Origin of the sequence: Streptomyces sp. NPDC001796, assembly GCF_042892355.1 — a bacterium.
GTDB lineage: Bacteria > Actinomycetota > Actinomycetes > Streptomycetales > Streptomycetaceae > Streptomyces.
On the sequence record NZ_JBIAUC010000005.1, the window covers coordinates 230,687 to 344,512 of the forward strand.

The following is a 113,826-nucleotide window of genomic DNA, read 5'->3' on the forward strand; positions in this document are numbered from 1 at the left end:
GTCAGGCGGCGAAGGAGATGGTTCACGTGTCCGCTACGCCCGTGCTGGCGTTGCGCGGGGTCTCCAAGCGGTTCGGTGCCGTTCAGGCGCTCACCGACGTAGAGCTTGAGGTCCACGCCGGTGAGGTGGTCGCCCTGGTCGGCGACAACGGCGCCGGAAAATCCACGCTGGTCAAGACGATCGCCGGCGTGCACCCCATCGATGAGGGCGTCATCGAGTGGGAAGGAAAGACCGTCCACATCGGCAAGCCGAACGACGCCCAGAACCTGGGCATCGCGACGGTCTACCAGGACCTCGCGCTGTGCGACAACATCGACGTCGTCGGCAACCTCTACCTGGGCCGGGAGATCCGCCGCCGCGGCGTCCTGGACGAGGTGGAGATGGAGCGGCGCTCACGCGAGCTGCTGGACCAGCTGTCCATCCGCATCCCCAGCGTCCGCATTCCGATCGCCTCGCTCTCCGGCGGTCAGCGCCAGGTCGTGGCCATCGCCCGTTCCATGCTGGGCGAGCCCAAGCTGGTGATCCTCGACGAACCCACTGCCGCCCTCGGCGTCGAGCAGACCGCGCAGGTCCTCGACCTGGTGGAGCGGCTGCGGGAGCGCGGTCACGCCGTGATCCTCATCAGCCACAACATGGCCGACGTGAAGGCCGTCGCCGACAAGGTGGCGGTGCTGCGTCTGGGGCGCAACAACGGCGTCTTCGAGGTCAAGACGACCTCGCAGGAAGAGATCATCTCCGCCATCACCGGCGCCACGGACAACGCCGTGACCCGTCGTGCGGCGCGCAGCAATGGGGAGATCAAGAAGTGAGCATCGACAAGACCTCCACGCCCCCCGAAGACACCGTCGTGGAGAACCCCGAGGCGGCGGCGAAGGCGGTCACCGCCGTCGACCCCCGTCTGCTGGTGCGCGAGCAGGGCTTCGCGGGCTACGTCACCGAGTTCAAGCGGAAGATGAAGGCCGGTGACCTGGGCGCCATCCCGGTCGTCGTCGGTCTGGCGATCATCTGGATCATCTTCCAGAGCCTGAACTCGAACTTCCTCACCGCCGGCAACCTCTCCGACATCTCCGTCGCCATGGTCGGCACGGGCATGATCGCCGTCGGTATCGTCTTCGTGCTGCTGCTCGGCGAGATCGACCTGTCGGTCGGCTCGGTCTCCGGTGTCGCGGGCGCCACCTTCGCCGTGCTGAACATCACTCACGGCATGAGCGAGTGGCTCGCCTTCGTGCTGGCCATCCTCACCGGTACGGTCGCCGGCGCCATCCACGGCTTCGTCTTCGCGAAGATCGGTGTGCCCGCGTTCGCGGTCACCCTGGCCGGTCTGCTGTTCTGGAACGGCTTCATGCTCCAGATCCTCGGCGACAGCGGCACGATCAACCTGAACAGCGACGGCCTCGTCGCCAAGCTGACGACGTACTACTTCTCCGACGTGGCCGCCGCCTACGGGCTCGCGCTCGTGGTGACCGTGCTGTACTTCCTCAGCTCCTACTTCGGCAACAAGCGGCGCGAGGCCGCGGGTGTGCCGTCCCGGCCGCTGAGCGAGACGATCCTGCGCACGGCGCTGCTCGCGGTCCTCGCGTTCGCCGTGGCCGTCGTCTACAACCAGTACAAGGGCCTGCCGCTCGCGGTGGTCATCTTCATCGCTGTGCTGCTCATCACGGACTTCGTGCTGCGCCGCACCGCGTACGGCCGGAAGGTGTTCGCGCTCGGCGGCAGCGTGGAGGCGTCCCGCCGCGCCGGTATCAACGTGGCCGCGGTCCGCATCTCGGTCTTCGCCATCTCCGGCACGTTCGCCGCGATCGGCGGTCTGTTCATCGCGTCGAAGATCGCGTCCGCCAACCAGGGCGCCGGTGGCGGTGACCTGCTGATGAACGCGATCGCCGCCGCGGTGATCGGTGGTACGTCGCTGTTCGGTGGGCGTGGCCGCACGTGGAACGCGCTGCTCGGTGTGCTGGTGATCGTCTCGATCCAGTACGGTCTCGCCCTCGAGGGCATCGCCTCGCCGGTGCAGTACATGATCACCGGTGGTGTTCTGCTCGCCACGGTCGTCATCGACGCCGTGACCCGCAAGACCCAGAAGACGGCCGGCCGCGCCTAGCCGCAGCCGAACCCTCAGGTCACTGTGCCCGGCGCCAACGGCGGCGCCGGGCACAGTCCTGCGTCCCGGCCCGTGTTCGGGCGGACACGTCGGGGGGATCCATGGGGCCATCGGTGATCCTCACAGGGGGAACATTAGACTCGACAGGCCCGGCGAATGCTCGACACAGCTCTACTGCAAGGAGGCACGGGTGCCGCTGCTGACCCGCATCAGGGGACCGCGCGATCTGGACCGGCTCAGCCTGGAGGAGCTGGACCAGCTGGCAGAGGAGATCCGGACCTTCCTCGTCGACGCCGTCTCCAAGACCGGCGGCCACCTCGGTCCGAACCTCGGTGTGGTCGAGCTCACCATCGCCCTGCACCGCGTCTTCGACTCCCCGAAGGACAAGGTGCTGTGGGACACCGGCCACCAGGCCTACGTCCACAAGCTGCTCACCGGCCGTCAGGACTTCTCGGGGCTGCGCAGCAAGGGCGGCCTGTCCGGCTACCCCTCGCGCGCCGAGTCCGACCACGACGTCATCGAGAACTCGCACGCCTCCACCGTCCTCGGCTGGGCCGACGGCCTGGCCAAGGCCAACCAGCTGCTGAAGCGCGACAGCCACGTCGTGGCCGTCATCGGTGACGGCGCCCTCACCGGCGGCATGGCCTGGGAGGCGCTGAACAACATCGCCGACGCCAAGGACCGCCCGCTGGTCATCGTCGTCAACGACAACGAGCGTTCCTACGCGCCCACCATCGGCGGCCTCGCCAACCACCTGGCCACGCTGCGCACCACCGACGGCTACGAGAAGTTCCTGGCCCGCACCAAGGAGGTCCTGGAGCGCACGCCCGTCGTCGGCAAGCCGCTCTACGAGACCCTGCACGGGGCCAAGAAGGGCCTGAAGGACTTCATCGCCCCGCAGGGCATGTTCGAGGACCTGGGGCTGAAGTACGTCGGCCCGATCGACGGGCACGACATCGAGGCCCTGGAGTCCGCCCTGGCCCGCGCCAAGCGGTTCGGCGGCCCGGTCATCGTGCACTGCCTCACCGAGAAGGGCCGCGGCTACCGGCCCGCCGAGCAGGACGAGGCCGACCGCTTCCACGGCATCGGCCCCATCCACCCCGACACCGGCCTGCCCATCAAGGCGGCCGCCGCCAGCTGGACCTCCGTCTTCGGCGACGAGATGGTCAGGCTCGGCCGGGAGCGCGACGACATCGTCGCCATCACGGCCGCGATGCTCCAGCCGGTGGGCCTCAAGAAGTTCGCGGACGCCTTCCCGAACCGTATCTACGACGTCGGCATCGCCGAGCAGCACGGCGCGGTCTCCGCGGCCGGCCTCGCCACCGGCGGTCTGCACCCCGTCTTCGCGGTGTACGCGACCTTCCTCAACCGCGCCTTCGACCAGGTGCTCATGGACGTCGCCCTGCACAAGTGCGGTGTGACGTTCGTGCTCGACCGGGCGGGCATCACGGGCGACGACGGCGCCTCCCACAACGGCATGTGGGACATGTCGATGCTCCAGGTGGTGCCGGGCCTGAGGATCGCCGCCCCGCGCGACGCCGAGCAGCTGCGGGCCCAGCTGCGAGAGGCCGTCGACGTGGACGACGCGCCGACCGTGCTGCGCTACTCCAAGGGCGTCGTCGGCCCGGCCGTCCCCGCCGTCGGCAAGGTCGGCGGCATGGACGTGCTGCGCAAGGCGGAGGCCCCCGTGCCGGACGTCCTGCTGGTCTCCGTCGGCGCGCTCGCACCCATGTGCCTGGAGATCGCCGACCTCCTCGACAAGCAGGGCATCTCCACCACCGTCGTCGACCCCCGCTGGGTCAAGCCCGTCGACGAGGCGCTGGCCCCGCTCGCCGAGCGGCACCGTGTGGTCGTCACCGTCGAGGACAACTCCCGGGTCGGCGGTGTGGGTTCGGCGATCGCGCAGGCGCTGCGCGACGCGGGTGTGGACGTGCCGCTGCGCGACTTCGGCGTCCCGCCGCGCTTCCTCGACCACGCCTCCCGCAAGGAGGTCCTCGCGGAGATCGGCCTGACCGCGCCGGACATCGCCCGCCAGGTCACCGGGCTGGTCTCCAAGCTGGACGGCGGCCTCCCCCACTCTCGGCTTCGCTCGAGCGGGGGGACCCCCACCGACCGTACGGGCACCGCCCAGGCCGTGGACTCGGTGGAGCCCGCCCGCGACTGAGACCACCCGCCGTGCGCGCCCGGGCCGGTTCCTCCATCCTTTACGGTGGCGAAACCGGCCCGTTTGCGTGAATCTGCCCGTGCCGGGGCACACGGAGTACGCCCCGTTTCGATCATGTCGGGGACGGCGAGCGCGGGAGGTATGCCATGAGCAGCACCCTCTTCCGGACGAAGAACGTCGAGCAGTCGATCCAGGACACCGAGCAGCCGGAGCACGCGCTCAGAAAGACCCTGTCCGCTCTTGACCTGACCGTGTTCGGCGTCGGGGTCATCATCGGCACCGGCATCTTCGTGCTCACCGGCAAGGTCGCCAAGCAGAACGCGGGCCCCGCCGTCTCCCTGTCCTTCGTCCTGGCCGGCGTCGTCTGCGCGCTCGCCGCCCTCTGTTACGCGGAGTTCGCCTCCACGGTGCCGGTCGCCGGATCCGCGTACACGTTCTCCTACGCCACGCTCGGCGAGCTGCCCGCCTGGATCATCGGCTGGGACCTGGTCCTGGAGTTCGCGCTCGGCACGGCGGTGGTCGCCGTCGGCTGGTCCGGGTACATCCGCTCGCTGCTCGACAACGCGGGCTGGCACCTGCCGGCCTATCTCGGCGGACGGGAGGGGGCGCACGGATTCGGATTCGACATTCTCGCCGCCGCGCTCGTCCTTCTCCTCACCGCGATACTCGTCCTCGGGATGAAGCTGTCGGCCCGGGTCACCCAGCTCGTCGTCGCCGTCAAGGTGACCGTGGTGCTGATCGTGATCATCGGGGGCGCCTTCTTCGTCAACAGCGCCAACTACAAGCCCTTCGTCCCCGAGCCGCAGGCGGTGCCCGCGGGCGGCAGCCTCAAGGCTCCGCTCATCCAGCTCATGGTCGGCTGGGCACCGTCCAACTTCGGCGTGATGGGCATCTTCACCGCCGCGTCCGTCGTCTTCTTCGCCTTCATCGGCTTCGACATCGTGGCGACCACCGCCGAGGAGACCCGTAACCCGCAGCGCGACATGCCGCGCGGAATCCTCGGTTCCCTGCTCATCTGCACCGCGCTGTACGTGGCGGTGTCGATCGTCGTCACCGGCATGCAGCACTACAGCAGGCTGTCCGTGGACGCCCCGCTCGCCGACGCGTTCAAGGCCATCGGCCATCCCTGGTTCGCGGGTGTGATCAGCTTCGGTGCCGCCGCCGGCCTGACCACGGTCTGCCTGATCCTGCTGCTCGGCCAATCCCGGGTCTTCTTCGCGATGAGCCGCGACGGGCTGCTGCCCCGCTTCTTCTCCCACGTCCACCCGCGCTTCAAGACCCCGCACCGGCCGACCATCCTGCTCGGCGTGGTCATCGCCGTCGTCGCGGGCTTCACCAGCCTCAGCGAACTGGCCGAACTGGTCAACATCGGCACGCTGTTCGCGTTCATCGTCGTCGCGATCGGCGTGGTCATCCTCCGCCGCACCCGCCCCGACCTGCCACGCGCCTTCCGCACTCCGTTCGTTCCGGCGGTGCCGATCCTGTCGGTGTGCGCCTCGCTGTGGCTGATGCTGAACCTGCCCGCCGAGACCTGGCTGCGGTTCGCGATCTGGCTGGTCATCGGGTTCGTCGTGTACTTCCTCTACGGCCGTTCGCACAGCCGTGTGGGACATGCCGGGAAGTCCGCGGCGGGCGGGGTGAGCAGCCCGCCCGGAGGCGGCACCCGGTGACCACGGCGTTCGGCACGGGGTGTTCAGCGCACCGTGCGCGGGCCCGTCACCTCCGCGCCGAGATCCGTCACCCGGCGCCGTAGCTCCCGGTCCGCCGTGACGACCAGGACCGCGCGGTCCCCGGCCTCGGCGACCAGCTCGACGATACGGTCGTCCCCGCTGCCGGGGGCCGCGTCCACCCGGACGCCGGGCACGGGCTCCACGCCGCGTGCCGCACCCTCCACCACCAGCACCAGCTCCAGCGGCCCGGGAAAGCCGGGCAGCCCGTCGGCGGCGAACGGCACGAGACGGTCCCGCAGCCGGTCGGCGGCGCCCCGCCGGTCCCGCCACCAGCCGTCGGGCACCGACCCGACGACGTTGGCGCCATCGACGATCACCAGGAGCGGGACACTCATGCCCCCAGCGTCCCACGAGCCTGTCCGGCCCGCGCGAGGGACGCCTCAGCGACATCGGGGGAGTGCCAACGGTCCCCGGCTGAACGGCCCCTGACTGCCGCAGCCGGGACGGCGGCTCTGACCGGCCCCACCCCACGGGCCCTGCGGCACACAACGGGAAGGGGGCCTCCGCCTTGCGCGGAGGCCCCCTTCACCGTGCCACGGCCGTTACGCCGGAACCGACGCCACACCCGGCTCGAGGAACGTCTTGCCGTTCACGCGCTCCGAGACGCCCTCGCGGTCCAGGTACGGCGTGATGCCGCCCAGGTGGAAGGGCCAGCCGGCGCCCGTGATCAGGCACAGGTCGATGTCCTGGGCCTCGGCGACGACGCCCTCCTCGAGCATCAGCCCGATCTCCTGCGCCACCGCGTCCAGGACGCGGGCGCGGACCTGCTCCTCCGTCAGGACCGTGTCGCCCTGCTTCAGCAGCGCGGCGACCTCCGGGTCCAGCTCGGGCTTGCCGCTGTCGTAGACGTAGAAGCCGCGCTTGCCGGCCTCGACGACCGCCTTGAGGTTCGGGGAGACCGTGAAGCGGTCCGGGAACGCCCTGTTGAGGGTCTCCGAGACGTGCAGGCCGATCGCCGGGCCGACGAGCTCCAGCAGGACCAGCGGGGACATCGGCAGACCCAGCGGCTCCACCGCCTTCTCCGCCACCTCGACCGGGGTGCCCTCGTCGATGACGTTCTGGATCTCGCCCATGAAGCGGGTCAGGATGCGGTTCACGACGAACGCCGGGGCGTCCTTGACCAGAACCGCGGTCTTCTTCAGCTTCTTGGCCACCGCGAAGGCGGTCGCGAGCGAGGCGTCGTCGGTCTTCTCGCCGCGGACGATCTCCAGGAGCGGCAGCACGGCGACCGGGTTGAAGAAGTGGAAGCCGACGACCCGCTCGGGGTGCTTCAGCTTCGACGCCATCTCCGACACCGACAGGGAGGAGGTGTTGGTGGCGAGGATCGCGTGCTCGGGCGCGACCGCCTCGACCTCCGCGAACACCTGCTGCTTGACACCCATCTCCTCGAACACGGCCTCGATGACGAAGTCCGCGTCGGCGAAGCCCTCCGCCTTGTCCAGGACGCCGGAGACCAGCGCCTTGAGGCGGTTGGCCTTGTCCTGGTTGATCCGGCCCTTGCCGAGCAGCTTGTCGATCTCGGCGTGGACGTAGCCCACACCCTTGTCGATGCGCTCCTGGTCGATGTCCGTCAGGACGACCGGGACCTCGAGGCGGCGCAGGAAGAGCAGGGCGAGCTGCGAGGCCATCAGACCGGCGCCGACGACGCCGACCTTGGTGACCGGGCGCGCCAGGTTCTTGTCGGGGGCGCCCGCCGGGCGCTTGCCGCGCTTCTGGACGAGGTTGAACGCGTAGATGCCGGCGCGCAGTTCCCCGCCCATGATCAGGTCCGCGAGGGCCTGGTCCTCGGCGTCGTAGCCCTGCTGCAGGTCGCCGTTCTTCGCGGCCGCGATGATGTCGAGGGCGCGGTAGGCGGCCGGGGCCGCGCCGTGCACCTTGCCGTCCGCGATGAAGCGGCCCTTGGCGACGGCCTGGTCCCAGGCCTCGCCGCGGTCGATCACCGGACGCTCGACGACGATCTCGCCCTTGAGGACGGACGCCGTCCAGATCAGCGACTGCTCCAGGAAGTCGGCGCCCTCGAAGATGGCGTCGGCGATCCCCAGCTCGTAGACCTGCGCGCCCTTGAGCTGCTTGTTCTGGTTGAGGCTGTTCTCGATGATCACCGAGACGGCCTTGTCGGCGCCGATCAGGTTCGGCAGCAGGGTGCAGCCGCCCCAGCCGGGGACCAGGCCCAGGAAGACCTCGGGGAGCGAGAAGGCGGGCAGGGACGCGGACACCGTGCGGTAGGTGCAGTGCAGGCCGACCTCGACGCCGCCGCCCATCGCCGCGCCGTTGTAGTAGGCGAACGTCGGGACGGCCAGCTTGGACAGCCGCTTGAAGACCTCGTGGCCGCCCTTGCCGATGGCCAGCGCGTCCTCGTGCCGCTTCAGCAGCTCGACGCCCTTGAGGTCGGCGCCGACCGCGAAGATGAACGGCTTGCCGGTGATGCCGACGCCGACGATCTCGCCGTCCGCGGCCTCCTTCTCGACCTGGTCGATCGCCGTGTTGAGGTTCGCGAGCGAGGCCGGGCCGAAGGTGGTCGGCTTGGTGTGGTCGTGGCCGTTGTCGAGGGTGATCAGGGCGAAGCGGCCCACACCGAACGGCAGGTCGAAGTGGCGTACGTGCGCCTGCGTGACGACCTCGTCCGGGAACAGCTCGGCCGCGCCCTTCAACAGCTCAGCGGTGGTGCTCACTTGTCGCCTCCGTCGAAGTGCGGGTTCTCCCAGATGACCGTCGCGCCCATGCCGAAGCCGACGCACATGGTGGTGAGGCCGTAGCGGACCTGCGGCTGCTCCTCGAACTGGCGGGCGAGCTGCGTCATCAGCCGGACGCCCGAGGAGGCCAGCGGGTGGCCGAAGGCGATCGCGCCGCCGTACTGGTTGACGCGCTCGTCGTCGTCCGCGATGCCGTAGTGGTCGAGGAAGGCCAGGACCTGGACGGCGAAGGCCTCGTTGATCTCGAACAGGCCGATGTCGGAGATCGACAGGCCCGCCTTGGCGAGGGCCTTCTCCGTGGCCGGGATCGGGCCGTAGCCCATGACCTCCGGCTCGACGCCCGCGAAGGCGTAGGAGACGAGACGCATCTTGACCGGCAGGTCGTTCTCGCGGGCGAAGTCCTCGCTCGCGATGATCGAGGCGGTGGCGCCGTCGTTCAGACCGGCCGCGTTGCCCGCGGTGACCCGGCCGTGGACGCGGAACGGCGTCTTGAGGCCCTGCAGGTTCTCCAGGGTCGTACCCGGGCGCATCGGCTCGTCGGCCGTGACGAGACCCCAGCCGGTCTCGCCGCCCTCGGGGTTGGTGCGGCGCACCGAGATCGGCACCAGGTCCTGCTGGATCTTGCCGTTGGCGTACGCCTTCGCGGCCTTCTCCTGGGAGCGCACGGCGTATTCGTCGGCGCGCAGCTTGGTGATGTGCGGGTAGCGGTCGTGGAGGTTCTCCGCGGTCATGCCCATGAACAGCGCGGACTCGTCGACCAGCTTCTCGCTCACGAAGCGCGGGTTCGGGTCGACGCCCTCGCCCATCGGGTGGCGGCCCATGTGCTCCACACCGCCCGCGATGACGGCGTCGTACGCGCCGAAGGCGATCGAGCCGGCCGTGGTCGTCACGGCCGTCATCGCACCCGCGCACATGCGGTCGATGGAGTAGCCGGGGACCGACTGGGGCAGACCGGCCAGGATGCCCGCGGTGCGGCCGAGGGTCAGGCCCTGGTCACCGATCTGCGTGGTCGCGGCGATGGCGACCTCGTCGATCTTCTTCGGGTCGAGACCCGGGTTGCGGCGCAGCAGCTCCCGGATCGCCTTCACGACGAGGTCGTCGGCGCGGGTCTCGTGGTAGATGCCCTTCGGGCCCGCCTTGCCGAACGGGGTACGGACGCCGTCGACGAAGACGACGTCCCTGACGGTACGAGGCACGATGGCTCTCCTCCAGGGTGCGGGATGGCACTGCTGCGACACGCTGAGCGCGCGCTCAGTCCCATGCTACTTGTGGGTAACCAAGCTGCCCAGTCCCGCACGCCCAAGCGGTGAAGGTCACACCTTCGGCGGAGCCGTGGAGCCCCCGCCGGCTCGGCAAGGGCTCGGAGCGGGAGGCGGCGGGCCGCGGTCCGCAGAGGCGGCGGGCCGTGCAGTCACGCGGCTCCGCCCCTGTCGTCATGCGGTCCCCGCCGTATCGGCACCGGTCCCGCCGCGCCGGCGCCGGCCACCGAAGACGCCCCGCACCCGCGCCCAGCACCCGCGCCCCCCACCCGCCGTACGACAAAGCCGCTACGGCGCCTGGGTGCCCGTCACGGACAGCGCCTTCACCAGCACCGGGGTGACCTGCTCGACCTGCCAGGCCCTCGCCCCGTAACCGGCCAGCGCGGAGGCAACGGCCTCCGCGTCCACCGGCTTCGGCGGCTCCCAGCACAGGCGCCGCACGGTGTCCGGGGAGATCAGGTTCTCCTGGGGCATGGTGAGCTGCTCGGCCAGGGCCGACACCGCGGCGCGCGCAGCGGACAGCCGGGCCGCCGCCGCCGGATCCTTGTCGGCCCAGGCCCGCGGCGGCGGCGGACCCGTCACCGGCTGCCCCGGCTGCGGCAGCTCCGCCTCCGGCAGAGCCTTGGCGCGGTCGATCGCGGCCTGCCACTGCTCCAGCTGGCGCCGCCCCATGCGGTGCCCGAAACCGTTCAGCGCGGCCAGGGCGTGGACGTTCGGCGGCAGGGCGAGGGCCGCCTCGACGATCGCGGCGTCCCCGAGCACCTTGCCCGGCGAGACGTCCCGGCGCTGCGCGATCCGGTCCCTGGCCTGCCACAGCTCCCGGACGGCCGCCATCTGCCGGCGGCGGCGCACCTTGTGCATTCCGGACGTACGGCGCCAGGGGTCCTTGCGCGGCTCGGGCGGCGGGGCTGAGGCGATCGCGTCGAACTCCTGCCGGGCCCACTCCAGCTTCCCCTGCCGCTCGAGTTCCTTCTCCAGGGCGTCCCGCAGGTCCACGAGCAGTTCGACATCGAGGGCCGCGTAGCGCAGCCAGGGCTCGGGCAGGGGCCGCGTCGACCAGTCGACGGCGGAGTGGCCCTTCTCCAGGATGAAGCTGAGGACGCTCTCCACCATGGCGCCGAGGCCGACCCTCGGGAACCCGGCGAGGCGCCCGGCCAGCTCGGTGTCGAACAGACGGGTGGGCACCATGCCTATCTCGCGCAGGCAGGGCAGGTCCTGGGTGGCGGCGTGCAGCACCCACTCGGCGTCGGAGATCGCCTCGCCCAGGGCGGACAGGTCTGGGCAGGCCACCGGGTCGATCAGCGCGGTGCCCGCGCCCTCGCGGCGCAGCTGCACGAGGTAGGCGCGCTGGCCGTACCGGTAGCCGGACGCGCGCTCGGCATCGACCGCGACGGGGCCGGTGCCGGCGGCGAAGGCGGCGATCACCTCGGCGAGGGAGGCGTCGTCGGCGATCACGGGCGGAATGCCGTCACGCGGCTCGAGCAACGGGATCGGCGCCGTTTCGACGTCGTCCGGAGGGGCGCCTCCGGTGGTTCGCAGTGGGCTGTCTGCTGCGGTCTCTTGGGCGTCGGTCACCTGTCAAGGGTATCTGTGTGTCGACTACGCCCGCCGACGGAACGTTCCGTCGACGGGCGATGGGGGGTCGTAAACCAGTCATGTGTCATATGGGTCGTTCGTGTCCGCACAAGGGCGCGGTGGCGGTGTACGGCGACGGGACGGCGGGCGTCCCGGGGCGTGCGGCCAGGTCCCCGGACGCGGCTCGGCGGCGGCTCGGTGTGGACGCGGACCAGGGCGGGTGGAGGAGGGGGCAGGAAGTCGGGGAGCCAGGGGTCTGGTCGTCCGGTGGTCAGGGGCGAGAGGGTCAGTGGATGATGCCGGTCCGCAGGGCCACCGCCACCATCCCGGCACGGTCGCCGGTGCCGAGCTTGCGGGCGATGCGGGCCAGGTGGCTCTTCACGGTCAGCGCGGACAGGCCCATCGAGACGCCGATCGCCTTGTTCGACTGCCCTTCGGCGACCAGACGCAGCACCTCCACCTCGCGGCCGGACAGCTCGCGGTAGCCGCCCGGGTGACTCGGGGCACCCGGGGGGCGGCGGTGCAGGCGCGCGGCGGCGGCGCCGATGGGTGCGGCACCCGGCCGGGTGGGGAGCCCGATGTTGGTGCGGGTGCCGGTGACGACATAGCCCTTGACTCCGCCCGCGAGGGCGTTGCGGACCGCTCCGATGTCGTCGGCGGCGGACAGGGCCAGACCGTTGGGCCAGCCCGCCGCCCGGGTCTCCGACAGGAGGGTGAGACCGGAGCCGTCGGGGAGGTGGACGTCGGCGACGCAGATGTCGCGCGGGTTGCCGATACGAGGACGGGCCTCTGCGATGGACGACGCCTCGATGACGTCGCGCACTCCGAGCGCCCAGAGATGGCGGGTGACGGTGGAACGAACGCGCGGGTCGGCCACGACGACCATGGCGGTCGGCTTGTTGGGGCGGTAGGCGACCAGGCTTGCGGGCTGCTCGAGGAGAACGGACACCAGGCCTCCTGGATGGGTGCGGGGACGGGGCCGGCTCGGGGAAGCGGCCGGGACGAACCGTGTTTCAAGGTCACAGTCGTCTTCGGCACCAAACTCGTGCTCCTTTAGAGAATGATCACGATTTGGTGAGTAACAATCCGTGCAATTCGGACGCGCGAGCGATCATCTGAGGATCGAGTCGGTGCGATCCATGGTCAATACGAGGCCGAAAGTGGCCGTATCGACAAAGAGATGGCAAGGAAGGTCAAGGCGACATTGACAGCGCCAGCGGGCGCGCCGGCTCAGCGGGGCTGTGGCCCGCGGCGCTGAGGCAGCGTCACCACCGAGGCGTCGCCCGGCCCCGCCGGGGGCAGGCCCGCCACCTGGCACAGCAGGTCGCACCAGGAGGCCAGGTGCGCCGCGGTGTCCGGGACGCCTCCGATGCCCTCCCGGGGCGTCCACGAAGCACGGATCTCGATCTGGGAGACGGCCGGGCGGGTGGCGAGACCGCCGAAGTAGTGCGAGCTCGCGCGCGTGACGGTCCCGCTCGGCTCGCCGTACGCCAGCCCGCGGGCCTGCAGCGCGCCGGTCAGCCAGGACCAGCACACGTCGGGCAGGAGCGGGTCCGCCGCCATCTCCGGCTCCAGTTCCGCGCGCACCAGCGTCACCAGGCGGAAGGAGCCCTGCCAGGCCTCGTGCCCGGCCGGGTCGTGCAGCAGGACGAGGCGCCCGTCGGCGAGGTCCTCCTCGTCGGCGACCACGGCGGCCTCCAGCGCGTACGTGTGCGGGGCGAGCCGCTGCGGCGGGCGCGACGGCTCGATCTCGATCTCCGGCCGCAGGCGTGCGGCCTTCAGGGCGTCGACCGCGGCGCGGAAGGGCAGGGGGGCCGTGTCCATCGCATCGCCCTCCCCCTCCGCGTCGTCCATTCCGCCGGCGCCGTCCGTCACTCGTTCCTGAGCCGCAGCCATGCGGGGAAGATTAAGGGGAAGAAAGCGCGTCCGCTTGGAGAGACACCCGTTGCCGCCGGGGGTTCGGCTGCCGTGCGCGGTTCGTCATGGCTGGTTCCTGTCGTAGGGCGGCCGGGTCCTTCGGAGTGTGGCGCGCCGACGCGGCTCAGCCGCGCACGGACACGGCCCCGCGCCCCTGCGCGGGCGCTCCCGCCCCGAGGCCGAAACGCTCCGGTGGCGTGCGAGACTTTTTGCGTGAGTGTCAATGACCGCCCCGCCACGGGCCAGCCGACAGCGACGTACGACTCCGCCTTCCTCAGGGCGTGCCGGCGCGAGCCCGTGCCGCACACGCCGGTGTGGTTCATGCGGCAGGCCGGGCGCTCGCTGCCCGAGTACCGCAAGGTGCGTGAGGGCATCCCCATGCTCGAGTCCTGCATGCGGCCCGAGCTGGTCACCGAGATCACCCTCCAGCCGGTCCGCCGGCACGGTGTGGACGCGGCGATCTACTTCAGCGACATCGTCGTGCCCCTGAAGGCGATCGGTGTCGACCTCGACATCAAGCCAGGCGTAGGCCCGGTGGTCGAGCACCCGATCCGCACCCGCGCGGACCTCGCCCGGCTGCGCGACCTGACCCCCGAGGACGTCTCCTACGTCACCGAGGCGATCAAGCTGCTCACCGCGGAGCTGGGCGAGACCCCGCTGATCGGTTTCGCGGGCGCGCCCTTCACCCTCGCGAGCTACCTCATCGAGGGCGGCCCGTCCCGTACGTACGAGCACACCAAGGCGCTCATGCACGGCGACCCGAAGCTGTGGTCCGACCTGGTGGACCGGCTTGCGGACATCACGGCAGCCTTCCTGAAGGTCCAGATCGAGGCCGGTGCCTCGGCCGTCCAGCTCTTCGACTCCTGGGCCGGTGCCCTGGCCCCCGCCGACTACCGCCGCTCGGTGCTGCCCGCCTCGGCCAAGGTCTTCCGGGCCGTCGAGGGCTACGGCGTCCCCCGCATCCACTTCGGTGTCGGCACCGGTGAGCTGCTGGGGCTGATGGGCGAGGCCGGTGCGGACGTCGTCGGCGTCGACTGGCGCGTTCCGCTGGACGAGGCGGCCCGCCGCGTCGGCCCCGGCAAGGCACTCCAGGGCAACCTGGACCCGGCGGTGCTCTTCGCCCCCCGCGAGGCCGTCGAGGCCAAGACCCGCGAGGTCCTGGACGCCGCCGCCGGCCTCGAGGGCCATGTCTTCAACCTCGGCCACGGTGTCCTGCCGTCCACGGACCCGGACAGCCTCACCCGACTCGTGGAGTACGTCCACACGCAGACGGCCCGCTGACCGGTGCCGCCGAGGACCGGTGACCCGCGCCGGGCGCCGCGCACGGCGGCATCGGCGCGGGCCCCTCACCCGCTGGAGGACTCGCCCCCGGTCCCTCCGGGGCTCCTGGAACTCCGGTGCGGGACGGCCTCGGTCGTCCTCGTCCCGCGTGATGAACGCTTCCGCGGAGGTGTCCGCGTCGACCGCATGACGGGCGTCCGCGGTCTCTTCGAAGGAGGCCGCACCGGGGGGCCCGGTCCTCTTCGCTCTCCGTGGAGGGTGCGGGCGAAACGCCTCGCGGCGCGGCCCCGCCGTCCTCACCAGCTGTGGCGGGCCTGCCTGCCCCACAGCAGGCCGCGAGGTTCGGGTGGCTGCGGGGTGCCCTGGCGCAGGGGCAGGGCCAGGACCATTCCCACGATGAAGCCGACCACATGGGCCGCGTACGCCACCGTCCCGGCCGAGGAGACGGCGTTCCCGGACGAGTAGACGGCCTGCAGCGCGAACCAGAAGCCGAGCACGATCCACGCGGGCAGCCGCAGCGGCAGGAACAGCAGGAACGGCACGAGGATCCAGACCCGCACCCTGGGATAGAGCACCAGGTACGCGCCGAGCACGCCCGCGATGGCGCCCGACGCGCCGATCAGCGGGTCGCTCGAGCCGGCGTTGAGGTACGCGTAGCCGTACCCCGCCGCGTACCCGCACGCGACGTAGAACAGCGCGAAGCGGATGTGGCCCAGGCGGTCCTCGATGTTGTTGCCGAAGATCAGCAGGAAGAGCATGTTGCCCAGCAGATGCAGCCAGCTGCCGTGCAGGAACATCGCGGTGAACACCGACGCCGGCGGCGACTTGTGGTAGCCCGGCGGGGCCACCACACAACCGGGCCCGTGCGGGCCGACCCCGACGGCGCCCGTGGGCACGAGCCGCGGCAGCTGGTCGTGGACCAACTCGCGCGGCACCGCGGCGTAGTGGTCCAGGAACGCCTGGAGGTGGCAGAACTGGGACAGGTCGCTCTGCCCCGCCACGGAGCCCGCCAGGCCGGGGGTGAACAGGAAGACGACGACATTGGCCGCGATGAGCGCGTACGTCACATAGGGCGTACGGCGCACCGGGTTCACATCATGGACGGGGATGACCACAAGGAAGTACTGCCCTGGATCGGCCGGGCGAATCGGTGAACGCGGCGGTCCGCGGCTGCGTATGTCTCCTCAACCGCCCGCGGTGCGGGGAAGGCGTGTCGCGGGGACGACGTGAGGAACAGGCGATGAACGACCGAGTTACTCCTCCGATACACGCCCTGCCCGACGGCGAGGCCGAACTCGCGCTGGTCATCCAGCTGCCCTGGGAGGACGTCGCGCGGCTCGGCCAGGAGGCCGCCCGGCTCGCGACCCAGATGCAGCGGCCTGTGACCCTGGACGAGGCGGTCAGCCACCGGCTGCGGTCCTCGCGGGGCGCTGCCGCACATGCGAAGCCGATGGCTCAGCCACAGCCGCCCGCGGTGGCCTCCAGCGCGTCCGTGTCCTCGTTGCCCTCACGGCCGCCGGGCGAGCAGGCCCGGCAGGCCATCGAGAGGATCAACGGGGTCGGGCAGCACGAGACGGCTTGATTCAAGGGCTCGCCGTGGGGGCTGCGATCGTCGGCCGGGTGCCGGTTGCTCTCGGTCGCGCAGTTCCCCGCGCCCCTGGAGGGGCGGTTCCACTCACCCGGCGTTTTTCCGGACCGCCGCTGCCGCCTTGCGGGCCGCCACCAGGATCGGGTCCCACACCGGTGAGAACGGCGGGGCGTAGCCCAGGTCCAGGGCCGTCATCTCCTCCACCGTCATCCGCGCGGTCAGCGCCACCGCCGCGATGTCCACGCGTTTGGCCGCGCCCTCCCGGCCGACGATCTGGACGCCCAGCAGGCGGCCCGTGCGGCGTTCGGCGAGCATCTTGACCGTCATGAGGGCCGCGTTCGGGTAGTAGCCCGCGCGGCTCGTCGACTCGATCGTGACCGTCTCGTACCGCAGCCCCGCCCGCCGTGCGTCCTTCTCGCGCAGCCCGGTGCGGGCGATCTCCAGGTCGCAGACCTTGCTCACGGCCGTGCCGACGACGCCGGGGAACGTGGCGTAGCCGCCGCCCACGTTGGTGCCGATGACCTGCCCGTGCTTGTTGGCGTGCGTGCCCAGCGGAATGTGCCGCTCACTGCCGGAGACCAGGTCGAGGACCTCGACGCAGTCGCCGCCGGCCCAGATGTTCTCGTGACCGCGCACCCGCATCGCGAGGTCGGTGAGCAGCCCGCCGTGGTCGCCGAGCGGCAGCCCCGCGTCCCGCGCCAGGGCCGTCTCGGGCCGTACGCCGATCCCGAGGACCACCACGTCCGCCGGGTACTCGGCGTCCTGCGTGCCGACCGCGCGGACCCGGCCGTCGTCATCGGTGAGGATCTTGGTGACCTCGGCGTTGTCCACCATGGTGATGCCGAGGCCCTCCATGGCCCGGTGCACCAGCCGGCCCATGTCCGGGTCGAGCGTGGTCATGGGTTCGCTGCCGCGGTTGACGACGGTGACCTCGTAACCGCGGTTGATCATCGCCTCGGCCATCTCCACGCCGATGTAGCCCGCGCCGACGACCACCGCCCGGCGCCCCTTCGTGGCGGCAAGGGCGTCCAGGAGCGCCTGGCCGTCGTCCAGGGTCTGCACCCCGTGCACCCCGGGCGAGTCGGCGCCGGGCAGGTCCGGGCGGATCGGACGGGCTCCGGTCGCGATCACCAGCTTGTCGTACGACGTCCACGCCTCGGCCCCTGAGTCGACGTTCCGGGCGCGGACCCGGCCGCCCGCCACGTCGATCTCCGTGACCTCCGTCCGCATGCGCAGGTCGATGCCGCGTGCCCGGTGCTCCTCGGGTGTACGGGCGATCAGCTCGTCCCGGGTGGCGACGTCGCCACCCACCCAGTACGGGATGCCGCACGCCGAGAACGAGGAGAAGTGGCCGCGTTCGAACGCCACGATCTCCAGTTCGTCGGGGCCCTTGAGGCGGCGCGCCTGCGATGCGGCGGACATGCCCGCCGCATCGCCGCCTATGACGACCAGGCGCTCCCGCGGACGGCTCGTACGGCTGGTACGGCTCATGTTCATGCGAGCACGCTACGGGCAGGGGGCATCTCAGTCCTGCTCGCCCCGGCTTTCGTGCTCCGGCGCCGTGCGGGCCACGGGGAGCGGGCCGAGGGCGGTCGCCGCCGGCACCGGGTCCGGGCGGCGTGGCAGCCTGGGGCGCACCAGCCGGGTCCAGACCAGCACCAGGACGGCCGCGAGCACCAGGAAGGGGAGTGCGGCGCCGATCGCCAGGGCGATCCACCGTACAAGCGTGACGAAGACGTGCCAGCCGCCCGCCAGGGCGTCCAGGAAACCGGGCCGGTCGTCCTTCGCCGCCTTCTCCACCGGTGTCCCGGACAGCGACAGCGTGATGGTGGCCAGGCTGGTGCGGTCCTTCAGGGACGCCTGCCGGGCGAGCAGGGCCTCGAGGTCGGCCTCGCGGGAGCTCAACTCCCCTTCCAGGGCCACCACGTCACTGAGTTTGCCCGCCCGGTCCATCAGCTCCCGCACCCGGGCCACGCTGGCGCGCTGCGACCTGATGCGGCTCTCGACGTCGACGACCTGGTCGGTGACGTCCTCGGCCTTGGCGGTGCGCTCGATGAGCCTTCCCGCGCCCTGGAGCGCGGCGAGCACCTGGTCGTACTTCTCGGTGGGGACGCGCAGTACGAGCCGGGTGCGTTCGTTGCCCTCGGTGTCGCGGGTGGTGCTCTCGTCGCCGACGAACCCGCCCGCGCTCTCGACGGTCGTACGCGCCTCGTCGAGGGCCTTGGGCACATCCTTGACCTGCACGGTCAGCGATGCCGTGCGGATGATGGCGTTCGTGGTGAGCTTCGGCGTGCTGCCGCGTGCCGCCGAGCCGCCGCCCGTGCCGCTGTCGGCGGCGCCCTGCCGCTGCGCGCCCATGGCGGGGCCGGCCTTGCTGTCGCTCGACGCGCCGGTGTCGTCGGCGCTGCAGCCCGCGAGCGCGAGCGCGGCGGCGACCAGCGTCGCGGCCAGCACCCGCACCGGGCGTGGGGAGCGTGGAGTGTGCATCGGTCGAACCCCCGGAAGTCGTCGTGACGGACACTTCTTCGACTCCGGGCCCCCGCGGAACGTTGGCCGGATGCGGTCCCGATGCGGTCACGGTCGGGACTCGGAGGGGACACCGGGCGCCCGCCGGGCTGTCCGTGCGGTCTGAGAGGCTGGGGACATGAGCGCAGTGGACGCCCGCGGGGGCGCGGGGCATGTCGTCGTCATCGGGGGCGGGATCGCGGGTCTGGCAGCCGCCCACCGGCTGCTGGACCGGGGCGCGCGGGTCACGGTCCTGGAGGCGTCCGACCGGGTCGGCGGCAAGCTGCTGCCCGGCGAGATCGCGGGCGTGCGGGTCGACCTCGGGGCCGAGTCGATGCTGGCCCGGCGGCCCGAGGCGGTGGCGCTCGCCCGGGAAGTGGGCCTCACGGACCGCCTCAAGCCGCCCGCCACGGCGATCGCCTCGATCTGGACCCGCGGCGCCCTGCGGCCCATGCCGAAAGGGCACGTCATGGGCGTCCCCGGCACGGCCTCCGCACTGTCCGGCGTCCTGTCCGAAGAGGGCCTCGCCCGGATCGAGCGCGACGCGGAGCTGCCGCGCACGGAGATCGGCGACGACGTGGCGGTGGGGGAGTACGTGGCGGCGCGCCTCGGCCGCGAGGTCGTCGACCGCCTGGTGGAGCCGCTGCTCGGCGGGGTGTACGCGGGCGACGCGTACCGGATCTCCCTGCGCTCGGCGGTCCCGCAGCTCTTCGAGGCCGCCAAGGCGCACGACTCGCTGACGGAAGCCGTCCGCGAGATCCAGGCGAAGGCCGCCACGGCACAGCAGACCGGACCTGTCTTCATGGGGATCGAGGGAGGCGTCGGCCGACTGCCGCTCGCCGTCGCCGAGTCGGTGCGCTCGCGGGGCGGTGAGATCCGGCTGAGGGCCGCGGCCGACGCACTGCGCCGCACGTCCGAGGGGTGGGAGATCGTCGTCGGGGACCGTACGGAGAGGGCGGACGCAGTGGTGATCGCGGCGCCCGCCGCCGTGGCCGCCCGATTGCTGGCGGCCGAGTCCCCGGACGCGGCCGCCGAACTGCGCACCGTCGAGTACGCCTCCATGGCCCTGGTCACCCTCGCCTACCGCCGCGACGACATCTCCCTCCCCGAGGGCAGCGGCTTCCTCGTGCCGCCCGTCGACGGACGCACGATCAAGGCGTCGACGTTCGCCTCCCGGAAGTGGGGCTGGATCGCCGAGGAGGACCCGGACGTGCTGGTGCTGAGGACGTCCGTGGGGCGGTACGGCGAGACGGAGATCCTGCGACGGGAGGACGCCGACCTCGTGGCGGTCTCGCGGCACGACCTGCGCGAGGCCACCGGCCTGGACGCCGCCCCGATCGAGACGCGCGTCACCCGCTGGACCGACGGCCTGCCCCAGTACCCCGTCGGTCACCACGCGCGCGTGGCCCGCATCCGTGCGCACGTCGCGAAGCTGCCGGCGCTCGCGGTGTGCGGCGCGGTGTACGACGGGGTCGGCATCCCGGCGTGCATCGCGAGCGCGTACGCGGCCGTTGACCAGCTGGGCGGTGACCTGCGCGGTGTCGAGGAGCTCACCGCCAACCCGGTGCAGAGCCTGCACGGCGGAGCGGGAGAATAGGTGCATGAGTGACGACGCCCCCACCACCGAGTCCGGCAGGATCCCGAACAAGGGCAAGCTGGCCAAGGACCTCAACGAGGTCATCCGCTACACGCTGTGGTCCGTCTTCAAGCTGAAGGACGTGCTGCCCGAGGACCGCGCCGGGTACGCCGACGAGGTCCAGGAGCTGTTCGACCAGCTCGCCGCCAAGGACGTGACGATCCGCGGCACGTACGACGTGTCCGGCCTGCGCGCCGACGCCGACGTCATGATCTGGTGGCACGCCGAGACGAGTGACCAGCTCCAGGAGGCGTACAACCTCTTCCGCCGCACGAAGCTGGGCCGCGCGCTCACCCCGGTGTGGTCGAACATGGCGCTGCACCGCCCGGCCGAGTTCAACCGCTCGCACATCCCGGCGTTCCTCGCCGACGAGACGCCGCGCAACTACGTCAGCGTCTACCCGTTCGTGCGTTCCTACGACTGGTACCTGCTGCCGGACGAGGACCGCCGCCGCATGCTCGCGGACCACGGCAAGATGGCCCGCGGCTACCCGGACGTGCGGGCCAACACGGTCGCGTCGTTCTCCCTCGGTGACTACGAGTGGATACTGGCCTTCGAGGCCGACGAGCTCTACCGGATCGTCGACCTCATGCGCCACCTGCGCGGCTCGGAGGCACGGATGCACGTCCGCGAGGAGGTGCCCTTCTTCACCGGTCGCCGGAAGTCGGTCGCCGAGCTGGTGGCCGGGCTCGCCTGAGCGCACCGCGACGGGGGCGCGGCCGCCGCGCCCCCGTCGGCGGGTCACGGCGGTGGGCTCGACATGGCCGGCGGCAGTGTGTACGTCGGCGAAGGGGTCACCGGGACAGGTGTGCCGGGGTCGCCCGTGGGCCCGGGCGGTGCGGGGGAACGGGTGAGCGGGGGCGGGCTCGAGGTGGCCGCGTCCTGCGCCAGTGCGTCGAAGTCGACGTAACCGGTGGCCTCCAGGACCTTGATGTGGTCCAGGACCGTCGCGTTCGCGTCGTCGGCGAGCGCGCGCACGAGCGAGTTGCGGGTCGTGGCGCGGACCTGGGCGACGACGGTGAAGACCTTGCCGTGCGCGCGGCGGAGCAGGTTGGCGAAGTCGCGGTCGTACTCCTCGCCCTGGGCGGCGTCGAGGGTGTCCAGCCACTGGCGCTGCTGGGCGTTCGGCTGGTTGGGCAGGGCGAGGCCGAGCCGTGCGGCGACGTCGCGGACCCGGGCGTCCAGGAAGGTGTGGCCCCGCACCAGGTGCTCGCCCGCGGTGCGGACGGCCTCGGTGGTGCCCTTCTGCTCGGCCTGCTGTCCCGCGGGCAGCTCCCACAGCCCGGCCAGCCGGACCTTGGTGACGAAGTCGCGGTCCAGCGCGGACAGCGGACCGTACTGGGTCGACACGGACTGGGCGTTCAGGGTGTCCACGCCGGTGCCGGAGCGGTCCGCGTAGGACCAGACAGGGAAGACCAGCGCGGCGAGGGTCCCCGCGAGCAAGATGATGAGGATCCCGGTGCCGCTGAGGATGCCGCGGCCTCGGGCGGGTCTGGATCTCATGGTGCCTCCTGCTTGCGGCACCGCACGCTAGTGCGCTTCGGGTGCGAGTTGGCATATTACTGCGCCGTATACGCCAACTTCCGTACCAGACAAAGTCGCTGGAAAATGGGCAACGCCCACTGAATGCCGCAGGCACAGGACCGGGCGTCTCAGGACGAACCGCGGCAAGCAACCGCTCTCCCCGAAAGGCGTGACTGTTGTGTTAACCACGGCACATTCCCCGCGGACGACCTCCGGAACGCCCGCCGCAGTGGTACGCGACGGGCGGACGCGGGCAGGGCCCTGCGGGAAGGCGCTTCAGTCGCGCAGCAGGACCCGGCGCGTGGCGCGGAGCACACGGGCGGCAGGATGCCGGGACGGTGGCGTGGGGCCCGAACGCTCCAGCCACCACGCGCGCAGCCGGCGCCGCGCCTCGTTGTCCTCGGGTCGCCCGCTGAGCAGCAGGTGCTCGGCGAAGTCGAGGGCGTCGCGCCGGTAGCCGCCGGTCATCGGGTGCCGCTGGGCGTAGCCGAGGAAGGCGGACCGGTATCCCTCCCCGAGGATGCCGGGCAACTCGGGCGCGACCTTGGCCACGACACCGGCCCGCTTCGCGGCGAGGGCCCGCGCCTGCACCCCGAGCCGCACCCGGTCGAACCCCTCGGGCACGGGAGTGCCGGCGACGAGACAGGACAGCAGCGCGGCCTGAGCGAGCCCGAGCCGCTGCCGGGCCGCTTCGGAGCCGGCACCCGGGTACCCGCTCCCTGCCGTTGTCAGGGGCGTACGCGCCCCCGGGCCGGGCGCGGCCTTCTCGACCGTCTCCCGAATGACGGCCAACTCCCGCTCCAGCTCCGCCGGTTCAGGGAAGTTCTCGTCGCGTTCCAGCAGGACGCCCGGTGGCGCGCAACGGGATGCCAGGACCGCCAGGATGTCCAGGACCGGTGGTGGGACCGGGTGGGCGTGGCTGTCGTGCCAGACGCCTTCGCGTTCGTAGCCGCCCGCGACATGGACGTAGGCGATCGCCTCGACGGGCAGTTCGTCCAGCGCCTTCACCGGGTCCTCTCCCCGGTTGACGTGGTTGGTGTGCAGGTTGGCCACGTCGATCAGCAGCCGCACGCCGGTGCGCTCCACCAGCTCGTACAGGAACTGCCCCTCGGTCATCTCCTCGCCCGGCCAGGAGATGAGCGCCGCGATGTTCTCCACGGCGAGCGGCACGGGCAGCGCGTCCTGCGCCATCCGGACGTTCTCGCACAGGACCTTCAGCGCGTCCCGGGTGCGCGGCACCGGCAGCAGGTGCCCGGCCTCCAGCAGCGGCGACGCCGTCCGCGGCCCGCCCGCCCGTACGAACGCGATGTGCTCGGTGACGAGCGGCGCGCCCAGGGCCTCGGCCCGCTCGGCGAGTGCGGCCAGCCGGGCCTCGTCGGGGCGGTCCGCGCCGCCGAGGCCGAGGGACACACCGTGCGGGACGACGGTGACGCCGCGCTCGCGCAGCCGCAGCAGTGACTCGGGGAGGTGCCCGGGGCACACGTTCTCGGCCACGACCTCGACCCAGTCGAGGCCCGGCATGCGCTCCACCGCGTCGGCGATCTCCGGCCGCCACCCGATGCCCGTTCCCAGTCGCTCCATCGTCCCCTCCCTCGTTCGGCCCGCCCGTACCCGTGGACCGCCCGCTGTCGCGGTGACGGAGTCATGGCCCCGGCTGTCGGCGCCGAACCGCTGACCGGGGACCTTCAGAGCAACATTTGAGGTTCCCGCCGGCCGGCCTCCCGGCCCGGCAGCCGCAGCGCGACTGCTGCCGGGTGCATGCCCTCGGGGGCCGTCGCCCGCAGTTCCCTCACCAAGGCGCGCACGACTGCGGAGCCGGCCGGTTCGGAGGTGGTGACATAGCCGATCCGGCGTGTCGGGCGGTCGAGTCCGTCGCGGTGCCGCATCTGCAGAGCGGCCGACTCGCCCTGGACGAGACGGTGGCCGACGGGTTCGAGGGCATCGTGGACGCGTTCCTGGGGATGCTGCGCGGAGAGAACCCCGGCTAGATCATCGTGCGGGACCGTACCGAAGCCCTCGCCGGCCGCTCCGGTCAGCGGCTGTGAGCAATCCGGCGGGAGAGGAGTGAGCCGTGCGGCGCGCGGGCTCGCGGCGGCGCCTGCCGGTCAGTCGCCCCGCAGCGCCGGATGGTCCGCCACCACCGTGCAGCTGCCCGGGGCGATCTCCGTGAAGCCCGCGTCGCGTACCAACGGCAGGCCCGACGTGGTCAGTTCCCGCCAGCGGAACGGGGGAGCCGTGCGGACGGCGAGGGGGAAGCCGGCGTCGCGCCAGGCCGCTCGCTCCTCGTCCGGAAGGGCCCACCAGGCCAGTTGGGCCCCGTGGCCCGCCTGGGCCATCGCCTTGCCCGCCGACATCTCCAGGTCCGGGTTCAGCCACAGCACGGGCGCCGTCCGGTCGGCCTCCACCGGCGGCTCCGGGTCCTCGAGGTCCGTGCCGGAGACCTGCAGCCGGGCCAGGTCCTTCGGCCAGCCGTCCAGCGGGACCGGGGGGAAGACCCGGACCTCCGCCGACTTGCCGGTGACCGTGATGCCCGGCAGCGCCCCGGCCCGACGCCACTCCGCGCCCCGCGCCCGCCGCACCACCTTGCGGATCCGCGCGTCCTGCCAGTCCCGCATCGCCCGCGCCCACTCTCCCCCGCCCAGCGACCGCTCGTCGCTCAGGATCACGAGCACGGCGCGTGCCGCCGTCTCCAGGGCGTCCGTGCGGGCCGGGGGAGCGGCACGCTCGATGCGCACGACGAGCGGCAGCACGAACTGCGGCGCCTCGTCACGCACGGTGGGCTCGGAACGGAACGGGCTGTCCTGGAGGGTCTGGTCACTGCTCACGGCATCCAGTCTGCCAGGCGGAAGATCGGGGGATTCCGGTGGCGGGCGGGGCCCTGCCGGCTCACCCTGAGCAGGCCGTGCGCTGGGCCTCCTGCCATTCGCAGACGGGGCACAGCGTGATCCCCCTGTACGACTCCGGGTACTCCGTCGGCTCGCGGCACAGCACGCACTCGGCGAACGGCGGGCCGCCCGCCTCGATCGCCCGGTCCGGGCGCGGGGTGCCCGTGTCGCAGTAGGCCGTGATGTCCGAGGCATCGCTCATGCCCCCAGCGTAGGCACACCCGGCGCGGTCCCTACCGGCGCCGGCCCGCGGCCTCGATCAGCTCGGACACCTTGACGAACCGGTACCCCTGCTTGCGCAGCTCGGGCACCACCGCCCGCACCGCCGCCTCCGTCACCGGTGCCGCGCTGCGGGTGCAGTGCATGACCACCACGGAGCCGGGCCGCACCCCCTCCAGCACCTGCCGCGCGACCCGGTTCGCGTCCGTCGCGAACGCGTCCCCGCTCACCACGTCCCACTGGACGGCCGTGACCCCGAGCGGGCCGATCGCGCGCAGGGCCCGGTCGTCGTAGCAGCCGCCGGGGAAGCGGAAGTACGGCATCACACGGGGCACACCCGCCTTGCGGATCGCCGTGAACGCGCGCTCCACGTCCGAGCGCTGCTGCTTCACGGGCAGGACCGGCAGGCCGTAGCAGCTCCGGGTGAAGGAGTAGTGGCTGTAGGAGTGGTTGCCGACCTCGAAGAGCGGGTCCTCGCCGATGTCCCGCGCCTCCTCCGGGTACTGGTCCGCCCAGCGCCCCGTCATGAACACGGTCGCCGGCACCTCCAGGTCCCGCAGCGTGTCGATCAGGTCCGGGTTGTCGAACGCCTCCCCGTCCTCCGCCCGCTCTCCCTGGTCGGCCGTCATGTCCGCGTCGAAGGTGAGGGCGACGGTCTTCTCGCGCGTCGCACCCTTCTGGAAGACGGGTGCGAGTCCGGCGGGCCCCGGCGCGAGCACGGGCGGAGTGCCGCGGGCCGCCGAGGGGGAGCCGGGGCGGTCGGTGGCGGCGCCCTGCGAGGGGCGCCGGGCGTCGTCGTCGGCTCCCCAGGCGGCGAGCGCGACGCCGAGGGCACAGAGGGCGGCAAGGCAGGCGATACGTCGCACAAGAGGGATCACCGTACGAACGTAAGGCGGCGATTGCTGCTAAAAGTGGATGTACCCGGTGATATCGGTTGCAGCGGCCCGTCGTGTCACCCGCCCGGCCGGGACCGCGGCCGGGCCGCGCCCCGCACCAGCAGTTCGCGGTACTCGTCCACGTCGAAGTCCGCCGCCGGGTACTGGGGATCCAGCGCGCGCAGGTGTTCCAGCAGGAGCCTGCTGACGGCCCAGTTGCGGTACCACTTGTGGTCGGCCGGGACCAGGTACCAGGGCACGGTCAGGGTTGCGCAGCGGGTCAGTGCCGTCTCGTACGCCCGCTGGTAGGCCGGCCACAGGGCCCGCTCGTCGAGGTCGCCGGGGGCGAACTTCCACCGCTTGCGCGGCGTGTCGAGGCGTTTGAGCAGGCGGCGCCGCTGTTGTTCGTAGGAGATGTGCAGGAAGCACTTGATGATCGTCACCCCGTCGTCCGTGAGGGACGTCTCGAACCCGTTGATCCGGTCGTAGCGGCTCTCGATCTCGTCGTACGGAGCCAGCGAGCGGACCTTGGCGATCAGCACGTCCTCGTAGTGCGAGCGGTCGAAGATGCCGATCTCGCCGGGGCGCGGGAGCGCCTTCACCACACGCCAGAGGAAGTCGTGCCGCCGCTCTTCGGGCGTCGGCGCCTTGAAGGCGTGGATCCGGCAGCCCGCGGGGTTGAACAGGCCGATGACGTGCTTGACCGTGCCGCCCTTGCCGCTGGTGTCCATGCCCTGGAGCACCAGGAGGATCCGGCGGCGGTCCCCGGCGGTCGCGGCGGCCCACAGGCGTTCCTGCAGGCCGGCCAGGTCCTTGCCCATACGGGCGGTGGCCGCGAGCCCGGCGGCCTTGTCGCCGGGGCCGCCGGGTGTCGCGCCGGCGTCGTGGGCGGCCAGGTCGACGGGCTCGCCGACGGGGAGGCGGAGCAGGTCACTCAGCGGGGCCTCGTCGCGCTTCGTCGCCATGGCGCACCCTCGGTGGACGGCCGCACGCATCCGAGTCCTAGAACGGAGGCGTCACCGCGTTCTCGGAGGACGACAGTGCGCGGGTCGTCTCCTCCGGGAGGTCGCGGGTCGTCTCCTCGGGGAGGTCGCGGGTCGTCTCCTCCGGGAGGCCGGGCGCGGGCTCGCTCGCCGGCGGGGGAGCGAGAGCGTCCTCGGCCTCCGGTGTCCGGGCGGTCGCGGCGTCGTCCGGTGCCGCCTGCCCGGCCGTGACCGCCGGTGTCCCCTGTGCGGCCGTCGGCGAGGGTGCGCCGGCACCGTCTGCCGCCGGCCGCGACTCCTGCTGCTGTGCCGCCCGTTCCAGGAACCTGAGCAGCTCCACCGGGAACGGCAGCACCAGCGTCGAGTTCTTCTCGGCCGCGACCGCCACCACCGTCTGCAGCAGCCTCAGCTGGAGCGCGGCGGGCTGGTCGGACATCACTCCGGCGGCCTCCGCCAGCTTCTTGGAGGCCTGGAGCTCCGCGTCCGCGTTGATGATGCGCGCCCGGCGTTCGCGGTCGGCCTCGGCCTGCCGGGCCATCGACCGCTTCATCGCGTCCGGCAGCGACACGTCCTTGATCTCGACCCGGTCGATCTGCACACCCCAGCCCACGGCCGGACTGTCGATCATCAGCTCCAGGCCCTGGTTGAGCTTCTCCCGGTTGGAGAGGAGGTCGTCCAGGTCGCTCTTGCCGATGATCGAGCGCAGCGAGGTCTGCGCCATCTGCGACACCGCGAACCGGTAGTCCTCGACCTGGATCAGCGCGTTCGCCGGGTCGACCACCTTGAAGTAGACGACGGCGTCCACGCGCACGGTCACGTTGTCCCGGGTGATGCCCTCCTGCCCGGGGATCGGAAGCGTCACGATCTGCATGTTGACCTTCTGCAGCCGGTCCACGAAGGGCACGATCACGGTGAAGCCCGGCGGCCGGGGCGCGCCGAGGAGCCGTCCGAAGCGGAAGACCACCCCGCGCTCGTACTGCTTGACGATCCGTGCCGCCGCGGCGAGGCCCACGAGTCCCGCGACGCCGGCCCCCACAAGAGCACCCACCAGCTCCTGGAGCATGACGACCACCTCGTCGAGAGGCCCGGTATGTGTGCACTTGCCACGATAGTGCCGCCGAAGCCCCCCGGGCGAGGGACGACCGAGGGCCCGCCGATGCACCACCGGCGGGCCCCAGGGGGTCGGGGGCCGAGCGGCCCCGGGTCGTCAGGTGCCGGACGCCATCTGCAGCGGCTCCGCGCCGGACGTCATCCGCACCGGCTCAGTCCCGGGCACGCTGTGCCGCTCCGCCCAGTTGTCCAGGGCCGTACGGCAGGCGTGGTCCAGGTGGTGCAGCCCGGAGAGGTCCAGCTCCACGGGCCGGTCCTGAGGGAGGGCCTCCAGACTGTCGAGGATCTTCGGCAGCCGCAGGAACGTCGCATTGCCCGAAAGGTACGCCTGAATGGGGCCGGCGCCCTTGTCGATGACCTCCAGCTTGACCTTCGACGCCTCCCAGGCGGTCTTGACGACCGACAGGGCCAGACCGATCAGCACGCCCTCGAACATGTTCACCGCGACGATCGAGACGGCCGTGACCACGAGGATCAGCGCCTCGCCCCGGTGCGACCGCCACAGCGACGCGACCTGCCGGAACGGGATCAGCTTCCAGCCGGCGTGGACCAGAATGCCGGCGAGGGCGGGAATGGGGATCAGCGCCAGGGCCCACGGCATCGCGGCGGCGAACAGCAGCAGCCACACGCCGTGCAGGACGCGGGAGGCCTTGGTCTTCGCGCCCGCGTTGACATTGGCGGAGCTGCGCACGATCACCGCGGTCATCGGCAGGGCGCCGAGCAGACCGCACACCGTGTTGCCCGCGCCCTGGGCGATCATCTCCTTGTTGTACTGGGTGCGCGGACCGTCGTGCAGCCGGTCCACCGCCGCCGCGCTGAACAGACTCTCCGCCGAGGCGATCAGCGTGAACGCGAGGATCGTGCCCCAGATGGCCGGGGAGGCCAGCTCACCCAGGGCCTCGGCCCCGGGCGGCCGGATGACGCCGAACAGACCCTCCACCTTCACCGTGGCCACCGGCAGGCCGAAGGCGAGCGTGGCAACCGTGGCCAGCACGACCGCCGCGAGGGCACCGGGCACAGCCTGCGCGGCCTTGGGCATCCTCTTCCACAGCAGGATGACGGCGATGGTGCCCGCGCCGATCGCGAGCGAGGTCAGGGCCGCCGTGCTGCTCAGGGCGTCGACGAAAGCTCCCGGCAGGCCCGCGATCTTGCCGACGCCGGTCTTGGGGGCCTTCAGGCCCGCCGCCGCGTATATCTGGCCGGCGATGATCACGAGCCCGATGCCGCAGAGCATGCCCTCGACGACGGAGACGGATATCGCCCGGAACCAGCGGCCCACCTTGAGAAAGCCCATGGCGAGCTGGAGCAGTCCGGCCACCAGCACGATCACGCCGAGCGCCGGCACACCGAACTCGCTGACGGCCTCGAAGACCAGCACGGTCAGACCGGCGGCCGGCCCTGACACCTGAAGGCTGCTGCCGGGCATGAACCCCGTGACGAGACCGCCCACGATGCCGGTGACAAGTCCGAGTTCTGCCGGGACGCCGGAGGCGACCGCCACGCCGACGCACAGCGGCACGGCGACCAGGAAGACGACTATGGAGGCAGCGAAGTCCTGCCTCAGGTGAGGAAACTTGGTCATCGGGTCGCTCACAGGGCCTCGAACGTGTCGGTCTCGGTGCGGTGTTCGTGCACCGATCCGGTGTGGACCTCGTAGTACCAGCCGTGCAGGCGCAGTCGACCCGACTTCAGGCGCTGCTCGATGCACGGGTAGGAACGCAGGCGCAGCAGCTGCGCGAGCACGTGGTTCTGCACGGCCTCCGCGACCGTCGGGTCGTCCGCGGCGGACGGCCGCTGCTCGGGCGCGGCGTGCGCGAGCCAGTCGCGCACGGCCGGTACGGCGGTCAGGTCGTCGCCGCGCACCAGCGCGCCGACGGCTCCGCAGTGGGAGTGGCCGCAGACCACGACGTCCTGGACGCCGAGGACCTCCACGGCGTACTCGATGGTGGCCGCCTCGCTGGTGGGGTGCTCGGAGGCGTACGGAGGCACGATGTTGCCCGCGGTGCGCAGTTCGAACAGTTCACCGGGCCGGGCTCCGGTGATCAGCGCGGGCACGACCCGGGAGTCGGAGCAGGTGATGAACAACACCTGCGGGGACTGGCCCTGGGCCAGCCGCGCGAATTCCTCCGGGCGCCGACCGTGCGCACGGGCGTTGTCGATGAGGGGCTGCATTGTCAGTTCCTCCTGGCGCGCCCTGGATGGCGCGTCGGTGTACGAAACGTGGCAGATGCGGGTACGGCGACACGACCCACGTCGACGAGCTCGGCCAACGTGGCGTGGTGAGGGGAGGTCGAGTCAGCCCGTACCGGGTGAAGGGCTCAGCAGCGGAACACCTGAAGTGCCGCGGCGCTGTGAGCGGTCGAGGATCTGGATATGCGCAGCGCGGCGGGAGAGACGGCCGGTGGCCGCACGGCCGTGACGTCGTGTGCCGGCGCTACGGGAGCGGGGGCCTCCGGAGCGGAGTCCGCCGCGGCGCGGTGCCGGTCACGGGTACGCAGCGGGCCGGTGGGGCCGGCCGGTCGGCCGTGGTCGCCGCAGGTGGCGACCTCGTCCGTCTCGTCGGCGCGCTTGACGGTGACCGCCTCCGGCGCTTCGACGGCCCTCACATGGGCCTGGTGCGCGGAGGCGGCGAAGGACGCGGTGGGTGCGAAGAGCTGCAGGGCGAGCAGGACGGCGGAGAGGATCGTGAGCACGAACCGGACCGTCGTACCGCGTACCATGCGCCTCCTTCCCCCTGCCCGCGTCAGCCGATGGTGTCTGGCCAACACGTTAACCCGGCAACCGCCTTTGCAGGGTTAACTTTACGTTTCAGGTAAAGGAAAGCCCAAAAATCGAGGTGGGCGTGGCCTGAAGTCGTCGCTGACGCACGTCAGTTTGAGTCTGCTACGCGTGAACGGGCCTGTGGGGCTACTGGTCCTGAACGAGGCTCGCGGCGTCTCGTGCGAGCGCGGTGAGGCGGGAGATGGCGCGGAAGTACTTCTTCCGGTAACCGCCCTTCAGCATCTCCTCGCTGAACAGCTTGTCGAACGGCAGCCCGGAGGCGAGCACCGGCACCTCGCGGTCGTAGAGCCGGTCCGCGAGCACGACGAGCCGCAGCGCCGTCGACTGGTCGGGCACCGGCCGGACGTCCGTCAGGCACACCGCCTTCAGCCCGTCGGTCAGCGCGCCGTACCGGCTGGGGTGCACCCGCGCGAGGTGGTCGAGCAGCTCCGGGAAGGCGTCGAGCGAGGCGCCCGAGGTGGCGTACGCCGCCTTCGTCACCTGCGCGTCGGTGTACGGCGCCGGCGCCTCGGGCAGCCCGCGGTGGCGGTAGTCCTCGCCGTCGATGCGCAGCGTGCGGAAGTGGGCCGAGAGGCCCTGGATCTCGCGCAGGAAGTCGGCCGCGGCGAAGCGGCCCTCGCCGAGCCTGCCCGGCAGGGTGTTGGAGGTGGCGGCGAGCGCCACGCCCGCCTCGACGAGCTTGCCGAGCAGGGTGGAGACGAGCACGGTGTCGCCGGGGTCGTCCAGCTCGAACTCGTCGATGCACAGCAGGCGGTGGCCGGAGAGCGTCTGCACGGTCTGCTGGAAGCCGAGCGCACCGACCAGGTTCGTCAGCTCCACGAAGGTGCCGAAGGCCTTGAGCGAGGGCTCGGCCGGGGTGGCGTGCCACAGGGAGGCGAGCAGGTGGGTCTTGCCGACGCCGTAGCCGCCGTCGAGGTAGACGCCGCGGGGGCCCGCGGGCGTCTTGGGGGCCTTGCTCCTGCCGAACCCGAGGAACCCCCGCCTGCCGCCGGCCTGTGCCCCGCCGAGGCCGGTCGCGAAGCCTTCGAGGACACGGACGGCCTCGCTCTGGCTGGGCTGGTTCGGGTCCGGGATGTACGTCGAGAAGCGGACCGAGTCGAAGCGCGGCGGCGGCACCATCTCGGCGACGAGCCGGTCGGCGGGGACGTGCGGCTCGCGTGCGCACAGCGACAGCGGGGCCGCGTCGGCTATCGGTTCGGTCCGGGAGGCGGCGGTGGAGGACGACACGCTTCCCCACTGTACGTGTCGTGCCACACTGCACGACATGCGACGCCTGTTCCCTGTGACCGACGAGACAGACGAAACAGCGGCCCGGACGGGTGTTCCGGGCCTCGACGCCGGGGCGGCGCCGGGGGCCGGGGCGGCGGGCGGCTCCGTCGACCGGGAGTGGCCGCTGGAGGAGCTCGCCGCGGCCTACGCCTACCCGGAGCCCCCGCCCGGCGGCGCAGAGCCCTGGCTGCGCGCCAACATGGTCTCCACGCTGGACGGCGCCGCCCAGCACGAAGGGCGGTCCCAGCCGATCTCCAGCGCCGCCGACATGCGGATCTTCGGCACGCTGCGAGGGCTCGCGGACGTGGTGATCGTGGGTGCCGAAACGGTACGGCAGGAGGGGTACCGTCCGGCACGCGAGCGTGAGGCCTTCGCGGCGATGCGGGAGGCGGCCGGGCAGGGCCCGGTGCCCGCCATCGCCGTGGTCAGCTCCAGCCTGGAGCTGGACTTCTCCTGGCCGCTGTTCACCTCGCCCCTGGTGCCCACGCTGGTGCTCACCGGGGCCGCGGCGGCACCGGACCGGATGGCGGTGGCCGAGAAGGCGGGCGCCCGGGTGGTGATCGCCGGCGACGGCATGGGCGTGGACCCGGTCCGGGCCGTGCGCGCTCTCGCGGAGCTCGGCATGACGCGGCTGCTCACCGAGGGCGGGCCGCGCCTGCTGGGCCAGTTGGTCGTCTCCGGGGTGCTGGACGAGCTGTGCCTGACCGTCTCCCCGATGCTCACGGCGGGCGACGCGCAGCGGATCGCCGGAGGTCCCTCGCTCACGGTGCCCAAGCGCTTCGCGCTGGCGTCGTTGCTGGAAGAGGAGGGTTTCCTGTTCAGCCGGTACCGCCGGACCTGAGGGGCAGGGGCGTACGGGGCGTTTCGTCGCCGAAGCTCCGGATTCGCGGCGACAGCGTGGAATCACCCGTTCCGTCGAGTGTTCGGTGGGCACACTAGTTCTCGCGGATCCCGTGCCGGTGGCGGGGCAGGATGGTTTCCGCAAGGGCCGTGACGGCCCGCCGGGGAAAGGCCCGCGGTCCATGGAGGAGAAGGGCGCCTGTCGTGTTCACGAGCGTACTGATGATCGAGAAGGCCCTCACGTCCGCCGACGTGGAATTCGTCACCACCTTGCACGGTGACGAGTCGGTCTCCTTCCATGTCCTGCTGCAGCCCCGCGGCGACCAGGCGGACCGCCTGTTGCGGGCCATCGACGACATTGCCCTGGGCGAGCTGGACGAGGCGGCGCACGAACGGGAGACACCGGAGGGCAAGGACGCCGCCGAGCTGGGACGGCAGGCCCTGGAGGTGTCCCTGGCCGCGCTGCGCGCGGCGGGCAGCGAGGCGGAGGGGCGCCTCATCGAGGACCACCCGCTGGACGCCCTCAAGGATCTGGTCGGCGAGGTCGGCGCGGACGAGGTGATCGTGCTGACCGACCCGCACTACGTGGAGGAGTTCTTCCACCGCGACTGGGCGTCCAGGGCACGGCACAAGGTCGGGGTGCCGGTGCTGAAGCTGTTCTCGCACAGCAAGGCGTGAGCGTCACCGGCACCCTCTCGTGACGCACTAGGGTGTGTCGCTGAACGTCCGCCGTACCAGCATCCAGGAGACACGCATGGCACCCGGCCTCCCCACCGCCATGGACCGACCGCACTTCATCGGCATCGGCGGCGCCGGAATGTCGGGCATCGCGAAGATCCTGGCGCAGCGCGGAGCCAGGGTGGCGGGCAGCGACGCCAAGGACTCGCCGACCGCCGAGGCCCTGCGCGCGCTGGGCGCGACGGTGCACATCGGGCACGCGGCCGGGCACCTCGCCGACGACGCGAGCTGTGTCGTCGTCTCCTCGGCGATCCGCGGGGACAACCCGGAGCTGGCCCGCGCGGCCGAGCTGGGCATCCCGGTGGTCCACCGCTCCGACGCCCTCGCGGCCCTGATGCAGGGCCTGCGCCCGATCGCGGTCGCCGGCACCCACGGCAAGACGACCACCACGTCGATGCTCGCGGTGTCCCTCACCGAGCTGGGACTGAAGCCGTCGTACGCGATCGGCGGCGACCTGGACGCCCCCGGCTCGAACGCCCTGCACGGCGAGGGCGAGATCTTCGTGGCGGAGGCGGACGAATCGGACCGCAGCTTCCACAAGTACGCCCCCGAGGTCGCCATCGTCCTCAACGTCGAACTCGACCACCACGCGAACTACGCGTCGATGGAGGAGATCTACGAGTCCTTCGAGACGTTCGTGGACCGCATCGCCGGGGGCGGCACGCTGGTGATCTCGGCGGACCATGAAGGTGCGCGCGAGCTGACGCGGCGCGTCAGCTCGCGCGACGTGACGGTGGTGACGTACGGAGAGGCGGAGAACGCCGACGTGCGGGTCCTGTCCGTCGTCCCCCAGGGCCTGAAGAGCGAGGTCACGGTCCTCCTCGACGGCCAGGAGCTCACCTTCGCGGTCTCCGTCCCCGGCCGCCACTACGCGCACAACGCGGTCGCGGCCCTGGCGGCGGGCGTGGCGCTCGGCATCCCGGCCGCGGAGCTGGCCCCGGCCCTGGCCGCGTACACGGGGGTCAAGCGACGCCTGCAGCTGAAGGGCGAGCAGGCCGGCGTCCAGGTCGTCGACTCCTACGCGCACCACCCCACCGAGATGACGGCGGACCTGGAGGCGATGCGGGCGGCGGCCGGTGAGTCCCGCATCCTGGTGGTCTTCCAGCCCCACCTGTTCTCCCGAACCCAGGAACTGGGCAAGGAGATGGGCCAGGCGCTGGCGCTCGCGGACGCCTCCGTGGTGCTCGACATCTACCCGGCCCGGGAGGACCCGATCCCGGGCGTGACCAGCGAGCTGATCATCGAGGCGGCGCGGGCGGCGGGCGCGGACGTGCAGGCCGTCCACGACAAGGCGGAGGTTCCCGCGGTCGTCGCGGGAATGGCGAAGCCGGGTGATCTCGTTCTCACCATGGGCGCGGGCGACGTCACGGACCTCGGCCCGCGGATCCTGGACCGTCTCGCACAGAGTTAAGGGGTTGGCCTTCATGTCGTACGACGTCGACAAGCCGGACGAGCAGTGGCGCGCGGAGCTGACCCCGGCGGAGTACGCGGTCCTGCGCCAGGCCGGCACCGAGCCCGCCTTCACCGGTGAGTACACGGACACCAGGACCAAGGGCGTGTACTCCTGCCGCGCCTGCGGCGCCGAGCTGTTCACCTCGGACACGAAGTTCGAGTCCCACTGCGGCTGGCCGTCCTTCTACGACCCGAAGGACACCGACGCGGTCGAGCTCCTGGAGGACCGCTCCCACGGAATGATCCGCACGGAGGTGCGGTGTGCCCGCTGCGGCTCGCATCTCGGGCACGTCTTCGAGGGCGAGGGGTATCCGACGCCGACGGATCAGCGGTACTGCATCAACTCGATCTCCCTGCGCCTGGTCCCTGACGAGGGTTGATCTGACGGGTCGACGGCAAGGGGTCGTCTTCGCCCGTTGAGCCGTCGGTACAAGGATGACCGACCGGGCCGGTGGTCAAGGGGGGCGGGGGTGGTGGCCCCAGCGGTCCCGTCCCTCCGCTTCGGCTGCCGAGGGACGGCGGTGGTTCCGGGGGCGCTCGTCGTCCCCGGCTCCGTTCTCCTCGCTGTCGAGCCTCGTCGCACTCTCGGCCTCCTCCGGCGCGATTCTCGTCACCATCTCGGCGAGCTGTCGGCACGCCTGTTCGATCTCCATCCGATTCTGTCTCTGCTCGCTGATCGTCGCGCTGAGGAGCAGCGCCGTCAGCGCCACCGAGCCGTTGAAGGCCTGGAGCGTGATCATGCGCATGAGCAGGTCATGACCCGCGAACGGGCCCGTTCTGCGCGCCGCGGCGAGGATGGCGAACGTCGAGACGGCCAGTGCGCAGGGTGCGGCCCCGGCCCGCTGGAAGCGGAAGGCCGCCCAGATCAGCACCGGCAGACCGAGGAAGAGCAGCGGTACGCGACCGGCCTCGAGGAACCCGACGCCGATGGTGGTCACCAGCAGCAGCGAGGCCTCCAGCCACCGGGACGGCGGCACGTCCCTCGGCCGGCGCGCGGAGCGCAGCACCAGCAGGACCGGCGCGACCAGCAGCACCCCCATCGCGTCGCCGGTCCACCAGACCGACCATGTCGGCCAGAACGCCCCGGTGGACAGCGCACCGGCGAGCAGCAGGGTGCAGCCGCCCACCGTCGCGCTGAGGAGCATGCCGGTGAAGGCCCCGAGGAACACCAGCGCCAGCGCGTCCCGCAGCCGGTCCATCTCGGTACGGAACCCGGCGCGACGAAGCAGTGCGTACGAGCACAGCGGCGCGAGCGTGTTCCCGGCCACGATCGCGAGCACGGCGGGGATCGACGGCCCCAGAGAGACGTTGATCGCAAACGCGCCCAGTGCGATCCCCGGCCACACCCGGGGACCGAGGAGCAGCAGCCCGGCGACCGCGATCCCGGTCGGTGGCCACAGCGGGGTGACCTGGCCGCGCACCAGCTGCTGGAGCAGCCCCAGCCTGCCCGAGGCGTAGTACAGCGCGGCGATGACGCAGATCTCCAGGGCGGTCACTGCACCGCGCCGGAGTCTTTCGTGCCGCGCGACGGACATCGGGTGTCTCCCCATCGGCTCGCCCCCCGTAGTCCATCGTCCGTCGGCGGCTCGCGATCCACCATGCGGTGACCGACCGAAGCGGGGTACGCCTGTTCCGGGTGTTCCTCAGGGCGCCGGGGTGCGCACGGCGAGGATGGCCATGTCGTCGTGGCCGTCGCTGGGGCCGTGGTCGGCGAGGGCGTGGACGAAGTCCTCCAGGGGCAGGCCCGCATGGGCGGTGGCGAGACCGGCGAGCTCGTCCAGGCACTCGTCGATGGGCCGGTGGGGGTGTTCGACCAGACCGTCGGTGAAGAGGACCACGGTGCTGCCCGGTGGCAGTGGGTGGATGTGGTCGGGGCGGGCCTGCCCGGTGTCGACCCCGAGGGGCAGCCCGGGCTCGGCGAACAGGTACTCCGCTTTCCGGCCGGGGGCGATCACCAGGGGTGGGACGTGGCCTGCGGCGCTCCAGTGCAGTCGCCACCCCGGCCCGTCGGGTTCGATGCGCGCCAGGGTCGTGGTGGTGACGGGGGTGTCGGTGATGCCCTGCACGGTGCGGTCGAGCTGGGCGAGGATCGCGCTCGGCGGAGTGCACCGGTCGAAGAGCAGGGCGCGCAGCATGTTGCGGGTGGAGGCCATGGCAGCGGCTGCCTCCAGGTCGTGGCCCACCACGTCGCCGATGACGACCGCCACCGCGTCGTCGGGCAGCAGGATGGCGTCGTACCAGTCGCCGCCGAGCCGGCTCGGCTCGGCGGCGGGCCGGTAGATGGCGGCGGCGGTGAACGGCCGCAGATCGGGCAGGGCCGGCAGCAGAAGCCGCTGGAACTTCTCGGATGTGTTGCGCACCTGCTCGAACAGGTGGACGTTCTCGAGCGCGATGCCGGCGGCGCCGGCCAGGGCGACGACGATGTTCTCGTCATGGACGTCGAAGGCCCGCCCGTCGCGCCGCTCGGACAGGTAGAGGTCGCCGTAGATCTCGCCGCGCACGGTGATGGCCACGCCGAGCAGGGTGTGCAGGCCCGGGTGGCCCGGCGGGAAGCCGGCGGAGGACGGGTGCGCCGGGATGTCGTCGACCCGCAGGGGTTCGGGGTGGCTGATCAGGTGCCCGAGGAGGCCCCGGCCCTCGGGCAGGCCGGCCTCGGCCACCAGGTGGGCGTACTCCTGCTCGGACAGGCCGACGGCGATGAACTCGCTCAGCGACTCACCGGACTCGTCGAGGATTCCCAGCGCCCCGTAGCGGGCACCCACCAGCTCCATGGCGGTGGTCACGATGCGGTTCAGCACCCCGGGCAGCTCCACCTCCCGGCTGATCGCCACCACGGCGTCCAGCAGCCCCTGCAGCCGGTCCATGGCCGCGACCAGGGCACGCAACTGCTCGTCGATCCGGGCCAGCTCGTCGCGCAGCCGCAGACGCAGGTCGTAGGTGTGCGCCTGCCGCGGTGGCCGCCTCGGTCCGGTCATGACGGACGCCCTTGCGGCCACTCACGCGGACGGTACACACCGGCCTCCTGGGACGACCGTGATCGAACGGGACGGCACCATGGCACGACCCGGCAGTGCAAATCACCCGTATCACCGCAAAAGCTACATGTTGTCGTCCTCGCCCGAAAGGCCGGCCGCCCAGGGTGCCGCCGGGGCGGGCCGCGCGGGCCGGGAGTCCGCGGGCCGGTGGCCAGGTCCGCGTGGCGGAGATCATCACAATGCGGCAGCAACAGCCGACTACCGGGGGTCGCTCACTTGACCACGGGCGGTCACCCGCGATTGGCTCCGGCACAGCGCGAGCCACCGAGCCGGTACGCCCCCGGCTCACTCCGCTCTTCCCGTACGACCGCCGTCCTCTGGCTCGGCTGCACAGCGAGGTGCCGCACCCCCATGAACACCCCTCCCCCTCCGCACAGGTCCCGCAGAACCCCGCTCCACACCGCCCTGACCGCCGCCCTCGCCGCCTGCCTGCTGCTGGCCGGCTGCTCCGGCATCGGCAGCGCCGGATCCGGCGCCGACGCGAAGGCGTCCGGCCCCGGCCGGCTCAAGGTCGCCCTGGTCACCCACGGAGCCAAGGACGACGCCTTCTGGGAGCTGGTGCGCAAGGGCGCCGAGGCGGCCGCGGCCAAGGACGGCGCCGAGTTGACGTACGCGGGCGACCCGGACCCCGCGGGACAGGCGGAGTTGGTGCGGGACGCGGTCAAGGACCGGGTCGACGGCATCGCGCTGACACTGGCCAAGCCGGACGCGATGAAGGGGGCGATCGCCGACGCCAGGGCGGCGGGCATCCCGGTCGTGGGACTCAACTCCGGGATCGACGCCTGGCGTTCCGAGGGCGTGCTCGAGTACTTCGGCCAGGACGAGAGCGTCGCGGGCCGGGCCGTCGGCGACAAGCTGGACGACCTCCGCGCCAAGCACGCCCTGTGCGTCATCCATGAGCGCGGCAACGTCGCCCTGGAAGCGCGCTGCGCCGGGGTGAAGAAGGCCTTCGGCGGCCAGACCGACCTGCTCTACGTGGACGGCACCGACATGAACGCCGTGACCGGCGCCGTCGCCGCCCAGTTGCGACAGGACCCGACCATCGACGAAGTCGTCGCGCTGGGCGCGCAGTTCGCGCTCGCCGCAGTCAAGTCGGTTCAGCAGGCGGGCAGCAGGGCGCGAGTCGCCACCTTCGACCTCAACACCGACCTGGTCAAGGCCGTGCAGAACGGGGACGTGCAGTTCGCCGTGGACCAACAGCCCTACCTCCAGGGCTATCTCGCAGTGGACTCGCTGTGGCTCTACAAGACCAACGGCAACGTCAGCGGCGGCGGCACCGCCCCGGTGCTCACCGGCCCGGCCTTCGTGACCAAGGCGAACATCACCTCGGTGGCGAAGTTCGCGGCGGGCGGCACCCGCTGAGCGGGCACCCGGTGCCCGAGCAGGCACCGGTCCCGAGAAACGCCGAAACGATACGGTCCCTGTCGGTGCGCCAGGTCACACGGACGGATAACATCCTGCGCACCCCTGTGTCGCACCGGACACGCGCTCACCCCTCGCGTCCGTCCCCCTTCCCCGTACCCCATGGACCGCTCTAGGACCACGATGTCTCGACGGACACCGACACCTATCCGGCGCCGTCTCGGCTCCATACGACTCTCCCTGATCCTCCTGGCCCTGGTCCCCAGCGTCACGCTCGCCGCCGTCTGGGGCGTGACGACCACCCAGATGTTCTCGGAGGGACTGCGGCTGCGCGCGCAGACGGAACTGAGCCGGTCCACCGGCGCCATGGGCACCGAGGCGGCGCTCGCCCTGCAGCGGGAGCGGCAGCTGTCCGCCGCGTGGCTGGCCTCCCCGCACGGCTCCCGGGCCGCCCTGGACGCGCAGCGCAGGGCGACCGACGCGGCGGTGGCACAGCTCACCGGGCAGGCCGGCGCGATCAGACGGGCGGCCTCCCGCATCAAGGACCCGATGTACTCCGTCGTCGCCTCGGTGGGCAGCCTCGAGTACTACCGCGACCAGGTGGACCGTCCCACGGACATCACCGCCCAGCAGGCGCTGGACCAGTACACCGCGATCATCGGCCGGCAGATCCAGGCCTTCCAGGAGCTGTCCCAGGTCGACGACGGCGACCTCACCTCGCAGGCCGGCCCGCTGGTCGCGCTGGAGCACGCCGCGGAGCTGGCCTCCCAGGAGGACGCGGAGCTCACCCTGGCCTGGCCGTCGCGGCACATGGCCGACGCGTCGTGGGACCGGTTCATGCAACTGGTCCACGCCCGCCGCTGGCTGGTCCAGGACCAGATCGTGCCCTCGCTCCGAGGGAGCATGAAGACGCAGGCCGAGCGCATCCTGCAGTCGCCCGAGTGGGCGACCCTGCAGAACGTCGAGGACCAGGTGCTCGCGGCCCGGACGGCGTCCGGCGCGCGCGGGATCGCGCTGCCGGACGTCCGGCAGCGGTGGAGCACCGCGATGAGCACGCTCGCCGACCAGTACGCGGCGCTGATCCGGCAGCAGACGGCGCAGCTGCTCGACCGCAGCGCCGACACGGCGCACGGCCTGCTTCTCAAGGCCGGCTCGCTGAGCGCGGGAGGGCTCGCCGCCCTCCTGCTGTGCGTCGGCATGTCCTGGCGGATCACCCGCTCCCTGTCCCGGCGGCTGCGCGGGCTCAGGCTCGCCACGCTCTCCCTGGCCGAGGAGCGGCTGCCCGACGTGGTGGCGCGCCTGGAGCGGGGCGAGAAGGTCGACGTGGACTCCGCGACGCCACCGCTCGACTACGGGCGCGACGAACTCGGCCAGGTGGCCCAGGCGTTCAACACGGCCCAGCGCACCGCCGTGCACACCGCCGTGGAACTCGCCGAGACCCGGCGCGGGTTCCAGAAGGTGATCCTCGGCATCGCCCGGCAGAGCCAGAACCTGGTCAACCTGCAGCTCAGCAAGCTGGACGCGCTGGAGCGACAGCACCAGGACCCGGACGTCCTCAAGGGGCTGTACGAACTTGACTCCACGGCGAGCCAGTTGCGCCGCTACGAGGAGAACCTCGTCATCATCAGCGGCGAGCAGCCCCGGCGCAGCTGGACCGAACCGGTCGCGCTGATCGACATCGTGCGCAGCGCCGTCGGCGAGGTCGCCGAGTACCAGCGGGTGGAGGTGCACACAGACGAGGACGTGTACCTGTCCCCGCCCGCGGTGGCCGACCTGATCCACCTGCTGGCCGAACTCATCGACAACGCGACCGTGTACTCGCCCGCCCCGAGCCCCGTGGAGGTGCGGGCCGCGCTGGTCGCCAAAGGCCTCGCCATCGAGATCGAGGACCGCGGCCTCGGCATGTCCGAGGACGACTACGCGCAGCTCAACGCCCAGTTGGCGGTGGCCCCGCAGTTCGACGTGGTGGCCCTCGCCGACGACCTCAGGCTCGGCATGTTCGTCATCGCCCGCCTCGCCACCCGGCACGGCATCGCCGTGACGCTGCGCCCGTCGCCGTACGGCGGGACCACGGCGATCGTGCTCGTCCCGCACGACATCGTGGTGCGTGACGCCCCCGGGACCTCACAGGCGCCCGACGCCGAGCCCGTACGGGAGCCCCGGCACGCCAGCCCGGCGGCCCGCACCACCGGGACCGCTCCCGCGGCCGACGCCCGGCGCCGGGAACCCACCCGGAGGGAAGGCGCCGTGCACACCGATGAAGCCGGGCGCGCGGGAGGGCTTCCCCCGCTGCCGCGCCGGGTGCCGCAGTCCAGTCTGGCCGCCGAGCTGCTCGAGGAGGCCGCGCCCGCCGAGGGGGACGGCACGCTCGACGAGTTCACCGCGGAACGCGCCGCCTCTTCCCTCGCCGGCTTCCAGCGCGGCACGCTCCGGGCGCGTGACGAGGGCAACCTGGAGCAGTACGACCAGGAGGAGCCCGCCGTGGCCGAGGCACCCGAGGCCGCACCGACGTCCACACCGCTCGCCGACCGCTCGTGAAGGACACCGACATGACACGCTCCCCTGCCACGCACAGCCAGCTCGACCAGTTGCTCACCTCACTCGTGGACCGGGTCGCCGGGGTCGCCCACGCGGTGGTGCTCTCCGAGGACGGGCTGGTCGTCAGCCACTCCACCGGATTCGTCCGCGACGACGCCGAACGGCTCGCGGCGACCGCGTCCGGCCTGATGAGCCTCAGCAAGGGCGTCAGCATGGACTTCCGCGGCGGCCCGGTGCGCCAGGCGCTCATCGAGATGGCCCACAGCTACCTGATCCTCACCCAGGCCGGGCCCGGGGCCCACCTGGCCGTCCTCACCGGCCCGGGCGCCGACGTGGGTGTGGTGGCGTACCAGATGAACATGCTGGTGAAGAAGATCGGCGAGCACCTGAGTGCGGCACCACGTGCGGGCGTCGGCGCGTCCGACAGCGGCGAGTGAGGTGAACGGAGGCGACGCGGCGGGCCGGCTGGTCAGGCCGTTCACGCTGACCGGCGGACGGACCCGGCCCAGCCGCGCCGACTTCACCCTCATCACGACGGTGACGGCGGTGGACCCGCCGCCGGCGTGGGCGCCGCGGCTCCAGCCCGAGCACGCGCGGATCCTGAAGCGGTGCGCGGAGCCGATCGCCGTGGCGGAGCTCGCCGCCCATCTCGACCTGCCGGTGAGCGTGGTCGTGATCATGCTGTGCGATCTGCTGGAGGCGGGCCGGATCACCATCCGCCCGCCGCACCCCGTCTCCCGCACTCCGGACCTTCAACTGCTGCAGAAAGTGAGGGACGGCCTTGGCCGGCTCTGACACCGCCACCCCTCCGGCGCCGGCCCCCGACACGGTGAAGATCCTCATCGCCGGGGGCTTCGGCGTCGGCAAGACCACCATGGTCGGGTCGGTCAGCGAGATCGTCCCGCTGCGCACCGAGGAACCGCTGACCACCGCCGGGCTGGACGTCGACGACCTCGTCGGCATCGAGGAGAAACGGGCCACCACCGTGGCCCTGGACTTCGGCCGCATCACGATCGGCCGGGACCTCGTGCTGTACCTCTTCGGCACGCCCGGTCAGCAGCGGTTCTGGTTCATGTGGAACGACCTGGCGATCGGCGCGCTCGGCGCCGTGGTCCTGATCGACGTCCGCCGCCCGGAGTCCAGCTTCGCCGCCATCGACTTCTTCGAACGCCGCGGCATCCCTTTCGTCGTCGCCGTCAACGGCTTCTACGGGCAGCACCCGTACCCGCCCGAGGAGATCCGGGACGCCCTGGCGCTGCCCGAGCACGTCCAGGTGCTGCTGTGCGACGCGCGGGAGCGCGAGTCGTGCCGGGACGTCCTCATCGCCCTGATCGACCAGTTGATCGCCTCGGTGGTGTGACACGGGCCCAGGCCGAGGGTCCCACGCTGCGTCAGTCCAGCGCGTCCGACAGGCGGACGAAGGTGTGACCGCTCGCCAGCAGCCGCGGTACGGCGGCGGCGATGCCCGGGGCGGTGCCGCCCTCGGGGTGGTTCATGTGGCAGATGACGATGGAGCCGCCGGGTGCGGACGCCACGGTGGTACGCACCTGCTCGGGGGTGAAGGTGGCGCCGCCGTCACCGTTGACCGAGAAGCTCGCGAAGCGTTCCCCCAGGTCGGTGACGATCCGTGCCGCTACGTCGTCGCAGTACGCGGTGCCGGACCGGAAGAAGCGCGGTGGTGAGCCCAGCAGCCGGGTGAGCTCGGCCCGGTTGCCGGCGATCTCGTCGTAGACCTCTCCGGCGTCCCGGGTGCCGGGGATGCCGTAGGCGGAGCGCCCGGTGACCGACAGCGGGCGGTGCCGGGTGCCGTGGTTGGCGATCTCGAACAGCGGCTCGGCGGCCAGCCGGCGGAAGAGGGCCGGGTTGGCGTCGATCCAGCGGGAGTTGAGGAACAGGGTCGCCGGTACCTCCCGCCTGCGCAGGAAGTCGATCAGCGCCTTGTCGTAGCCGCTGCCGCCCGGGCCGCCGCAGGCGTCGAAGGTCAGCGCGATCTCACGCTTCCCCTTCGGCAGCGCGTGCACCACCCCCGGCGCCTCGAAGCCCCAGGTGTGCGGCATGGCATGCCCGTAGCGGGCCACGATCTCGGCACGGGTCACCGTCGGTGTCGTCGCCGAGGGGGTCGGCGTCGGGGTGGCCGTGGCGTTCGGTGCGGGCGCACCGGGCGGAGCTGACGTGGGCGCACCGGGCGGACCGGACGTGGGCGTCCCGCCGCTCGTCGCGCTCTTCCGGCCCGCGCATCCGGCGAGCACGCTGGACGCCATGGCGGCCAGCACGGCCCGGCGACCGGTCGTCATCAACACTCCCACCTGGTCGAAAGGTCGGCGACGGACGGCCGCCGCATCACCGCAACCGTAAGGGGCGGATGATCCACCACCGGGAAGGCACCGGTAAGGGTTCCCCAACAATCCGGTCATGCCGCCCGGAGGCGGGACGGCGGCGGCGTACTCTTGACCGGCCGCGCAAGCATCGCGCAGGGGGAGCGCCCAGCTCCGGCGCCGGCACCGGGAGGAGGCGAGATGGACAGTAGTCCGGGCCATAGTCGGCCCCGTTCCGCGTTGTCCTGGTCGTCCTTCCGCGGCCCGGGGCAGCACGTCCTTCCCCGCTGAACCGCCCGGCGACTCCAGCCGGTGCCCCACGCGGCCCCGCCGGGCCGCGTGTTGCCGTGTGCGCACCAGCGGGAAGGCCGCTGCCGCGGGCCGCCCGGTGCCCCGCCCCGACGGGGCGAGGGGGTGTTCCTCATGGCTGCCCACACTCTGCTCATGTCCACCGGCGCCCGGCTGCGTGACCGCCGGGTCCGTCTGGAGCGCCGCGCCACCGCCTCCAGGGCGGTCCGCGGCTCCCTGGTCTCCCTGGCCGGACTGGTCGGCGGACCCGTCACCAACCAGGCCGGCGAGGAGGTCGGCCGCCTCGTGGACGTGGTCGCCCGGCTGTACGGGGCGGAGTCGTACCCGCCGGTCACCGGTCTGATCCTGCGCATCGGGCGGCGGCGCACCTTCCTGGCCGCCGACGCCATCGGCAAGGTGCACGCCGGACACGTACGGCTGCGCGCCGCCACGGTGGACCTGCGTGACTTCACCCGTCGCCCCGGCGAGGCCCTGCTGGCCAGGGACGTCCTCGACCACCAACTCGTCGACGTGGACGGGGTCCAGGTCACGCGCGCCGCCGACCTGTGCCTGGCGCCGCTCGTCGACCGCGTCGTCCTGGTCGGGGTCGACGTCTCGCTGCCCACCCTGCTGCGCCGGCTGGGCCCGCGCCGCTGGCAGGCCCGGCCGACCCCGGAGCGGGTCCTGGACTGGCAGGCGGTGGCCCCGTTCGCCGAGGAGGCCACGGAGGGGCCGCCCCAGGTGCGGTTGCGTGCCTCCCGGACCGCGCTGCACCGGCTGCGCCCGGCCGACCTCGCCGACATCCTCGAGGACCTCGGCCGCGCCGAACGGCAGCAGCTGCTGGGCTGGCTCGAGCCGGAACAGGCCGCCGACGCACTGGAGGAGATGGAGCCGGCCGAGCTGGAGAACCTGCTCCGGGAGGCGCAGCCCGAGCACGCCGCCCGGCTGGTGGACGAGATGGAGCCGGACGAGGCGGCCGACGCGCTGCGCGACCTCATCCCGGAGGAGCGCGAGTCGCTGCTCACCCGTATGCCGGACGACCAGTCCGCGGACCTGCGCCGGCTGCTGGCCCACCGGGAGGGCACCGCGGGCGGCGCCATGACCACTCTGCTGGTCACGGTCCACCGGGAGGCGACCGTGGCCGAGGCGCGGGCCCGGCTGGCCGAGCAGGCCGAGCACCGCACCGAGATCGACGCCGTCGCCGTCGTGGACGACGAGGGCCGGCTGCTGTGCGACATGGCGCTGTTCGACCTGGCGGTGGCCGAGGACGCGGCCCCGGTGGCCGATCTGGTGGCCTGGCGGGCCCAGTTCGGTCCTCCGGTCACCGTGCGCACGGACACACCGCTGTCCGAGGCCGCCGACCAGCTGGTCGCCGCCCGCGCCTCCTCGCTGCTGGTGGTCGACGACACCGACCGTCCCCTCGGCCGGATCCTGGCCGACGACCTGCTCGACGCCCTGCTGCCCGAACGCGGGCGCGTGCACTTCAGGAGGTTCCTCCAGTGACCCGCGACCTTCACACGCCCCCGACGGCCACGGCACCGGGCACCACCGCCGCACCCGCCGCGCGCCCCACGGGATGGCGGCGCCTGACCGTGGTCGCCGCGATCGCGGGCCCCGGGCTGGTCGCGGCCAACGCCGGCAACGACGCGGCCGGTATCGCCACCTACGCCTCGGCCGGCTCCCAGTTCGCCTACGGCACCCTGTTCTTCATGGTCCTGGTGACCGTCGCCCTGGTGATGGTGCAGGAGATGGCCGTCCGCCTCGGCGCACACACCGGCAAGGGCCTCGGCGCCCTGATCCGCGAACAGTTCAGCCTGCGCCTGACCGCTCTCGCCGTGTTCTGCCTGCTGCTGGCCAACACCGGTCTGGTCGTCAGCGAGTTCGCGGGCATCGGCGCCGCCTTCGAACTGCTGGGGGTGCCCAAGTGGGCGGTCATCCCGCCGGCCGCGATCCTGCTGTGGGCGCTGGTGCTGTTCGGCTCCTACCACTGGGCCGAACGCATCTTCCTGATCATGTCGCTGGCGTTCTTCGCGTATCCGCTCGCGATGATCCTCGGCCACCCCGACTGGGCGGCCGTCGGACGCCACCTCGTCGTCCCGCACGTCGAGCCGAGCAAGGACTTCATCCTGCTCGCGGTCGCCCTGATCGGCACCACGGTCAGCCCCTACATGCAGTTCTACGCCGCCGCCGGTGTCGTCGACCGCGGCGCCAAACCCGCCGACTACCCGCTGATCCGCGCCGACGCCGTCCTCGGCGCGGTGTTCGCCTGCGTCATCAGCCTGACCATCATCGTCGCCACCGCCTCCGCGATCGGCGGCACCGGCCCGCTGGACTCCGCCGCCCAGGCCGCCGAGGCGCTGAAACCCGTCGCCGGACACAACGCGGAACTGCTGTTCGCGGTCGGTCTGATCGGTGCCTCCGCGCTCGCCGGAGCAGTCGTCCCGCTGTCGGCCAGCTACGCCATCGGCGAGGCGGCGGGAGTGGAACGCTCGGTCTCCCGCAGCTTCCGCGACGCCCCGCTCTTCCTCGGCCTGTTCACCGCCCAGATCGTCCTGGGCGCCACGCTCGCGATGACCCCGATCGACGTCATCCAGCTGCTGATCGGCACACAGGTCCTGCAGGGCCTGATCAGCCCGGTCGTCCTGGTCTACCTGCTGGTGCTGACCAATCGCCGCACCGTGCTCGGGCCGGCCGCCAACGGGCCCCGCTACCGCGTCGCCGCCACCGCCGTGGTCGTCGGCGTGGCCACCATGTCCACGATCCTGCTCATGCAGACCGTCCTCGGCTGGTTCGGCCTGGGCTAGGAGGAGGTCAGCCGTGCTGCCGGCGGATGCGCTGGGCCACCTCGTTGTCCTCGGTCTCCCACCAGGGCCGTACGCGGTCCTCGTCGGCCGTCTGCCCGGGAGCGGGGGCCGCGGGGACCAGCTCCGTCTCCAGGCGGCGGTCCAGCGCGACGCTCTGGGCACGCTCGGTGCGCGCCCACTGCACCAGGATCGCGAGCAGGAAGGGCAGCGCCACCAGCTCCGCGATGCTGATCATCGCACCGCCGCCGAGCTGCTGGTCGTGGTGCACGTCCGGGTCCCAGGGCGGGGCGTGGTGCAGGTACCAGGCACCCGCGATCAGCGTGCCGTGGGTCATCACCACGATCCCCGGTACCGCGTCGATGATCCCGTCCACGAACACCAGCGCCGCGCGCACCGGGTGGGTGCACCAGGCGGGCAGCGCCCCCTCGTGGGTGAGGACCGGCACGACGAACAGGGTCCCGGCGAGCAGCAGGTGGAGATACATCAGCTCGTGCAGCCAGCCGAGGCGCAGGGCGGTCGCGAAGTACGGCGTGAAGTACACCGTCAGCTCGGTGGCGAGCACCAGGGCCGTGCTCACCAGGGGGAAGGTGAGCAGCCGCACCACCCGCCCGGTCATCGCCCGCCGCACCCGCCCCGAGGCGCGCTCGGGCAGGGCGCGGACCGCCAGATGCAGCGGGTCGCCCAGCGCCAGGCCGAGGGGAGCGATCAGGTCGAGCAGGACGTTCTGCACCGCGGCGGGCCAGAACAGCGCGTGGTCGTACACCGCGAGCGCGGACATGGTCGCGACGACGAGGGTGCCGAGGCCGAGCAGCGCGAAGGTCGCGGTGCGGGCCACGGGCCAGGGCTCGTCCCGGCGCCTCAGCCTCAGCACGCCCCAGCCGTAGAGCGTGCCGAGGACGAGGACCAGGAGGAGCGCCGGGACGTCGAGGTGCCACGAGGACAGCAGGCGTCCCGTGGTGAGCTCCGGCAGGCTCGCCGTCGTCATGGCCATCTCGTTCAGCGGCATGCCGGTCATGCTCTCCCTCGCCTGCGGATTTGCGCAAACCCGCAAGTCAAGGGTTCACCTCTGCCCGGGCCCCGACAGCTCCCGGGAGGACCCGCCGCACACGCCACGGTGCTGCAACACACGCCGTCTACACTCTCCCCGCAACGGCCCTTGCCGCATCGGCCGAGTCGAGGCCGATCTCCGCCACACCCGAAGGGCATTCGGCGTTTTGATACGGATAGATTCAGTCACGAAGCGGTATCCGGACGGCACGGTGGCGGTCGACCGGCTGTCTCTGGAGATACCGGACCACTCGATCACCGTCCTCGTCGGCCCCTCGGGCTGCGGCAAGACCACGACGCTGCGCATGATCAACCGGATGATCGAGCCGAGCGAGGGCACGATCACCCTCGACGGCGTCGACATCGGCAAGCAGCCGGTCAACGTCCTGCGCCGGTCCATGGGGTACGTGATCCAGAACGCCGGGCTCTTCCCGCACCGCACCATCGTCGACAACATCGCCACCGTGCCCCGGCTGCTCGGCTGGAGCAAGGACCGCGCCCGCGACCGGGCCCGGGAGCTGATGGAACGGGTCGGGCTCGACTCCTCCCTCGCCAAGCGGTACCCCTACCAGCTCTCCGGCGGACAGCAGCAGCGCGTCGGCGTGGCCCGGGCGCTCGCCGCCGACCCGCCGGTGCTGCTGATGGACGAGCCGTTCTCCGCCGTCGACCCGATCGTCCGCAAGGGCCTGCAGGAGGAACTGCTGAGGATCCAGGACGAGTTGGGCAAGACCATCGTCTTCGTCACCCATGACATCGACGAGGCGATCCGGCTCGGCACCATGGTCGCCGTCCTGCGCACCGGCGGCCGGCTCGCCCAGTTCGCACCGCCCGCCGAACTGCTGTCGTCCCCCGCCGACACCTTCGTGGAGGACTTCCTCGGCAGCGACCGGGGCATCCGGCGGCTGTCGTTCTTCACCTCGGAGACCCTTCAGCTGCACAGGACCCCGATCGTCGCCGTCGACTCCACCGCCGAGCAGATCGCCTCCCGCGCCACGCCCGAGGTGCCCTACCTGCTGGTCACCGACGTCGACGGCAGACCGCTCGGGTGGAGCGAGCCGGGGGAGCTGACCGCCGGGGACATCGCGCCGGAGCGACTGCTGCCGTACGGGCGGCCGTTCGCGCACGGCCAGGACTCGCTGCGCGCCGCGCTCGACGGCGCCGTGCTCTCGCCGACCGGGTGGGCCGTCGCGGTGGACGACGCCGGCCGGGTGGTCGGAGTCGTCTCGCAGGCGACCATCGGCGAGGCGATCCGCAGCGCCCACGCCGAGGGCCTCACCGACACGAAGGTCGCCGGATGAACGGGTTCTTCGACATACCGAGCGACCTCCAGCACAGCTGGCTGGGGCTGATCGGACTGCACCTGAGGGAGGCCCTGCTGCCGGTCCTCGCCGGCCTGGTCGCCGCCCTGCCGATCGCCCAGCTGTGCGTGCGGTTCCGCTGGCTCTACCCGCCCGTCCTCGGAGTGACGACCGTCCTGTACGCCATCCCGTCGCTGGCGTTCTTCGTCGTCCTCATCGACTACACCGGTCAGACCGAGCTCACCGTGATGATCCCGCTCGCCGTCTACAGCCTGGTGGTCCTGGTCCCGGCGATCGTCGACGGTGTCCGGTCGGTGCCGCAGGAGACGCTGGCGGCGGCCACCGCCATGGGCATCGGGCCCGTACGGCGTTATCTGCAGGTGCAGTTGCCGATCGCCGCGCCCGCCATCCTGGCCGGCCTCAGGGTCGCGACCGTCTCCAGCATCAGCCTGGTCAGCGTCGGCGCCCTCATCGGCAACCAGGGCGCGCTCGGCAATCTCCTCGCCGACGCGATGTTCTACCACCGGCCCGTCCTCGCGGTGAACTCCGTGGTCACCACGGCCGTCCTCGCGATCCTCGTCGACGCCCTCCTCGTCCTGGTGCGCGTCCTGCTGACGCCCTGGATGCCACGCGGCACCGGCAGGACGCGGAAGGCCGCCGCACGGCCCGAACCGTCCGCACTCGCCCTGGAGGACGCGGCCCGGTGAACGTCCTCGACTTCGTCAACGCGTTCTTCAGCGACAGCGCCCACTGGCACGGCTACGACGGCATCCCGCAACGCCTGCTCGAACACGTCCAGTACTCCCTGATGGCCCTCGCCGTGGCCGCCGCCATCGGGCTGCCGGTGGGTCTGCTCACCGGCCACACCGGGCGCGGCGGCAACGTCCTCGCGTTCGTCGCCACCGCCGCCCGCGCACTGCCCAGCTTCGGTCTGCTGGTCCTGATGTTCGTACTGCTCGGGCTCGGGCTGCTGCCGGTCATGATCCCGCTGGTGGTGCTGGCCGTGCCGCCGATCCTGGTGACCACGTACGAGGCCGTGCGCTCCGTCGACCCGTCCCCGGTGGACGCCGCGCGGGGCATGGGCATGAGCGAGCCCAGGATCCTCTTCCAGGTCGAGGTGCCCGTGGCGCTGCCGCTGATCCTCAGCGGTCTGCGCTCGGCGGCCATCCAGATCGTCTCGACGGCCACCATCGCCGCGTACGTCAGTCTCGGCGGCCTCGGTCGCTACATCGTGGACGGGCTCTACCAGCGCGACTACGAGAAGGTCGTCGGCGGGGCCACCCTGGTGGCCGTGCTGGCGCTCGCCACCCTCACGGTGTTCTGGGCGGTGTCGCGGGCCGCGGTGTCGCCCGGAGTGCGCAGGAGCGCCTGAACGACACGCGCGAGGGCCCGGGGAAGGTGGCTCCCCGGGCTCCCCGGGCCCTCGTGCACCGTGCGTCGGCCCTCCGAACGGGCCTGCGCCAACTCCATGACGGCGAACCAACGGTCGCGGACCAGCCGCGCCGCCGACTCTCGAAGACGTCTGCGGGCTAAGACGTCTGCGGGCGCGAAGATTTCACGTGGCTGTAATGAATCGGTCGGGCAGGCGGGAAACCGACCTGGGTCGGCGGGAAACGGCGCAAGGGCGGCCCGGAACGCCGTTGCCGGCCCACACTGCAGCCTGCCGCCAACCTCCGGAAGACCACTGCCTCTTGGCGACCGGCTGCCGTGGTCCGACGTAAAGATCGTGACGAAGAACGCCCGCTTCCATCTCCGTCCGTCCGTCACTTCTTCACAGCCGGACGTCCATAACCAGCCATGCCTCGAGGCCGATCGGTGATCGGAATCCTCTTGACTGACCGAGAACCGGCTGGATTGGATCGCACAGTGCGGTGCCCGCACTCCGCACAGCTGTGCCCCGCCCTGCCCAACACCCGAGCCCGGAACGGGAACCGTGACTTCTACCGCGAACACCAGCAGGTCCAGCAGGAGACTCCCCGGTGCGGCCATCGTCGCCCTCGCCGCCACGGCGGCACTGCTCGCGGGGTGTTCCTCGTCCTCCGACACCAAGTCCGACAACCCGCTCCAGGGCGGCAAGGCGAGCGGCGACACGGTGGTCGTCGGCTCCAACAACTTCTCCGAGAGCATCCTGCTCGCCGACGTCTACGGCGAGGCCCTGAAGGCCAAGGGCGTCAAGGTCACCTACAAGCCCAACATCGGCAGCCGCGAGACGACGTACGGCCTGCTGAAGAACGGCTCCATCACGGTCCTGCCCGAGTACAACGGCGCGCTGCTGGCCTACCTCGACAAGAACGCCGCCCCGAAGACGATCGCCGCCACCACGGCCGCCATCAACGCCAAGCTGGACTCCAAGCTGACGCTCCTGGAACCGGCGCCCGCGCAGGACAAGGACTCCGTCACCGTCAACCAGGACACCGCGAAGAAGTACAACCTCACCGAGAAGTCCTCCATCGCCGACCTCAAGGACATCGCCAAGGACCTGGTGATCGGCGCCTCGCCGGAGTTCCAGACCCGGCAGCAGGGTCTGCTCGGCCTGAAGAGCGTCTACGGTCTGCAGTTCAAGTCCTTCAAGGCGCTCGACGCGGGCGGCCCGCTCACCCAGGCGGCGCTGAAGAAGAACACCGTGCAGGCGGCCGACATCTTCACCACGGATTCGACCATCACCAAGGAGAAGTTCGTCGTCCTGCAGGACCCGAAGAACCTCTTCGGGTTCGAGAACGTGCAGCCGCTCGTCTACAAGAGCGGGCTCGACCAGAAGGGCGTCGACGCGCTCAACGCGGTCTCGGCAAAGCTCGACACGGCGGCCCTGCTCGACCTGGACACCCAGGTGCAGCTCCAGAAGAAGGACCCGCTCGACGTCGCCAAGGCCTGGCTGAAGTCGGTCGGCCTGGGCTGACGTCCGCGCGGTGGACACCACCGCGGACGGACCGACGCGGGTGCCCGCGCCCTTCGGGGCGGCCGGCGCCCGCGTCGTCCTGGGCGGCACCGGACTCCACGGCACCGGTCACGCCCAGTGTCTGCACGTGTCTCAGCTCGTTGACGGGGAGAACGAGGAGGCACCGCCGGGCTGTTGAGTTCCGCGGTCGTTGCGACCAGCCGCGACAGTGTGATGCCTTTTGTCATGGGCATCCGCAGCCACACACCTAGGCTGACCGTTCAACGGGGGCCGGCGCCTCGCCCCGCCTGGCCCGCAGCAACTGCCGGCGCTTGTCATCCTTGACCCAGCTGTGCGAGCCGGGCTTGCGTGTCTCGTCGGCCAGTTGCTTGACGGTGTGCTTGCAAACGAACTCCTTGAGCTTCGCGCCGGGGCGGCCGCCGAGGTAGAACCCGCTTTGAAGGAGTGGCCGGCCGGCTCTCCGGAACGCCGCTGCCGATGGAGATGTGCACGCCTTGTGCGGTCTGCTGGTGCGGCGCCGGTGTGGACGAAGTCGAGGTCGGCCGTCTCTGCGGGACATCGGTGCAGCGCACGGGCGACGGCGGTCGAGGCATGGCCTGCGGGCTTGTCAGGCCGGCCCGGGCAGGGGGTTCCGGCGAGGCGCGCGCGTCATCTTCTGAGCTGCTCCGTGAGGAAGGCGATGATCTCATCACGGGCACGTGTCGTCGGGTGACCCTGCTCGTCCGCGAGATGTGCCGTGACGACGCTGTGGGCGCACCCGACGACGTCGCGGAAGAAGGGCGGAGGGTTCGTGTTCGCCGCGTCGGCGGGAAGGACGCGGCCGTCGAACGCTTCGCCGAGCAGGGCTTGGTAGGCCGCGAACCGCCGGCCCGTGCACCACCTGTCGTTGTCGAAGCGGTAGGCGAGCACCTTCAGTCCGTCTCGTTCGATGCGTTCGGCGAGGGCAACTGCGTCTTCGTCTGCGATCTCCAGCCCTCCGGGGTCGTCGAGCGGCAGCGAGGGATGGTTGACGACCGGGGCGATGACCGCCGGTTCGAGTGCCATGGTCAGCGCGAAGTTGCCGGTGAAGCACAGCCCGACCGCGCCGACGCCCGGCCCACCGCACTCCGTGTGCGCGATACGCGCGAGGCCGCGCAGCCACGCCACGACGGGACTGGTGCCGCCCCCGGCGAACGCACGGAACTCGGCGCTGACGCATGCGCGCCGCACGACGGCCTCGCCTGCCTCGGTGGTCGGGTAGGCGCCGTCGACGCCGAAGAGCGAGGGCAGATATACGGAGAAGCCGGCGTCGCGTACCCAGCGTGCCAGGCGCGCGACGTCGGGGCTGATGCCCGGCATCTCGGGCATCAGGATGACGCCGGGTCCCGTCCCGGCGACGTACACGGTCTTGCTGACGTCATCCACGCTGACGGCTCTTGGGGAGAAGTCGTTCAAGGGGTCGTCGCGCCGCGTTCGCATCGTTGTCATGATCGAGAGTGTGGTGGGACACTGCTCCCACGAGAAGCGGCGACATCGCCACACAGTGCGGCGATATCGCCACCCCCGCGGGGAGCCGGAGGAACCATGAAACCGCTGCGCCTGGGTGTGCTGGCGTATCCCGGCTGCTTCGCCTCGGAGGTGTTCGGGATCCCCGACCTGCTGGCCATGGCCGATCACATCGCCGCGGCGCACGGGTCGGACCGACCTCCGTACGAGGTGTCCGTCGTCTCGCCCCGGCGGCGGGTGGTCGCGTCCGGCGGCTCGGCCATCGAGGTCTCGGCGCTGCGCCCCGTCGACGTCCTGGTCGTGCCGGGTTTCGCGCTTTCGCCCAGGCTTGATCTCGACGCCACGCTCGCGGAGCTGAGGCCCGAAGTGGCGTCGATCCGGTCGCAGGCCGCCTCCGGTATCGCTGTCGTGTCGATCTGTGTCGGCTCCTTTCTCGTCGCCGAGGCCGGCCTGCTCGACGGGCGCGAGGCGACGACGTCCTGGCTGTTCGCGGATCAGTTCGCCCGTCGATACGCCAACGTGAAGGTGCGCCCCGAGCACCTGGTGGTCACCGATCGCGGTGTGACGACGACCGCCGCATTCAGTGCCATGTACGACTTCGCACTCCAGTTGATCCGTGAGCACGACGGCTCCCGCGTCGCCCGCAGCACCGCCCGCATCGCGCTCGTCGACGACGCACGCTCCACCCAGACTCCCTACGTCGACCTGGCGCTGATGCCCGCCGTCGGCCGTGAGTTCTCACTCGGTGTGAAGCGGTGGCTCGACCAGAATCTCGGGACTCGCTACGACCTGTCCGCCCTGGCCGAAGCGTTCCACGTGAGCGAGCGCACCATGCTCCGCCGCTTCGGTCAGGAGGCCGGTCAGACCCCGCTCGCGTACCTGCAATCGGCTCGGGTCCGCCGGGCTCGTCATCTGCTGGAGACCACCGACAGGACCATCGCGCGCATCGCCGCCGACCTCGGGTACGCGGACGCGAGCACCTTCAGCGCCATCTTCGCCCGGCACACGGGTCAGCGGCCGCGGGACTACCGCGCCACCTTCCGCCGGCCTGTTCGCGAAGCGGGCCGCACCACCGCGCAGCTTCCGCGAGATTGATGTGCTTCAGCGTGTCGGCACAGCCGGTGCTTCGTGGGCGGCGGGGAACACCGGCCGGTCGTGTCTGCTCAAGCGGAGACGCCCTGGACGGCCGGATGCGGGACGAGATCCGGATACTGCGCGGATTCTGCGCGGCGCATCCGGCGCATCAGTCGACAACGAACAGACGGGCGCCTTCTTGCGTGCATGAGCGGTGCGGCTGCGTGTCGTTTCCGACCTGATAGCTGCCGCCGGCCTTGATGGTGACGATTTCACCGTTTGCCAGTTCGGTGGTGAGTGTTCCTTCGAGGACCAGCAGGACGTGGCCCCGACTGCACCAGTGATCGGCCACGTAGCCGGGGCTGTACTCCACCATCCGAACGCGCACGGCACCGAATTGACGTGTGCGCCAGGTAGCGGTCCCGGAGTCGCCCGCATGCACTGAAGGGGTGACGTCCGACCAGTCGGTGATTCCGAAGGGTGTGTCGGCCAGATCCATTATTCCGCGCTCCTTTCTTCGGCGTTCGCCTGCCATGCGCGTCCCATTGCTCGAAGCAGCGCCGGATACACCCACACGTACCGGAAGGGCTTGACAGCGGCCATGTATGCGCTGCCGAACAGCCCGTTCGGCTTCACCAGGATGGCCATCTGGCCGCGGTGGCCACCGGCCTCGTCCGGGACCCAGCCGATGTGCATCACGGCGTGCACGGTCCGGTTCGCCGTCTCGGCCGCCCACTCGTCGTGCAGTTGGTAGAGGGAGGTGAACGGATCCGAACGGACATCGGGCCCCCGCGGACCCTCGCGGAGGTCCGCCGGCAACCGGTCGCGCAGCGTCGGAACCCGGGTGCCGATGCCGGAGTCGGCTTCGTCCCAACCCAGCAGCCTCCCGAGCTTCCAGCGAACCGCGAAGAGCAGGCGGTACACGAGGGAGGGGGAGGATGTGTTGGCCCCGTCTCTCGGCCCGTTCGCGATCTGGCGGACCAGGTGCGGGAAGTCGTGGGGACCGCCCGGTGTCGGCAGCGCCCAGACGTCCTCGACGCGGAAGTCACCGGCGATCTCGTGGATCCGCCAGGGGCGGGACGTGTGCGCCGTCGTGGGGAGTCTCATCAGCAGGCCCCTATCCATACGTATCTATGTGTCGTTGCCTCGTGCGGCGAAGTGGTGATCGTGGATCAGAGGGCCAACTTCTTGTGAAAGCACACCCGGTCGTGCCCGGGACCGTCGTAGTCACTGTGTACGGGCAGACCATCGACCTCTCGGTCCCCGCTTTCCAGGGTGAATCCCATAGCGCGGTGAAAGGCGATGGATCCTTTGTTTCCCGGCGAGGTGATCGCACGCACCTCTGTGCGGCCGACGTCGGCGGCATGCTGGAAGAAGGTGGTGTACAGACACCGGGCAACCCCCTGCCCACGAAGCTCGGGATCCACTCCCACGAAGTGGATGTACGCCTCTTCGTCGTTGTCGGCGGCGTGGAAACCAATGAGGAACGCCCTGACGCCGGCTTCGTCCTCCAGGACCAGGCTGGTGCCTGAGAAGAACTGCAAGAACAGCTTGGGCAGCAGCAGTGACAGCTCGCGGGCCTGCGCCGGGGCACGCGAGTCCCCCCACCACTGCTGCACACATGCGACGATCGTGCCGTGGTCGGAGACGCGGGCCTGTCGCAACACTGGCATGTCGTTCCCTCTCGGGGTCGTGGCGATACTGAAGGAGCCGGTGGGGTGGGGCCGCGCGGCCGTTGAGACGAGCGACAAAGTCCCTGATGGAAACGCAGCGACGCGGGATGCCAGGCGCTGCGAGCCGGGCACTCACCTTGCGCCGGACTCCTGGTCAGACCCTGACGGCTATTTTCCCGCGTGCACGGCCACTCCTCAGGTAGCCGATGGCCTCGGGGACGTCGGCCAGCGGGTAGGTCCGGTCGATGACGGGGGTCATCGAGCCCGCCTCGATGAGCTCCGCGAGGAGCCGCAGGTCGTCGTGGCTCTGCGTGGAGAACAAGCCGCGCAGGCGCTGGCCGGTGAACGGAGACAGCAGCAGCGCTCGCAGGAGCCGGCCCATGCCGCCGAACCACTTCCCGCCGTCCTCACCGCCGACCATGACCAGCGTCCCGCCGGGGCTCAGGACGCGGCGGAGCCGGGCCAGGGGGCGGTTGCCGGCGATGTCGAGGACGAGATCGTAGCGGCGGGTGCCGTCGGTGGGGTCCTGACGCGAGTAGTCGATCACCTCGTCGGCGCCGAGGGAGCGGACCAGCTCCGCTGTGGCGCCGCTGCAGACACCGGTGACATGGCCGGCCCCGAGGGCCATGGCCAGTTGCACCGCGAAGGTGCCCACGCCGCCCCCGGCGCCGATGACGAGGACACTCTGCCCGGACCGCAGCCGCCCGACATCGCGCAGCGCCTGGAGGGCGGTGCAGCCGGAAACCGGGACGACGGCCGCCTGCTCGAAGCCGGCGTTGAGGGGCTTGCGGGCGAGCCTGTCCTGCTTGGCGCTGGCGTACTCGGCGAACGACCCGTCGCAGGTGCCGTACACCTCGTCGCCCGGCTGGAAGCGTGTGACGTCCGGGCCGACGGCCTTCACTCGTCCCGCGACATCCATGCCCCGGACGCGCGCCTTGGGCGCCCGCAGCCCGAAACCGAGGGCGCGCAGCAGATACGGCTGGCCCGTGGTGAGGTGCCAGACGCCCGGGTCGACGGATGCCGCCCGGACCTGAACGAGCACCTCGCCGCTACCGGGCTGCGGCTGTGCGATCTCTTCGAGACGCAGGTCCTCGGGCGGTCCGTAGGCGTCTTGGACGATGGCCTTCACTTGCTCTCTCCCTCGATTTCCCCGGTTTCGTCGGTTCCGGGGTACTGGAAAACCTCTTCGAGCGGGACGCCGAAGACTCGGGCGATCTGGAAGGCCATCTCCAGGGTGGGCGAGTAGCGGCCCTGCTCGATGGCGATGACGGTCTGGCGGGTCACGCCGATGCGGCGGGCGAGCTCGGCCTGGGTCATCTCGCCGTGGGCGAAGCGCAGCGCCCGGATCGCATTGGTGACCCTCGTCGGCCTCACCACGGGTGGAAGCCCAGCCGGTAGGCGACGATCTTCGCCGTGGAGGACAGGATCGCCGACAGGACGAACGCCAGGTAGATGGCGTTGGCGATCCAGAACTGATCGGCGCGGACCATCGCCAGGACGAGTCCGGCCACGCCGCCGATCACGATGAACGACTGCCCGATGTACATGCCGAAGCGGTGGATCTCCCGGTCGCGCTGGTCCTTGGTGTTCGCGCCCTCGGGAGACGCGATCGCCACCGTGATGTTCAGCGCGATCTGCGTGACGATCGCCGCACCGACGGTCCACAGCAGCGGGGACGCATAGGACGTCTGCGCCAGCGGCGCCGCTCCTTCGTGCCGTCGCAGGACGACGCCCAGGTACGCCGCGTATGACGCGACCGTGACCAGGACCATGATCCAGGCACGTTTCTCTTCGAAGGCCACTGCCGCTCCCGATGTAAAGAAATCTTGACACAGGCAGTGTCAAACAATCGCTACATGATGTCAAGTTTTCTGTACATCACAGGGCGACATCAGCGGTTGGGCCTGCAAGCGCTGACCAACCCGCCCTTCACCCATCGCTGCTGAGGGCGCCTTCGAGTCGGACGGGAAGCCGGGCACGGATCAGCACATGGGCGAGCAAGGCCGTCGCAACGGCCGTCGCGGCCGGGCGACGGCGAAGCCCTCGGCAGCCTGCCGAACCGGAAGACCTGGAACCCGCCCGCCGGCCCCGGCGCACACCACCGCGCCCACCCCGGGGGCTCAGCCGCGGGATCTGAGCCGACGGAGCATTCGCGCGTCCTGGAAGCCGACCGAGCGGGCCGCCGATTCGACTGTCGCGCCCTGGCCGATGAGGTGTTCGGCGCGCTCGACGCGGAGGAGTTGCTGGTAGCGCAACGGGGTCAGGCCCGTCGAAGTCGTGAAGTGGCGAGTCAGTGTGCGTTCGCTGACGCCGACGGCAGAGGCGAGATCAGCCAGGCCCAGGTGCTCGGTGAAGCGGGTGTCGATCAGGTTCTGGGCGCGGTGAACCGCGTCGTTGAGGTGAGCGCGGTGCCGCAGCACCGCGCTCACCTGCTGGTCGTCGCCGTTGCGGCGGGCGTAGACGACCATCTGGCGGGCCACGCGCGCGGCGGCGGCCGGGCCGTGGCGGACGGCGATCAGATGGAGAGCCACGTCGATGCCGCTGGCGATGCCCGCCGAGGTCATAACCCGATCGTCGACCACGTACAGCACGTCCCGTACAACCCTCGCCCGTGGGTAGCGCCGGGCGAGCTCGTCCTGCACATCGTGGTGGGTGGTGCAGCGCCGACCGTCGAGCAGCCCCGCCCGGCCGAGTGCGTCCGCCCCCACGCAGACGCTGGCGACGGTGCCGCCCGACGCGTGATGATCCGCGAGCCACCGCAGCGCGGCCGGGCCGATCGGCCCAGCGCCTCGGAGCTTCACCTGCCGCCAGCCGGGGACGATCAGCAGATCGTCGGGCGCGGGCTCCGGCAGGCTGACCTCCGCCCTCAGCGTCACGCCCTGCGCGGTCGGAACGTCCTCCCGCTCGGCGACATAGCCCACCTCGTACCCGTAGCCGAAATCGGCCGCCGTGGAGAAGACCTGGGCGGGCCCGGCGAGATCCAGGAGATGCAGCTGCGGGACGAGAAGGAAGACGACACGGGTCACGATCCGGTCAGCCCCTTCCGCCTCTCGTGGCTGCCTCGCCGGTCAGTTCGCCGACGTCGGCGAGGGTCGCGAAGCGGCCCGCCAGCGCGTACTCGGTGCGAGCGATGATCTGGTCCGTGGAGAGGGTGAGCGGGTCGGCGAGGATCTCCGCGAGGGAGCGCCCGGCGGGGGCGTTCCAGTGCTCGATCGGATGGGTCGCCGTCGCGTCCGTGACGAACGTGACCCCGTAACCGAGGTCGGAGGCCAGCCGGGCGGTCGTCTCGCAGCACTGCTCGGTGCGGATGCCGCATATGACCACCTCGCGGATGCCGCGCTCGGTCAGCAGCTGCTGCAGGTTGGTCGTGGTGAAGACGTTGCGGGAGGTCTTGGTGACCACCGGCTCGCCATCGGCCGGGACGAGGCCGTCGATCAGGCGGACGTGGCCGAGGGCCGGGTCGAAGGGGGTTCCGCTGCCCGGCTGGGAGTGCAGAACCCACACCACCAGGTCGCCCTTGGACCGGATGGCCTCGACCAGGCGGTCCACCTGTGCCACGACATCGGGGTTGGACACGGCCGCCCAGTTCGGCAGCTGCCGGAACGACTCCTGAACATCAATGACGATCAGTGCTCTGTTCATGCCTCGATCCTGGCCGCGCCATGGCTCCCGCAGAAGGCACCATCATGCCCCGATGCGGACCGATCCGGTCACAACGCTCAGGCTCGGGGCTCGCGGGCGACGCGGCCCAGATGGGTGCAATGCCCGGCAGCAGGCCGGCCCGGCTCCTCGCCGACGGCACCGAGGACCGCCCCCTGACCGCCGGTGCGACGCGGCGGCGAACCCCGGTCCGTACTCGCCAAGTTGTAGCCGAACGGCCTGGTCAGGGGGCGCAGAACCGTGGACTACGGCTTACGGGCGATCGCCCCGTACATCGCGATGTCCTCGTCCCGAATACCCTGTTCCCCCGTGCCGTCCGGGTGCCACTTGTGCACCTGGACGATCCCCGGCTCCACCAACTCAAGCCCCTCGAAGAACTCGTGGGCCTCCTCGATCGTCCGCAGCCGCATCGGCATGTTGCGGGCCGCGTACTCCCGTGCCACCCGGCCCACCTCCTCGGGCGCGAACTCGGCGGTGCCGATGGTCATCGCCAGGTAGCTTCCGGAGGGCAACGGTTCGAGCAACCGCCGTACGATCCCCACCGCGTCGTCCTCGTCCAGGATGAAGTGGACGATCGCGATGACCGTGAGGGCGACCGGCCTGCCCGGATCCAGGGTCTCCCGGAACTCGGGGGCACCCAGGATGGCCTCGGGGTCACGGAAGTCCGCCTCGATGTACGACGTCCTCCCCTCCGGGGCGCTGGCCAGCAGCCCCTGGGACAGCGTGAGCACGATGGGGTCGTTGTCGACGTACACCACCCGCGACTCGGGCGCCACCGACTGGGCGATCTCGTGCAGGTTGGGGGAGGTGGGGATGCCGGTGCCGATGTCCAGGAACTGGCGTATGCCCGCCTCCTCGGCGAGCCAGCGCACCGCCCGGTTCATCCAGTCCCGGTTGGCACGCATGTGGATGGGCAGGGCGGGCCACTCCCGTGCCATGGCGTCACCCGCCTCCTTGTCGGCGGGATAGTAGTCCTTGCCGCCCAGGATGTAGTCGTAGATGCGCGCCGAGTGCGCGCTCTCGGTGTCGATGCGGTCGGCCGGCCATCCGTTGTCGGGCAACGCCGTCTCCTGTTCCGGGGGTCGCGGTTGGGGTGTCTCGGTCGTGGGGTGGGAGAGGAAGGCTCTGCGGAGGACGCAGAGACGAACACACAGGACGCAGAGATAAAAGAGGACGGCAGCGGCGAGCGGCCGCGCGTCACAGCAGGAAGTCGGCCTCGCCCGCCTTCACGCTCGCCAGGAAGCCCGCCATCTCTGTGCGGCTGAGCACCAGCGCCGGGCCGTCGGGGTCCGTGGACTGCCGCAGGGCCACGCTGCCGTCGGACAGTTTCTTCGCCTCCACGCAGGCGCCGCCCGCGTCGTCGCTCCAGGGCTTGGACCAGCCGCGGGCGCCGAGGGCGTGGGACGGCACACAGGTGTGTATCGGGTCCTGCACTTCTCACAACTCCTTGCGGATCGCGCCGAGGACGGCCTCGGTCTTCTTCGCGGGCGCGGACTGCGCGCCCAACCGGTCCAGGGCCTCGCGGTAGACCACGACGTCGTCCGCCTTGTCCAGGTAGACGGCGCCCACGAGGCCGCTCAGGTAGACGATGTCCGGCAGCTCGGGCGCCCGGAACCGGAAGAGGTGGAACGCCCCGGCGCGCATGGCCGGGTGCGGGCCGTTGCCGAACGGCATGACCTGCAAGGTGACATGGGGGAGGGCGTTCATCGCGATCAGATGGTCGATCTGGGCGCGCATCACCTTCGGGCCGCCGACCGGCCAGCGCAGCACCGTCTCGTCCATCACCACCCACACGCGCGGCGGCGAGGGCCGCGACAGCAGCTCCTGGCGCCGCATGCGCAGCGCCACCCGGCGCTCGGTCGCCTCGGCGGGGGCGTGCGGGTTGCCGGCGCTCAGCAGGGCGCGCGCGTAGTCCTCCGTCTGCAGCAGGCCGGGCACGAACTCGGCCTCGTACGCGCGGATCTGCAGGGCGGCCTGCTCCAGGCTGAGGTACGCGGCGAACCAGTCAGGCAGCACATCGCGGTAGGTGTGCCACCAGCCGCGCTTGTTGGCCTCGCGGACCGACTTCAGGAACGTGTCGATCTCCGGCTGGTCCGTGACGCCGTACGTCTGCAGCAGCTTCTCGACGTCCGCGATCCGCAGCCGGGCCACCTTGGCGGCCTCCATGCGGCGGATCGTGGAGTGGCTGACCCCGATCGCCTCGGCGGCCTGCTCGTACGTCAGACCGGCCCGTGTGCGCAGCTCTTCCAACTGCCGACCGAGGATCATGCGCAGAACGGTGGGGGCGCCGCCCCAGTCGGTTTCCGCGGTCACGCCTACCCCCTCGCACGGGATGCACGGTCGCAGTCTGTCACGATCTTCCGTCGACCGGAGCAGGATGCACCTCACGAATTGCAATTTTCAACTTGCTGGTTGCGGGGCGTTGTTGGCGGATGCCACAGTGTTCATACCGCCCCAAGACGGTGAACCATGGCGCTCGACAGCTCAGTTGGGGGAGACGGGGCTGCTTCGGCGCCTGCGGCGCGAGGAGCGTGGATCGCGCCGAGGCCGGAAGGCGGTGGGTACCGGCCAGGTCCCCAGGCAGACGAAAGGCGAACGGCGATGGCTCCGCCCTCCCTCCCCCAGTCCGTGGGCCGCCCGCCCGCGGGCGCGGCCCATCCGAGAACCGGTGTCCTCGACCTCCCGGCGGTCCCCACCGCCGTCGGTCTGGCCCGCACAAGCGTCCGGCGGCTGCTCGGCCGCTGGGGCACCGGGGACTGCACGACCGACAACGCCGTGCTGGTGACCTCGGAGCTGGTCACCAACGCGGTCAAGCACAGTGCCGGCGACCGGATCGTCTGCCGGATCCACACCGACGGCCACCGGCTGCGCATCGAGGTCGAGGACGAGAACCGCGGCGGCACGCTCCCGACCCGGCGCCGGCCCGGGCCGGACGACCAGGGCGGCCGCGGGCTGCTGCTGGTCGGCATGCTCAGCGGCGACTGGGGCGTGCGGGACGCCCCGGACGGCTCCGGCCTCATCGTCTGGGCCGACCTGGCACCGGAACCCGGCGAGACCGTCGCCGCCGGCCCGTCCTCGCTCCCGCACACCCTCAGGCCCGCCCCCCACCCGGCCGAAGGATCCACATCGCATGGAACGACCGCCCGTCTTTGACCCGCAGTCCCGTCCCACTCCCTCCCCGTCCCCGCACCCGTCCCTTCCGCTCGAGCCGCCCGACCGCCTGCCCCTCCCGGCGGAGCTGGCCGCCCCCCTCGGGTACGACGCCGTGGGCATCCCCGGGGGCCACGGCGAACGGATCATGAAATGCCTGCCCCGCGTAGGCTGCGTCTTCGCCGACGACCTGCGCTGGTGGTGGATCGTTCCCGCGGGCTCCGACATAGGAGTCACCTGGCCGCCGACGACGAGCTACGCCGTCGACGCGCGCGTGGGACCGGGCGCGGCGCCGGACGCACGCCGCCGTGACCCCTCCTGGAGCGGCCCCCGCCCCGGTCGGCCCCGGCTGATCCACCGACCGGACGGTGACTGTCCGTACACGCCCCCCATCCCGCTGTACTTCCTCGTCTGCCGCCTCGCCGGCAGCACCCCGCACTGGTCGCTGGGTGTGGGCGCCTGAGGCGGTTCCGGGCCTCAGGCGCCCAGGTCCGTCTGCCCGGGCGCGTGACGCGGAGCTGATCCGGAAGGCAGGCCACGGCCCCGTCTCGGGATGAAACCCGGCGTTCGGTGGCGCATCCTTGCAAGGGTGCGATCGGGGTACCCGGAGGCCCTCAGTGAACGACGCAGGAGGTGCCCGGCGCCTCCCCTGGGACGAGCCGCGGGGTGCGCCGGAGGCGAGCGGTAGAGCGCGTGCAGGCCCGAAGGGCTGAGCACGATCGGCCGCTCGGCGCCGGCTCAGGCGCCCCGAAGGCGAAGTCGTGGAAAACGTACCGGGCGGTGTGGTCATGGAGAAGAACGAGACACGCGGCAAGGGGGAAGTAACCAGTCACTCGGTGTTCGGCGCACCGTGCTGGGTGAGTCTGGCCACCCGCGACCTGGAGGGCGCGGAAGAGTTCTACCAGGCCGTCCTCGGCTGGAAGTGGCGGCCCAACAGCCTCGGCGACCGGTTCCGGGTGGCGCTCGCGGACGGGGTGCCCGTCGCCGGGATCGCCGCCGTGGCCTCGATGTGGCAGATGGCCGTGGCCTGGACCGTGTACTTCGCGGTCGACAGCGCGGACGACGCCGCGGCCCGCTGCCGGGAGCGCGGCGGGACGACGGCCGTGGGACCGCTCGCCCTCCCGCCGGGCCGGGCGGCCCTGCTCGCCGACCGCGACGGGGCGGTGTTCGGCATCTGGGAGGGTCCGCTCATCACGGACTGGGAGGAGTGGCGGGCGGCCGCGCCCACCTTCATAAGGCTGCACACGCGCGACGCCTTCGACGCCGCAATCTTCTACGGCGAGGTCCTGGAGTGGGCGGCCGCGCGCCCCGGCCACTGCGAGGTCCACTACGACGGTGACGAGGTCCTGCTGCGCAGCAGCGGGGTGGTGGTCGCGCGGATCCACTCGGGGGCGGTGGAGGCGGCGCCCGATCCCACGATCCGGCCGCACTGGCAGATCCACTTCACGGTCGACGACGTCACTGCCTGCGTCCTGGCGGCCCGCGCGCACGGCGGGTCCGTGCTGCAGTGGGAGGAGGGCGCCGGTGAGGCGGTGCTGGCCGACCCGGACGGCGCACGCTTCACCGTGACCGCGAGGCAGCGGGAACGCTGACCGGGCGGCAGCGGGAACGCTGACCGGGCGGCCGCGCGGGGGTGCCGGCTCGTGGTGCGGCCTCGGCGGGCGGGGTCCGGAGGGGAGCCCCGTTGTGTGGGGCCGGGGCGACCGACCGCCCGCCGAGGGGCGCGAGGGATCAGGACACGGCCGAGTCTGCGGTGGGGGCCTGATCGCGACGGCGGCGCAGCACGCCCCGGCGCGGCTCCTGGTCCGGCAGCCAGCCGAAGGCCAGACAGCTGCCCACCGCGCCCAGCAGCAGGCCGATCAGGAAACCGCCCAGGTTGGACGTGAGCCAGGTGCCCAGCGACACCAGGATGCCGATGAGCGAGTAGAACAGGCGCTGGGTGGGATTGAAGAGGGTCAGCAGACCGCACAGCACCATCACGGTCGGCAGCAGATACCCCGCGACGCCCTGCATCCCGATGTGCATGACCACCTTCAGCGACGCCTTCTCGGTGAGGAGGATCTCCGCCCCGCCCAGCGCGAGCAGCAGCCCGCCCCAGAAGGGCCGGCTCGCCCGCCACCGCCGGAAGGCGGCCCTCGGCCGGCTCGTCATGAGGGGCAGTCCGAGTCGCTGAAGCTGAGCTTGAGCCCCGGAAGCTTGAAGGTGCCCGCCGTGGTGGCGTAGTTCGTCTGGCGCAGGTCGGCGATGTGCACGGTGTCGGACTGCTGGCTGAAGACACCGTGGGGCCCCTTCACCCCTGCCTTGTTCAGCGTGCCGGCGTCGTTGCCGATCTCGATGTTGGTGAAGTCGGCGTCACCGGTCAGCTGGGTCGAGTCGGTGGTCAGATCGCGGGCGACGACTTTGTCCTTGCCGCCGCCCGCGGTGATCTTCAGGTAGGAGCCGCCGAGGTCGACGCTCTGGCACAGCTTGGTGAGCGTCGCGTTCTTGATCACGGAGGTGACGACCGCCACCTCGTCACCGACGGTGTCTCTCAGCGGGTTGTCCTTGTCCAGCGTGTCGAGGCCGCCGAACTGCTCGAAGCCGGTGCCGTTCAGGTCGGTGGCGGTGACCGTGAAGGCCATGCCGGAGATGGAGAACTGGACACCCAGTGCTCCCTGGGCGGTCATGATCGCGAGTCCCGCGGCGATCGCGGTGGCAGGCACCGCCATCACCGCGGCGCGGCGCAGGCGGACCCGTCCGCGTCTGGCGGGGGACCCCTCGGCGGCGGAACCGCTTTCCGGGGGCTCGGGGGTGGAACCGGGGGACGCCGTGACGTCCGAGGACGAGGCCATGTCTGCTCCTGGGCATGGTCAATGCGAGTAGGGCTTCACTGGCTCGGTGTCCTGGCGCGGACAGCGCTGCCGCGCACGCTCCTCACACCTCCCGGCGTGTGCAAGGGCTTACTCGTGGTGCGGGCAGTGGCCACCAAGGAAGTTACCGGGGGTTACATCCAGGGGTCAAGAGAGTTGTGTCAGAACCGTGTTGATTGTGTGGCGTCGGTGATCGTCTCGATGGCGGGCGAAGTCGCCGGCACCTCCGGTGCGGTGGCCGCGACCTGCGCCCTCGGGTGCCGACACGCCAACTCGTGTGCGACGTATTGACGTTGACGATGAATCAGGTCTACAACATCCCGTGTTTTCCGCGGATCCGTGGCGCCGGATCCGTCGCACGGCGCGCGTCGCCCTCCCGGCCCCTGCCTTCCTGGGCGTGTGGTGACACCTCCGCACTCGCGGTGCGCCGCACGGATCCTTCACATCCACCGGCGATCCGGTAACCCCTCCGCGTCACCGGCATGTCCGCTTCCACCTGGCCACGGACCGTCCCCGGCGGCCCGGCCGCCGCTGCCGCCCCGTCACGTACGGAGAAGGCGTGACGGGTCGGCGGCGGCACCCACCACCCGCATAGCCCCCCACTTCGGAAAGAGGCACCCCATGCGTACCACCCGATCCCTGCTCGCCGTCGCCGGCGCCGCCGCGGCCCTCGCCGTGGCCACGTCGTCCCCCGCCTCCGCGGACGGCGCGGTGCTCACCGCCGGCGGCACCGCCGTCGCCGTCGGCGACGTCCTCAACGCGTCGCTCGCGAGCGGCACCACGGCGACGCTCTACTCCAGCGCCACCGGTACCAGCGGTGTCTCCTGCACCTCCTCGACGTTCACCGCCACCGTCACCGACAACCCGGCCGCCCCCGGCACCGCCACCGAGTCCCTCACCGGCCACAGCTTCGACAGCAGCAGCTGCACCAGCAACGTCACCGGCGTCCTCGGCGTCAGCAGCATCACCGTCGACAACCTGCCCTACACCACCACGGTCGCCTCCGACGGCACCGTCACCGTCGTCCCGGCCGCCGGCTCCACCATCCAGACCACGGTCAAGCTGCGCACCCTGCTCGGCACGATCACCTGCGTCTACCAGGCGCCGAGCCTGAGCGGCACGGCGAGCAACACCGACAACAGCATCGCCTTCACCAGCCAGCACTTCACCAAGACCTCCGGCTCGTCGCTGTGCTTCGCCAACGGCTACTTCACGGCGAAGTACGCCCCGGTCACCGACACCAGCCAGGCCGGCAGCCCGGTCGTCTCCGTCAACTGACGGCCCACGACCCTCGGGGGACGGCCGCCTCCGGTCTCCGGCGGGACCCGGAGGCGGCCGTCTCAGCCGCGCCGGCGGCGCAGCACGGCGACCGCGGCGCCCGCCAGGAGCAGCGCGACCGCCGCGGCGCCGCCCGCCGGCAGCGGCACCGAGGGGCCACGGTCCTCACGGGACGCCGTTGCCGCGGCCGGGGTGCCGGGGACGGCCGTGGCCGGGGCGCCGGGCACGGTGGTCGCCGGGGCGCTGGGCGACGGTGTCGGCGTGCCGTGCGACCCGTCCTTGTCCGTGCCGGCGCCCGAAGCGCCGGAGGCGGCGAACACCACGTCGGAACACGAGTAGTAGGTGTCCGTCGTGCTGGAGTTCTGCCAGATCGTGTACAGCACGTGGTGCCCCGAGCGGTCCGCCGGAAGCGTCGCCCGGATCCGGTAGGCGCCGTTGCGCAGCGGCGGGTCCGTGACCTCCGCGAACGGCTTCACCGGCAGGTCCGACCAGGTCAGCGGCTTCGTGGGGTCGTAGCCGCGTTTGGTCAGGAACAGTTTGAACGTGCCCGTGTGCGGGATCGTCGAGCTGTACGTCATCGTCAGCGCGGCCCCGGGTGTGAGCCGGGTCGACGGCCAGTCCGAGCGGGCCAGGTCCAGGCCCTTGTACGCGGGCAGCCCTCCGCTGCACAGCCGGCCGTCCGGGATCGACTGCCGGTCCCTGCCGTTCACGTCCGCCACCCGCAGGTTGTCCCAGGCCGTGAACGGGGCACCGTTCGCCGCGACCGCCGCCCGGCACGCGGCGGTCCCCGCCCGCTCGCCGCCCTCGGGTGAGCACGCGACCACCCGGCTGACCGGATCCGTGGGCGCGCCGTGGGCGAGGGCCGGGGTCGCGGGCAGCAGCGTGGCCGCCACGGCGACGGCGGCCGCGGCGACGGCGGCCGAGGTGACGGTGCGGTGAGCGGGCATCCGGTGTCTCCTGGCGCGTCGGGTCCGGCGGCGGGGGGTGCGCATCGAGGAGTACGGGGATGCGACGGCGCCTGTTCAGACCTGCGGCGCCTCGTGACGGCCCGACCGGCGGCGCGGGGAGGGGTGGACGCGCCGGTTAGCGTAGGCGCATGGCAACCGAGAGCGCCCGAGGGGCGGTGGACGTGAAATGTCCGGGCTGTGGCTCGGCCGCCGTGCGGACGGTCCCTGAGGTCTGCGCCGATCACGCGTCCATGCGCGACGGCCTCGCCGACCGGCTGGCGCGGTCGCCCGGCGCGCCGTCACGGTTCGACAGCTGTGTCCACTTCCTGGAGGGCATGCTGATGGTCGGTGTCGGCGTCGCCCTCGCCTACAGCGGCGTCGCCCACCACCAGCCGCTCTACACCGCCGGCGGGTCGCTCCTCGCCGTACTGCTGCTGGTCGGAACGGTCGTCGTGGTCCGTCGCGAGGCCCGCGAACGGGGATTCGTCACCGCCGGCGAGCCCCGCGCCGAGACGCTGTGGCGACCGGCGTACCACTGCGCCGGGTGCGCGTCGGTGTTCTGCCCCGGCGGCACTCCGTGGCAGGGTCTGCTGACGCCGGAGCAGTTCAAGAAGTTCGTGTGGACCGAGGCCGGCTACGACAAGCAGCTCGAGGAGCGGTTCGCGGACGTCGACCTGCCGCCGGGCATCCCCGCCGGTCCCTGAGGAGCCGAGACCATGCCCGACGCCCCTGTGATCCTCGCCGACGAGCCGGGCTCCTTCCCGCACGGTGTGCTCTCGGCACGGCATCCCGCGCTGATCCGCGCGGTGCGGGACGCCTTCCCGTACGGACCCGACCGGCGCCGCGCCCTGGAGACGCTGCTGACCAGCGCCACCGAGGGCGTCATCGAGCCCCTCGGCACGGAGGACGACGTGCGGTGGGAGGAGTGGGGCGCGCGGGAGTACCTGGGCCGGTCCTGGTTCGAGGTGCCCTTCCTGTGGTCCGAGAGCTACTTCTACCGCCACCTCCTCCAGGCGGTCGGCTACTTCGGCCCGGGTCCCTGGCAGGGCATCGACCCGTTCCGCCCCTTCAAACTCGCCGAACTCGACTCCCCGGCGACCGACGAGGAACTGGCGGCCCTGGACCGGCTGGCCGGCGAGCCCGCCGACGCGCGGGCGCGGGCACTGCTGCACGGCTCGCTCTGGGGCAACCGCGCGGACCTCGGCTTCCACCTGTCCGCACCCGACGCCTCGACGACGGCTTCCGGGCTCGTGGCCGACGACAGCGAGGTGTTGTGGTCCCTGCTGCCCTGCGACACGGTCTGCCTGGTCGCCGACAACGCGGGCCGGGAACTGATCCCGGACCTGCTCCTGCTGGACCATCTGCTGAGCCAGGGCCGGGTACGGCGGGCCCTGCTGCACGTGAAGGCGTATCCCTACTACATCTCCGACGCCACGACCGCCGACGTCGTGGACGCCGTACGCCGCCTGACCGCCGCACAGGGCGAGGCTGCGGCCGCCGGGGAGCGCCTGTGGACGGCTCTGGCCGAGGGGCGACTGGAGGTCCGGGCGCACCCGTTCTCCTGCGCACCGCTGCCGTACGCCGACATGCCCGACGACCTGCGCGCCCAGTTCGCCGAGGCGGACCTGACGATCCTCAAGGGCGACCTCAACTACCGCCGCCTGGTGGGCGACCGGCTCCACCCGCCGACGACGCCGTTCGCGGACACCACGGCGTACTTCCCCGGCCCGGTCGCGGCGCTGCGCACCCTGAAGTCCGACGTGATCGTGGGCCTCACCGCGGCGACCGAGGCTTCGCTGGTCGCCGCGGAGGAACAACGCTGGCGCACGAGCGGCACGCACGCGCTGATCCAGGTCAGGCGGTGATCCGGGTGAGGCGGTGATCCGGGCAGACGTCGGTCACCGCTTCGCATGGGCGGCGATCGCGGGCTTCATGAAGCGGTTGACCGGGGTTTCGACGAACCGGTAGGAGATCATGGAGACGGCGAGGCACAGCGCGTAGAAGGCGGCGATGAACAGCACGCCCCCGATGACAGAGTTGCCCCACGGGTGCACGTAGCGTTGGCAGATCAGGATCAGCGCCCACTGGTACATGTAGATGCCGAAGGTGTACTTGCCGTAGGCCGAGATGCGCGTGACGGCACGGCTCTCCTTGGCACCGGGGGTGTTCCAGCGGGCGATCTCCCTTGCCGCCAGGGCGCCGATGAGCAGGACAATCGGAATGATTGTCAACGCCGTCAGGTCCAACAGGATCGGAGCCCACAGCTCCTCGACCACCACCGCGAGCACGAGCAGCGCGGTCGGCAGAAGGGCGTTCCGCGTCCACCTGCCGCGGAGCACCAGCAGGCAGATCACCACCCCGCACCCCGCGGCCACCGCGGGCTGGCGCCGCAAGCGGCTGCTGCTGACCGCCATGGCGGGCTTCGCCGTCGCCAACACCGTCACCGCACTGTCCACGCTGCGACGCCGGGCTCGGCGGCCGAACCGGCCGCGGTGTCGGGTGTGGTGCTCATGGATGTGCTCCAGGGGCGTAGGGGACGGGTGGGTGGACCCTCGGGTCAGGGCCGCTGCGGTGTCATGGCCGGCCGAGTCCGCCGTCGACCGGGAGGCGGACTCCGGTGGTGAAGGTGGCGTCGGTGGCCAGGAAGAGCGCTGCGCGCGCCACTTCCTCCGCGGCGCCGAGGCGGCCCAACGGCGGCAGCAACGCACCGTTGCCGTCCGGCGCCCCGATACAACCCGGCGCCACGGCGTTGACGCGGATGCGGCGGGAGAGAAGTTCGGCGGCCAGCGTGTGCACGGCGGTGGACGGCGGGCCGGGCGCCGTCAGGACGACCGAGCCACCGTCGCTGAGGAGCGACAGCAGTGGCCGAACGGTGTCCACGGCGTCGGCGAACAGCAGGTCGACAGCGCCACCAGGGCCGAGGCAGGCCGACACGTCGGCCGGTGCGACGATCCGGGCGGTGGAGCCCAGTTCAGTGCACAACCAGCGGCGCTCCTCGGTGGTGCGGGCGGTCAGCACGACGTGGGCACCGCCCTCCACCAGCCGTTTGGCGATGGCCAGCGCAATCTCGGTGGCCTCTCCGAGGACAACGGCCGTCCGGCCCGCGTACTTGGTCATGCTGCCGTTCCCTCCCCGCGTCTGTCTCCCGGGCCGGTCGCGTGGTGCCGCCCGGCGGACACGACTGTGCGCCGGGCTGCTTCGGGAAACCTTCGGAACCGCTGACGGTCGGCTTGCGGTCGGGGGAACGGGGCCGTCAGCGGCTCGGTGGCCGTCCTGTCGGAACGGTTTCCGTGACGTACAGTGACGCTCATGCGGTTCGGGGTGTTGGGCCCACTGGCGGTGTGGGACGACGAGGGGGTGGCCGTCAGGGTTCCAGAGGCGAAGGTCCGGGCGCTGCTCGCCGATCTGCTCGTGCATGACGGCGGCCCGGTCTCCGCGGATCGCCTCATCCATGACCTGTGGGGCGACCGGCCGCCGGGCCGGGCCGCGGGCGCGTTGCAGGCCAAGGTGTCGCAGCTGCGCCGGGCCCTGGGCCGGGACCGCGTGCTGCACCAGCCGTCCGGCTACCGGCTGCGGCTCGACGGCGACGAGGTGGACGCCGCCCGGTTCCGCGCCCTGGTGGAGCGAGCCCGTGGCGCTGCAGCCCCCAGTGACCGGGCCGCGCTGCTCACCGAGGCACTCGAGCTGTGGCGCGGTCCCGCCTACGCCGACTTCGCCGACCGGGAGTTCGTCCGCGGGGCCGCGCAACGCCTCGCCGAGCAGCGGCTGTCCGTACTGGAGGAGCAGGCCGAAGCCCGTCTGGCGGCCGGCGACCATGTCCTGCTCGCCGGGGAACTCGCCGACCTGGTGAACCGGCATCCGCTGCGCGAACGACTGCGCGCGCTGCAGATTCGGGCGCTGTACGCGACGGGCCGTCAGAGTGAGGCGCTCGAGGCGTACGAGGATCTACGCGCACGTCTTCTCGCCGATCTGGGCGTCGACCCGAGCCCCGAACTCGCCGCACTGCACCTGGCGGTGCTCCGCCAGGACCCGGAGCTGAAGCCGGCGCCGCTAAACGCCACCCGCTCTCGTCCTCGTACGGAGCCGGACGCCGGCAGCCCCCGGCCCGCCGAGGAGGCGGACGCGGGCACCACGCCGGCCCCCGCCAACCTGCCCACCTCCCTCACCCCCCTCATCGGCCGCGACAAAGCCTTGGCCCGGCTCTCCGAACTCCTCCACGCAGCGCGCCTGGTGACCCTGACCGGCCCCGGCGGAGTGGGCAAGACCCGGCTGGCCGTGGCGGCGGCCGACGCCGTCCACGGCGGATCCATCGTGAACCTGGCCGACGGGACCTGGTTCGTCGAGTTCTCCGGCATCCGCGACGGGACCGCCGCCGACCTCGCCCAGATCGTCGCCACCACCCTCGGCATCAGCGACCACACACCCTCCACCATGCCGGTCCACGGCACCGGCACCCCGTCGCCTGCCCACCATCTCGCCACCGTGCTGCGCGACCGCCGCACCCTGCTCGTGCTGGACAACTGCGAGCACGTCGTCGACGCCGCAGCCGACCTCGCCGGCCTGCTCCTGCGCACCGCGCCCGGGCTGCGCATACTGGCCACCAGCCAGGAGCCGCTGGGCCTGCCGGGCGAGGAAGTGTTTCCGGTCGAGCCGCTGCCCACCACGGACGCGGTACGGCTGTTCACGCAGCGAGTCGCCGCTGCGGCACCCGGCTGCCCGCTCGCCTCCGGCGCCTGTGACGCCTCCGACCGCGCCGCCGTCACCGAGATCTGCCGCCGCCTGGACGGCATCCCGCTCGCCCTGGAACTGGCCGCGACCCGGGTACGCGCCCTCGGCGTGCGCGAGTTGGCGGCCCGACTCGGCGACCGGTTCCATCTCCTGACCTCCGGACGGCGCGGCGCGCCGGCGCGCCAGCAGACCCTGCGCGCGATGATCGACTGGAGCTGGGAGCTGCTCAGTGCGCCGGAGCGCATCGTGCTGCGCCGCCTGGCCGCTTTCAGCGACGGCTGCGACCTGCAGGCGGCCGAGGCGGTATGCGCGGGCGACGGCGTAGCCGGCGCCGAGGTGCCTGCCCTGGTGTCCCGGCTCGTCGACCGGTCCTTGGTGGTCGTCGTTGCCGGGCCTACCGGTCCGCGCTACCGGCTGCTGGAGTCCGTCGCCGCGTACGCGACCGGGCGGCTGCACGAGATGGAGGATTTCGCCGGCGTCCGTGACCGCCACCTGCGTCACTACCTCGCGCTCGCCGAACGGGCCGAAGGCGAACTGCGCGGCGCCGAGCAGCGGTCCTGGCTTGCCCGGCTCGATGCTGAGTCCGGCAACCTGCGGGCGGCCCTTGACGAGGCGGTGCGCCGGGCCGCAGCCGGGGCGCCGGCCGAGGCGGCACGCCTGGCCACCGCCCTGGCCTGGTGGTGGCTGCTGCGCGGACGGCTCGTCCAGGCACGCCGCAGTCTGCGCGCGGTCCTGGACGCCACCACGGCCGCCGAAGCGGAATCCGATCACGCCGAACTGACCCTGCTGCATGCCGCTTTCGCCCTGCTCACCGGTGATCACAACGCGGCTACCGGCGCGCCGAACGGCGACGCCGTCCCCGACCCGGAACGCCGTGCGCGAGCGCTGTGGCTGTGCGCGTACGGCCTGTTCAGCGCTGGAGCGGCCGCCGACAGTGGTGAGTTGAACGACCGGGCGCTGAAGCTGTTCACCGCCGCGGGGGACCAGTGGGGCACCGCTGCCGCGCTCGGCCTGCGGGCCGCGCTCGCGCTCATTCGTGGCGACCTCGACAGGGTGGGCCGCGATGGACGGCGCAGTGCCGGGCTCTTCCGCACGGTGGGCGACCGCTGGGGAGAACTGCAGACCGTGTCGCCGCTCGCAGCGCTCGCCGAGATCAAAGGCGAATACGAGGAGGCCACGCGCCGCCAGTACGAGGGGCTGCGCATCGCGCGCGAACTGGGTCTGGCGGCTGAGGAGTCGGCCCGGCTGTCCGGTCTGGGCCGCCTGGCGCTGCTGGCCCGCGACTTCGACCGGGCCCGCGACCTGCACGAACAGGCCCGGCGCAGCGCCGCCGAACAGGGCTACAAGTACGGCGAGATCCACGCCGAGATGGGCCTGGCACTCGGTGCCCGCCGCTCAGGCGACCTCGATGCCGCCGAGGTGCACCTGCGGCACCTGCGCGACGGCTACGCGGACGTATCCTCGCAGGCGGGTGACCACCTGCTGCTGGCCGAGTTCGGTTTCGTCGCCGAACTGCGGGGCGACGCCGAGAGCGCCGCGGCGCATCACCTGCGCGGCCTGGACGTGGCCCGCGCACTCGGTGAACCCCGCGCCCTCGCGCTGTCCCTGGAGGGCCTGGCGGGCGCGGTGGCCCTGCACGGCACCGAGTCGGCCGCCGGCTGCGCGGCCCTGCTGCTCGGCGCCGCCGACCGAGCCCGCCGCAGCGTCGGCGCACCGCTGCCTCCGGCCGAACGCACCGACGTCGACCGCATCACCCACGCGGCCCGTACCACCTTGGGCGACGCGGACTTCACACAGGCCTTCGAGCACGGCACCCGCCTGTCCCCCGAGGAGGCGCTGCGTCAAGCAGCCACGCCCCTTAGAGCCCCGAACAAAATGGGCGCCCGGCTCGCGACGCCTGGCACGCACGCTCGCAGGCGACTTCCCAGGGCAGGGGCGGCGGGGCGAGACCGGGACCGGCGCACCCCACAGGGAACCGCACCCCCGATTCACGCGTTGGTGTGATCACATCCCGCCGAACGGATGCCTCCCCCACCCCGCGGGCAGGACCCGGCCATGACGCAGCCGTTCGACCTCCCGCACTTCTACATGCCCTACCCCGCGCGGCTGAACCCGCATGTCGACGAGGCCCGCGCCCACTCCACGGAGTGGGCCCGCGCCATGGGCATGCTGGAGGGCTCCGGCATCTGGGAGCAGTCCGACCTCGACGCTCACGACTACGGGCTGCTGTGCGCGTACACCCACCCCGACTGCGACGCCCCGGCCCTCTCCCTGATCACCGACTGGTACGTGTGGGTGTTCTTCTTCGACGACCACTTCCTGGAGACCTTCAAGCGCACCCAGGACCGCGAGGGCGGCAAGGCCTACCTGGACCGCCTCCCGCTGTTCATGCCCCTGGATCTCGGTACCGCGGTGCCGGCCCCGGAGAACCCGGTGGAAGCGGGCCTCGCCGACCTGTGGGCACGCACGGTGCCGTCCATGTCCGCCGACTGGCGCAGGCGGTTCGCCGTCGCCACCGAGCATCTGCTCAACGAATCCCTGTGGGAGCTGTCCAACATCAACGAAGGGCGGATCGCCAACCCGGTCGAGTACATCGAGATGCGCCGCAAGGTGGGCGGCGCCCCCTGGTCCGCGGGACTCGTCGAGTACGCCACCGCCGAGGTACCCGACCGTGTGGCCGGCTCCCGCCCGCTGCGCGTGCTCATGGAGACGTTCGCCGACGCGGTCCACCTGCGCAACGACCTCTTCTCCTACCAGCGCGAGGTCGAGGAGGAAGGCGAGAACAGCAACGGCGTCCTCGTGCTGGAGACCTTCTTCGGCTGCGGCACACAGGAGGCGGCCGACGCCGTCAACGACATCCTCACCTCACGCCTGCACCAGTTCGAGCACACCGCGTTCACCGAAGTCCCCGCCCTGGCCCTGGACAGGGGCCTCACCCCGGACGAGCTCGCCGCCGTCGCCGCGTACACGAAGGGGCTGCAGGACTGGCAGTCCGGCGGCCACGAATGGCACATGCGCTCCAGCCGCTACATGAACGAGAACGCCCGCTCCCGGCAGCGCCCCTTCGGGCTCTCCGGCCTCGGGACGTCCGCCGCCGACCTGCGCGGGGTACTCGCCGACGCGGGGGCCATGGGGGCGCCTCCCACGCCCTGCAGGCAGTGGGGGAGGCTGCGTGCGTACACCCATCTTCCCTTCCAGCAAGTGGGGCCTTCGCTGATCCCCGACCTCCACATGCCCTACCAGGTCGAACTCAGCCCGCACCTGGACGGCGCCCGCAGTCGCCTCACCCCCTGGATGCACCGGACGGGCATGCTCCAGGAGGGCGTCTGGGACGAGGACAAGCTGGCCGCGTACGACCTGCCCCTCTGCGCGTCAGGGCTGGACCCGGACGCGACCCCCGAGGCGCTGGACCTCAGCTCCCAGTGGCTGGCCTGGGGCACCTACGGCGACGACTACTACCCTCTCGTCTTCGGCCACCGCCGCGACCTCGCCGCGGCGAGACTCTGCACCGAGCGGCTGTCGGCGTGCATGCCGCTCGACGGCGGGGAGTTCCCCGCCCCCGCGAACGGGATGGAGCGCGGCCTGATCGACCTGTGGGCGCGCACCACGGCCGGGATGACCCCGGAGCAGCGGCGATCGTTGCGCGCCGCCGTGGACGACATGACCGAGAGCTGGCTGTGGGAGTTGTCCAACCAGCTCCAGAACCGCATCCCCGACCCCGTCGACTACCTGGAGATGCGCCGCGCCACCTTCGGCGCCGACCTCACCAAGAACCTCTGCCGCATGGGCCACGCCCCCGCGGTCCCGCCCGAGGTGTACCGCAGCGGTACGGTCCGCGCACTGGAGAACGCGGCCATCGACTACGCCATGCTCGTCAACGACGTCTTCTCGTACCAGAAGGAGATCCAGTACGAGGGCGAGATCCACAACGGGCTCCTCGTGGTGCAGAACTTCTTCGGCTGCGACCACCCGACGGCGGTGCGCATCGTGGGCGACCTGATGAACCAGCGCATGGAGCAGTTCCAGCACGTGGCCGCCCGCGAACTACCGGTGCTGTTCGAGGACTTCGCCCTCTCGGAGGAGGCACGCAAGGTCATGGACGGCTATGTGGCCGACCTGCGGAACTACATGGCGGCCATCCTGAACTGGCACCGCAACTGTCACCGCTACGGCGCCGACGACCTGGCCCGCCGCTTCCACCGCTTCGTCCCGGACCTGGCTTCGGCCGTCACCCTGCGGGCGGCGCCGGTGGCACGCTGACCGCCCCGGGCACGGCGCCGGGTGCGGCGGACACGACGGCCACCTGGGCTGACGGGCCCGCCGCTCCCGGACCGGGCGTCAGGCGAGCCGGACCTTCTCGCGACGGCCGGCGTGCTCCACCGCCGCTTGCGCCAGCGCCCGCACGACGGGGTGCGGGCGCGAGCCGTCGCCCGCGAGTTCCGGCTGGAAGAGGGTGGCCAGGAAGAAGGGGTGGCCGTTCAGTTCCGCGACCCTCACCTGTCCGTCCTCGTCCTGTCCGCTGAACCGCAGCCCGTGCGCGTGCAGCGTGTCCAGGTGCCGGGAGGGGCCGTACGAGCAGAAGTACCGTTCGACGGTCCGCTGCGAGCCGATCACATGGTGCGCCAGCGTGCCGGGGACGACACGGACCGCGGCTTCGTGGCCCACCAGGGAGCAGGCCAGCGGCTCGATGAGGAGGTTGTCGGCATCCGGGTCGTTCTCCGCGTGCGCGACCCGGGTCAGACCGCACACGGTGCGGGCGTACTCCAGCAGCGCGTGCTGGAAGCCGCCGCACGGCGCGCCGCTGCTGACCCGCCGTCCGTTCGCCCCCACCACGACGGGCGAACGGCTCCTCGAACACGCCGGTCCGCTGCTGCTGCGCCTCGATGCGGCCACGCCGATGTCACGCGGATGGCGGCCGCACCCACGCTCGGGGTGACGCTCGCGGCCACGCCGACCGCGCTCGGGCCGCGCGTCCTCGCCGCACTGCCCGCCGCGGGCGTCACCGTGAAGGGTGCTCACACGGGAAGAGATACCCGCAGCGGTCGCCACCGGCGGTGCGGACCTCGGCCTCGTGGACGGCCTGGCCGCGCCCAGCGATCCGCTGCGGCTGCCCGACGTGGCGCCGCTCGTGACCGAGAGCGCCGGCGAGGAGCCCGTCTGCGTTCTGCTGCCACGCAGCCATCCGCTCGCCGGCCGCGCCGGGCTCCGGCTCGGCGACCTGGCGGACGCCCGCTGGCTGGACGCCCCCGACGCCGGCCTGCCGCTGGCTCAACTGCGGGCCGTGGCCGGTGGCACGGGCTTCCGGCCGGCCCTGCGCCAGGAGGGCACCGATCTGCGCACGCTGATGGCGCTTGCGGCCGCAGGCCACGGCCTCGCAGTGCTGCCGCGCTCGGCGGCCACCGGAGTACCGGGCACGGTCGCCGTGCCGCTCACGGCGCCCCGCGTGGTCCACCGCACGGAACTCGTACACGGCCGGGGCCTGCGCGGAGCCGCGGCGACACTGGCCGCGCGGCTGCTGCCCGCTCCGCAGGCCATGGGGTGACCCGGTGCGCGGGCGGGTGCCCCCGCGCGCGGGCCGTCATGGTCGCAATGGGCTCGCGTCCGCCCCTGCGGAGGGGCAGGATGCTGCCCGTAGACCCTGGGAGGACCCGGACCAGCGGAGGTTATGGATGACCGGCACGCCCGTACCGTCCGACACGGAGGGTCCCGCGCCCTTCACCGCCGAGGACTACGCGGCCCGGATGCGGCGCGCCGCGGACGCCGCCGCCGAGGCCGGGCTCGACGGGATCCTCGTCGCACCGGGACCCGACCTGGTGTGGCTGACGGGATACCGCCCGGTGGAGACCGAACGCCTCACCCTGCTGGTCCTGCGTGCCGGGCACGACCCCGTCCTCGTCGTGCCCGCCCTGGAGGCGCCCGACGCCGCCCAGGCGCCCGGCGGGAGCGCCCTGACGCTGCGCGACTGGACCGACGGCAACGACCCCTACGAGGCGGCCGGCTCCCTGCTGACCGCCGACGGCCGCTACGGCATCAGCGACAACGCCTGGGCCCTGCACCTGCTCGGCCTGCGCGAACGCCTGCCCGACGCCGGCCACGTCGCGCTCACCCGCGCCCTGCCGATGCTGCGGGCCGTCAAGGACGCCGCGGAACTCGGCCGGCTGGCCGCCGCGGGCGCCGCCGCGGACGCGGCGTACGAGGAGATCCGGAAGATCCCCTTCGCCGGTCGCCGGGAGCGCGAGGTCGCCGCCGACCTCGCCGACCTGCTGCGGCACTTCGGCCACTCCCAGGTCGACTTCACCATCGTCGCCTCGGGCCCCAACGGCGCCAACCCGCACCACGAGGCCGGCGAGCGCGTCATCGAGCGCGGCGACATGGTCGTCCTCGACTTCGGCGGCCTCAAGCACGGCTACGGCTCCGACACCACCCGCACGGTCCACGTCGGCGAACCCACCGACGAGGAGCGCCGGGTGCACGACGTGGTGCGCGCCGCGCAGGAGGCGGGTTTCCGCGCGGTCAGGCCCGGTGCGGCCTGTCAGGACGTCGACCGGGCGGCCCGCGCGATCATCGCCGACGCCGGGTACGGCGAGTACTTCATCCACCGCACCGGGCACGGCATCGGCGTCACCACGCACGAGCCGCCGTACATGATCGAGGGGGAGGAGCAGCCCCTCGTCCCCGGCATGTGCTTCTCGGTGGAGCCCGGTGTGTATCTGCCCGGCCGCTTCGGGGTCCGCATCGAGGACATCGTGACGGTGACCGAGGACGGCGGACGCCGCCTGAACAACACGCCCCACGAGATGGCGATGGTCGACTGAAGCAGTGAGGGAGGCAGTGGCCGCCCGCCGACCCGGCCGCGAGGCCGCGACGGCCGCCCGACCCGGCAAGGAACCCGCAGCACGCCCACCGAGACGACAACGGCGCGATCATGACCCAGGCACCGACACCGACGGCGGAGACCGTACGCCGACTGGTCCGCACCCTTCTCCACGACGGCGACGGACCGGACGTGACGCCCGTCGCCGAGGGCGGGCACGCCACCTGGTGGGTCGGTGCACGCCATGTGCTGCGGCTGGCCGCCGATCGGGACGCCACCGCCCGCCAGCGCCGTGAACTGCGGCTTCGGTCGCTGGTGCGGCCGCACATCGGGGCGTCGGTGCCGATGAGCGTGGCGCACGGGGAGTGGGCCGCCGGCCTCGGCTACACCCTCGACGCCCGGCTGCCCGGCTCGACCGGAAGCGAACGGGACGTCTCGGCGGTCGGCGAGGCGGACCTCGCGGCCCTGCTCTCGGGGCTGCGCGAGGTACCCGCACGGCAGGCCGAGACGCTCGGCGTGCCGCGCGTCCCGCCCCGCTCACTGGAAACCCTGCGCACCGCCGCCGCGCACGCCGCGGAGCGTCTCGCCGAGCGGGACGAGTTCGACCCCGCCCGGCTCGCCCAGTTCGCCGCCCCGGCCGCCCGCCAGCTCGCCCCCCAGCCCGGCGCGGCCGTCCTGGTGCACCGCAATCTGCGGGACGACCACCTCGTCGTCAGCGACGACGGGCGGGTGCGCGGTGTCCTCGGCTGGAACGACGCGGTGATCGGCGACCCGGCCGAGGACATCGCAGGACTCGCGGCGGCCGTCGGCGCCCCCGCCGCGGTGCGCGCCGCCACCCTCGCCGACTACGGCGCCCGGCCCTGCCTGCGCGGCCTGTGGCTGGCCCGCTGCGACGCGCTCGTCACCCTGGCCGACGGACTTCAGGGCCGGGGCGACACCCCCCTGCCCGATCTCCGGGCCCGCCTGCGCCGCGCCTGGGAGCCGATCCTGCTCGAACGCGTCACGGAGCTGCCGGGGGACGAGACGCCGTAGGCGGGCGGGCCGGGACGGGCGTGTGAGCTGTCAGGTCGACACGTGCGTAAACGCGTGCGCCCACGCCTGCGCGACGTGTGCGCGGCACCTCACTCCTGCGTCAGCACCACGCACGACTCGCCCGGCAGGGTCACCACCCCGTCCTCGTCCGGCGGCTGGACCGGCTCCCAGGCGGCCAGCACGCGCGCGTTCCGGAGGCCCAGGGAGATGCGCGCCGGCCCCTTGGCGAGGTTGACGGCGACCCGTACGTCCCCGCGGCGGAAGGCGAGCCAGCGCGCGTCCTCGTCGTAGGTGACCCTCACATCCCCGAGGTCGGGGTCCGAGAGGTCGGGCTGTGTGCGGCGCAGGGCGACCAGTTCCCGGTACCAGGCCAGCACGCGCGCGTGGGGCTCGCGTTCCGGCTCGGACCAGTCAAGGCACGAGCGGTTCCGGGTCGCCGGGTCCTGGGGGTCGGGCACGTCCTCCTCAGCCCAGCCGTGCGCCGCGAACTCCCGGCGCCTGCCGCGTCGTACGGCGTCGGCTAGGTCGGGATCGGTGTGGTCGGTGAAGAACTGCCAGGGCGTGCCCGCGGCCCACTCCTCGCCCATGAACAGCATCGGTGTGAACGGGGCCGTGAGCACCAGGGCCGCCGCGCACGCCAGGAGACCGGGGGAGAGGGACGCCGACAGCCGGTCGCCCTGGGCGCGGTTGCCGACCTGGTCGTGGGTCTGGGAGTAGCCGAGCAGGCGGTGGGCGGACATCCGGTTGCGGTCCAGCGGGCGGCCGTGTCGCCGGCCCCGGAACGTCGAGTACGTGCCGTCGTGGAAGAAGCCGGCCGTCAGGGTCTTGGCGAGGGCCGCGAAGGGCGCGCGGGCGAAGTCCCCGTAGTAGCCCTGCGACTCGCCGGTCAGCGCGGTGTGCAGCGCGTGGTGGAAGTCGTCGTTCCACTGCGCGTGGACGCCGAGGCCGTTCTCCGCGCGGGGGGTGATGAGGCGTGGGTCGGCCAGGTCCGACTCGGCGATCAGGAACAGCGGCCGGTCCACCTCGGCGGCCAGCGCGTCCACCGCCTGCGACAGCTCCTCCAGGAAGTGGATCGCGCGCGTGTCGTGCAGCGCGTGCACCGCGTCCAGGCGCAGGCCGTCGATCCGGTAGTCGCGCAGCCAGGCCAGCGCGCTGCCGATCAGATACGCGCGCACCTCGTCCGAGCCGGGCGCGTCCAGGTTCACGGCGGAGCCCCAGGGCGTGTGGTGGGTGTCGGTGAAGTACGGACCGAAGGCGGGGAGGTGGTTGCCGGAAGGCCCGAGGTGGTTGTGGACCACGTCCAGCACGACGCCGAGGCCGAGTTCGTGCGCCCGGTCGACGAACCGTTTCAGCGCCGCGGGCCCGCCGTACGGTTCGTGCACCGCCCACAGCGAGACGCCCTCGTACCCCCAGCCGTGCCGCCCCGGGAAGGGGCACAGCGGCATCAACTCGATGTGGGAGACGCCAAGTTCCACCAGGTGGTCGAGCCGCTCGGCCGCCGCGTCCAGCGTGCCCTCGCGGGTGTACGTGCCCACGTGCAGCTCGTAGAGCACCGCGCCCGGCAGCCCGCGCCCCGGCCACGCGGCACGCCACGCGTACCGTCCGTGGTCGACCACCGCGCTCTGCCCGTCGGGCCCGTCCGGCTGGCGCGGCGAGCGCGGATCGGGCAGCACCGGGCCGTCGTCCAGCGCGTAGCCGTAACGCGTGCCGTCCTCGGCCTCCGCCTCGCCCGCCCACCATCCGGCCCGCTCCGGATCGCGCTCCAACGCGCGTGTGGCACCGCCGCAGTGGAGCGTGACCCGGGTGGCCTGTGGCGCCCACACCTCGAACCGCACTGACGTTCCCCCTCGTCTGCTCATCGTGATGTAGCCCGTCCATGGTGCGTCAAAACGCGATCATTTCGCCGCCCGATCGACGCTTTCGTCACACGGAACGACCCTGACGGCGGCCTGGGCCGTTCTTTGCCTTTCCTGGACATGCCAGGGCCGGCTGACCGACAATCACGTCCGTGACGTCGTCCTTCGAGTTCCACACGTACCCCGCGCGGCTCTCGGACGCCGAACGTGACAGGGCGCTGAAGGTGCTCCGCGACGGCGTCGCCCTGGGGCGTCTGTCGCACGACACGTTCCTCCGCCGCATGGAGTTGGCCCTGGTCGCCCGGCAGCCGCACGAGCTGGCCGCGCTCACCGCCGATCTGCCCACCGAGAAGCGCTGGTCGCGGATCGTGTTCGGGACCGTGGAGGCGGTCTCCGGGTTCACCGTACGGCTGCGGCGGGCCTGGCAGGCCGAGCGGCTGCCCAAGCTGCTGCTGCCCCACCCGGGCAGCCCCTACCCGCTGCGGATCGGCCGCGACCCCGCGAGCGGCCTCCGGCTCAGCCACGAGACGGTCTCCCGTGTGCACGCCGAACTGAGCCGCCAGGGCGGCCTGTGGATACTGCGCGACCTCGGCTCCACGAACGGCACCACCGTCAACGGCCGCCGCGTGATCGGCGCCGCGGTCGTCCGCGAGGGCGACCAGATCGGCTTCGGGAGGATGACGTTCCGCCTGGCGTCGGAGTAGGGCGCCCTCCCCGCGAGCACCAGCAGCCGGTCCGGAGCGGGGCCACGGCGCGCGGTCCGCCGCACGCAGCGGGAGGAGGGCGCCGTCTGCCGCGCCGCAGCGCGTTACGCCGTCGGAGTGCCGTCCCGCCGCACCGAACCTTCGGTGGGTCCCACGGTGTTGACGTACCTGCCCAGCCGTGACTGACTGTGCGTACGCCATGCACAGCAGGTGAATCGACGGCACCGCATAGGGGAGGTGTGCCCTGCCGCCCCGCCTCCGCTACCCGACCGTGGACGAACTCGGCGCCCGTGCCGCCGCGCTGGCCGCCCTCCGTCCGCGCGACGCCCGGCTGCGCCGTGTGGGCACGTCCCGCGGCGGCACGCCCCTGTGGCTGCTCTCCGTCGGCCACGGCAGCCGCCACGCCCTCGTCGTCGCCGGACCGCACGCCAACGAGCCGGTCGGCGGCGCCACCGCCCTGCGCCTGGCCGAACGGGCGCTGGCCGACCCCCGGCTCGGCCGGGACGCCGACACCACCTGGAACCTGCTGCTGTGCCTCGACCCCGACGGCGCCCGGCGCAACGAGGGCTGGCTGTCCGGCCCGTACACCCTCGGCCGGTACTTCCGGAACTTCTTCCGCCCCGGCTTCCTCGAACAGCCCGAGTGGCTTCCCGACGGCGCCGATCGCGCCGCCCTGCCCGAGACCCGGGCCCTTTTGGATCTCCAGGACGAACTGCGGCCCTTCTTCCAGTGCTCCCTGCACGGCGTCGACGTCGGCGGCGGCTTCGTCGAACTGACCCGCGACCTGCCGGGCATGGCCCAGCGGCTCGCCCACGCCGCGGCCCGGCTCGGCATCCCGCGCGAACTCGGCCCGTACGACACCCTGTACTGGCCGCTCCTCGGGCCCGCCGTGTACCGCATCCCGCCCCCGCGCCGTGGCGACCTCGCCGCCGCGATCACGGAGGCCGCGGTCGAGTCGACCTGGTTCCACCCGCACCGCTACGGCACCGTCACCGCGGTCGTGGAGGCACCCATGTGGGGCGTGGCGGCCGTGGAGGACCCCTCACCGCTCGCCGACCCCGACGCGGTCCTGCGGACCGTCAGCGGCACGCTGCGCCGCGACACGCGCCTTCTGGAGAGCCTGCTGGCCCGTGTCCGCCCCCACCTGGACGCCGTGCCGGACGCGGCCCGGCTGCTCGCCCCGGTGGACGACTATTTACTGGTCGGACCCGGACTCGCCGACTCCTGGGACCCCGACCTGTACGGCGCCGGTCAGCGGCCGCTGCCGCCGCTGGACACCGCACGGCTGACCGCACTCGGCATCTCGGGCCGCCGGGTCGCGCTGCGCACCGCGGGACTGCTGCACCAGCTCGCCAGGGCCGCCGGGCGCGCGGCGGCCGACGTGCTGCCGGAACTGGACCGGCTGATCGACGCCTGGTGCGCCGACTACCACGACGGCTACGGCGCACGCTGGATCCCGGTGGCGCGCCAGGCCGAGTACCAGGCACGGGTGGTGCTCGCCGCCTTCGAACTCGCCGGGCGGTACGCGGCCGTACGCTCCCATTCGGGTGAGAAGGACTGGGGTTCGGCTCCGGCGGTGCCGATGCACAGGGAATGAACAAGACGATCCTGGCCCTGCGCGGCGCCCTGCTCGCCGCGACCGCCTTGCTCATCGCCACACCGGCCCAGGCGGCGCCCCAGCCGGCCACCAGCAGCAACTGGCTCTATCTGACGATCACCAAGGGCGACGCCCGTTCCCGGGACGTCCGCGGCACGCTCCTGATCTGCGACCCGCCCCAGGGACACGCACGGGCCGCCCAGGCCTGCGACCAACTGGCCGCCGTGCAGGGCGACATCCGCCGCATCCCGCCCGAGCATTCCTACTGCACCATGCTCTACGCCCCCGTGACCGTCTCCGCGCGCGGCGAGTGGAACGGCCACAAGGTGGACTACACCCACACCTTCGCGAACAGCTGCGACCTGACCGCGAAGACCGGCGCGGTGTTCGCGCTGTCGGACCAGACCCCGGCCCGCTCGGTGCCGGACGGTCGCCACGCACACGGGGCCGTCACCGGCGCCGCACGCGCGTGGGGGAGGAGCTGACGACCTCGCACGGGTGGGGAGGAGCTGACGGCCTCGCACGGGTGGGGGAGGAGCTGACGGCCTCGCACACGTGGGGAAGGAGCTGACGGCCCCACGCGCGTGCGCGCGGACGTGCGGGCTCACCGCTGGTGCGGCCCGCGCCCCGCGACGGTGACGGACGCTTCGGACGGCGCACAGGGGCACGGCGTCACCGCCCGCCCACCCGCTCCAGCAGCGCCACCGGCAGCCGCCCGAACAGGTCCGCCACGCGCGTGTGCCCCTCGTACTCCCGCTCCGGTGCCAGCGCGTCGGCCCAGCGGCCGGGCGGCAGTGGGAGGGACGTGTCGTGCCAGCCGCCCGCCTCCGCCAGCCGCAGCGACAGTCGCGTGACCGCCGTGAGCACCTCACCGGAGCGCACGAAGGCGACACAGTGCGCGGCACCCGGGCCCTCGGCCGCCAGCGGCGCGTACGTCGCCGAGGCGCCGAAGACCTCCGGGCGCCGCCGGCGCACGAGCAGCGCGGCTCTGGTGAGGTCCGCCTTGTCCGAGGCCGTCTGCGGCGGTGCGAACGGCTGCCGGTTGTCCGGGTCGACCAGGGCCCGGTACTCGCCCTCGGTGCCCTGGTAGACGTCGGGCACGCCCGGCATCGTCAGCTGGACCAGCGCGGCCCCGAGGACGTTCGTCCGGATGTGCGGAGCCAGCTCGTCCCTCAGGGCCGTCACGAGCCGTCCGGGCGCCCCGCACGGGCCTGCGGAGACGAAAGCCGCCACCGCCTCCTCGTAGGCCGGGTCCTGTTCGGTCCACGAGGTGTGCAGCCCCGCCTCCCGCACATGCTTGAGCAGCGCCCCCTTCAGGCGCTCCTCGTCCGCCCGCCCGAGCCCGAACAGCGTCTGCCAGGCCGCCCAGGCCAGCTGGGGGTCGGGCGCGTCACCGTCCGCGCGGGTAACCTCGGCCAGCACGTCGTCCCAGCGTTGCGGGCACTGCGTGAGCACCGAGATCGCCGCCCGCACGTCCGCGCTGCGCTTGGTGTCGTGCGTCGACAGCGCGGTCCCGGTGACGGGCCAGTCGCGCTGCACGCGCGCGCAGTACGCGTGGAAGTCCTCCGGGGCGACGGCCGGGGCGCCGGGCTCGCCGCCCACCTCGTTCGCCGACAGCAGTGGCACATAGCGGTAGAACGCCGTGTCCTCCACGGACTTGGCGCGCAGCGCCGACGCCGTCTGCGCGAACCGGGCCCGGAACTCCTCGAGGTCGGGCCCCTCGCCGGCCCGCCCCAGCACCAGGTCGCGTACGACGGTCACCACGTGCGCCTCCTCGGGGACCGCGAACGCCGCCCGGGCCTCGGCGGCGGCCGCCTCGGTGACCACTTCGGCGGCGTCCTGGGAGGCGTACGGCCGGTACACCTCCATGCGGACGAGGAGTTCCCGCAGCGCTGTGTGCAGCGCCCAGGGCGCGTGGTCGCGCAGGGCCGGGTCCGGGGACGTGGCGCACAGCCGGCTCGCCACGCGGGTGAGGCGCTCCACCTCGGTCGCCAGCTCGTGCGTGACCACCTCGTAGGCGGCGCGCCGCACCGTCGAGGCCCACTGGCCGCCGCGGTCGCCGCGCGGGATCGCGAAGAGCCGGTAGTGTCCGAGCAGTTCCTCGGTGCCCTCGGGGTCCGCGAAGAGCCCGTCGACGTGCCGCAGCGCGTCGTAGCCGGTGGTGCCCGCGACCGGCCAGGCGGTGGGCAGGTGCTCGCCGTCGGCGAGGATCTTCTCGACGACCGTCCAGCGTCCGCCGGTGGCTTCGTCGAGCCGGCGCAGATACGCCTCCGGGTCCGCGAGGCCGTCCGGATGGTCGATGCGCAGACCGTCGATGACGCCCTCGTCGAGCAGCCGCAGCAGCGTGCCGTGGGTCGCGGCGAAGACCTCCGGGTCCTCCACGCGCACCCCGATCAGCTCGGAGATGCTGAAGAACCGCCGGTAGTTCAGCTCGGTACGGGCCAGCCGCCACCACACCGGGCGGTACCACTGGGCGTCGATCAGCTGGGGCAGCGGCAGTTTCCCGGTGCCCTCACGCAACGGGAAGACGTGCTCGTGGTAGCGCAGCACGTCCCCGTCGACCTTGAGGTCCTCGATCACCTCGCCGAGCCGGCCCCCGAGGACCGGCACCAGCAGCTGCCCGCCCTGCGCGTCCCAGTCGATGTCGAACCAGCGGGCGTACGGCGACGCCGGGCCCTCGCGCAGCACCTCCCACAGGGCCCTGTTGTGGCGGGGGAAGGCGGCCATGTGGTTGGGCACGATGTCCACGACCAGGCCCAGCCCGTGCTTCCGGGCCGTGCGCGCCAGGGAGCGCAGCCCCGCCTCGCCGCCGAGTTCGTCGCGCACGCGGGCGTGGTCGACGACGTCGTAGCCGTGCGGCGAGCCCGGGACGGCCTGGAGGATCGGCGACAGATGCAGGTGCGAGACGCCGAGGGCGGCCAGGTACGGCACGGCCGCCTCCGCCGCATCGAACGGGAACCGCGGCTGCAACTGCAGCCGGTATGTGGCCGTGGGCACCGTCGGGCCGGGACGCTCAGGTGTCATGGAAAGCTACGTACCCTCCGCGCCGCCTTTCGTGTCATCGACGCGCCGCCGACCCGGCCGCCCACGGAAAACGTCCGCCCCGCGCGCGTGCCCCGCGGCCGGGCCACCGGCTAGTCGGGCCGCTGCAGCACCACCAGGCTCCGGTCCACCAGCGTCAGCCGGCCTCCGGCCTCGATCTTCGTACCGGTGCCCGGCGGCAGCCCCTCCGGGACGGCCGTGTCGACGACCACCTGCCACTGGCGCCCGTGGTCGACCGGCACCACGAACTCGAGCGTCTTCGGGGAGGGGTTGAACATCAGCAGGAACGAGTCGTCCGTGATCCGCTCCCCGCGCTGTCCCGGCTCCGAGATCGCGTTGCCGTTGAGGAACACCGTCAGCGCGCTCGCCTGCCCCGACGTCCAGTCCCGCTGGGTCATCTCCTCACCCTCCGGCGTGAACCACGCGATGTCGGAGAGCTCGTCGTGCGTGCCCTGCACCGGGCGGCCGTGGAAGAAACGGCGCCGGCGGAAGACCGGGTGGTCACGGCGCAGCCACACCATCGCGCGCGTGAACTCCAGCAGATCGCTGCCGTCCTGTGGCCACTGGACCCAGGAGAGCTCGCTGTCCTGGCAGTACGCGTTGTTGTTGCCCTTCTGGGTGCGCGCGAACTCGTCGCCGTGGCTGAGCATCGGCACGCCCTGGGAGAGCATCAGTGTGGCGATGAAGTTCCGCATCTGCCGGCCCCGCAGCTCGAGCACCGCCGGATCGTCGCTCTCGCCCTCGGCCCCGCAGTTCCAGGAGCGGTTGAAGCTCTCGCCGTCGCGGTTGTCCTCGCCGTTGGCCTCGTTGTGCTTCTCGTTGTACGAGACCAGGTCGTGCAGCGTGAAGCCGTCGTGGCACGTCACGAAGTTGATGGAGGCCAGTGGGCGGCGGCCGTCGTCCTGGTAGAGGTCCGAGGAGCCGGTCAGCCGGGAGGCGAACTCCGCGAGGGTGCGCGGCTCGCCCCGCCACAGGTCGCGCACGGTGTCGCGGTACTTGCCGTTCCACTCGGTCCACATGGGCGGGAAGTTGCCCACCTGGTAGCCGCCCTCGCCGACGTCCCAGGGCTCGGCGATCAGCTTCACCTGGGAGACCACCGGGTCCTGCTGCACCAGGTCGAAGAACGACGACAGCCGGTCCACCTCGTGGAACTGCCGCGCCAGGGTCGCCGCCAGGTCGAAACGGAAGCCGTCCACATGCATCTCGGTGACCCAGTAGCGCAGCGAGTCCATGATCAGCTGCAGCACGTGCGGCGAACGCATCAGCAGGGAGTTGCCGGTCCCCGTGGTGTCCATGTAGTACCGCGGGTCGTCGGCCAGCCGGTAGTACGAGGGGTTGTCGATGCCGCGGAAGGACAGCGTGGGGCCCAGGTGGTTGCCCTCGGCGGTGTGGTTGTAGACGACGTCCAGGATGACCTCGATACCGGCCTCGTGCAGCGCCTTCACCGCCGACTTGAACTCCAGGACCTGCTGGCCGCGGTCACCCCAGGAGGCGTACGCGTTGTGCGGGGCGAAGAAACCGATCGTGTTGTAGCCCCAGTAGTTGCTCAGGCCCATGTCCGCCAGACGGTGGTCGTTGACGAACTGGTGTACGGGCATCAGCTCCAGTGTGGTGACGCCCAGCTCAGTCAGGTGTTCGATGATGGCCGGATGGGCGAGCGCCGCGTAGGTGCCGCGCAGCTCGTCCGGAAGCTCGGGGTGGCGCATGGTCAGGCCCTTCACATGGGCCTCGTAGATCACCGTCTGGTGGTACTCGGTGCGCGGCCTGCGGTCGTCGCCCCAGTCGAAGTACGGGTTGATCACCACGGATGCCATGGTGTACGGCGCCGAGTCCAGGTCGTTGCGCTTGTCAGGGGACCCGAACGGGTAGCCGTACACCTCCTCGCCCCACCTCACCGTGCCACTGATCGCGCGCGCGTACGGGTCGAGCAGCAGCTTCGCCGAGTTGCAGCGCAGCCCGCGCTCGGGGGCGTACGGACCGTGCACCCGGAACCCGTACCGCTGCCCGGGCATCACCCCCGGCAGATACGCGTGCCGGACGAACGCGTCCGTCTCCCGCAGCTCGATCGCCGTCTCCGAGCCGTCGTCGTGCAGCAGACACAGCTCGATCCGGTCGGCGGCCTCCGAAAAAACCGCGAAGTTGGTCCCGGCGCCGTCATACGTGGCACCGAGCGGATACGCCTCTCCAGGCCAGACCTGCATGAATTCGACTCTCCCAGCTTTGCCGGCCCTCAGGGGGCGCCTTGCGGCCGAGTTCCCGAAAGTGACTGCTCCCCCTCCTGAGCGAGCGGGAATCCTGACTCATCCTGCTCGGTCCTGCATTGAGTGACGAGTATGGCGCGAATCGTCCGTGGCGCCCTCTGATCCGTCCGACGATGGAACCTCCCCTCACGCGCATCCCTCTTAACGGCCGACCGGCGCACACCCGGCGCGCGCGTTGACCACCGCGCGCCGTGGTGTGCCGAACCAGTGGGGCTCGAGCCACTCCCGCAACGCAGGGGGAGTAGGGGGAAATGTGCGCAGGACAGTGCGCCGCCACCTGGGCAAGGTGGTGGCGGGTGCGGCCGTCGCGGTGACAGGGACCGCCGTGATGGTCGGGATCACGCTGCCGGGCTCGGCGGGGGCCGAGGAGCCCGGTGGCAAGGGCGGCGGGCTCGCTGCCCGGCAGGCGGCCCGGCAACAGGACCAGCCCGTGGGGCCCGGCGTCGTCGAGCAGGCTCCAGCGGAGGGGGTGACCGGCAAGGGGGACGACCCGCTGACGGACGACGAGGTGCGGCGCGCCGAGCGCATCGCGCTGAGCGGCCCGCAGTTCGCCGCGGGGCAGAACGTCGAGGGCAGGAAGGGCCCACAACGCCTCGCCGTCGATCTCGCCCAGCCGGACGCGGACGAACTGGACGACCCGAACGCGCCCCGACGCGCGGAGGTGACTCTCTACGACTACAGGGACGACACGCTCGTCACCAAGACCGTCGACCTCCGCTCCGGGAAGGTGGAGGGGACGGGCGCCCAGCACGGTGTGCAGCCGCCTCTCACCCGGGAGGAGAACGCCGAGGCGGCCCGGCTGCTCATAGCCGACCCGCTCGGCGCGGGGCTGAAGGCCGACTACAAGGACGCCACCGGCAAGGACCTCACCTCGCCCGGTCAGCTGATGCTCACCGGCATCGTCTACCGGGCGGCCCCGGGCGCCCAGCCCGCGGTCCTCGACCAGTGCGGCAGGCACCGATGTGTGCGTCTCCTGCCGAAGATCCCGAACGGCGCCTGGATCGACAGCCGTTCCTTCGTGATCGACCTGAGCGCCCGAAAGGTCGGCAGGCTCGGCTGAACCACGCGGCCACTCGCTTCCGAAGGAACGTTTTTCTGAACCCGGACCCGGACCCGGACCCGGACCCGGACCCGGACCTGGACCCCCGGATCTCCCGATCGCAGGCGCGGTGCCTCGCCTTCCCTTCGTCCTTCTCGCTTCGTGCAACAGGAGTCTCTTCGTCATGCGCGTGAACAGAAACAGCCGTGCCCGTCGCCAGTCGCTCCACCGGCGGGCCATGGCCGGCCTGCTGACCGCCGGGCTCGCCCTCGGCGGCACGGCGGCCACCCCGGCCTTCGCCCGGCCGAAGGCCGCCGCCGCGCCGGCCGCCGAGTGCGGTGCCGCCTACCGGATCGAGCAGAAGCTCTCCACCGGCACCACCTGGCGGATGTGCCGGCGCTACGACAAATACGCCGGTCTGGTGCTGGAGCACGTCTCCTACCAGCCGCCGGGCGAGAGCCGCCCCATCGAGGTCCTGAACAGCGCCCGGCTCGCCCAGATCGACGTCCCCTACGACGACGGCTCGGTCGAGTACAGCGACCTGACCGGCGCCGGGTTCGCGCAGGGCCTGATGAACCTGGCGCCCGCCGAGTGTCCCGGCGGCACCATCAAGACGGTGAAGGTGCCGGACGCCTGGGATCCGCATCACCCGAACGTGAACGGCGTGTGCGTCACGACCCGTTCACGCGGACACGCCTACCGTATGCAGAGCGACGACGGGAACAAGGTCTACCAGGCCCAGGGCAAGGACCTGTTGGTCTACACCGTCAACAAGGTCGGCTGGTACGAGTACATCACCGAGTGGCGCTTCCAGGACGACGGCACGGTCAGCATGAACGTCGGTGCCACCGGCAGCCTCTCGCCGTTCGACTACGACGCGGGCGACGGCCGCGGCTGGCCGATCGGCAAGGGCGCCCGCTCCTACGCCACCAGCCACAGCCACAACGTCTTCTGGCGGCTCGACTTCGGCCTCGACGGCTCCTCCAGGAACAGGATCGAGCAGTACGACTCCGTGGTCAGCCCGCCCGCCCCGGGCGCCCAGGCACCCACCAACAAGACGACACGCACCGCCGTCACCAAGGAACTCGCGGGCGACGCCAGGAACATGCGCTGGTGGCGGGTCGTCAGCGACGCCGGAAAGAACAAGGACGGCCACGCGCGCTCCTACGAGATCGTCCCCGGGGCGTCCACCAAATACCTCGGCCACGACTTCACCAAGCACGACATCTACTTCACCGAGTACAACCCGTGCGAGCAGTTCGCCAGTGACAACGTGGGCAACTGCGGTAATGGGGCGACCAAGACGGTGGACACGTGGGTCAACGGCCAGACTCTCACTCACCCGGTGGTGTGGGTGAACATCGGCTTCCACCACGTCGCGCGCGACGAGGACCAGCAGCCCATGCCGGTCCACTGGCAGGGCTTCTCCATTGCTCCGCGCGACGTCACGGCTATGAATCCGCTCACTCCGCCCGCCCTCGCCGGCCAGAACGGACAGCCGCGAAACGGTAGTTGAGAAACGACCCTGTCCATCCGGCTGCACCGTGCCGCACTCCCGGAGTAGTCTTCCTTGATCGTTGGCCGGGGCCTTGCCCCTGGGGAGGCTCGGGGGAGCGGAAGGCGGTGCACGGGTGGGCTCGGGAGGGCTGGAGCTGCCCCCTGGTGACGAGGGTCACGAGGGGAACTCCGCGGATGTCCCGCCCGGGGCGGTGTCCCTGGCACGGCCGATGGACATGGGCTCCATCGGACCGGAACTGGACTGGGACGCCGACGCGTGGCGCGAGGTGCGGACCCGCGCCCAGCGGGCCGGGCGGGCCTACATCTGGCTGAATCTGGTCGAGCAGCGGCTGCGCGCGGTCGTGGCCGCCGTTCTCCGCCCCATCTACGAACCGGTCCACGGGGACGACTGGGTGGTCGCCGCCGCCGGACCGGCCGGCCAGGAGTGGGTGCAGCGGGCGGTCGCGGTACGCGAGGTCAGCCGCCGCAAGGGGTATCTGCTCGACCCCGCCGACGACAACGTGCTCAGCTTCCTGACGCTGCCGCAGCTGCGCGAGCTGATGGTGCAGCACTGGCCGTGCTTCGAGCCGTACATAGACGAGCGCCGTGACGTGGAACTCGCCCTGGACGAGCTGGAAGTGACCCGGAACGTGGTCTCCCGCAACCGGGCCCTGTCGCAGGCGGTCCTCGCGCAGGCCGAGCGCGCCTCCGCCAATCTCCTGGAGATCCTCGGCGCGGGCGGCGACGTGCCCTCCGCCCGCCGGCTGCCCGTCGACGCGGTCGAGGACCTGGTGGGAGACCGGTACGCGGACGTGGTCGCCGTCCACCCGGACCGGGTACGGCTGCTGCGGCAGTTCCCCGCCGAGGACATCTTCGGCGGTTCCCGCCGCCTGGACGCCATCGGCATCGGCCTCAACCTGCTGGTGCAGAACTTCTCCGGGCGGCGGCTGGTACGGCTCGCCGAGTCCGGCTGCCGGGTGCGGCTGCTGTTCCTCAACCCGGCCTCCAGCGCGGTCAAACGGCGCGAGCGGGAGCTCGGCATCAGGAAGGGCGAGCTGAGCCGCGCGGTGGAGATGAACATCCTGCACATGCGCCGGGTGCGCTCCAAGCTGCGCGACCCGGGCGCGTTCGAGATCCAGGTCTTCGACGAGACGCCCCGTTTCACCGCGTACCTGGTGAACGGGGACGGCTCCGACGGCATCGCGGTCGTGCAGTCGTATCTGCGTCGCACCCGCGGCATGGAGGCGCCGGTGCTGGTGCTGCGCGGCGGCAGCAGGGTCGTCAAGTCGGACGACGTCGAGGAGAACGGGCTCTTCCCCACCTACCGCGAGGAGTTCGAACTGGCTTGGGCCGATTCGCGCCCCGTGTCCTGAACTGTCCGATGGTGCCGGCCAGCAGCGGAATCCCGCCCTCGGATTGTCAGTGGCGCATGCGAAGGTGGAGGCCACTGGGGGAAAGCACCACCACGAAGGGGGGCCGCCATGGCCTGGCACCGGGAGCTGCTGATCGGCTTCGACCTGGAGACGACCGGGACGGATCCGTATGAGGCGCGCATCGTCACGGGGGCGGTGATCGAGGTCAAGGACGGGGAGCCGCTCGGCCGCCGCGACTGGCTGGCGGATCCGGGCGTGGAGATCCCGGCCGACGCGGTCGCGGTGCACGGGATCAGCAACGAGCGGGCGATGGCCGAGGGCCGCCCGGCCGACCGGGTCGCGGACGCGATCGCCGAGGTCCTTGTGGCGTACTGGAGGACGGGAGTCCCGGTCGTCGCCTACAACGCGGCCTTCGACCTGACCCTGCTCTCCGCCGAGCTGCGACGGCACGGACTGCCGTCCCTGCGCGACCGTCTGGGCGGCCTCGCCCCGGCCCCGGTCATCGACCCGTACACGATCGACCGCTGGGCCGACCGCTACCGCCGCGGCAAGCGCAACCTCGAAGCGGTCTGCGCGGAGTACGGGGTGGCGCTGGAGTCCGCGCACAACGCGGGCGCGGACGCGCTGGCCGCGGCCCGGCTGGCCGCGGCGATAGCCGGCCGCCACCCGAAGGTCGCGGCCCTCGGCCCGGCGGAGCTGCACCGCCGCCAGATCGAGTGGTACGCGGACTGGGCGGCGGACTTCCAGGAGTTCCTGCGCGCCAAGGGCGACGCGGAGGCGGTGGTGGACGGTACGTGGCCGCTGCGGGAGGCGGTGGACGGGAGGGTCTGAGACCGGGGGCGTTCAGGAACCGGTGGGTGCCGCTGCCCGCCGGCCATCCGCTGGTCGGCAAGGGAGGCTCGCCCCACGGGACGTGGCCGACGACGGACTGAAGGCTCTCAGAACGGATACCAGCGCACCGTCTCGTCCCCGTCCCGCAACGACGCCACCCGGCGCTCGAACTCGGCGAGTGCCTTGGGGTTGCTGGGCGCGTGCTGGGCGACCCAGGCGCAACTGGCCGTCTCCCGGGCACCGCGCAGCACCGAGCAGCCCTCCCATGCGCGCACGTCCCACCCGTAGGCGGCGGTGAAGGAGTCGTACGCCTCGGCCGGAAGACCGTAGCGGTCACGGGAGAGCGCCATGACCACCAGGTCGTGCTCGCGCAGATCGGCGGAGAAGGTCTCCAGGTCGACCAGGACCGGGCCGTCCGGGCCGATGTGCACATTGCGCGGCAGCGCGTCGCCGTGGATCGGCCCGGGCGCCAGATGCGGGGTGAGCGCGGCGGCCGCGGCGGCGAACCCGTCACGGCGCTCGCGCAGATAGGCCGCGTCCGCCGGGTCGATCGCGTCACCCGCGAGCCGAAGCCAGCGTTCCACCCCGCCCAGCAGATCGCGGGGCGGCAGGGTGAACGCGGGGGAGGGCAGGGCGTGCACGATCCGCAACAGTTCGGCCAGGTCGCGCGGTTCGGCGGGGCGTACGGGGTCGGGCAGCCGGTGCCACACGGTCACGGGATGCCCGTCGACGAGCAGCGGTTCGGGCTCGGCGGCCCGTACTGCCGGGACATCCGCCTCGGCCAGCCAGACGGCGATGTCGAGTTCCCGCCGCGCCCGGTCCAGCAGCTCGGCGTCGCGGCCCACCTTGACCACCAGATCCCCGACGGCGAACACCGCGTTCTCACCCAGGGCGAGGAGCCGCGCGTCCCGCGCCGCACCCGGCAGTACGCCCGCCGCGTCCAGCACATCCCGTGCCCGCGTCTCGTCCATCGCCCGCCTCCGCCTCCCGAACCGGCTCCTGTGGTCTGCCAGTGTCGCATTCCCGCAGGTCGGCACGGCGACCGGCTGGGGCCCGCGAAAGACCCGTCGGCTTTCTGCGCCCGGTGCGCCTGGATCCCCGCACAAGGGGAGGGCCCGTCGGCTCCCCGGTCGCCGACGGGCCCTCGCTCAGGTGGGGTTCACACTCCCAGCGGCTCGTTCTCGTCCCGTACCGCCGGTGCCGCCGCCGGCGTCTCGTCGTGCGTGAGGTCCGGCAGCCGGTGCAGCCACTTCGGCAGGTACCAGTTGCGCTCGCCCAGCAGCGCCATCACCGCCGGCAGCAGCACGCCCCGGATGACGGTGGCGTCGATGAGGACCGCGGCGGCCAGGCCCACGCCCATCTGTTTCATGGACTGCATGGACAGTGTGCCGAAGATCGCGAAGACGGCGACCATGATGACCGCGGCGCTGGTGACGACACCGGCCGTGGTCACCACACCGTGCGTGATCGCGTCCTTCGTGGTCCGGCCTCGCAGACGGGCCTCGCGGATCCGGGAGACCACGAACACGTGGTAGTCCATCGACAGGCCGAACAGGATGACGAAGAGGAACAGCGGCAGCCAGGTGATGATGGCGCCCACACCGTGCGCGCCCACCAGCGACGCGCCCCAGCCGTGCTGGAAGACGGCGACCAGGATGCCGTAGGCAGCGCCGACCGAGAGCAGGTTCAGGACGATCGAGGTGATCGCGATCGTCAGGGAGCGGAACGACAGGAGCATCAGCAGGAAGGCGAAGACCACGACGAACGCGAAGACCGGCACCACCGAGCCGACGAGCTGGTCGTTGAAGTCGTGCGAGCCCGCGACCTGACCGGTGATCGGCGCCTGCACGCCCTCCACCTTGCCGAGGGTGTCGGGCCGCACCTTGTCGCGGAGCAGTTCCAGGCTCTTGCCCGCCTTGTCCAGGTCCGAGCCGCCGACGAGCGGGACGGAGATCACGGCCACGTTCTGCGCGTCGTGCAGTTTGACGTCGACCGGGCCGCGCGAGGCGCCCGAAGCGATCGCCTCCGTGCGGAAGCCGGCGATCGCGGACCTCACCTCGGGCGCGTTGACGTCCTTCGCCCTGACGACGACCTGGGCCGGCTCGGAACCGCCGGGGAAGGCCTCGTTGACCCGGTTGTAGGTGGCCACGATGGGCAGCTTGTTCCCGAACTCCTGGTCCAGGGTGAGGTTCTGGGTCTTCATGCCGAGCGCGGGCGCGGCGATCGCCAGCAGCGCACCGGCCGCGACCACCAGGGAGACGGCGGGCCGGGCGAGGACCACCTTCAGGACGGCACTCCACAGCCTGCTGCCCTCGTCGGCGCCGCGACCGGCCCGTGCGCGCCGCTTGTCCGGGTGCAGGAACGGGATGCGGCCCTTCTCGACCCGCTTGCCCAGCAGCGACAGCAGCGCGGGCAGCACGGTCACCGAGCCGACCATGGCGACCGCCACCACCATCAGCGAGGCCAGGCCCATCGCCTCGAACGTGGCGAGTCCGGTGAACAGCATGCCCGCCATCGCCACGCACACCGTGACACCGGAGACGATCACGGCGCGTCCGCTGGTCGCGGCGGCGATGCGCAACGCGGTGGCCGCATCACGCCCGGCGGCGCGCTCCTCCCGCTCGCGGCGCAGGTAGAACAGGCAGTAGTCGACGCCGACGGCCATGCCGACCAGCAGCATCACGGAGTTGGCGGTGTCGTTCATCGCCTGCAGATGGCTGACGATGCCCATCAGGCCCATCGTCGCCATGATCGCGGTGATGGCGAGCGCCACCGGCAGCAGCGCCGCGACCAGCGCGCCGAACGCGATCAGCAGGATGCCGAGCGCCACCGGCACCGCGGAGTACTCGGCCTGCTTGAAGTCGTTGCCGAACGCGTCGGAGAACGTCTTGCGCATGCTGGCGGCGCCGATCTCCTCGATCCGCAGCTGCGGGTGGTCCTTCTGGACCCCGGCGACGGCCTCAAGCACGGGCTCGACACGGTCACCGGCGGTGTCCGCGTCGCCGCGCATGTCGAACTGCACGAGGGCGCTGCGGCCGTCCTTGGAGATGGTCTTCGTGTCGTACGGGGAGGTCACGTCCGTCACCCGGCCGGTGCCGTCGACGGCCCGCACGACCGCGGTGACCGCGGCGCGGAACCGCGGGTCGGTGGCCGTGACGGTGCCGTCCTTCGCCTGGATCAGCACGCTCTCGCCGGCCGGCTGCTTGATCCCCGCGTCCTCGATGATCTTCGCGGCGGTGTGTGTCTCCCCTTTGAGCTCGTCGCTGTCCTTGATGTCGACGCGTCCGGCGGCCGAGCCGACGGCCATGGCCAGCACGACGAACAGCACCCAGATGCCGACGGCAGCCCACCGGTGCCGAGCGCTCCAGCCGCCGGCCCGGGCGGCGATGCCCCGCACCCGCGTATCTCCGTTCCCCATGACGGGCTGCCCCCTCCGTGCGGGTGACGGCCCCCTGCCGCCACCGTTCGCTTCGAAGGTAGGGGCGGCGTAAGCGCGACTCGTCGTGCTGCCCGGTGAACCGTGAGCGCCCCGGCTCATCCCCTCGGACCGGCCCGCCTCACCATCGGGGAGGACAACGGCCCCTTACAACTGTCCGGGGTGCTCGGGGGCCGGGATCAGGGTCCGGGCGCCCGCCCGGGGATCCGCTCTAGGGTGTGAGCATGACGACGACGTACGCGGCGCTGCTGCGGGGGATCAACGTGGGCGGCAACCGGAAGCTGCCGATGGCGGGGCTGCGGGAGCTGCTGACCGGGCTCGGTCACACCGGGGTGGCCACATATCTGCAGAGCGGCAACGCGGTCTTCACCGCCGACCACGGTGACGAGGAGTCCTTGGCGGCGGAGCTCGAGGAGGCGATCGAGAAGGACTTCGGCTTCCGGGTCGACGTGCTCGTACGCGACCACGCGTATCTGAAGGCCGTACGCGAGGCCTGTCCCTTCCCGGCCGATGAGCTCGAGGGCAGGCAGCTGCACGTCACGTACTTCTCGGGGCCGGTGGAGGCCGAACGGTTCGCGGAGATCGACCCGGCCGTGTACCTGCCGGAGGAGTTCCGGCTCGGCGACCGTGCGCTCTACCTCTACGCCCCCGACGGCCTCGGCCGGTCCAAGCTCGCCGAACAGCTGTCGAGACCCCGGCTGAACAAGGGGCTGATCGCCACCACCCGCAACTGGAACACGGTCGTCAAACTGGAGGAGCTGACCGGTGCCTGAGCAGGGCCCGGCCGTCGAGGCGGCGATCGAGCGCGAACTGCGTCTCCTGGACCCGGAGGTCGGCCGCTCACCCGAACTGGTCGGGGCGCTGCTGCACCCCGACTTCCACGAGTTCGGCGTCTCCGGGCGGCACTGGGACCGGGCCTCGGTCATCGAGATGCTGGCCTCGACGACCGACGCGGGGGCACGGCCCTCCGTCACCTCCCCCGTCACGGGCGTCCAGCTGGCCCCGGACCTGGTGCATCTCACCTTCGACACGGAGAACGACGGCCGTCACGCGCACCGCAGTTCGCTGTGGCGGCGGACCGAGGACGGCTGGCAGCTGTACTTCCACCAGGGGACGCCGTTCAGCCCCGGGACGAAGTGACGCAGCGAACCTGGTCTCCATTGAGATCCATGGAGACCGTGCCCCGGACGCTCCCCCAGGGGCAAAGGTCAACGAGCGGGTGTGCGAGGCTCGTCGGCATGCGCTACATCATCATCGGAGCCGGGGCCGTCGGCGGAGCAGTCGGGGCGCGGCTCGCCGGGGCGGGCCACGAGGTGGTCCTGGTCGCGCGGGGTGCGCAGTACACGGCGCTGCGCGAGCGCGGACTGCGCTTCCTCGCCCCGGACGGCGAGCACACCCATCGGCTGCCGGTCGTCGACGGGCCTTGGGCGCTGGGCGAGTTGCGCACGGACGACGTCCTCGTACTGGCCGTCAAGACCCAGGACAGCGAGGCCGCGCTGGACACCTGGGGCCCGGCTCCGGTGCGGGGCGGCGCCACGGCCGCCGAGCAGCTCCCGCTGGTGTGTGCGCAGAACGGCGTGGAGAGCCAGCGGCTCGCCCTGCGCCGCTTCCGCCATGTCTACGGCGTGTGCGTGTGGCTCCCGGCCACCTTCGTCGAACCGGGCGTCGTCTCCGCCGCCGGCACCCCGCTCACCGGCATCCTGCACCTCGGCCGGTATCCCCACGGCACCGACGACACCGCCCGCCGGATCGCCGCCGACCTGGAGAAGGCCCGGTTCGAGGCCCCGGTCGTGCCGGACGTGACGCGCTGGCAGTACGCCAAGCTGCTGAGCAATCTCGCCAACGCCGTCGAGGCGGTCAGCGGGCCGCTCACCGGACAGGAGGCGGAGTCGCTGTACGCGCGGGTGCGGGCCGAGGGCGAGTCTGTCCTCGAGGCGGCCGGTGTCCCGTACGCGAGCGGCGCGGAGCAGAAGGAGGTGCGCGGCGACAAGGTGCGCCTGGTGCCGCTCGCGGGGGCCCAGCGCGGTGGCGGTTCCTCCTGGCAGTCCCTCACCCGCGGCACCGGCACCATCGAGGCCGACTACCTCAACGGCGAGATCGTCCTCCTGGGCCGGCTGCACGGTGTGCCGACCCCGCTCAACGAGCTGCTGCAACGGCTCGCCACCACGTTCGCGCGGGAGCGCCGGGCGCCCGGATCGCTGTCGGTCGCGGATCTGGTGCGACTCGCCGACGAGGCCGTGGCGGACGCCGCCGGGTAGGCTGCCGCGTTCCACCCCCCCACTCAAGCGGCGCTGCGGCCTCTTTCCGCGTGCGCCCGGATGATGTCCGCGTACCGGCGCCCGCTGCCCTTCACCGTGCGCTTCTGTGTCCTGTAGTCGACGTGCACCAGCCCGAAGCGCTTGTCGTAGCCGTACGCCCACTCGAAGTTGTCCAGCAGCGACCAGGCGAAGTAACCCGCGAGCGGGGCGCCCCGACGGGCCGCCGATGCGCAGGCCGCCAGGTGCTGCTCCAGATACTCCGTGCGCTCGGGGTCGTGGACGGTTCCATCGGGGCGTACGACATCGGGATAGGCGGAGCCGTTCTCCGTGACGTACAGCTTGCGCGCGCCGTAGTCGTGCGTCAGGCGGAGCAGGAGGCGCTCGATGCCGGTTGCGTCGATCTCCCAGTCCATGCCGGTGCGGGGCACGCCGGGTCGGGGAACCGTACGGACCCGTGGGGCCGGCCCGGTGGGGTCGTCGGCAACGGTGGCCGGCATGTAGTAGTTGAGGCCCAGCCAGTCGAGGGGCTGCGCGATGGTCTTCAAGTCGCCCGGCTCTTCCGGAAGTTCGACGCCGTACACCTCTCGCATGTCGGCCGGGAAGCCGCAGCCGTGCACCGGGTCCAGCCACCAGCGGTTGGTGTGCCCGTCCATGCGGCGGGCGGCCTCGAGGTCCTCCGGCCGGTCCGTGGCTGCGTGGACGGTGGAGAGGTTGTTGACGATGCCCACCTGCGCGCCCGGGGCCGCCGCGCGGATCGCCTGTGCGGCCAGACCGTGGCCGAGGAGAAGGTGGTAGGAGGCGCGGACGGCGGCCGTGAGGTCGGTCAGCCCGGGGGCCATCCTGCCTTCCAGGTGGCCGATCCAAGCGGAGCACAGGGGTTCGTTGAGCGTGGTCCAGTGGTGGACGCGGTCGCCGAGACGTTCGGCGACGACCGCCGCGTACGAGGCGAGGTGGTGGGCCGTGTCGCGGACCGGCCAGCCGCCCCGGTCCTGGAGCACCTGCGGCAGGTCCCAGTGGTACAGGGTGACGGACGGGGTGATGCCCGCCTCCAGCAGGCCGTCGATCAGCGCGTCGTAGAAGTCGAGCCCCTTGGCGTTGACCGCACCGTCGCCGCCCGGCACCACGCGCGGCCAGGCGATGGACAGCCGGTAGGCGTTGGTGCCCAGTTGGCGCATCAGGCCGATGTCCTGGCGCCAGCGGTGGTAGTGGTCGCAGGCGATGTCTCCGTGGTCGCCATTGTCGATCTTGCCGGGAGTGTGCGAGAACGTGTCCCAGATGGAGGGGGAGCGGCCGTCCTCGGCGACGGCCCCCTCGATCTGGTAGGCCGACGTGGCCGTCCCCCACAGGAAGTCCTCGGGCAGTGCGGCAAGGTCGATGGTCACGGAATTCCCTTCGAAGGCGTAAGGGGCGGTCACTTCACGGCTCCCGCGGTGAGCCCGGCGACGAGATAGCGCTGCAGGAGCAGGAACCCGGCGACCACGGGCACGCTGACGACGAGCGAGGCGGCCATGATCTGGTTCCAGTAGACGTTGTAGAGCGTGGAGTAGCCCTGGAGGCCGACGGCGAGCGTGCGGGTGTTGTCGTTGGTCATCACCGACGCGAACAGCACCTCGCCCCAGGCGGTCATGAAGGCGTAGACGGCGACCGCGACGATGCCGGGGATCGCGGCGGGCACGACGACCCTGAACAGGGCCCCGAGCGGGCCGCAGCCGTCCACCAGCGCCGCCTCGTCCAGTTCGCGCGGCACCGAGTCGAAGTACCCGATCAGCATCCAGATCGAGAACGGCAGCGAGAAGGTGAGATACGTCAGGACGAGCCCGCCGCGCGAGCCGAACAGGGCGATGCCGGTCGCGTTGCCGATGTTGACGTACATCAGGAACAGCGGGAGGAGGAACAGGATGCCGGGGAACATCTGCGTGGACAGCACGGTGACCGTGAAGACGCGCCTGCCCCGGAAGTCGTAGCGGCTGACGGCGTACGCGGAGAACACCGCGACCACCACCGAGCAGATCGTCGCCGCACCCGCCACGATCAGCGAGTTCACGAAGTACCGGGCGAGCGGGATCGTCGTCCAGATGTCGATGTACGGGCGGACGGTCAGGTGGCTCGGCAGCCAGCGGAACTTCCCGGAGACGTCGGCCAGGGGCTTCAGCGAGCTGGAGACCATCGCATAGACCGGTACGAGGACGAAGCCGGTGAGCAGGGTGAGGAAGATCCGCCGGGACCAGAGGAAGGACCGGGGCGGAGCCATCGGCGAGCGGGGCGCCTGCGAGGTGCTAGACATCGGCCGTCTTCCTTCCTCGGGAGGTCAGCACGAGGTAGACGCCCGTCACCACGAGCAGGAAGAGCAGCAGCAGGACGGACATGGCGGAGCCTGTGCCGAAGTTCCAGGTGACGAAGGACGCCTGGTAGATGTGGACGGAGATGAGGTCCGCGGCCTCGGGGGCGGACTTGCCGAACAGGACGTACGGCGTGTTGAAGTCGTTGAACGTCCACAGGAACAGCACCAGGACCAGGACCTGGTTGACCGGGCGCAGCGACGGCAGGGTGATGCGGCGGATCTGCTGCCACATCCCGGCCCCGTCGAGGGCGGCCGCCTCGTACAGCTCGCCCGGGATGTTCTGCAGGCCGGCCATGACGATGAGGAAGGCGAAGGGCCAGCCCTTCCACACGGACACCGTGAGCAGCGCGACGAAGCTGTTGGTGCCGATGAGCCAGAAGGACGGCTTGCCGGTGAGGTGCAGCTGATCGTGCAGGACGTGGTTCACCAGGCCGTTGTCGTGCTGGAACATGAACACCCAAGTGATCACGGCCGCGTACACGGGAAGCGCGTACGGCACCAGGAACAGGGCGCGCAGCAGGCCGCGGCCACGGAAGGCGTCCTGCATGTAGATCGCGGCCGCCGTGCCGATCAGCCAGCACAGGCCGACCGACAGGACGGTGAAGGCGACGGTGACGAGGAAGGAGTGCAGGAGGGCCGCGCCGACCGGGGCGTCGAAGTCCACTGACACCTTGTAGTTGGAGAGGCCCGCCCAGGGGGCGGTACCCCAGTCGCGGATGTAGAACTGGGTGAGCTCCTTGAAGCTCATCACGATGCCGATCACCATCGGCACCAGGTGGACCAGGAGTTCGAGGAGCAGGGCGGGCAGGAGCAGCAGGTACGGCAGTCCGATGCGGCGGATCCTCCCGGGGCGGCGGGGCGTTCGCCTCGCCGCCCCGGAAGGGCTCTTGTGGACGGCGGCCTCTGCGGGAGCAGTGGTCGTCATCGTGCTCACTTCGCCGGCATCTGCTGTTGGGCCTTCTCGAGCTCGGCCTTCACCGACTCCGTGGTCACAGCGCGTCCGGCGGCCGCGGCGGCGAACAGGTCCTTGACGGCCGTACCGACCGCGGTCTCGAACTGGGACTCGTCGGCCACCTGCGGAAGCGCTGCGGCGCTCTTGGCGAGGGTGTCCTTCAGGACCGCGTTGGCAGGGGAGTTGAAGGCGGGGTCCGCCTGGGCCGTCTTCACCGGCGGGATCGAGCTGTACTCGGTGTTGAGGACCTTCTGTTCGGCGTCGCTGGTCATGAACTGCACGAACTTCACGGCGCCGTCGAGGTTGTGGGTGTTCTTGAAGACGGCCAGGTTGATGCCCGCGACCATCGAGTCGACCTGCTTGCCCGTGCCGGGGGTGCCGGACTGCACGGGCACGGGGGCTATGCCGTACGCGTCCGCGCTCATGCCCTGCGATGCGAGGTTGGCGGACGCGGACTGCCACAGCAACATCGCGTTCGTTCCCTTGGCGAAGTCGCTCACGGACTGGTTCTGGGCGTACTCGGCGTTGCCCGGTGCAATGACCTTGTCCTTCGCCATCAGGTCGACGTACTGCTTGACCGCGGCGACCACCCCGTCATTGGTGAAGTCGGGCTTGCCGTCCGCGGTGAAGAAGTCCGCGCCGTGCTGCTTGGCGAAGACGAAGGCGTGGTGGATGTTCTCCGAGGGATTCGAACCCTCCGCGCCCAGGCCCCACTTGCCGCCCTTGGACAGCTTCTTGCCGTCGGCGACGAGTTCGTCCCAGGTGGCCGGCGGCTGGGAGATGCCCGCGTCGGCGAACATCTTCTTGTTGTAGTAGAGGGCGTACGCCATCGAGTACAGCGGCACCGCGGCCGGGTCCTTGCCCGGTGCGCCCGTCGAGCCGAGGGCCGAGTCGACGAAGCGGTCCCTGCCGCCGATCTTGGCGAAGTTCTTCGCGTCCCACGGGAGCAGCGCACCCGTGGCCTGCAGGGAGGCGCTCCAGGTGTTGCCGATGTTGAGGACGTCGGGACCCTGCCCCGAGGTGGTCGCGGTCAGGATCCGGTTGAGCAGATCCGACCAGGGGACGACCTCCAGCTTCACCTTGATGCCCGTCTGCTTCTCGAACTTGGCGAGTTCGGGCTGGAGGACCTTCTTGTCGACCTCGATGCTGGCGCCCTGGTTGGAGGCCCAGTAGGTGAGCGTCTTCGGTGAGTCGTTGGAACCGCCGCCGGTCGACGAGCCGCCGCCACAGGCGGTCACGGCGGTCAGCAGGGAAACGGTGACCGCACCGGCGGCCGCGGCTCGGATTCTGCGCATGGCTCAGACGTCCCTTTCCGGGGGGAGACCCACGAGCGCGTTCGTCCCGAACGACACCCGGCTTAATTTAGAGTGTGAGTTAAGACGCGAAGGAAGGTCGCGTCAAGGGATCGTGCGGAGGTATCTTGCAGGTCGGGCAGAGGCGGAGGGAACCACATGACGGCGCGGAACGGGCGGACAGTGCGCGACCTGCGGCGGGGCAATCGCACCGCCGTACTACAACGATTGTATTTCGACGGGCCGATGAGCCGCTTCGAGCTGGGCCCGGCCACCGGACTCAGTTCCGGTTCCATCAGCAACGTGGTCGCGGAACTGGTCGCCGACGGCCTGGTGGAGGAGGCCGGCACCGTCGAGTCCGACGGCGGCCGCCCCCGCACTCTGCTCCGCGTCACCGCCGACAGCGGTCACATGATCGGCATCGATGTGGGCGAAACCCGAGTACGCGTCGAGCTCTTCGACCTCACCCTCACCGAGCTCGCGCGCGCCGAACGGCCCCTGGAGCATCACGGCTACGACGTCGAGACCATCGTCGGCCACATCCGCGACGGCATCGCCGAGGTCCTCGCCGAGACGGACATCGGCCCCGAGCAGCTTCTGGGCGTCGGCATCGGCGTCCCCGGCATCGTGGCACACACCCCTGAACAGGGGGCCGTGGTCCACGGGCAGACGATCGGCTGGGACGCCGTCCCCCTGGAATCCCTGCTGCGCTCGACGTGCGGACTCCCCGACTCCGTCCCCTACTTCATCGACAACGGCGCCCGGACGCTCGGCCAGGCCGAGATGTGGTTCGGCGCCGGCCGGGGCGCCCGCACCGCGGTCGTCGTCCTCTTCGGCTCCGGGGTCGGCGCCTGTCTCGTCACGGAGGAGGTGGAGCAGGGCCGGTCCGTCGAGTGGGGGCATCTGACCGTACGGGTCAGGGGGCGTCGCTGCCGCTGTGGCGCCCTGGGCTGCCTGGACGCGTACGCGGGTGCCGAGGCGCTCATCGACCGCTGGCGCGAGGAGGGCGGACGCCCGCCGGAGGGCGCCGACGAGGAGACCGCCCTGACCGCGATGGTCGCCGCGGCCCATCCCCCCGAGGGCACCGGCACGGACCCGGCGGCACTCGCCGTCCTGGAGGAGGCCGCCGAGTACGTGGGCGCCGGCCTGTCCGACCTGATCAACCTCTTCCAGCCCGAGCGCATCCTCATCGGGGGCTGGGCAGGGCTTCAGCTCGGCACCCGCTTCCTGCGGGCCGTACGCCGGTACGCCGCCTCGTACGCCCTGCGCCATCCGGCCGAACGCGTCTCCATCGACCTCGGAAAGCTCGGCCCGGACGCGGTCACGGTGGGCGCCGCCATCCTGCCCCTCGCCGACTTCTTCGCACACGGCGGGCAGCGCGGCCCCTACGGTCGCGGACGCCACGGCGAGCGCGCGTGATTCGGCCGACGGTGCGTGTCGCGTTTGTTCAAGAGGAACGCGGCGGCCGTTCCTAACGTGGAGGCATGAGCGATGCCTACCACAACGTGCACCCCTACCTGGCGGAATGCGCCGCCGAGGCCGCCCGAGTCGCCCGGGGCGTCCGCGCGGAGCGGCTGTCCGAGCCGACCCACTGCACCGGCTGGGACGTCCGTGCCCTGGTCAACCACTGGGTCCTGTACACCTCGCACGGACTCGAACACCGCGCCCTGCGCAAGCAGCTGCCCGAGGAACTGACCGCACGCGACTTCACCGCGGACCCCGGCTGGGCGCACGGCTACGCCGAGCAGCTCGACCGCGCCGTCGCCGCCTGGGACGACCCCGCCGTGTGGGAGGGGGAGATCGACCTCGGCATGGCGAAGATGCCCGCGGAGGAACTGGCGCGGATGCTCGTCAAGGAGCTGGCCGTCCACGGGTGGGACGTGGCGACGGCCACCGGCCAGGAGTACCGGATCTCCGAGGGCGCCGCACGGCTCGTCCTGGACGTCGTCGAGACCCACGGCGACCTCTACCGCCAGTACGACGGTTTCGCCGACCCCGTGCCCGTTCCCGACGACGCGCCCGTCTTCGAGCGCGCGCTGGCGGCGAGCGGACGCGATCCGCGGCAGACCCCGGTGGGCGAAGTGGACCACTGACAAGGCCGGTGATTGGACCAAGGATCTGTGCCAATCGGCGACTAGCGTCGGCGGCATGCCGAACACCACTGCTGTCCGCGTCGACGCCTACTTCGACCCCGCCTGCCCCTTCGCCTGGATCACCTCCCGCTGGCTGCTGGAGGTCGAGCGCCAACGCCCGCTCGACCTCCGCTTCCATGTGATGAGCCTGTACCTGCACAACGTGGGCAACGAACTGCCCCACTGGTACCGCACGTTGGTCGACAAGTCGATCGGCCCGGTCCGAGTCGCCGTCGCCGCCGCCGAACGGCACGGCGAGAAGGTGCTGCGTGATCTCTACACGGCGTTCGGGACCCGTATCCACGAGCGCGAGGCGGAGGACTTCGACGCGGTGATCACCGAGTCCCTCGCCGAGCTCGGACTGCCGGCCGACCTCACCGCCGCCGCGCACGACCCCGCGTACGACGAGGCCGTACGGCGCAGCCACGACGCCGGCGCCGAGCCCGGCTCGGGCGGCTATGTGGGCACACCCACCGTCCATGTGGACGGAACGGTGTGGTTCGGCCCCGTGCTGCGGGCCATCCCCCGGGGGGCCGCGGCGGCGGAACTCTTCGACAGCTTCCGGGTGCTGGCCACGCACCCTGACTTCTTCGAACTGAAGAGGACCAGGACCAACGGGCTTTGCTTCGACTGAGCGTCGCCGACAGCGCGGTCAGGAAGGTGACCATCGATCCGATGAATCGAGCTTTCGATCGGGGAACCTACGGCGATTTTTTGTCATATTGATTGACGGTGATGGACAGTGCTCCTACCTTTCCCGGCGTTGGGTACAGGCAAAGCCCACGGGAGGGGTACATGCCCACGCACCGAAGAGCCGCCCTCGTCACCCTCGTCTCCGCGCTGCTGGCGCTCGGCGTTCCGGGTGCCGTCGCCCAGGCCGGGGCCGCGTCCTCGGACCACTTAGCGTCCCCGGCCGACCTTTATGTGTCGCCGGCCGGGAACGACCACGCCGACGGCACCGCACGCCACCCGGTCCGCACCCTGGAACGCGCACGCGACCTTGCCCGGACCCGGGCAGCACACCTGACGGCCGACCTGACGATCCATCTTGCGTCCGGCACCTACCGTCTGACCGACCCCCTGGTCCTGGACGCCCGCGACTCGGGCACCGGCGGCCACAAGGTCGTCTGGCAGGGCACGGGCGCAACGGTCGTCAGCGGCGGCCGCCAGGTCACCGGCTGGAGTCCGGTCGCGGGCCGGCCGGGGCTGTGGTCCGCGCCCGCGCCGCACGGGCTCACCGACACCCGGCAGCTCTACGTGGACGGGGTGCGCGCCCAGCGGGCCCGCGGCGCCGTCCCGGTGACCCTGACCCAGACCGCGACCGGCTACACCGCGTCCTCGGACACCATCGCCCACTTCAAGCGCCCGTCCGACGCCGAGTTCGTCTACACCAGCGGCGAGTCGCTGTGGAACATCGAGCGCAACGGTCTCGGGCAGTGGACCGAGCCCCGCTGCCGCATCGCCTCCGCCGAGGGCACCACCATCACCATGGCCCAGCCCTGCTGGGACAACTCCAACAAACGGGTCGAGTTCCCGGACATCCCGGGACGCACGGTCAGCATGGTGGGCCCCGGCCACCTCACCAACAGCGGCAAGGCGACGTACATCGAGAACGCCTTCGAGCTCCTCGACCAGCCCGGCGAGTGGTACCTCGACCGCGGCGCGCACCGCGTGTACTACATGCCCCGCAAGGGCGAGAACCTCGCCCGGGCCGATGTCGAGGCGGCGGCGGCCGAGAAGCTGGTCGACGGCCGGGGCACGGTCGACGCGCCGGTCCACGACATCGCCTTCCGCGGGCTCCGGTTCAGCTACGCGACCTGGCTGACGCCCTCGGGACCGGAGGGCTTCTCCGAGATCCAGGCGGGCTACACCGTCACCGGCGACAAGGGCTGGGCCACGCAGGGACTGTGCCAGTACGTCGAGGGCGGCACCTGCCCCTTCGCCTCCTGGACGAAGATGCCGGGCAACGTCTCGTTCGCCCACGGACAGCGGATCGACTTCGCCGACGACGTGTTCGCCCACCTCGGCGCCGCCGGCCTCGACCTCGGCACCGGCTCCGAGGACTCCACCGTCAGCGGCAGCATCTTCACCGACATCTCCGGCAACGGCCTCCAGATCGGGGGAGTGGACGGGCAGACCCCGGCGTCCGGGGTGCAGGTGACGAACAACCACCTCTACGGCCTGCCCCGCGAGTACCACGGCGGCGTCGCCGTCCTCAACGGCTACACCCGGCACGACACCATCGCCCACAACCAGATCGACCACGTCGGCTACAGCGCCGTCTCCATGGGCTGGGGCGGCTGGCCCGACAAGATCGGCGACCCGGCGACCCCGAACCCGAGTCATGACAACGAGGTCCGCGACAACCTGATCTTCGACTACATGCAGATGCTGGACGACGGCGGCGGCGTCTACACCCAGGGTCTGACCGGCACCTCCATGGCCGACGGCGAGAAGGTCACCAGCAACGTCATCCACGACCAGTGGGGCCTCGGCAAGAGCGTCTACACCGACAACGGCTGCACCTACGAGACCGTCCAGGGCAACGTCCTCTACCACGCCTCCTACGCCAACGTCGCCTCCCGTCACACCGACTACCGCGACGGCCTCGGCAACAACGACCCGACCCTCGTCAAGGACAACTGGTGGGAGGAAGGCACCGCCGACGGCGACAACAAGGGCCTGGTGACCACCGGCAACAAGATCATGACGGCGCTGTCGGACGTGCCGGCGGACATCGTGGCGAACGCGGGCCTGGAACCCGCCCACCGCGCGCTGCTCCAGCGCACGATCGGCGGCCCGTCGGCCCCCGAGGCCCCCTCACGCGTCGGCACGAGCACTGCGGGCGCCGACGCGCTGTACGTCACCTTCAACCCGAGCTTCGTCGAGGGGAGCGCCCCCGTGACGGGCTACACGGCTCGCGCCTACGACATCACCGGCAAGCAGGTCGGCGAACAGGCGGTGACAGCGGCCGACTTCCGGCGCACCGCTCTCGTACGCCTCGGCGGGCTGCCGTCCTCGGGCGGCCCCTTCACGGTGACGGTCACGGCGGCCAACGCGTACGGCACCAGCGCCCCGTCCCTCGCCTCGCTCCCGCTGACGCCCACGGCCGCGACCACGCTGCCCCCGGCCCCGACGAGCCCCAAGCTGCGCACCCGGTCCACGGCGGCCACCCTCGCCTGGACCCCGCCGACGGCGACGGGCGACGCCAAGGTGATCGGCTACCGGGTGACGGTCTCCGACGGTCGCGACCCGATCGACGTCGCCGGCCGGGACGTCCTGGTCACCCAGCCGTCCGCCAAGGGCATGTTCCGCGTGATCGGCGGCCTGAAGCCGGGCACCACCTACACGGTCACGGTCGCCGCGGTGACGGCGGCGGGCACCGGCCCGTCGGCCACGGTCACGGCGACCACGACCTCGTAGGACGCCGGACAGGGAACGGTCAGGCCCCGAGTGCCGCGGGCGTCGGCACCCGGGCCCGGTCGTAGCGCTCCACCACGACCCGCGCCACCTCCGGCGCGGGCCCCAGCACCTCGGCCAGCACGTCCGCCCCGGCCGCGCCCCGCGCGATGCGGTCCGGCAGGAAGCCGGGTGCCAGGACGTACGGCGCCACGGCCACCCGGGCGCAGCCCAGTTCGCGCAGTTCGCGCACCGCTTCCTCGGTGCGCGGAAGGGATGCGGAGGCGAACGCAGGCCGCACGGCGCACCAACCGGTGTGCCGCCACTCCCGCGCGATGTCTGCGATCACTGCGATCGCCTCCGGGTCGGTGGACCCCGCCGAGGCCAGCACGACCCCGGTCGAGGACTTGTCGGCGGGGGTCAGGCCCGCCTCGTACAAACGGCGTTCGAGGGCCCGCGTCAGCAGGGGTGAGGGGCCCAGCACGTCCGCCTGCCGGATCCGCAGCCGTGACGGCGCCTCCCGCAGGACGGCGGGGATGTCCGCCTTGGCGTGGAACGCGCGGGTCAGCAGGAGGGGGAGTGCCACCACGTCCCGGACGCCCTGAGCCGCCAGGGACTCCAGCACCCCGTGCACGGACGGGACGTTGAAGTCCAGGAACCCGGTCTCCACGCGCAGCCCGGGCCGCAGCGACCGCACCCGCCGTACGAGGGCGTGCACGGTCGCGGCGTGCCGCGCATCGCGGCTGCCGTGGGCGATCACGAGGAGGACCGGGTTGTGCATGCGGCGGCTCAGCCCTTCACGAGCAGACCGCGGCTGCGCAGCACCGACCGCTCCAGCGGGCTGAAGATCAGCAGGTCGATGGCGATGCCGACGAACAGGATCAGGATGATCGCCTCGAACACCATGGACATGGAGCTCGCGTTGCGGCCGTTCTCCAGCAGCGCGCCCAGGCCGATGCCGAGGTCGGGCGAGGAGGCGATGATCTCCGCCGCCATCAGCGAGCGCCACGAGAACGCCCACCCCTGCTTCAGCCCCGCGAGGTAGCCCGGCAGCGCGGCCGGCAGCACGATGTGCCAGGCGCCCCTCAGACCGGTCGCGCCCATCGTGCGGCCCGCGCGCAGGAACAGCGGCGGCACCTGGTCGATGCCGGAGACCAGGCCGTTGGCGATGGAGGGGACCGCGCCGAGCAGGATCACCGCGTACATCATCGAGTTGTTCAGGCCCAGCCAGATCACCGCAGGCGGCACCCACGCCACCGACGGCAGCGACTGCAGACCGGACAGGACCGGGCCGATGGCCGCGCGCACGAACTTCACCCGCGCCACCAGCAGGCCGAGCGGGGTGCCGATCGCCAGCGCGAACAGGAAGCCCAGCAGACCGCGCGAGACGCTGGTCCAGATGTAGCCGAGCAGCGTGCCCTGCAGCCAGGCGTCCTTGAACTCGCCCGCCACTGCGCCGGGGGAGGGCAGCTTGGTCGGGTCGTCGACGACCTTGAAGGAGATCAGCGCCTGCCACACCACCAGGACCAGCGCGATTCCCACCAGCGGCGGGAGGATCTTGTTGACGAAGGTCTGCCGGAAGGGCGTACGACCGGTGACCGTGGTCTCCAGTGCGTCGAGACCGGCCTCCACACCGCCCAGCTCGGTGCCCTCGGTCGTCTTGGTCTCACTGCTGGCCATGGCGGCGGATCTCCCCACGCAGTACTTCGGTGATCTCGAGGGACAGCTCCGCGACGGGCGCGTCCTCGATACGGCGCGGCTGCGGAATGCCGACCGTCCACTCGCGGGCCACCCGTCCGGGGCGGGAGGACAGCAGCACCACGCGCTGCGCGAGCCGTACCGCCTCGCGCACGTTGTGCGTGACGAACAGGACCGACACACCCGTCTCCTGCCAGATACGGGTCAGCTCGTCGTGCAGCAGGTCCCGGGTGATGGCGTCCAGTGCGGCGAACGGCTCGTCCATCAGCAGCAGCCGGCTGTCCTGCGCCAGCGCGCGGGCCATGGCGACCCGCTGGCGCATGCCGCCGGACAGCTCGTGCACCCGCTTGCCGTACGAGCCCTTCAGCCGGACCAGTTCCAGCAGTTCCTCGGCGCGCTCGCGCCGGTCGCTCTTCGCAACGCCCCGGAGCTTCAGGGCGAGTTCGATGTTCTTGCCCGCGGTCAGCCACGGGAACAGGGCGTGCTCCTGGAACATCAGGGCCGGGCGGCCGTCCGTCGTGATGGAACCGCCGGTCGGCCTGTCCAGGCCCGCCACCAGGTTCAGCAGCGTCGACTTGCCGCACCCCGAGGCCCCCAGGAGGGTGACGAACTCGCCCGGCGCGACATCGAGGCTGATGTCGTCCAGCACGAGCTGCTGCCCGCCCGGCACCGGGAAGGACTTCGAGACGTGCTCAAGGCTTGCCGCCTGGTCGACGGACTCGG

At 71.7% G+C, this 113,826-nt stretch carries 102 protein-coding genes and 3 pseudogenes (1 of these 105 running past the window's edge); 50 read left to right on the forward strand and 55 right to left on the reverse strand.

The features are described from left to right. Positions 1-17 precede the first annotated feature (17 nt). The 4 genes from ACFYZE_RS13100 (at position 18) to ACFYZE_RS13115 (ending at position 5,932) form a co-directional block, all read left to right on the forward strand. Positions 18-809, forward strand: coding sequence for an ATP-binding cassette domain-containing protein (locus ACFYZE_RS13100; RefSeq protein ID WP_200418385.1), 792 nt, complete (start codon positions 18-20; stop codon positions 807-809). Next, positions 806-2,098: a sugar ABC transporter permease gene (locus ACFYZE_RS13105; RefSeq protein ID WP_388991879.1), complete on the forward strand. Its 1,293-nt coding sequence runs from the start codon at positions 806-808 to the stop codon at positions 2,096-2,098. Before ACFYZE_RS13100 ends, ACFYZE_RS13105 begins: the two co-directional genes overlap by 4 nt. Before the next feature lie 190 nt (positions 2,099-2,288). After that, positions 2,289-4,262 (forward strand): 1-deoxy-D-xylulose-5-phosphate synthase, encoded by a 1,974-nt coding sequence (gene dxs, locus ACFYZE_RS13110; protein ID WP_388991883.1) that lies wholly within the window; start codon positions 2,289-2,291, stop codon positions 4,260-4,262. 146 nt (positions 4,263-4,408) lie between these two features. Beyond that, positions 4,409-5,932: an amino acid permease gene (locus tag ACFYZE_RS13115; protein WP_388991886.1), complete on the forward strand. Its 1,524-nt coding sequence runs from the start codon at positions 4,409-4,411 to the stop codon at positions 5,930-5,932. A gap of 23 nt (positions 5,933-5,955) precedes the next feature. Here the strand turns inward: ACFYZE_RS13115 and ACFYZE_RS13120 are convergent, their stop codons facing one another. The 6 genes from ACFYZE_RS13120 to ACFYZE_RS13145 all read right to left on the reverse strand — a co-directional run bounded on the left by ACFYZE_RS13120 (position 5,956) and on the right by ACFYZE_RS13145 (position 13,415). After that, positions 5,956-6,327 carry an NTP pyrophosphohydrolase gene (locus tag ACFYZE_RS13120; RefSeq protein ID WP_388991889.1) on the reverse strand — a complete coding sequence of 124 codons (372 nt, stop codon included), beginning with the start codon at positions 6,325-6,327 and terminating at the stop codon, positions 5,956-5,958. 207 nt (positions 6,328-6,534) lie between these two features. After that, complete coding sequence (locus ACFYZE_RS13125) at positions 6,535-8,664, reverse strand: 3-hydroxyacyl-CoA dehydrogenase NAD-binding domain-containing protein (protein WP_388991892.1); 2,130 nt, start codon at positions 8,662-8,664, stop codon at positions 6,535-6,537. Next, a complete protein-coding gene (locus ACFYZE_RS13130; RefSeq protein ID WP_388991894.1) occupies positions 8,661-9,881 on the reverse strand; it encodes a thiolase family protein in 1,221 nt (406 codons plus the stop codon). The genes ACFYZE_RS13125 and ACFYZE_RS13130 overlap by 4 nt, the downstream gene beginning before the upstream one ends. 351 nt (positions 9,882-10,232) lie before the next feature. After that, positions 10,233-11,519: an HRDC domain-containing protein gene (locus tag ACFYZE_RS13135; protein WP_388991897.1), complete on the reverse strand. Its 1,287-nt coding sequence runs from the start codon at positions 11,517-11,519 to the stop codon at positions 10,233-10,235. 286 nt (positions 11,520-11,805) lie between these two features. Next, the gene (locus ACFYZE_RS13140) at positions 11,806-12,468 is read right to left on the reverse strand and encodes a response regulator transcription factor (protein ID WP_043444816.1); all 663 of its coding nucleotides are present in this window, start codon (positions 12,466-12,468) and stop codon (positions 11,806-11,808) included. Positions 12,469-12,749: 281 nt separating this feature from the next. Next, positions 12,750-13,415 carry a DUF3000 domain-containing protein gene (locus ACFYZE_RS13145; protein WP_388991900.1) on the reverse strand — a complete coding sequence of 222 codons (666 nt, stop codon included), beginning with the start codon at positions 13,413-13,415 and terminating at the stop codon, positions 12,750-12,752. A 234-nt stretch (positions 13,416-13,649) separates the two neighbouring features. Here ACFYZE_RS13145 and hemE point away from each other — a divergent pair, with 234 nt between their 5' ends. Then, positions 13,650-14,717, forward strand: coding sequence for a uroporphyrinogen decarboxylase (gene hemE, locus ACFYZE_RS13150; protein ID WP_388991903.1), 1,068 nt, complete (start codon positions 13,650-13,652; stop codon positions 14,715-14,717). A gap of 296 nt (positions 14,718-15,013) precedes the next feature. Here the strand turns inward: hemE and ACFYZE_RS13155 are convergent, their stop codons facing one another. Next, positions 15,014-15,832: a rhomboid family intramembrane serine protease gene (locus ACFYZE_RS13155; RefSeq protein WP_388991906.1), complete on the reverse strand. Its 819-nt coding sequence runs from the start codon at positions 15,830-15,832 to the stop codon at positions 15,014-15,016. Between the two features lie 125 nt (positions 15,833-15,957). On the opposite strand from ACFYZE_RS13155, the gene ACFYZE_RS13160 reads away from it, so the two are divergent. Further along, positions 15,958-16,299: a hypothetical protein gene (locus ACFYZE_RS13160; RefSeq protein ID WP_103845415.1), complete on the forward strand. Its 342-nt coding sequence runs from the start codon at positions 15,958-15,960 to the stop codon at positions 16,297-16,299. Between the two features lie 93 nt (positions 16,300-16,392). Here the strand turns inward: ACFYZE_RS13160 and ACFYZE_RS13165 are convergent, their stop codons facing one another. Both ACFYZE_RS13165 and ACFYZE_RS13170 read right to left on the reverse strand, forming a co-directional pair. Beyond that, complete coding sequence (locus ACFYZE_RS13165; RefSeq protein ID WP_388991909.1) at positions 16,393-17,802, reverse strand: FAD-dependent oxidoreductase; 1,410 nt, start codon at positions 17,800-17,802, stop codon at positions 16,393-16,395. Between the two features lie 27 nt (positions 17,803-17,829). Beyond that, positions 17,830-18,792 carry a DUF4349 domain-containing protein gene (locus ACFYZE_RS13170; RefSeq protein WP_388991912.1) on the reverse strand — a complete coding sequence of 321 codons (963 nt, stop codon included), beginning with the start codon at positions 18,790-18,792 and terminating at the stop codon, positions 17,830-17,832. Between the two features lie 157 nt (positions 18,793-18,949). On the opposite strand from ACFYZE_RS13170, the gene hemG reads away from it, so the two are divergent. Both hemG and hemQ read left to right on the forward strand, forming a co-directional pair. Then, positions 18,950-20,407, forward strand: a complete 1,458-nt coding sequence (gene hemG, locus ACFYZE_RS13175) for a protoporphyrinogen oxidase (protein WP_388991915.1) — start codon at positions 18,950-18,952, stop codon at positions 20,405-20,407. Between the two features lie 4 nt (positions 20,408-20,411). Then, positions 20,412-21,143 (forward strand): hydrogen peroxide-dependent heme synthase, encoded by a 732-nt coding sequence (gene hemQ / locus ACFYZE_RS13180; protein ID WP_388991918.1) that lies wholly within the window; start codon positions 20,412-20,414, stop codon positions 21,141-21,143. A gap of 44 nt (positions 21,144-21,187) precedes the next feature. On the opposite strand, the gene ACFYZE_RS13185 is transcribed toward hemQ, so the two are convergent. From ACFYZE_RS13185 to zapE, 12 genes and pseudogenes are all read right to left on the reverse strand, one after another. Continuing rightward, on the reverse strand, positions 21,188-21,949 hold the full coding sequence (locus ACFYZE_RS13185; RefSeq protein ID WP_388991921.1) for a DUF4142 domain-containing protein: 762 nt from the start codon (positions 21,947-21,949) through the stop codon (positions 21,188-21,190). 297 nt (positions 21,950-22,246) lie between these two features. Further along, entirely contained in the window at positions 22,247-23,551 is a 1,305-nt protein-coding gene (locus tag ACFYZE_RS13190; RefSeq protein ID WP_388991925.1) for a DUF692 domain-containing protein, read from the reverse strand. A gap of 104 nt (positions 23,552-23,655) precedes the next feature. Further along, a pseudogene (locus ACFYZE_RS13195) lies at positions 23,656-23,841 on the reverse strand (LysR family transcriptional regulator); the annotation flags it as partial. A gap of 234 nt (positions 23,842-24,075) precedes the next feature. Next, positions 24,076-24,795 (reverse strand): peptidyl-tRNA hydrolase, encoded by a 720-nt coding sequence (locus ACFYZE_RS13200; protein ID WP_388991928.1) that lies wholly within the window; start codon positions 24,793-24,795, stop codon positions 24,076-24,078. A 61-nt stretch (positions 24,796-24,856) separates the two neighbouring features. Continuing rightward, positions 24,857-25,057, reverse strand: coding sequence for a hypothetical protein (locus tag ACFYZE_RS13205; protein WP_388991931.1), 201 nt, complete (start codon positions 25,055-25,057; stop codon positions 24,857-24,859). Between the two features lie 31 nt (positions 25,058-25,088). Next, on the reverse strand, positions 25,089-25,952 hold the full coding sequence (locus ACFYZE_RS13210; RefSeq protein WP_388991934.1) for a polysaccharide deacetylase family protein: 864 nt from the start codon (positions 25,950-25,952) through the stop codon (positions 25,089-25,091). A gap of 74 nt (positions 25,953-26,026) precedes the next feature. Next, positions 26,027-26,914, reverse strand: a complete 888-nt coding sequence (locus ACFYZE_RS13215; protein ID WP_388991937.1) for a PPK2 family polyphosphate kinase — start codon at positions 26,912-26,914, stop codon at positions 26,027-26,029. A gap of 37 nt (positions 26,915-26,951) precedes the next feature. Next, positions 26,952-27,995: a slipin family protein gene (locus tag ACFYZE_RS13220; RefSeq protein WP_388991940.1), complete on the reverse strand. Its 1,044-nt coding sequence runs from the start codon at positions 27,993-27,995 to the stop codon at positions 26,952-26,954. Positions 27,996-28,139: 144 nt separating this feature from the next. Further along, positions 28,140-29,624 (reverse strand): SulP family inorganic anion transporter, encoded by a 1,485-nt coding sequence (locus tag ACFYZE_RS13225; protein ID WP_388991943.1) that lies wholly within the window; start codon positions 29,622-29,624, stop codon positions 28,140-28,142. Between the two features lie 8 nt (positions 29,625-29,632). Beyond that, a complete protein-coding gene (locus ACFYZE_RS13230) occupies positions 29,633-30,214 on the reverse strand; it encodes a carbonic anhydrase (protein WP_388991946.1) in 582 nt (193 codons plus the stop codon). A gap of 146 nt (positions 30,215-30,360) precedes the next feature. Beyond that, complete coding sequence (locus tag ACFYZE_RS13235; RefSeq protein ID WP_388991949.1) at positions 30,361-30,762, reverse strand: hypothetical protein; 402 nt, start codon at positions 30,760-30,762, stop codon at positions 30,361-30,363. A gap of 187 nt (positions 30,763-30,949) precedes the next feature. Further along, positions 30,950-32,050 (reverse strand): cell division protein ZapE, encoded by a 1,101-nt coding sequence (gene zapE, locus ACFYZE_RS13240; RefSeq protein ID WP_388991952.1) that lies wholly within the window; start codon positions 32,048-32,050, stop codon positions 30,950-30,952. 37 nt (positions 32,051-32,087) lie between these two features. On the opposite strand from zapE, the gene ACFYZE_RS13245 reads away from it, so the two are divergent. The 4 genes from ACFYZE_RS13245 (at position 32,088) to msrB (ending at position 35,502) form a co-directional block, all read left to right on the forward strand. Further along, positions 32,088-32,933, forward strand: coding sequence for a pyrimidine reductase family protein (locus tag ACFYZE_RS13245; RefSeq protein WP_388991955.1), 846 nt, complete (start codon positions 32,088-32,090; stop codon positions 32,931-32,933). Positions 32,934-33,136: 203 nt separating this feature from the next. Then, positions 33,137-33,610 carry an indole-3-glycerol phosphate synthase gene (locus ACFYZE_RS13250; RefSeq protein ID WP_388991958.1) on the forward strand — a complete coding sequence of 158 codons (474 nt, stop codon included), beginning with the start codon at positions 33,137-33,139 and terminating at the stop codon, positions 33,608-33,610. A gap of 76 nt (positions 33,611-33,686) precedes the next feature. Then, the gene (gene murC, locus ACFYZE_RS13255) at positions 33,687-35,081 is read left to right on the forward strand and encodes a UDP-N-acetylmuramate--L-alanine ligase (protein WP_388991961.1); all 1,395 of its coding nucleotides are present in this window, start codon (positions 33,687-33,689) and stop codon (positions 35,079-35,081) included. A gap of 13 nt (positions 35,082-35,094) precedes the next feature. Beyond that, the gene (gene msrB, locus ACFYZE_RS13260) at positions 35,095-35,502 is read left to right on the forward strand and encodes a peptide-methionine (R)-S-oxide reductase MsrB (RefSeq protein ID WP_388991964.1); all 408 of its coding nucleotides are present in this window, start codon (positions 35,095-35,097) and stop codon (positions 35,500-35,502) included. A gap of 75 nt (positions 35,503-35,577) precedes the next feature. On the opposite strand, the gene ACFYZE_RS13265 is transcribed toward msrB, so the two are convergent. Together ACFYZE_RS13265 and ACFYZE_RS13270 are read right to left on the reverse strand one after the other, a co-directional pair. After that, positions 35,578-36,657 (reverse strand): MASE1 domain-containing protein, encoded by a 1,080-nt coding sequence (locus tag ACFYZE_RS13265; protein ID WP_388991967.1) that lies wholly within the window; start codon positions 36,655-36,657, stop codon positions 35,578-35,580. Between the two features lie 108 nt (positions 36,658-36,765). After that, positions 36,766-38,097 carry a PP2C family protein-serine/threonine phosphatase gene (locus tag ACFYZE_RS13270; protein WP_388991970.1) on the reverse strand — a complete coding sequence of 444 codons (1,332 nt, stop codon included), beginning with the start codon at positions 38,095-38,097 and terminating at the stop codon, positions 36,766-36,768. Between the two features lie 411 nt (positions 38,098-38,508). Between ACFYZE_RS13270 and ACFYZE_RS13275 the strand changes: the two genes are divergently transcribed. From ACFYZE_RS13275 to ACFYZE_RS13295, 5 genes are all read left to right on the forward strand, one after another. Then, positions 38,509-39,519, forward strand: coding sequence for a substrate-binding domain-containing protein (locus ACFYZE_RS13275; protein ID WP_388991972.1), 1,011 nt, complete (start codon positions 38,509-38,511; stop codon positions 39,517-39,519). 183 nt (positions 39,520-39,702) lie between these two features. Next, positions 39,703-42,057, forward strand: a complete 2,355-nt coding sequence (locus ACFYZE_RS13280) for a nitrate- and nitrite sensing domain-containing protein (RefSeq protein WP_388991975.1) — start codon at positions 39,703-39,705, stop codon at positions 42,055-42,057. Positions 42,058-42,068: 11 nt separating this feature from the next. After that, on the forward strand, positions 42,069-42,494 hold the full coding sequence (locus tag ACFYZE_RS13285; protein WP_103838841.1) for a roadblock/LC7 domain-containing protein: 426 nt from the start codon (positions 42,069-42,071) through the stop codon (positions 42,492-42,494). Between the two features lies 1 nt (position 42,495). Next, on the forward strand, positions 42,496-42,852 hold the full coding sequence (locus tag ACFYZE_RS13290; RefSeq protein WP_388991978.1) for a DUF742 domain-containing protein: 357 nt from the start codon (positions 42,496-42,498) through the stop codon (positions 42,850-42,852). Then, a complete protein-coding gene (locus ACFYZE_RS13295) occupies positions 42,839-43,417 on the forward strand; it encodes an ATP/GTP-binding protein (RefSeq protein WP_388991981.1) in 579 nt (192 codons plus the stop codon). The genes ACFYZE_RS13290 and ACFYZE_RS13295 overlap by 14 nt, the downstream gene beginning before the upstream one ends. A 31-nt stretch (positions 43,418-43,448) precedes the next feature. Here the strand turns inward: ACFYZE_RS13295 and ACFYZE_RS13300 are convergent, their stop codons facing one another. Beyond that, a complete protein-coding gene (locus ACFYZE_RS13300; protein WP_388991984.1) occupies positions 43,449-44,351 on the reverse strand; it encodes a polysaccharide deacetylase family protein in 903 nt (300 codons plus the stop codon). A gap of 444 nt (positions 44,352-44,795) precedes the next feature. Between ACFYZE_RS13300 and ACFYZE_RS13305 the strand changes: the two genes are divergently transcribed. Together ACFYZE_RS13305 and ACFYZE_RS13310 are read left to right on the forward strand one after the other, a co-directional pair. Then, positions 44,796-46,163, forward strand: coding sequence for a magnesium transporter MgtE N-terminal domain-containing protein (locus ACFYZE_RS13305; RefSeq protein WP_388991987.1), 1,368 nt, complete (start codon positions 44,796-44,798; stop codon positions 46,161-46,163). Next, complete coding sequence (locus ACFYZE_RS13310; protein WP_388991990.1) at positions 46,160-47,464, forward strand: NRAMP family divalent metal transporter; 1,305 nt, start codon at positions 46,160-46,162, stop codon at positions 47,462-47,464. The genes ACFYZE_RS13305 and ACFYZE_RS13310 overlap by 4 nt, the downstream gene beginning before the upstream one ends. 7 nt (positions 47,465-47,471) lie before the next feature. Here the strand turns inward: ACFYZE_RS13310 and ACFYZE_RS13315 are convergent, their stop codons facing one another. After that, positions 47,472-48,479: a cytochrome c oxidase assembly protein gene (locus ACFYZE_RS13315; protein WP_388991993.1), complete on the reverse strand. Its 1,008-nt coding sequence runs from the start codon at positions 48,477-48,479 to the stop codon at positions 47,472-47,474. 199 nt (positions 48,480-48,678) lie between these two features. Here ACFYZE_RS13315 and ACFYZE_RS13320 point away from each other — a divergent pair, with 199 nt between their 5' ends. The 5 genes from ACFYZE_RS13320 (at position 48,679) to ACFYZE_RS13340 (ending at position 52,883) form a co-directional block, all read left to right on the forward strand. Then, complete coding sequence (locus ACFYZE_RS13320) at positions 48,679-49,809, forward strand: ABC transporter ATP-binding protein (protein ID WP_388991996.1); 1,131 nt, start codon at positions 48,679-48,681, stop codon at positions 49,807-49,809. Beyond that, positions 49,806-50,516: an ABC transporter permease gene (locus ACFYZE_RS13325; RefSeq protein ID WP_388991999.1), complete on the forward strand. Its 711-nt coding sequence runs from the start codon at positions 49,806-49,808 to the stop codon at positions 50,514-50,516. The genes ACFYZE_RS13320 and ACFYZE_RS13325 overlap by 4 nt, the downstream gene beginning before the upstream one ends. Continuing rightward, positions 50,513-51,181 (forward strand): ABC transporter permease, encoded by a 669-nt coding sequence (locus tag ACFYZE_RS13330; RefSeq protein WP_388992002.1) that lies wholly within the window; start codon positions 50,513-50,515, stop codon positions 51,179-51,181. The genes ACFYZE_RS13325 and ACFYZE_RS13330 overlap by 4 nt, the downstream gene beginning before the upstream one ends. Positions 51,182-51,742: 561 nt before the next feature. Then, a complete protein-coding gene (locus ACFYZE_RS13335) occupies positions 51,743-52,705 on the forward strand; it encodes an ABC transporter substrate-binding protein (RefSeq protein WP_388992005.1) in 963 nt (320 codons plus the stop codon). A 10-nt stretch (positions 52,706-52,715) separates the two neighbouring features. Beyond that, entirely contained in the window at positions 52,716-52,883 is a 168-nt protein-coding gene (locus tag ACFYZE_RS13340; RefSeq protein WP_388992008.1) for a hypothetical protein, read from the forward strand. A 470-nt stretch (positions 52,884-53,353) separates the two neighbouring features. Here ACFYZE_RS13340 and ACFYZE_RS13345 read toward each other — a convergent pair whose 3' ends face one another. Beyond that, complete coding sequence (locus ACFYZE_RS13345; protein WP_388992011.1) at positions 53,354-54,172, reverse strand: dienelactone hydrolase family protein; 819 nt, start codon at positions 54,170-54,172, stop codon at positions 53,354-53,356. Between the two features lie 96 nt (positions 54,173-54,268). On the opposite strand from ACFYZE_RS13345, the gene ACFYZE_RS13350 reads away from it, so the two are divergent. Further along, positions 54,269-55,285: a GlxA family transcriptional regulator gene (locus ACFYZE_RS13350; RefSeq protein WP_388992014.1), complete on the forward strand. Its 1,017-nt coding sequence runs from the start codon at positions 54,269-54,271 to the stop codon at positions 55,283-55,285. A 148-nt stretch (positions 55,286-55,433) separates the two neighbouring features. Here ACFYZE_RS13350 and ACFYZE_RS13355 read toward each other — a convergent pair whose 3' ends face one another. The 11 genes from ACFYZE_RS13355 to ACFYZE_RS13405 form a co-directional block, all read right to left on the reverse strand. Continuing rightward, complete coding sequence (locus tag ACFYZE_RS13355) at positions 55,434-55,763, reverse strand: DHCW motif cupin fold protein (protein ID WP_388992017.1); 330 nt, start codon at positions 55,761-55,763, stop codon at positions 55,434-55,436. Beyond that, positions 55,763-56,371, reverse strand: a complete 609-nt coding sequence (locus ACFYZE_RS13360; RefSeq protein WP_388992020.1) for a DUF2867 domain-containing protein — start codon at positions 56,369-56,371, stop codon at positions 55,763-55,765. Before ACFYZE_RS13360 ends, ACFYZE_RS13355 begins: the two co-directional genes overlap by 1 nt. A 65-nt stretch (positions 56,372-56,436) precedes the next feature. Then, positions 56,437-56,937: a GNAT family N-acetyltransferase gene (locus ACFYZE_RS13365; protein WP_388992022.1), complete on the reverse strand. Its 501-nt coding sequence runs from the start codon at positions 56,935-56,937 to the stop codon at positions 56,437-56,439. Between the two features lie 154 nt (positions 56,938-57,091). Then, positions 57,092-58,066: an NAD(P)-dependent alcohol dehydrogenase gene (locus tag ACFYZE_RS13370; RefSeq protein WP_388992025.1), complete on the reverse strand. Its 975-nt coding sequence runs from the start codon at positions 58,064-58,066 to the stop codon at positions 57,092-57,094. Continuing rightward, on the reverse strand, positions 58,063-58,314 hold the full coding sequence (locus ACFYZE_RS13375; RefSeq protein WP_388992028.1) for a helix-turn-helix transcriptional regulator: 252 nt from the start codon (positions 58,312-58,314) through the stop codon (positions 58,063-58,065). The genes ACFYZE_RS13370 and ACFYZE_RS13375 overlap by 4 nt, the downstream gene beginning before the upstream one ends. Further along, positions 58,308-58,739, reverse strand: coding sequence for a hypothetical protein (locus ACFYZE_RS13380; RefSeq protein WP_388992031.1), 432 nt, complete (start codon positions 58,737-58,739; stop codon positions 58,308-58,310). The genes ACFYZE_RS13375 and ACFYZE_RS13380 overlap by 7 nt, the downstream gene beginning before the upstream one ends. A gap of 318 nt (positions 58,740-59,057) precedes the next feature. Next, complete coding sequence (locus ACFYZE_RS13385; protein ID WP_388992034.1) at positions 59,058-59,963, reverse strand: GlxA family transcriptional regulator; 906 nt, start codon at positions 59,961-59,963, stop codon at positions 59,058-59,060. 7 nt (positions 59,964-59,970) lie between these two features. Next, positions 59,971-60,579 (reverse strand): cysteine hydrolase family protein, encoded by a 609-nt coding sequence (locus tag ACFYZE_RS13390; protein ID WP_388992037.1) that lies wholly within the window; start codon positions 60,577-60,579, stop codon positions 59,971-59,973. A 263-nt stretch (positions 60,580-60,842) separates the two neighbouring features. Continuing rightward, entirely contained in the window at positions 60,843-61,658 is an 816-nt protein-coding gene (locus ACFYZE_RS13395; RefSeq protein WP_388992040.1) for an SAM-dependent methyltransferase, read from the reverse strand. A 136-nt stretch (positions 61,659-61,794) separates the two neighbouring features. Then, positions 61,795-62,031 (reverse strand): DUF397 domain-containing protein, encoded by a 237-nt coding sequence (locus tag ACFYZE_RS13400; RefSeq protein ID WP_388992043.1) that lies wholly within the window; start codon positions 62,029-62,031, stop codon positions 61,795-61,797. Positions 62,032-62,034: 3 nt separating this feature from the next. Beyond that, positions 62,035-62,910: a helix-turn-helix domain-containing protein gene (locus tag ACFYZE_RS13405; protein ID WP_388992046.1), complete on the reverse strand. Its 876-nt coding sequence runs from the start codon at positions 62,908-62,910 to the stop codon at positions 62,035-62,037. Positions 62,911-63,198: 288 nt separating this feature from the next. Between ACFYZE_RS13405 and ACFYZE_RS13410 the strand changes: the two genes are divergently transcribed. From ACFYZE_RS13410 to ACFYZE_RS13420, 3 genes are all read left to right on the forward strand, one after another. Continuing rightward, entirely contained in the window at positions 63,199-63,750 is a 552-nt protein-coding gene (locus ACFYZE_RS13410; protein ID WP_388992049.1) for an ATP-binding protein, read from the forward strand. Then, on the forward strand, positions 63,728-64,210 hold the full coding sequence (locus tag ACFYZE_RS13415) for a hypothetical protein (RefSeq protein WP_388992052.1): 483 nt from the start codon (positions 63,728-63,730) through the stop codon (positions 64,208-64,210). The genes ACFYZE_RS13410 and ACFYZE_RS13415 overlap by 23 nt, the downstream gene beginning before the upstream one ends. Before the next feature lie 325 nt (positions 64,211-64,535). Next, on the forward strand, positions 64,536-65,339 hold the full coding sequence (locus ACFYZE_RS13420) for a VOC family protein (protein WP_388992427.1): 804 nt from the start codon (positions 64,536-64,538) through the stop codon (positions 65,337-65,339). Positions 65,340-65,478: 139 nt separating this feature from the next. On the opposite strand, the gene ACFYZE_RS13425 is transcribed toward ACFYZE_RS13420, so the two are convergent. Continuing rightward, entirely contained in the window at positions 65,479-65,898 is a 420-nt protein-coding gene (locus ACFYZE_RS13425) for a DUF6114 domain-containing protein (protein WP_388992055.1), read from the reverse strand. Continuing rightward, a complete protein-coding gene (locus ACFYZE_RS13430; RefSeq protein ID WP_388992058.1) occupies positions 65,895-66,578 on the reverse strand; it encodes a DUF6230 family protein in 684 nt (227 codons plus the stop codon). The genes ACFYZE_RS13425 and ACFYZE_RS13430 overlap by 4 nt, the downstream gene beginning before the upstream one ends. 639 nt (positions 66,579-67,217) lie before the next feature. Between ACFYZE_RS13430 and ACFYZE_RS13435 the strand changes: the two genes are divergently transcribed. Further along, positions 67,218-67,874 carry a Tat pathway signal sequence domain protein gene (locus ACFYZE_RS13435; protein ID WP_388992061.1) on the forward strand — a complete coding sequence of 219 codons (657 nt, stop codon included), beginning with the start codon at positions 67,218-67,220 and terminating at the stop codon, positions 67,872-67,874. A 62-nt stretch (positions 67,875-67,936) separates the two neighbouring features. On the opposite strand, the gene ACFYZE_RS13440 is transcribed toward ACFYZE_RS13435, so the two are convergent. Next, on the reverse strand, positions 67,937-68,821 hold the full coding sequence (locus tag ACFYZE_RS13440; RefSeq protein WP_388992064.1) for a lytic polysaccharide monooxygenase: 885 nt from the start codon (positions 68,819-68,821) through the stop codon (positions 67,937-67,939). A gap of 251 nt (positions 68,822-69,072) precedes the next feature. On the opposite strand from ACFYZE_RS13440, the gene ACFYZE_RS13445 reads away from it, so the two are divergent. Further along, complete coding sequence (locus ACFYZE_RS13445) at positions 69,073-69,525, forward strand: hypothetical protein (protein WP_388992067.1); 453 nt, start codon at positions 69,073-69,075, stop codon at positions 69,523-69,525. Between the two features lie 12 nt (positions 69,526-69,537). Continuing rightward, positions 69,538-70,686, forward strand: coding sequence for a damage-control phosphatase ARMT1 family protein (locus ACFYZE_RS13450; RefSeq protein ID WP_388992069.1), 1,149 nt, complete (start codon positions 69,538-69,540; stop codon positions 70,684-70,686). Between the two features lie 33 nt (positions 70,687-70,719). On the opposite strand, the gene ACFYZE_RS13455 is transcribed toward ACFYZE_RS13450, so the two are convergent. Next, positions 70,720-71,277: an acyltransferase family protein gene (locus ACFYZE_RS13455; RefSeq protein WP_388992072.1), complete on the reverse strand. Its 558-nt coding sequence runs from the start codon at positions 71,275-71,277 to the stop codon at positions 70,720-70,722. A gap of 118 nt (positions 71,278-71,395) precedes the next feature. Further along, positions 71,396-71,938, reverse strand: coding sequence for an SDR family NAD(P)-dependent oxidoreductase (locus ACFYZE_RS13460; RefSeq protein WP_388992076.1), 543 nt, complete (start codon positions 71,936-71,938; stop codon positions 71,396-71,398). A gap of 192 nt (positions 71,939-72,130) precedes the next feature. Between ACFYZE_RS13460 and ACFYZE_RS13465 the strand changes: the two genes are divergently transcribed. Together ACFYZE_RS13465 and cyc2 are read left to right on the forward strand one after the other, a co-directional pair. Beyond that, positions 72,131-75,553: a BTAD domain-containing putative transcriptional regulator gene (locus ACFYZE_RS13465; RefSeq protein WP_388992079.1), complete on the forward strand. Its 3,423-nt coding sequence runs from the start codon at positions 72,131-72,133 to the stop codon at positions 75,551-75,553. A gap of 51 nt (positions 75,554-75,604) precedes the next feature. Then, positions 75,605-77,809 (forward strand): germacradienol/geosmin synthase Cyc2, encoded by a 2,205-nt coding sequence (cyc2, locus tag ACFYZE_RS13470; protein ID WP_388992082.1) that lies wholly within the window; start codon positions 75,605-75,607, stop codon positions 77,807-77,809. 78 nt (positions 77,810-77,887) lie between these two features. On the opposite strand, the pseudogene ACFYZE_RS13475 reads toward cyc2, so the two are convergent. After that, a pseudogene (locus ACFYZE_RS13475) lies at positions 77,888-78,340 on the reverse strand (hypothetical protein); the annotation flags it as partial. Between ACFYZE_RS13475 and ACFYZE_RS13480 the strand changes: the two are divergent. The 3 genes and pseudogenes from ACFYZE_RS13480 (at position 78,237) to ACFYZE_RS13490 (ending at position 81,395) form a co-directional block, all read left to right on the forward strand. Beyond that, positions 78,237-79,091, forward strand: a pseudogene (locus ACFYZE_RS13480) (LysR substrate-binding domain-containing protein). The pseudogenes ACFYZE_RS13475 and ACFYZE_RS13480 sit on opposite strands and share 104 nt — an antisense overlap. 127 nt (positions 79,092-79,218) lie before the next feature. Continuing rightward, positions 79,219-80,364: an aminopeptidase P family protein gene (locus ACFYZE_RS13485; RefSeq protein WP_388992085.1), complete on the forward strand. Its 1,146-nt coding sequence runs from the start codon at positions 79,219-79,221 to the stop codon at positions 80,362-80,364. A gap of 110 nt (positions 80,365-80,474) precedes the next feature. Further along, entirely contained in the window at positions 80,475-81,395 is a 921-nt protein-coding gene (locus tag ACFYZE_RS13490) for an aminoglycoside phosphotransferase family protein (protein WP_388992088.1), read from the forward strand. 89 nt (positions 81,396-81,484) lie between these two features. On the opposite strand, the gene treZ is transcribed toward ACFYZE_RS13490, so the two are convergent. Then, positions 81,485-83,230, reverse strand: coding sequence for a malto-oligosyltrehalose trehalohydrolase (gene treZ / locus ACFYZE_RS13495; protein WP_388992091.1), 1,746 nt, complete (start codon positions 83,228-83,230; stop codon positions 81,485-81,487). 173 nt (positions 83,231-83,403) lie between these two features. On the opposite strand from treZ, the gene ACFYZE_RS13500 reads away from it, so the two are divergent. The 3 genes from ACFYZE_RS13500 to ACFYZE_RS13510 all read left to right on the forward strand — a co-directional run bounded on the left by ACFYZE_RS13500 (position 83,404) and on the right by ACFYZE_RS13510 (position 86,037). Then, positions 83,404-83,955 carry an FHA domain-containing protein gene (locus ACFYZE_RS13500; protein ID WP_388992094.1) on the forward strand — a complete coding sequence of 184 codons (552 nt, stop codon included), beginning with the start codon at positions 83,404-83,406 and terminating at the stop codon, positions 83,953-83,955. A gap of 271 nt (positions 83,956-84,226) precedes the next feature. After that, a complete protein-coding gene (locus tag ACFYZE_RS13505) occupies positions 84,227-85,552 on the forward strand; it encodes a M14 family zinc carboxypeptidase (RefSeq protein ID WP_388992096.1) in 1,326 nt (441 codons plus the stop codon). Continuing rightward, a complete protein-coding gene (locus tag ACFYZE_RS13510) occupies positions 85,549-86,037 on the forward strand; it encodes an SSI family serine proteinase inhibitor (protein WP_388992099.1) in 489 nt (162 codons plus the stop codon). The genes ACFYZE_RS13505 and ACFYZE_RS13510 overlap by 4 nt, the downstream gene beginning before the upstream one ends. Positions 86,038-86,224: 187 nt before the next feature. Here ACFYZE_RS13510 and treY read toward each other — a convergent pair whose 3' ends face one another. Both treY and glgX read right to left on the reverse strand, forming a co-directional pair. Then, the gene (gene treY / locus ACFYZE_RS13515; RefSeq protein WP_388992102.1) at positions 86,225-88,576 is read right to left on the reverse strand and encodes a malto-oligosyltrehalose synthase; all 2,352 of its coding nucleotides are present in this window, start codon (positions 88,574-88,576) and stop codon (positions 86,225-86,227) included. A gap of 110 nt (positions 88,577-88,686) precedes the next feature. Beyond that, positions 88,687-90,795, reverse strand: a complete 2,109-nt coding sequence (gene glgX / locus ACFYZE_RS13520) for a glycogen debranching protein GlgX (protein WP_388992105.1) — start codon at positions 90,793-90,795, stop codon at positions 88,687-88,689. 313 nt (positions 90,796-91,108) lie between these two features. On the opposite strand from glgX, the gene ACFYZE_RS13525 reads away from it, so the two are divergent. The 4 genes from ACFYZE_RS13525 to ACFYZE_RS13540 all read left to right on the forward strand — a co-directional run bounded on the left by ACFYZE_RS13525 (position 91,109) and on the right by ACFYZE_RS13540 (position 95,595). Continuing rightward, a complete protein-coding gene (locus tag ACFYZE_RS13525; protein ID WP_388992109.1) occupies positions 91,109-91,915 on the forward strand; it encodes a Tat pathway signal sequence domain protein in 807 nt (268 codons plus the stop codon). A gap of 163 nt (positions 91,916-92,078) precedes the next feature. Then, positions 92,079-93,410, forward strand: coding sequence for a copper amine oxidase (locus ACFYZE_RS13530; RefSeq protein ID WP_388992112.1), 1,332 nt, complete (start codon positions 92,079-92,081; stop codon positions 93,408-93,410). A 115-nt stretch (positions 93,411-93,525) separates the two neighbouring features. Further along, the gene (locus ACFYZE_RS13535; RefSeq protein WP_388992115.1) at positions 93,526-94,764 is read left to right on the forward strand and encodes an SAV2148 family HEPN domain-containing protein; all 1,239 of its coding nucleotides are present in this window, start codon (positions 93,526-93,528) and stop codon (positions 94,762-94,764) included. Between the two features lie 108 nt (positions 94,765-94,872). Continuing rightward, positions 94,873-95,595, forward strand: coding sequence for a 3'-5' exonuclease (locus tag ACFYZE_RS13540; RefSeq protein WP_200418299.1), 723 nt, complete (start codon positions 94,873-94,875; stop codon positions 95,593-95,595). 107 nt (positions 95,596-95,702) lie between these two features. Here ACFYZE_RS13540 and ACFYZE_RS13545 read toward each other — a convergent pair whose 3' ends face one another. Beyond that, positions 95,703-96,566, reverse strand: a complete 864-nt coding sequence (locus tag ACFYZE_RS13545; protein WP_388992117.1) for a phosphotransferase enzyme family protein — start codon at positions 96,564-96,566, stop codon at positions 95,703-95,705. A 188-nt stretch (positions 96,567-96,754) separates the two neighbouring features. After that, the gene (locus ACFYZE_RS13550; RefSeq protein WP_388992119.1) at positions 96,755-99,013 is read right to left on the reverse strand and encodes an MMPL family transporter; all 2,259 of its coding nucleotides are present in this window, start codon (positions 99,011-99,013) and stop codon (positions 96,755-96,757) included. A 242-nt stretch (positions 99,014-99,255) separates the two neighbouring features. Here ACFYZE_RS13550 and ACFYZE_RS13555 point away from each other — a divergent pair, with 242 nt between their 5' ends. The 3 genes from ACFYZE_RS13555 (at position 99,256) to ACFYZE_RS13565 (ending at position 101,289) form a co-directional block, all read left to right on the forward strand. Further along, positions 99,256-99,804: a DUF1697 domain-containing protein gene (locus ACFYZE_RS13555; protein WP_388992122.1), complete on the forward strand. Its 549-nt coding sequence runs from the start codon at positions 99,256-99,258 to the stop codon at positions 99,802-99,804. After that, positions 99,797-100,171: a DUF4440 domain-containing protein gene (locus tag ACFYZE_RS13560; protein WP_388992125.1), complete on the forward strand. Its 375-nt coding sequence runs from the start codon at positions 99,797-99,799 to the stop codon at positions 100,169-100,171. The genes ACFYZE_RS13555 and ACFYZE_RS13560 overlap by 8 nt, the downstream gene beginning before the upstream one ends. Before the next feature lie 98 nt (positions 100,172-100,269). Then, positions 100,270-101,289: a ketopantoate reductase family protein gene (locus ACFYZE_RS13565; protein WP_388992129.1), complete on the forward strand. Its 1,020-nt coding sequence runs from the start codon at positions 100,270-100,272 to the stop codon at positions 101,287-101,289. A gap of 23 nt (positions 101,290-101,312) precedes the next feature. On the opposite strand, the gene ACFYZE_RS13570 is transcribed toward ACFYZE_RS13565, so the two are convergent. From ACFYZE_RS13570 to ACFYZE_RS13585, 4 genes are read right to left on the reverse strand one after another with little or no spacing between them, the layout of a single operon-like run. Further along, entirely contained in the window at positions 101,313-102,671 is a 1,359-nt protein-coding gene (locus ACFYZE_RS13570) for a GH1 family beta-glucosidase (RefSeq protein WP_388992132.1), read from the reverse strand. A 29-nt stretch (positions 102,672-102,700) separates the two neighbouring features. Then, entirely contained in the window at positions 102,701-103,540 is an 840-nt protein-coding gene (locus tag ACFYZE_RS13575; protein WP_388992430.1) for a carbohydrate ABC transporter permease, read from the reverse strand. Between the two features lie 25 nt (positions 103,541-103,565). Further along, entirely contained in the window at positions 103,566-104,555 is a 990-nt protein-coding gene (locus tag ACFYZE_RS13580; RefSeq protein ID WP_388992135.1) for a carbohydrate ABC transporter permease, read from the reverse strand. 5 nt (positions 104,556-104,560) lie between these two features. Then, positions 104,561-105,877, reverse strand: coding sequence for an ABC transporter substrate-binding protein (locus ACFYZE_RS13585; RefSeq protein ID WP_388992138.1), 1,317 nt, complete (start codon positions 105,875-105,877; stop codon positions 104,561-104,563). 156 nt (positions 105,878-106,033) lie between these two features. Between ACFYZE_RS13585 and ACFYZE_RS13590 the strand changes: the two genes are divergently transcribed. The 4 genes from ACFYZE_RS13590 to ACFYZE_RS13605 all read left to right on the forward strand — a co-directional run bounded on the left by ACFYZE_RS13590 (position 106,034) and on the right by ACFYZE_RS13605 (position 111,429). Continuing rightward, entirely contained in the window at positions 106,034-107,293 is a 1,260-nt protein-coding gene (locus ACFYZE_RS13590; protein ID WP_388992141.1) for an ROK family protein, read from the forward strand. 65 nt (positions 107,294-107,358) lie between these two features. Further along, positions 107,359-107,967, forward strand: coding sequence for a TIGR03086 family metal-binding protein (locus ACFYZE_RS13595; RefSeq protein ID WP_388992144.1), 609 nt, complete (start codon positions 107,359-107,361; stop codon positions 107,965-107,967). A 55-nt stretch (positions 107,968-108,022) separates the two neighbouring features. Next, a complete protein-coding gene (locus tag ACFYZE_RS13600) occupies positions 108,023-108,640 on the forward strand; it encodes a DsbA family protein (RefSeq protein WP_388992146.1) in 618 nt (205 codons plus the stop codon). 161 nt (positions 108,641-108,801) lie between these two features. Further along, on the forward strand, positions 108,802-111,429 hold the full coding sequence (locus ACFYZE_RS13605; RefSeq protein WP_388992149.1) for a fibronectin type III domain-containing protein: 2,628 nt from the start codon (positions 108,802-108,804) through the stop codon (positions 111,427-111,429). Between the two features lie 19 nt (positions 111,430-111,448). On the opposite strand, the gene ACFYZE_RS13610 is transcribed toward ACFYZE_RS13605, so the two are convergent. The 3 genes in view from ACFYZE_RS13610 to ACFYZE_RS13620 are tightly spaced (at most 8 nt apart) and all read right to left on the reverse strand, a layout consistent with a single transcriptional unit that may run on beyond the window. Then, a complete protein-coding gene (locus ACFYZE_RS13610) occupies positions 111,449-112,186 on the reverse strand; it encodes a sirohydrochlorin chelatase (RefSeq protein WP_388992152.1) in 738 nt (245 codons plus the stop codon). Between the two features lie 8 nt (positions 112,187-112,194). Next, entirely contained in the window at positions 112,195-113,085 is an 891-nt protein-coding gene (locus ACFYZE_RS13615) for an ABC transporter permease (RefSeq protein WP_388992154.1), read from the reverse strand. Beyond that, positions 113,072-113,826: the 3' portion of an ABC transporter ATP-binding protein gene (locus ACFYZE_RS13620; RefSeq protein ID WP_388992157.1), read on the reverse strand. Its footprint extends 49 nt past the window's final position; 755 of the gene's 804 nt are visible here — the last part of the coding sequence; its start codon lies off the right edge, out of view — the gene reads right to left on this strand; it ends in the stop codon at positions 113,072-113,074. Before ACFYZE_RS13620 ends, ACFYZE_RS13615 begins: the two co-directional genes overlap by 14 nt.

Excerpts from the sequence above, each read along its gene's own strand:
- ACFYZE_RS13225 (WP_388991943.1), bottom strand. The coding sequence starts at position 29,624 with ATGACCAAGTTTCCTCACCTGAGGCAGGACTTCGCTGCCTCCATAGTC.
- ACFYZE_RS13540 (WP_200418299.1), top strand. The coding sequence starts at position 94,873 with ATGGCCTGGCACCGGGAGCTGCTGATCGGCTTCGACCTGGAGACGACC.
- ACFYZE_RS13305 (WP_388991987.1), top strand. The coding sequence starts at position 44,796 with ATGGCTGCCCACACTCTGCTCATGTCCACCGGCGCCCGGCTGCGTGAC.
- cyc2 (WP_388992082.1), top strand. The coding sequence starts at position 75,605 with ATGACGCAGCCGTTCGACCTCCCGCACTTCTACATGCCCTACCCCGCG.
- ACFYZE_RS13190 (WP_388991925.1), bottom strand. The coding sequence starts at position 23,551 with ATGGAGCGACTGGGAACGGGCATCGGGTGGCGGCCGGAGATCGCCGAC.
- msrB (WP_388991964.1), top strand. The coding sequence starts at position 35,095 with ATGTCGTACGACGTCGACAAGCCGGACGAGCAGTGGCGCGCGGAGCTG.
- treY (WP_388992102.1), bottom strand. The coding sequence starts at position 88,576 with ATGACACCTGAGCGTCCCGGCCCGACGGTGCCCACGGCCACATACCGG.
- ACFYZE_RS13485 (WP_388992085.1), top strand. The coding sequence starts at position 79,219 with ATGACCGGCACGCCCGTACCGTCCGACACGGAGGGTCCCGCGCCCTTC.
- ACFYZE_RS13345 (WP_388992011.1), bottom strand. The coding sequence starts at position 54,172 with ATGACAACGATGCGAACGCGGCGCGACGACCCCTTGAACGACTTCTCC.
- ACFYZE_RS13585 (WP_388992138.1), bottom strand. The coding sequence starts at position 105,877 with ATGCGCAGAATCCGAGCCGCGGCCGCCGGTGCGGTCACCGTTTCCCTG.
- ACFYZE_RS13280 (WP_388991975.1), top strand. The coding sequence starts at position 39,703 with ATGTCTCGACGGACACCGACACCTATCCGGCGCCGTCTCGGCTCCATA.
- ACFYZE_RS13185 (WP_388991921.1), bottom strand. The coding sequence starts at position 21,949 with ATGAGATCCAGACCCGCCCGAGGCCGCGGCATCCTCAGCGGCACCGGG.
- ACFYZE_RS13545 (WP_388992117.1), bottom strand. The coding sequence starts at position 96,566 with ATGGACGAGACGCGGGCACGGGATGTGCTGGACGCGGCGGGCGTACTG.
- ACFYZE_RS13465 (WP_388992079.1), top strand. The coding sequence starts at position 72,131 with ATGCGGTTCGGGGTGTTGGGCCCACTGGCGGTGTGGGACGACGAGGGG.
- ACFYZE_RS13220 (WP_388991940.1), bottom strand. The coding sequence starts at position 27,995 with ATGCTCCAGGAGCTGGTGGGTGCTCTTGTGGGGGCCGGCGTCGCGGGA.
- ACFYZE_RS13610 (WP_388992152.1), bottom strand. The coding sequence starts at position 112,186 with ATGCACAACCCGGTCCTCCTCGTGATCGCCCACGGCAGCCGCGATGCG.
- ACFYZE_RS13205 (WP_388991931.1), bottom strand. The coding sequence starts at position 25,057 with ATGAGCGATGCCTCGGACATCACGGCCTACTGCGACACGGGCACCCCG.
- ACFYZE_RS13460 (WP_388992076.1), bottom strand. The coding sequence starts at position 71,938 with ATGACCAAGTACGCGGGCCGGACGGCCGTTGTCCTCGGAGAGGCCACC.
- ACFYZE_RS13440 (WP_388992064.1), bottom strand. The coding sequence starts at position 68,821 with ATGCCCGCTCACCGCACCGTCACCTCGGCCGCCGTCGCCGCGGCCGCC.
- ACFYZE_RS13350 (WP_388992014.1), top strand. The coding sequence starts at position 54,269 with ATGAAACCGCTGCGCCTGGGTGTGCTGGCGTATCCCGGCTGCTTCGCC.
- hemG (WP_388991915.1), top strand. The coding sequence starts at position 18,950 with ATGAGCGCAGTGGACGCCCGCGGGGGCGCGGGGCATGTCGTCGTCATC.
- ACFYZE_RS13365 (WP_388992022.1), bottom strand. The coding sequence starts at position 56,937 with ATGCCAGTGTTGCGACAGGCCCGCGTCTCCGACCACGGCACGATCGTC.
- ACFYZE_RS13490 (WP_388992088.1), top strand. The coding sequence starts at position 80,475 with ATGACCCAGGCACCGACACCGACGGCGGAGACCGTACGCCGACTGGTC.
- hemQ (WP_388991918.1), top strand. The coding sequence starts at position 20,412 with ATGAGTGACGACGCCCCCACCACCGAGTCCGGCAGGATCCCGAACAAG.
- ACFYZE_RS13245 (WP_388991955.1), top strand. The coding sequence starts at position 32,088 with ATGCGACGCCTGTTCCCTGTGACCGACGAGACAGACGAAACAGCGGCC.
- ACFYZE_RS13230 (WP_388991946.1), bottom strand. The coding sequence starts at position 30,214 with ATGCAGCCCCTCATCGACAACGCCCGTGCGCACGGTCGGCGCCCGGAG.
- ACFYZE_RS13115 (WP_388991886.1), top strand. The coding sequence starts at position 4,409 with ATGAGCAGCACCCTCTTCCGGACGAAGAACGTCGAGCAGTCGATCCAG.
- glgX (WP_388992105.1), bottom strand. The coding sequence starts at position 90,795 with ATGCAGGTCTGGCCTGGAGAGGCGTATCCGCTCGGTGCCACGTATGAC.
- ACFYZE_RS13565 (WP_388992129.1), top strand. The coding sequence starts at position 100,270 with ATGCGCTACATCATCATCGGAGCCGGGGCCGTCGGCGGAGCAGTCGGG.
- ACFYZE_RS13575 (WP_388992430.1), bottom strand. The coding sequence starts at position 103,540 with ATGGCTCCGCCCCGGTCCTTCCTCTGGTCCCGGCGGATCTTCCTCACC.
- ACFYZE_RS13285 (WP_103838841.1), top strand. The coding sequence starts at position 42,069 with ATGACACGCTCCCCTGCCACGCACAGCCAGCTCGACCAGTTGCTCACC.
- ACFYZE_RS13235 (WP_388991949.1), bottom strand. The coding sequence starts at position 30,762 with ATGGTACGCGGTACGACGGTCCGGTTCGTGCTCACGATCCTCTCCGCC.
- ACFYZE_RS13170 (WP_388991912.1), bottom strand. The coding sequence starts at position 18,792 with ATGCACACTCCACGCTCCCCACGCCCGGTGCGGGTGCTGGCCGCGACG.
- ACFYZE_RS13275 (WP_388991972.1), top strand. The coding sequence starts at position 38,509 with ATGAACACCCCTCCCCCTCCGCACAGGTCCCGCAGAACCCCGCTCCAC.
- ACFYZE_RS13160 (WP_103845415.1), top strand. The coding sequence starts at position 15,958 with ATGAACGACCGAGTTACTCCTCCGATACACGCCCTGCCCGACGGCGAG.
- ACFYZE_RS13615 (WP_388992154.1), bottom strand. The coding sequence starts at position 113,085 with ATGGCCAGCAGTGAGACCAAGACGACCGAGGGCACCGAGCTGGGCGGT.
- ACFYZE_RS13360 (WP_388992020.1), bottom strand. The coding sequence starts at position 56,371 with ATGAGACTCCCCACGACGGCGCACACGTCCCGCCCCTGGCGGATCCAC.
- ACFYZE_RS13215 (WP_388991937.1), bottom strand. The coding sequence starts at position 26,914 with ATGGCGACGAAGCGCGACGAGGCCCCGCTGAGTGACCTGCTCCGCCTC.
- ACFYZE_RS13270 (WP_388991970.1), bottom strand. The coding sequence starts at position 38,097 with ATGACCGGACCGAGGCGGCCACCGCGGCAGGCGCACACCTACGACCTG.
- ACFYZE_RS13315 (WP_388991993.1), bottom strand. The coding sequence starts at position 48,479 with ATGACCGGCATGCCGCTGAACGAGATGGCCATGACGACGGCGAGCCTG.
- ACFYZE_RS13600 (WP_388992146.1), top strand. The coding sequence starts at position 108,023 with ATGCCGAACACCACTGCTGTCCGCGTCGACGCCTACTTCGACCCCGCC.
- ACFYZE_RS13450 (WP_388992069.1), top strand. The coding sequence starts at position 69,538 with ATGCCCGACGCCCCTGTGATCCTCGCCGACGAGCCGGGCTCCTTCCCG.
- ACFYZE_RS13435 (WP_388992061.1), top strand. The coding sequence starts at position 67,218 with ATGCGTACCACCCGATCCCTGCTCGCCGTCGCCGGCGCCGCCGCGGCC.
- ACFYZE_RS13100 (WP_200418385.1), top strand. The coding sequence starts at position 18 with ATGGTTCACGTGTCCGCTACGCCCGTGCTGGCGTTGCGCGGGGTCTCC.
- ACFYZE_RS13425 (WP_388992055.1), bottom strand. The coding sequence starts at position 65,898 with ATGACGAGCCGGCCGAGGGCCGCCTTCCGGCGGTGGCGGGCGAGCCGG.
- murC (WP_388991961.1), top strand. The coding sequence starts at position 33,687 with ATGGCACCCGGCCTCCCCACCGCCATGGACCGACCGCACTTCATCGGC.
- ACFYZE_RS13550 (WP_388992119.1), bottom strand. The coding sequence starts at position 99,013 with ATGGGGAACGGAGATACGCGGGTGCGGGGCATCGCCGCCCGGGCCGGC.
- ACFYZE_RS13325 (WP_388991999.1), top strand. The coding sequence starts at position 49,806 with ATGAACGGGTTCTTCGACATACCGAGCGACCTCCAGCACAGCTGGCTG.
- ACFYZE_RS13430 (WP_388992058.1), bottom strand. The coding sequence starts at position 66,578 with ATGGCCTCGTCCTCGGACGTCACGGCGTCCCCCGGTTCCACCCCCGAG.
- ACFYZE_RS13145 (WP_388991900.1), bottom strand. The coding sequence starts at position 13,415 with ATGGCTGCGGCTCAGGAACGAGTGACGGACGGCGCCGGCGGAATGGAC.
- ACFYZE_RS13410 (WP_388992049.1), top strand. The coding sequence starts at position 63,199 with ATGGCTCCGCCCTCCCTCCCCCAGTCCGTGGGCCGCCCGCCCGCGGGC.
- ACFYZE_RS13530 (WP_388992112.1), top strand. The coding sequence starts at position 92,079 with ATGCGCGTGAACAGAAACAGCCGTGCCCGTCGCCAGTCGCTCCACCGG.
- ACFYZE_RS13355 (WP_388992017.1), bottom strand. The coding sequence starts at position 55,763 with ATGGATCTGGCCGACACACCCTTCGGAATCACCGACTGGTCGGACGTC.
- ACFYZE_RS13420 (WP_388992427.1), top strand. The coding sequence starts at position 64,536 with ATGGAGAAGAACGAGACACGCGGCAAGGGGGAAGTAACCAGTCACTCG.
- ACFYZE_RS13165 (WP_388991909.1), bottom strand. The coding sequence starts at position 17,802 with ATGAACATGAGCCGTACCAGCCGTACGAGCCGTCCGCGGGAGCGCCTG.
- ACFYZE_RS13390 (WP_388992037.1), bottom strand. The coding sequence starts at position 60,579 with ATGAACAGAGCACTGATCGTCATTGATGTTCAGGAGTCGTTCCGGCAG.
- ACFYZE_RS13445 (WP_388992067.1), top strand. The coding sequence starts at position 69,073 with ATGCGCGACGGCCTCGCCGACCGGCTGGCGCGGTCGCCCGGCGCGCCG.
- ACFYZE_RS13120 (WP_388991889.1), bottom strand. The coding sequence starts at position 6,327 with ATGAGTGTCCCGCTCCTGGTGATCGTCGATGGCGCCAACGTCGTCGGG.
- ACFYZE_RS13605 (WP_388992149.1), top strand. The coding sequence starts at position 108,802 with ATGCCCACGCACCGAAGAGCCGCCCTCGTCACCCTCGTCTCCGCGCTG.
- ACFYZE_RS13590 (WP_388992141.1), top strand. The coding sequence starts at position 106,034 with ATGACGGCGCGGAACGGGCGGACAGTGCGCGACCTGCGGCGGGGCAAT.
- ACFYZE_RS13580 (WP_388992135.1), bottom strand. The coding sequence starts at position 104,555 with ATGACGACCACTGCTCCCGCAGAGGCCGCCGTCCACAAGAGCCCTTCC.
- ACFYZE_RS13265 (WP_388991967.1), bottom strand. The coding sequence starts at position 36,657 with ATGTCCGTCGCGCGGCACGAAAGACTCCGGCGCGGTGCAGTGACCGCC.
- ACFYZE_RS13595 (WP_388992144.1), top strand. The coding sequence starts at position 107,359 with ATGAGCGATGCCTACCACAACGTGCACCCCTACCTGGCGGAATGCGCC.
- ACFYZE_RS13300 (WP_388991984.1), bottom strand. The coding sequence starts at position 44,351 with ATGACGACCGGTCGCCGGGCCGTGCTGGCCGCCATGGCGTCCAGCGTG.
- ACFYZE_RS13555 (WP_388992122.1), top strand. The coding sequence starts at position 99,256 with ATGACGACGACGTACGCGGCGCTGCTGCGGGGGATCAACGTGGGCGGC.
- ACFYZE_RS13510 (WP_388992099.1), top strand. The coding sequence starts at position 85,549 with ATGAACAAGACGATCCTGGCCCTGCGCGGCGCCCTGCTCGCCGCGACC.
- ACFYZE_RS13415 (WP_388992052.1), top strand. The coding sequence starts at position 63,728 with ATGGAACGACCGCCCGTCTTTGACCCGCAGTCCCGTCCCACTCCCTCC.